Source organism: Pseudomonas sp. Kh14 (assembly GCF_900291005.1).
GTDB lineage: Bacteria > Pseudomonadota > Gammaproteobacteria > Pseudomonadales > Pseudomonadaceae > Aquipseudomonas > Aquipseudomonas alloputida.
Map to the genome: position 1 here is coordinate 401392 of NZ_OLKJ01000038.1, position 115343 is coordinate 516734.

Annotated in this window: 89 protein-coding genes and 1 pseudogene (2 of these 90 only partly in view); 45 read left to right on the forward strand and 45 right to left on the reverse strand. The window is 62.2% G+C overall.

What is annotated here, in order from left to right; translation table 11 throughout:
- The 4 genes in view from FQ668_RS24260 to FQ668_RS24275 are tightly spaced (at most 47 nt apart) and all read right to left on the reverse strand, a layout consistent with a single transcriptional unit that may run on beyond the window.
- Positions 1–1168: the 5' portion of a methyl-accepting chemotaxis protein gene (locus FQ668_RS24260; RefSeq protein ID WP_223279128.1), read on the reverse strand. The gene continues 857 nt to the left of window position 1, outside the view; only the first 1168 of its 2025 coding nucleotides appear in the window; its start codon is at positions 1166–1168; the stop codon falls past the left edge of the window.
- A 47-nt stretch (positions 1169–1215) separates the two neighbouring features.
- On the reverse strand, positions 1216–1770 hold the full coding sequence (locus FQ668_RS24265) for a chemotaxis protein CheW (RefSeq protein WP_010955559.1): 555 nt from the start codon (positions 1768–1770) through the stop codon (positions 1216–1218).
- Positions 1767–2132 (reverse strand): twitching motility response regulator PilH, encoded by a 366-nt coding sequence (pilH, locus tag FQ668_RS24270; RefSeq protein WP_014592657.1) that lies wholly within the window; start codon positions 2130–2132, stop codon positions 1767–1769. Before pilH ends, FQ668_RS24265 begins: the two co-directional genes overlap by 4 nt.
- A gap of 47 nt (positions 2133–2179) precedes the next feature.
- On the reverse strand, positions 2180–2581 hold the full coding sequence (locus tag FQ668_RS24275; RefSeq protein ID WP_010955560.1) for a PleD family two-component system response regulator: 402 nt from the start codon (positions 2579–2581) through the stop codon (positions 2180–2182).
- 238 nt (positions 2582–2819) lie between these two features.
- Between FQ668_RS24275 and gshB the strand changes: the two genes are divergently transcribed.
- The 14 genes from gshB (at position 2820) to FQ668_RS24350 (ending at position 16715) form a co-directional block, all read left to right on the forward strand.
- Positions 2820–3773, forward strand: a complete 954-nt coding sequence (gene gshB, locus FQ668_RS24280; RefSeq protein ID WP_014592659.1) for a glutathione synthase — start codon at positions 2820–2822, stop codon at positions 3771–3773.
- Positions 3774–3864: 91 nt separating this feature from the next.
- Entirely contained in the window at positions 3865–4770 is a 906-nt protein-coding gene (locus tag FQ668_RS24285) for an energy transducer TonB (RefSeq protein ID WP_014592660.1), read from the forward strand.
- Between the two features lie 171 nt (positions 4771–4941).
- Complete coding sequence (locus FQ668_RS24295) at positions 4942–5511, forward strand: YqgE/AlgH family protein (protein ID WP_003249318.1); 570 nt, start codon at positions 4942–4944, stop codon at positions 5509–5511.
- The gene (gene ruvX, locus FQ668_RS24300) at positions 5511–5936 is read left to right on the forward strand and encodes a Holliday junction resolvase RuvX (RefSeq protein ID WP_003249316.1); all 426 of its coding nucleotides are present in this window, start codon (positions 5511–5513) and stop codon (positions 5934–5936) included. Before FQ668_RS24295 ends, ruvX begins: the two co-directional genes overlap by 1 nt.
- 49 nt (positions 5937–5985) lie before the next feature.
- On the forward strand, positions 5986–6504 hold the full coding sequence (gene pyrR, locus FQ668_RS24305; RefSeq protein ID WP_014592661.1) for a bifunctional pyr operon transcriptional regulator/uracil phosphoribosyltransferase PyrR: 519 nt from the start codon (positions 5986–5988) through the stop codon (positions 6502–6504).
- 12 nt (positions 6505–6516) lie between these two features.
- On the forward strand, positions 6517–7521 hold the full coding sequence (locus FQ668_RS24310; protein WP_003249311.1) for an aspartate carbamoyltransferase catalytic subunit: 1005 nt from the start codon (positions 6517–6519) through the stop codon (positions 7519–7521).
- Positions 7518–8789: a dihydroorotase gene (locus FQ668_RS24315; protein ID WP_010955564.1), complete on the forward strand. Its 1272-nt coding sequence runs from the start codon at positions 7518–7520 to the stop codon at positions 8787–8789. The genes FQ668_RS24310 and FQ668_RS24315 overlap by 4 nt, the downstream gene beginning before the upstream one ends.
- A gap of 211 nt (positions 8790–9000) precedes the next feature.
- Positions 9001–9531: an ATP-dependent protease subunit HslV gene (gene hslV, locus FQ668_RS24320; protein ID WP_003249309.1), complete on the forward strand. Its 531-nt coding sequence runs from the start codon at positions 9001–9003 to the stop codon at positions 9529–9531.
- Between the two features lie 76 nt (positions 9532–9607).
- Positions 9608–10951 (forward strand): ATP-dependent protease ATPase subunit HslU, encoded by a 1344-nt coding sequence (gene hslU, locus FQ668_RS24325; protein ID WP_003249308.1) that lies wholly within the window; start codon positions 9608–9610, stop codon positions 10949–10951.
- Positions 10952–11116: 165 nt separating this feature from the next.
- Complete coding sequence (locus FQ668_RS24330) at positions 11117–11494, forward strand: gamma-butyrobetaine hydroxylase-like domain-containing protein (protein WP_003249306.1); 378 nt, start codon at positions 11117–11119, stop codon at positions 11492–11494.
- Between the two features lie 268 nt (positions 11495–11762).
- Positions 11763–13442 (forward strand): class II poly(R)-hydroxyalkanoic acid synthase, encoded by a 1680-nt coding sequence (gene phaC, locus FQ668_RS24335; protein WP_019437382.1) that lies wholly within the window; start codon positions 11763–11765, stop codon positions 13440–13442.
- Between the two features lie 62 nt (positions 13443–13504).
- A complete protein-coding gene (phaZ, locus tag FQ668_RS24340) occupies positions 13505–14356 on the forward strand; it encodes a poly(3-hydroxyalkanoate) depolymerase (RefSeq protein ID WP_019437383.1) in 852 nt (283 codons plus the stop codon).
- A 49-nt stretch (positions 14357–14405) separates the two neighbouring features.
- The gene (gene phaC / locus FQ668_RS24345) at positions 14406–16088 is read left to right on the forward strand and encodes a class II poly(R)-hydroxyalkanoic acid synthase (RefSeq protein ID WP_023390258.1); all 1683 of its coding nucleotides are present in this window, start codon (positions 14406–14408) and stop codon (positions 16086–16088) included.
- Positions 16089–16100: 12 nt separating this feature from the next.
- Positions 16101–16715 (forward strand): TetR/AcrR family transcriptional regulator, encoded by a 615-nt coding sequence (locus FQ668_RS24350; RefSeq protein ID WP_019437385.1) that lies wholly within the window; start codon positions 16101–16103, stop codon positions 16713–16715.
- Positions 16716–16836: 121 nt separating this feature from the next.
- Here FQ668_RS24350 and FQ668_RS24355 read toward each other — a convergent pair whose 3' ends face one another.
- Together FQ668_RS24355 and FQ668_RS24360 are read right to left on the reverse strand one after the other, a co-directional pair.
- Complete coding sequence (locus FQ668_RS24355) at positions 16837–17613, reverse strand: phasin family protein (protein ID WP_019438717.1); 777 nt, start codon at positions 17611–17613, stop codon at positions 16837–16839.
- Positions 17614–17623: 10 nt separating this feature from the next.
- Positions 17624–18043 (reverse strand): phasin family protein, encoded by a 420-nt coding sequence (locus FQ668_RS24360; RefSeq protein ID WP_014592667.1) that lies wholly within the window; start codon positions 18041–18043, stop codon positions 17624–17626.
- Positions 18044–18222: 179 nt separating this feature from the next.
- Here FQ668_RS24360 and FQ668_RS24365 point away from each other — a divergent pair, with 179 nt between their 5' ends.
- A complete protein-coding gene (locus FQ668_RS24365; protein WP_329957233.1) occupies positions 18223–22983 on the forward strand; it encodes a hypothetical protein in 4761 nt (1586 codons plus the stop codon).
- 18 nt (positions 22984–23001) lie between these two features.
- On the opposite strand, the gene FQ668_RS24370 is transcribed toward FQ668_RS24365, so the two are convergent.
- Positions 23002–23277 (reverse strand): polyhydroxyalkanoic acid system family protein, encoded by a 276-nt coding sequence (locus FQ668_RS24370; RefSeq protein WP_003249289.1) that lies wholly within the window; start codon positions 23275–23277, stop codon positions 23002–23004.
- Between the two features lie 124 nt (positions 23278–23401).
- Here FQ668_RS24370 and ubiE point away from each other — a divergent pair, with 124 nt between their 5' ends.
- From ubiE to FQ668_RS24430, 11 genes are all read left to right on the forward strand, one after another.
- Positions 23402–24172, forward strand: coding sequence for a bifunctional demethylmenaquinone methyltransferase/2-methoxy-6-polyprenyl-1,4-benzoquinol methylase UbiE (gene ubiE, locus FQ668_RS24375; protein WP_004576729.1), 771 nt, complete (start codon positions 23402–23404; stop codon positions 24170–24172).
- The gene (locus FQ668_RS24380; RefSeq protein WP_014592669.1) at positions 24172–24795 is read left to right on the forward strand and encodes an SCP2 domain-containing protein; all 624 of its coding nucleotides are present in this window, start codon (positions 24172–24174) and stop codon (positions 24793–24795) included. The genes ubiE and FQ668_RS24380 overlap by 1 nt, the downstream gene beginning before the upstream one ends.
- Entirely contained in the window at positions 24792–26414 is a 1623-nt protein-coding gene (gene ubiB, locus FQ668_RS24385; RefSeq protein WP_014592670.1) for a ubiquinone biosynthesis regulatory protein kinase UbiB, read from the forward strand. The genes FQ668_RS24380 and ubiB overlap by 4 nt, the downstream gene beginning before the upstream one ends.
- A gap of 72 nt (positions 26415–26486) precedes the next feature.
- Complete coding sequence (gene hisI, locus FQ668_RS24390) at positions 26487–26879, forward strand: phosphoribosyl-AMP cyclohydrolase (RefSeq protein ID WP_003249284.1); 393 nt, start codon at positions 26487–26489, stop codon at positions 26877–26879.
- Position 26880: 1 nt separating this feature from the next.
- Positions 26881–27216, forward strand: coding sequence for a phosphoribosyl-ATP diphosphatase (locus FQ668_RS24395; RefSeq protein ID WP_003249283.1), 336 nt, complete (start codon positions 26881–26883; stop codon positions 27214–27216).
- Between the two features lie 81 nt (positions 27217–27297).
- The gene (locus FQ668_RS24400; RefSeq protein ID WP_010955575.1) at positions 27298–27570 is read left to right on the forward strand and encodes a twin-arginine translocase TatA/TatE family subunit; all 273 of its coding nucleotides are present in this window, start codon (positions 27298–27300) and stop codon (positions 27568–27570) included.
- Positions 27571–27573: 3 nt separating this feature from the next.
- Positions 27574–27960, forward strand: coding sequence for a Sec-independent protein translocase protein TatB (gene tatB, locus FQ668_RS24405; protein WP_014592672.1), 387 nt, complete (start codon positions 27574–27576; stop codon positions 27958–27960).
- A complete protein-coding gene (gene tatC / locus FQ668_RS24410; protein ID WP_010955577.1) occupies positions 27957–28745 on the forward strand; it encodes a twin-arginine translocase subunit TatC in 789 nt (262 codons plus the stop codon). Before tatB ends, tatC begins: the two co-directional genes overlap by 4 nt.
- On the forward strand, positions 28742–29449 hold the full coding sequence (locus tag FQ668_RS24415) for a 16S rRNA (uracil(1498)-N(3))-methyltransferase (protein WP_014592673.1): 708 nt from the start codon (positions 28742–28744) through the stop codon (positions 29447–29449). The genes tatC and FQ668_RS24415 overlap by 4 nt, the downstream gene beginning before the upstream one ends.
- Before the next feature lie 101 nt (positions 29450–29550).
- Complete coding sequence (locus tag FQ668_RS24420) at positions 29551–31467, forward strand: methyl-accepting chemotaxis protein (RefSeq protein ID WP_019438719.1); 1917 nt, start codon at positions 29551–29553, stop codon at positions 31465–31467.
- An 815-nt stretch (positions 31468–32282) separates the two neighbouring features.
- Positions 32283–34226, forward strand: a complete 1944-nt coding sequence (locus FQ668_RS24430; protein ID WP_019439203.1) for a methyl-accepting chemotaxis protein — start codon at positions 32283–32285, stop codon at positions 34224–34226.
- Between the two features lie 109 nt (positions 34227–34335).
- Here the strand turns inward: FQ668_RS24430 and FQ668_RS24435 are convergent, their stop codons facing one another.
- The 14 genes from FQ668_RS24435 to hutC form a co-directional block, all read right to left on the reverse strand.
- On the reverse strand, positions 34336–35070 hold the full coding sequence (locus tag FQ668_RS24435) for an amino acid ABC transporter ATP-binding protein (RefSeq protein ID WP_014592676.1): 735 nt from the start codon (positions 35068–35070) through the stop codon (positions 34336–34338).
- On the reverse strand, positions 35063–36025 hold the full coding sequence (locus tag FQ668_RS24440) for an amino acid ABC transporter permease (protein WP_014592677.1): 963 nt from the start codon (positions 36023–36025) through the stop codon (positions 35063–35065). The genes FQ668_RS24435 and FQ668_RS24440 overlap by 8 nt, the downstream gene beginning before the upstream one ends.
- A 79-nt stretch (positions 36026–36104) precedes the next feature.
- Positions 36105–36902, reverse strand: coding sequence for a transporter substrate-binding domain-containing protein (locus FQ668_RS24445; protein ID WP_026031986.1), 798 nt, complete (start codon positions 36900–36902; stop codon positions 36105–36107).
- 296 nt (positions 36903–37198) lie between these two features.
- Positions 37199–39772 (reverse strand): glucans biosynthesis glucosyltransferase MdoH, encoded by a 2574-nt coding sequence (gene mdoH, locus FQ668_RS24450; RefSeq protein WP_019438720.1) that lies wholly within the window; start codon positions 39770–39772, stop codon positions 37199–37201.
- Positions 39765–41486, reverse strand: coding sequence for a glucan biosynthesis protein G (locus FQ668_RS24455; RefSeq protein ID WP_202802797.1), 1722 nt, complete (start codon positions 41484–41486; stop codon positions 39765–39767). The genes mdoH and FQ668_RS24455 overlap by 8 nt, the downstream gene beginning before the upstream one ends.
- Before the next feature lie 263 nt (positions 41487–41749).
- Positions 41750–42187: a D-aminoacyl-tRNA deacylase gene (gene dtd, locus FQ668_RS24460; protein ID WP_003249262.1), complete on the reverse strand. Its 438-nt coding sequence runs from the start codon at positions 42185–42187 to the stop codon at positions 41750–41752.
- The gene (pip, locus tag FQ668_RS24465) at positions 42184–43155 is read right to left on the reverse strand and encodes a prolyl aminopeptidase (protein WP_003249260.1); all 972 of its coding nucleotides are present in this window, start codon (positions 43153–43155) and stop codon (positions 42184–42186) included. Before pip ends, dtd begins: the two co-directional genes overlap by 4 nt.
- Positions 43156–43324: 169 nt before the next feature.
- On the reverse strand, positions 43325–44128 hold the full coding sequence (gene hutG / locus FQ668_RS24470) for an N-formylglutamate deformylase (protein WP_014592680.1): 804 nt from the start codon (positions 44126–44128) through the stop codon (positions 43325–43327).
- A 10-nt stretch (positions 44129–44138) separates the two neighbouring features.
- Positions 44139–45344, reverse strand: coding sequence for an imidazolonepropionase (gene hutI / locus FQ668_RS24475; protein ID WP_014592681.1), 1206 nt, complete (start codon positions 45342–45344; stop codon positions 44139–44141).
- A gap of 15 nt (positions 45345–45359) precedes the next feature.
- Entirely contained in the window at positions 45360–46763 is a 1404-nt protein-coding gene (locus tag FQ668_RS24480) for an amino acid permease (RefSeq protein WP_003249253.1), read from the reverse strand.
- A 157-nt stretch (positions 46764–46920) separates the two neighbouring features.
- A complete protein-coding gene (gene hutH / locus FQ668_RS24485) occupies positions 46921–48453 on the reverse strand; it encodes a histidine ammonia-lyase (RefSeq protein ID WP_019438722.1) in 1533 nt (510 codons plus the stop codon).
- Between the two features lie 108 nt (positions 48454–48561).
- A complete protein-coding gene (gene hutU / locus FQ668_RS24490) occupies positions 48562–50235 on the reverse strand; it encodes a urocanate hydratase (protein WP_014592682.1) in 1674 nt (557 codons plus the stop codon).
- A 246-nt stretch (positions 50236–50481) separates the two neighbouring features.
- On the reverse strand, positions 50482–51054 hold the full coding sequence (locus tag FQ668_RS24495) for a HutD family protein (protein WP_014592683.1): 573 nt from the start codon (positions 51052–51054) through the stop codon (positions 50482–50484).
- Entirely contained in the window at positions 51051–51761 is a 711-nt protein-coding gene (gene hutC / locus FQ668_RS24500; RefSeq protein WP_172830964.1) for a histidine utilization repressor, read from the reverse strand. The genes FQ668_RS24495 and hutC overlap by 4 nt, the downstream gene beginning before the upstream one ends.
- Positions 51762–51905: 144 nt before the next feature.
- Between hutC and FQ668_RS24505 the strand changes: the two genes are divergently transcribed.
- Complete coding sequence (locus FQ668_RS24505) at positions 51906–53270, forward strand: formimidoylglutamate deiminase (RefSeq protein WP_014592685.1); 1365 nt, start codon at positions 51906–51908, stop codon at positions 53268–53270.
- Positions 53271–53426: 156 nt separating this feature from the next.
- On the opposite strand, the gene FQ668_RS24510 is transcribed toward FQ668_RS24505, so the two are convergent.
- From FQ668_RS24510 to FQ668_RS24530, 5 genes are all read right to left on the reverse strand, one after another.
- Positions 53427–53999 carry a lipocalin family protein gene (locus tag FQ668_RS24510; RefSeq protein WP_004576931.1) on the reverse strand — a complete coding sequence of 191 codons (573 nt, stop codon included), beginning with the start codon at positions 53997–53999 and terminating at the stop codon, positions 53427–53429.
- Positions 53996–54250, reverse strand: a complete 255-nt coding sequence (bamE, locus tag FQ668_RS24515) for an outer membrane protein assembly factor BamE (RefSeq protein WP_003249234.1) — start codon at positions 54248–54250, stop codon at positions 53996–53998. Before bamE ends, FQ668_RS24510 begins: the two co-directional genes overlap by 4 nt.
- Before the next feature lie 227 nt (positions 54251–54477).
- A complete protein-coding gene (locus FQ668_RS24520) occupies positions 54478–55074 on the reverse strand; it encodes a DUF924 family protein (protein ID WP_014592686.1) in 597 nt (198 codons plus the stop codon).
- A 3-nt stretch (positions 55075–55077) separates the two neighbouring features.
- Entirely contained in the window at positions 55078–56088 is a 1011-nt protein-coding gene (locus tag FQ668_RS24525; RefSeq protein WP_010955595.1) for a class 1 fructose-bisphosphatase, read from the reverse strand.
- A gap of 237 nt (positions 56089–56325) precedes the next feature.
- Positions 56326–58776 (reverse strand): glycogen/starch/alpha-glucan phosphorylase, encoded by a 2451-nt coding sequence (locus FQ668_RS24530; protein ID WP_014592687.1) that lies wholly within the window; start codon positions 58774–58776, stop codon positions 56326–56328.
- Between the two features lie 184 nt (positions 58777–58960).
- Between FQ668_RS24530 and FQ668_RS24535 the strand changes: the two genes are divergently transcribed.
- Positions 58961–59365, forward strand: a complete 405-nt coding sequence (locus FQ668_RS24535) for a YkgJ family cysteine cluster protein (protein WP_003249225.1) — start codon at positions 58961–58963, stop codon at positions 59363–59365.
- Between the two features lie 98 nt (positions 59366–59463).
- Here the strand turns inward: FQ668_RS24535 and FQ668_RS24540 are convergent, their stop codons facing one another.
- The 3 genes from FQ668_RS24540 to thiI all read right to left on the reverse strand — a co-directional run bounded on the left by FQ668_RS24540 (position 59464) and on the right by thiI (position 64474).
- Positions 59464–60885: a PhoPQ-activated pathogenicity-related family protein gene (locus FQ668_RS24540; protein WP_014592689.1), complete on the reverse strand. Its 1422-nt coding sequence runs from the start codon at positions 60883–60885 to the stop codon at positions 59464–59466.
- Between the two features lie 185 nt (positions 60886–61070).
- Positions 61071–62891 (reverse strand): translational GTPase TypA, encoded by a 1821-nt coding sequence (gene typA, locus FQ668_RS24545; RefSeq protein ID WP_010955599.1) that lies wholly within the window; start codon positions 62889–62891, stop codon positions 61071–61073.
- A gap of 128 nt (positions 62892–63019) precedes the next feature.
- Positions 63020–64474: a tRNA uracil 4-sulfurtransferase ThiI gene (gene thiI / locus FQ668_RS24550; protein ID WP_014592690.1), complete on the reverse strand. Its 1455-nt coding sequence runs from the start codon at positions 64472–64474 to the stop codon at positions 63020–63022.
- Between the two features lie 470 nt (positions 64475–64944).
- Between thiI and glnA the strand changes: the two genes are divergently transcribed.
- From glnA to ntrC, 4 genes are all read left to right on the forward strand, one after another.
- Entirely contained in the window at positions 64945–66351 is a 1407-nt protein-coding gene (gene glnA / locus FQ668_RS24555) for a type I glutamate--ammonia ligase (RefSeq protein ID WP_003249219.1), read from the forward strand.
- A gap of 148 nt (positions 66352–66499) precedes the next feature.
- The gene (aroQ, locus tag FQ668_RS24560) at positions 66500–67042 is read left to right on the forward strand and encodes a gamma subclass chorismate mutase AroQ (protein ID WP_019437301.1); all 543 of its coding nucleotides are present in this window, start codon (positions 66500–66502) and stop codon (positions 67040–67042) included.
- Positions 67043–67309: 267 nt separating this feature from the next.
- The gene (gene glnL, locus FQ668_RS24565; RefSeq protein WP_010955600.1) at positions 67310–68395 is read left to right on the forward strand and encodes a nitrogen regulation protein NR(II); all 1086 of its coding nucleotides are present in this window, start codon (positions 67310–67312) and stop codon (positions 68393–68395) included.
- The gene (gene ntrC, locus FQ668_RS24570) at positions 68392–69828 is read left to right on the forward strand and encodes a nitrogen regulation protein NR(I) (RefSeq protein WP_010955601.1); all 1437 of its coding nucleotides are present in this window, start codon (positions 68392–68394) and stop codon (positions 69826–69828) included. The genes glnL and ntrC overlap by 4 nt, the downstream gene beginning before the upstream one ends.
- 458 nt (positions 69829–70286) lie before the next feature.
- Here ntrC and FQ668_RS24575 read toward each other — a convergent pair whose 3' ends face one another.
- Positions 70287–70724 carry a hypothetical protein gene (locus FQ668_RS24575; protein ID WP_010955603.1) on the reverse strand — a complete coding sequence of 146 codons (438 nt, stop codon included), beginning with the start codon at positions 70722–70724 and terminating at the stop codon, positions 70287–70289.
- On the opposite strand from FQ668_RS24575, the gene trmL reads away from it, so the two are divergent.
- Positions 70723–71184 carry a tRNA (uridine(34)/cytosine(34)/5-carboxymethylaminomethyluridine(34)-2'-O)-methyltransferase TrmL gene (gene trmL / locus FQ668_RS24580; protein ID WP_003249209.1) on the forward strand — a complete coding sequence of 154 codons (462 nt, stop codon included), beginning with the start codon at positions 70723–70725 and terminating at the stop codon, positions 71182–71184. The two genes, FQ668_RS24575 and trmL, sit on opposite strands and share 2 nt — an antisense overlap.
- 154 nt (positions 71185–71338) lie before the next feature.
- Here the strand turns inward: trmL and secB are convergent, their stop codons facing one another.
- From secB to FQ668_RS24595, 3 genes are read right to left on the reverse strand one after another with little or no spacing between them, the layout of a single operon-like run.
- Entirely contained in the window at positions 71339–71824 is a 486-nt protein-coding gene (gene secB / locus FQ668_RS24585) for a protein-export chaperone SecB (RefSeq protein ID WP_014592692.1), read from the reverse strand.
- Positions 71825–71863: 39 nt separating this feature from the next.
- Complete coding sequence (grxC, locus tag FQ668_RS24590) at positions 71864–72118, reverse strand: glutaredoxin 3 (RefSeq protein ID WP_003249204.1); 255 nt, start codon at positions 72116–72118, stop codon at positions 71864–71866.
- A gap of 1 nt (position 72119) precedes the next feature.
- Positions 72120–72533 (reverse strand): rhodanese-like domain-containing protein, encoded by a 414-nt coding sequence (locus tag FQ668_RS24595; RefSeq protein WP_010955605.1) that lies wholly within the window; start codon positions 72531–72533, stop codon positions 72120–72122.
- A gap of 207 nt (positions 72534–72740) precedes the next feature.
- On the opposite strand from FQ668_RS24595, the gene gpmI reads away from it, so the two are divergent.
- From gpmI to FQ668_RS24615, 4 genes are all read left to right on the forward strand, one after another.
- Positions 72741–74276: a 2,3-bisphosphoglycerate-independent phosphoglycerate mutase gene (gene gpmI, locus FQ668_RS24600; protein ID WP_010955606.1), complete on the forward strand. Its 1536-nt coding sequence runs from the start codon at positions 72741–72743 to the stop codon at positions 74274–74276.
- A 140-nt stretch (positions 74277–74416) separates the two neighbouring features.
- On the forward strand, positions 74417–75733 hold the full coding sequence (locus FQ668_RS24605) for a murein hydrolase activator EnvC (protein WP_019437764.1): 1317 nt from the start codon (positions 74417–74419) through the stop codon (positions 75731–75733).
- 234 nt (positions 75734–75967) lie between these two features.
- A complete protein-coding gene (locus tag FQ668_RS24610) occupies positions 75968–77284 on the forward strand; it encodes a S41 family peptidase (RefSeq protein ID WP_004576741.1) in 1317 nt (438 codons plus the stop codon).
- A gap of 8 nt (positions 77285–77292) precedes the next feature.
- Positions 77293–78060, forward strand: coding sequence for a divergent polysaccharide deacetylase family protein (locus FQ668_RS24615; protein ID WP_014592694.1), 768 nt, complete (start codon positions 77293–77295; stop codon positions 78058–78060).
- Between the two features lie 30 nt (positions 78061–78090).
- Here FQ668_RS24615 and FQ668_RS24620 read toward each other — a convergent pair whose 3' ends face one another.
- The 4 genes and pseudogenes from FQ668_RS24620 to FQ668_RS24630 form a co-directional block, all read right to left on the reverse strand.
- Positions 78091–82758, reverse strand: a complete 4668-nt coding sequence (locus tag FQ668_RS24620; RefSeq protein ID WP_053867798.1) for a DUF6543 domain-containing protein — start codon at positions 82756–82758, stop codon at positions 78091–78093.
- A 150-nt stretch (positions 82759–82908) separates the two neighbouring features.
- On the reverse strand, positions 82909–87594 hold the full coding sequence (locus FQ668_RS24625) for a DUF6543 domain-containing protein (protein ID WP_019437767.1): 4686 nt from the start codon (positions 87592–87594) through the stop codon (positions 82909–82911).
- A gap of 117 nt (positions 87595–87711) precedes the next feature.
- A complete protein-coding gene (locus FQ668_RS28630; RefSeq protein ID WP_172830944.1) occupies positions 87712–88176 on the reverse strand; it encodes a hypothetical protein in 465 nt (154 codons plus the stop codon).
- Positions 88124–89658: pseudogene (locus FQ668_RS24630) on the reverse strand (BCCT family transporter). Before FQ668_RS24630 ends, FQ668_RS28630 begins: the two are co-directional and overlap by 53 nt.
- Positions 89659–90190: 532 nt before the next feature.
- On the opposite strand from FQ668_RS24630, the gene betI reads away from it, so the two are divergent.
- The 3 genes from betI (at position 90191) to betA (ending at position 94134) form a co-directional block, all read left to right on the forward strand.
- Positions 90191–90847, forward strand: coding sequence for a transcriptional regulator BetI (gene betI, locus FQ668_RS24635; RefSeq protein ID WP_019437769.1), 657 nt, complete (start codon positions 90191–90193; stop codon positions 90845–90847).
- Positions 90848–90886: 39 nt separating this feature from the next.
- Positions 90887–92359 carry a betaine-aldehyde dehydrogenase gene (betB, locus tag FQ668_RS24640; protein WP_003249182.1) on the forward strand — a complete coding sequence of 491 codons (1473 nt, stop codon included), beginning with the start codon at positions 90887–90889 and terminating at the stop codon, positions 92357–92359.
- Positions 92360–92436: 77 nt separating this feature from the next.
- Positions 92437–94134: a choline dehydrogenase gene (gene betA, locus FQ668_RS24645; RefSeq protein WP_014592699.1), complete on the forward strand. Its 1698-nt coding sequence runs from the start codon at positions 92437–92439 to the stop codon at positions 94132–94134.
- Between the two features lie 42 nt (positions 94135–94176).
- On the opposite strand, the gene FQ668_RS24650 is transcribed toward betA, so the two are convergent.
- On the reverse strand, positions 94177–96327 hold the full coding sequence (locus FQ668_RS24650) for a DUF6543 domain-containing protein (protein ID WP_053867799.1): 2151 nt from the start codon (positions 96325–96327) through the stop codon (positions 94177–94179).
- Positions 96328–96504: 177 nt separating this feature from the next.
- Here FQ668_RS24650 and FQ668_RS24655 point away from each other — a divergent pair, with 177 nt between their 5' ends.
- From FQ668_RS24655 to trxC, 4 genes are all read left to right on the forward strand, one after another.
- Complete coding sequence (locus FQ668_RS24655; RefSeq protein WP_010955613.1) at positions 96505–98247, forward strand: potassium/proton antiporter; 1743 nt, start codon at positions 96505–96507, stop codon at positions 98245–98247.
- A 35-nt stretch (positions 98248–98282) separates the two neighbouring features.
- Positions 98283–101591, forward strand: coding sequence for a mechanosensitive channel MscK (mscK, locus tag FQ668_RS24660; RefSeq protein WP_014592701.1), 3309 nt, complete (start codon positions 98283–98285; stop codon positions 101589–101591).
- 181 nt (positions 101592–101772) lie between these two features.
- Entirely contained in the window at positions 101773–103233 is a 1461-nt protein-coding gene (selO, locus tag FQ668_RS24665) for a protein adenylyltransferase SelO (protein WP_019437771.1), read from the forward strand.
- 130 nt (positions 103234–103363) lie between these two features.
- A complete protein-coding gene (trxC, locus tag FQ668_RS24675) occupies positions 103364–103798 on the forward strand; it encodes a thioredoxin TrxC (protein ID WP_014592703.1) in 435 nt (144 codons plus the stop codon).
- On the opposite strand, the gene FQ668_RS24680 is transcribed toward trxC, so the two are convergent.
- Both FQ668_RS24680 and FQ668_RS24685 read right to left on the reverse strand, forming a co-directional pair.
- Positions 103795–104568, reverse strand: coding sequence for a ParA family protein (locus FQ668_RS24680; protein ID WP_003249168.1), 774 nt, complete (start codon positions 104566–104568; stop codon positions 103795–103797). The two genes, trxC and FQ668_RS24680, sit on opposite strands and share 4 nt — an antisense overlap.
- Positions 104569–104644: 76 nt before the next feature.
- Positions 104645–105544 carry a LysR family transcriptional regulator gene (locus tag FQ668_RS24685; RefSeq protein WP_010955618.1) on the reverse strand — a complete coding sequence of 300 codons (900 nt, stop codon included), beginning with the start codon at positions 105542–105544 and terminating at the stop codon, positions 104645–104647.
- Between the two features lie 165 nt (positions 105545–105709).
- Here FQ668_RS24685 and FQ668_RS24690 point away from each other — a divergent pair, with 165 nt between their 5' ends.
- Positions 105710–106897, forward strand: a complete 1188-nt coding sequence (locus tag FQ668_RS24690) for an MFS transporter (protein WP_230855376.1) — start codon at positions 105710–105712, stop codon at positions 106895–106897.
- Positions 106898–106964: 67 nt separating this feature from the next.
- Here FQ668_RS24690 and FQ668_RS24695 read toward each other — a convergent pair whose 3' ends face one another.
- From FQ668_RS24695 to FQ668_RS24715, 5 genes are all read right to left on the reverse strand, one after another.
- On the reverse strand, positions 106965–107312 hold the full coding sequence (locus FQ668_RS24695; protein WP_014592705.1) for a YgiW/YdeI family stress tolerance OB fold protein: 348 nt from the start codon (positions 107310–107312) through the stop codon (positions 106965–106967).
- 119 nt (positions 107313–107431) lie between these two features.
- On the reverse strand, positions 107432–108496 hold the full coding sequence (gene hemE, locus FQ668_RS24700) for a uroporphyrinogen decarboxylase (protein WP_014592706.1): 1065 nt from the start codon (positions 108494–108496) through the stop codon (positions 107432–107434).
- Positions 108497–108690: 194 nt separating this feature from the next.
- Positions 108691–110109 (reverse strand): FAD-dependent oxidoreductase, encoded by a 1419-nt coding sequence (locus tag FQ668_RS24705; RefSeq protein ID WP_003249156.1) that lies wholly within the window; start codon positions 110107–110109, stop codon positions 108691–108693.
- Between the two features lie 123 nt (positions 110110–110232).
- Positions 110233–114678 carry a glutamate synthase large subunit gene (gene gltB / locus FQ668_RS24710; RefSeq protein ID WP_014592707.1) on the reverse strand — a complete coding sequence of 1482 codons (4446 nt, stop codon included), beginning with the start codon at positions 114676–114678 and terminating at the stop codon, positions 110233–110235.
- Between the two features lie 373 nt (positions 114679–115051).
- Positions 115052–115343: the 3' end of an SPOR domain-containing protein gene (locus tag FQ668_RS24715; RefSeq protein ID WP_019439128.1), read on the reverse strand. The gene runs 1298 nt beyond the window's last position; only the last 292 of its 1590 coding nucleotides appear in the window; its start codon lies off the right edge, out of view; it ends in the stop codon at positions 115052–115054.

The window sequence follows — 115343 nt, forward strand, 5'->3', positions numbered from 1 at the left end:
CGACCAGGTCGCGCAATTGGTCCACGGAATAGTTGATCGAGTCGGCAATGGCACCGGTGAAGTCTTCAGTCACCGATACGGTCACCGTCAGGTCGCCATCTGCCAGCTCTTCGATTTCGTCGAGCAGGCGCATGATGGCCTGCTGGTTGCGTTCGTTCTTTTCTGCGGTCTCGCGCAGTTGTCGGTTGGTGGTGCGCACCATGACCAGGCCGATGAGGATGATCGAGGCCAGCGCCAGCAGCCCCAGGACATAGCCGCCAACGGTGTCGAGGGTGCGCCCGCCAGCCAGGTTCTCGAAACCGTTCGCCAGGTGCGACGCTTCGTCGAGCAGGGTTTGCGAAAGGCTGAAGATGTTGCCCGCAGCCTCCCGCACACGGAACAGTTCGGGCGAGGTTTCGAGGATTTCATCCACCGAACCGGCAACGAACTGGAACAACTCTGCGATTTCGGCCAGCCGCGCACGCGCGTCGGCGTCCTCGACGCGGGTGACCTGGATTGTCGCATTGCCATTGAGCATTCCCTCCAGCACCTGGCCAAAGCGCCCGGCGTCACGGCCGAAGGCATCGGCCGCCTGGGCGGCGCTGTCGTCACCGGCCAGCACGGTGTTAACCGAGCCAAGGATGCGTTCGGCCAGCAACAGCTGGCGCTGGGCCACCGCAACCTGATTGGCCGGGGCACCGCTCTGCAGCAGGATCTCGACCACTTTTTCGTATTCCACCTGCAACTGCGGCACGGTCTCGGCCAGGGTCGCTGCCACCTGGTGCAGCGACAGCACGGTCTGCTCGCTGGCCAGGATGATGTCGGTGTTCTTGCGCAGGTTTTCCCAGTCGCGGCGTACCGATTCCATCTCGTCACGCACCGAAGGTGGCGCGGGCGGCAGGCCAGTGGACTTGTCACCCTGGCGCAGGTAGCCCCAGCGCCGTTCGAAATCATTGCGTGCATCCGACAGCAGCTTGAAGGCCAGAGCCTTGCCGGTGGCCGCCTCGGTGGCGTTCTTGGCGATACGCTGCGACAGCACGCGCAGCTCGCCGGCATGGCCGATGTACTGCTTGTCGTAGTTGGATTGGGTATTCAGGTAAGCAAAGTTGGCGAACAGCAAGATGATCGAAAGGATCAGGATCAGGAACAGCACGGTGATCTGCGCGATGCTGCGGGTACGTGGGCTCACGGTAGTGGCAGTGACGGGGGTGGCAGGCTTGTTCACGTTCGCAGGTCCTATAACGCCACATCGAGAAATCCCGGCGCCTGGGCCAGGGCGAAGGGGCTGAAGATCGCCCAGTTACGTTCACGCGGAAAATACCCCTGCACAAAGCGTGCAGCGGCAGGGATCAGCGGCTGCGGCGGCGACAGCTGCAGGCTGTCGAGGGCAAAGTGCTGAAGGCCCAGCACCTCGTCGACCAGCAAACCGACGAACAGGTCGTCGTGATCCAGCACCAGCACTCGCCGCTGCTTGCCCGGTGCGGCGTGACCCAGGCCGAAGAAGCAGCTCAGGTCCATCACCGGCAACAGCCGGCCACGCAGGTTGGCCACCCCGCACACCCACGGCTGCACGCCGGGGACGCGGCTACTGCGCGGTTCGCGCAGCACCTCGGCCACTTCGCCCATGGGCGCGACGAACCACTGCCCGGCAATGCGAAAGCCAATGCCGCTCCACTGCTGCACGCGGTTGTCCTGCGGCGGCTGGTCGGCGACCAGCAGGCGACAGCGCCGGTCGATGTCCAGCAACAACTCAAAGGCGGTCAGCGACGCGCCTTGCGGGCGGGTGGTCAAGCCCCCAGCACTTCTTTGAGCTTGGCGATCAGCGCCTCCTCTTCCACCGGTTTGGTCAGGAAGTCACGGGCACCCTGGCGCGTGGCCCAGATACGGTCGGTTTCCTGGTCCTTGGTGGTTACCACGATCACTGGAATAGCGCTGGTCTCCGGGTCCTTGCTGAGCTGGCGGGTGGCCTGGAAGCCGTTCATGCCAGGCATGACGATGTCCATCAGCACCGCGTCGGGCTTGTCCTGCCGGGCCAGGGCCACGCCGTCGGCACCGTTGCTGGCCTTGAGCACCTGGTAGCCGTGCTTTTCCAGCCATTCGGTCAATCTGTACATCTCTGTCGGCGAGTCGTCGACAATCAGAACTCGGGCCATGCTGTTTCCCCATCAGGAAAGTAGGACCGCGCCATGGCGGGGCTCGGTCAGGGTGCGTGTTGTTGAGGTGCGGCAAACCCGGGCACATGGGCGCGGATCGCGTCGAGCAGTTCTTCCTTGCTGAACGGCTTGGTCAGGAACTGATCGGAACCGACCACCCGGCCACGGGCCTTGTCAAACAGGCCATCGCGGGACGACAGCAGGATAACCGGGGTGTCCTTGAAGGCACTGTTGTGCTTGATTACCGCGCAGGTCTGGTAGCCGTCCAGGCGTGGCATCAACACATCGACGAAAATGATACTGGGCTGATGGTCGACGATCTTGGCCAGGGCATCGAAGCCATCGCTGGCGGTGATCACCTCGCAGCCCGCTTCACCGAGCAACATCTGCGCGGTGCGGCGGATCGTGCGGGAATCGTCGATCACCATCACCTTCAGGGGTTGTTCCATAGACGCCTACCAGTAGGATTGAAGCCGCAAGTTGCAAGCGGCAAGCTGCAAGAAAGCAGCTCGGCGCATGGATGCTCTTTTCTTGAGGCTTGTAGCTCAAGGCTTGCAGCTGCATTTTTAGCATACTCCGGGTGGCCATTCCATCTGCCGCGCCCCTTGACCGTCGGCGTTCGCGGCGCCACCCTGAGCCACTTTTCTTTCGATCCACTGCGGCCACCTGCCGCCAAGAGGACCCCCCATGAGCGTTCGCCTCGGCATTGTGATGGACCCCATCGCGTCCATCTCCTACAAGAAGGACAGCTCGCTGGCCATGCTGCTGGCCGCCCAGGCACGCGGCTGGAGCCTGTTCTACATGGAACAGCAAGACCTGTATCAGGGCGAAGGCAAGGCCCGCGCCCGCATGCGCCCGCTGAAGGTGTTTGCCGACCCTGCACGCTGGTTCGAACTGGGCGAGGAGCAGGACAGCCCGCTGGCAGAGCTGGACGCAATCCTGATGCGCAAGGACCCGCCCTTCGACATGGAGTTCGTCTACAGCACTTACCTGCTGGAACAGGCCGAGAACGATGGCGTACTGGTGGTAAACCGCCCGCAAAGCCTGCGCGACTGCAACGAGAAGATGTTCGCCACGTTGTTCCCGCAATGCACCACCCCGACCTTGGTCAGCCGCCGCCCGGACATCATTCGCGAATTCACCGCCAAGCATGCCGACGTGATCCTCAAGCCACTGGATGGCATGGGCGGTACATCGATCTTCCGTCACCGGGCTGGCGACCCCAACCTGTCGGTGATCCTGGAAACCCTGACCGCACTGGGCACCCAGCAGATCATGGCGCAGGCCTACCTGCCGGCAATCAAGGACGGCGACAAGCGCATCCTGATGATCGATGGCGAGCCAGTGGACTATTGCCTGGCACGCATTCCGGCCAGCGGCGAAACCCGTGGCAACCTGGCCGCGGGCGGGCGTGGCGAAGCCCGCCCACTGACCGAGCGCGACCGCTGGATCGCCGCCCAGGTCGGCCCGACGCTGCGCGAAAAGGGCCTGCTGTTCGTTGGCCTGGACGTGATCGGCGACTACCTCACCGAAATCAACGTCACAAGCCCCACCTGTATCCGCGAAATCGATGCCGCCTACAACACCGATATCGGTGGCAAGCTGATGGATGCCATTGATCGCAAGCTAAAGGCACGCTGACAGCCAACGCGAAGTAAAGCCGTAGAGTGGGGTATGATGCCGGTCCTATTCGACTGAGCTGCTGCCCCGCCCTGCGGTTGCTGGATACCTGATGACGCACCCCGCTGACGTCCCTGCCGACCTGCTGCCTCCCCGTGTTCGCCCTGCGGACCGGCTTGGCTTCACCCTGTTCCTGGCTGCGCTGGTGCACCTGGCGCTGATCCTTGGCGTCGGCTTCACCGTCGTCAAGCCTGCCGAAATCCGCCACACCATGGACATCACCCTGGCCACCTTCAAGAGCGAGAAACCGCCCGAGAAGGCTGACTTCCAGGCCCAGGACAACCAGCAAGGCAGCGGCACCCTGGACAAGAAAGCGGTGCCCAAGACCACCGAGCTGGCGCCGTTCCAGGACAGCAAGATCAACAAGATCACCCCACCGCCTGCGGCCAGGCCCGAGGTAGTCCCACCCCCTCCCCCGAAAAAGTCGGCAGTGGTGACGACGGCGCCCAAGCCGCACAAGGTCGAGCCCAAACCCAAGGAAAGCAAAGCGCAGCCCAAGCCAGCCGCACCGGCACCGGACTTCGACAGCTCGCAGCTGTCCAGCCAGATCGCCAGCCTGGAGGCGGAGCTGTCCAACGAGCAGCAAATGTACGCCAAGCGCCCGCGCATCCATCGCCTGAACGCCGCGTCGACCATGCGCGACAAGGGCGCCTGGTACAAGGAAGAGTGGCGCAAGAAGGTCGAGCGCGTGGGTAACCTCAACTACCCCGACGAAGCACGCCGACAGCAAATCTACGGCAACTTGCGCATGATGGTGTCGATCAACCGCGATGGCTCGCTGTACGAGGTGCTGGTACTGGAATCATCCGGGCAGCCCGTGCTGGACCAGGCGGCGCAACGCATCGTGCGGCTGGCCGCGCCGTTTGCACCGTTTACCGGGGATCTGGCCGAGTTTGACCGGCTGGAGATCATTCGTACCTGGCGGTTTGCCCGTGGGGACCGTTTGTCCAGTAACTGATTTTCTGCCTGTGCCGGCCTCTTTTTGTGGGCACGCCCGCTCCCACAGGTTGCTCGCCGGCCATGAAGCCTGTGGCGTACTGTCGGGAGCGGGCATCCCCGCGAAGGGCCCGGCACCAGCGACACAAAGCCCACCTTGTCAGTCTCGCCACCTGGCGCCACACTATCCCCCATGAAAACCCTCGCACCCAGCTACCTCAAGCACCAGTTCCTGATCGCCATGCCGCACATGGCCGATCCGAACTTCGCCCAGACCCTCACGTATATCGTCGAGCACAATGAGCATGGCGCCATGGGCCTGGTGGTCAACCGACCACAGGAACTGAGCCTGGCCGACATCCTCGAGCAACTGCGCCCGGACGAAACGCCGCCGGCCAGCACCTTGCAGGTGCCGATCTACCAGGGTGGCCCGGTACAAACCGACCGCGGCTTCGTGCTGCACAGCAGCGAGTGCAGTTTCCAGGCCAGCGTGGCACTGGAAGGGCTGTCGCTGACCACGTCACAGGACATACTGCTGGCTATCGCCGCCGGGGTGGGCCCGAAGCAGAGCCTGATCACCTTGGGCTATGCCGGTTGGGAAGCGGGCCAACTGGAAGCGGAGTTGGCCGACAACGCGTGGCTGAACTGCCCGTTCGACCCGGAAATCGTCTTCGGCATGGCCAGCGACCTGCGCCTTGAGGCTGCGGCCGCCAGCCTGGGGATCAACCTGCACCTGCTGACCAGCCAGGCGGGCCACGCCTGATGGCTGAGCTACGCCTGCTGCTGGGCTTCGACTATGGCAGCAAACAGATCGGCGTGGCCGTCGGCCAGGTGATTACCGGCCAGGCCCGCGAACTGTGCACCCTGAAGGCGCAGAACGGCGTACCGGACTGGGCCCAGGTGGAAAAGCTGATTGCCGAATGGAAGCCAGATGCCATTGTCGTCGGCCTGCCGCTGAACATGGACGGCACGCCCAGCGAAATGAGCGCCCGCGCCGAAAAGTTCGCCCGCCGCCTGAACGGCCGCTTCAACCTGCCCGTGCACACGCACGACGAGCGCCTGACCACCTTCGAGGCCAAAGGCGAGCGCATGGCCCGTGGCGGCCAGCGTGGCAGCTACCGCGACAACCCGGTCGATGCCATTGCCGCTGCCTTGCTGCTGCAAGGCTGGCTGGAGGCCAATACCTGATCATCTTTGCCGCCGGGCCCACCCGGCGCACCCTTCCGAGGAGCCCGCAATGAGCCTACCCAATCCCGCCGAGCTGATCCGGCAGATGGCTGTCGACCTTCGTGCCCACCTGGCGCGCCGGGCAATCACCGAGCCCCGTTACATCGGTATCCGCACCGGCGGCGTCTGGGTTGCCCAGGCCCTGCAGGATGCCATGGCCGACACCAGCCCCATGGGTACCCTGGACGTCTCGTTCTACCGCGATGACTTCAGCCAGAACGGCCTGCACCCACAAGTGCGCCCGTCCGAGCTGCCGTTCGAGGTCGAAGGCCAGCATCTGGTGCTGGTGGATGACGTGCTGATGAGCGGTCGTACCATCCGCGCGGCGCTCAACGAACTGTTCGATTACGGCCGCCCGGCCAGCGTCACCCTGGTCTGCCTGCTGGACCTGGATGCCGGCGAACTGCCGATTCGCCCGAACGTGCTCGGCGCCACCCTGTCGCTGGGCGCCCATGAACGGGTAAAATTGACCGGACCCGCACCGCTCGCCCTCGAGCGCCAGGACCTCGCCTCCGCTTCCGCCCTTTAAGAGTCCCCCGCGATGACGCCAATCGACGCCAAGCGCCCGCTGCAGCTCAATGATCAGGGCCAGCTGCGCCACTTCCTCTCGCTTGACGGTTTGCCCCGCGAACTGCTCACCGAGATCCTCGACACCGCCGACTCCTTCCTGGAAGTCGGTGCCCGGGCTGTGAAAAAAGTCCCGTTGCTGCGCGGCAAGACTGTGTGCAACGTGTTCTTCGAGAACTCGACCCGTACCCGTACCACCTTCGAGCTGGCAGCCCAGCGCCTGTCGGCCGACGTGATCAGCCTGAACGTGTCGACTTCCTCGACCAGCAAGGGCGAGACCCTGTTCGACACCCTGCGCAACCTCGAAGCCATGGCCGCCGACATGTTCGTCGTACGCCACTCCGACTCCGGCGCCGCGCACTTCATCGCCGAGCACGTGTGCCCGGAAGTGGCCGTGATCAACGGCGGTGACGGCCGCCACGCGCACCCGACCCAGGGCATGCTCGACATGCTCACCATCCGCCGTCACAAAGGCAGCTTCGAAAACCTGTCCGTGGCCATCGTCGGCGACATCCTGCACTCGCGTGTGGCCCGTTCCGACATGCTCGCGCTCAAAGCGCTGGGTTGCCCGGACATCCGCGTGATCGGGCCGAAAACCCTGATCCCGATCGGTATCGAGCAGTACGGCGTAAAGGTCTACACCGACCTCGCCGAAGGCCTGAAAGACGTCGACGTGGTGATCATGCTGCGCCTGCAGCGTGAGCGCATGGCCGGTGGCCTGCTGCCCAGTGAAGGCGAGTTCTACCGCCTGTTCGGCCTGACGACTGCACGCCTGGCCGGGGCCAAGCCTGACGCCATCGTCATGCACCCGGGCCCGATCAACCGTGGCGTGGAAATCGAGTCGGCGGTTGCCGATGGCAAGCACTCGGTGATCCTCAACCAGGTCACCTACGGTATCGCCGTGCGCATGGCCGTGCTGTCCATGGCCATGAGCGGGCAGAACGCGCAACGTCAATTGGACCAGGAGAACGCCCAGTGACCATCAGTATTCTCGGCGCACGGGTGATCGACCCCAACAGCGGCCTGGACCAGGTCACCGACCTGCACCTGGACGGCGGCCGCATTGTCGCCATCGGCGCCGCACCGGCCGGTTTCAGCGCCAGCCGCACGATCCAGGCTGATGGCCTGGTCGCTGCGCCCGGCCTGGTCGACCTGGGCGTGTCCCTGCGCGAGCCGGGTTACAGCCGTAAAGGCAACATCGCCAGTGAAACCCGCGCTGCCGTTGCCGGCGGTGTCACCAGCCTGTGCTGCCCGCCACAGACCAAGCCTGTGCTGGACACCTCGGCGGTAGCCGAACTTATCCTTGACCGCGCCCGCGAAGCCGCCAACAGCAAGGTCTACCCGGTCGGCGCCCTGACCAAGGGCCTGGAGGGCGAGCAACTGGCCGAACTGGTGGCCCTGCGTGACACCGGTTGCGTAGCGTTTGGCAACGGCCTGAAGGAAATCCCCAACAACCGTACCCTGGCCCGCGCCCTGGAGTATGCCGCCACCTTCGATCTGACGGTGGTGTTCCACTCCCAGGACCGCGATCTGGCCCAGGGCGGCCTGGCCCACGAAGGTGCCATGGCCAGCTTCCTCGGGCTGCCGGGCATCCCGGAAAGCGCCGAAACCGTGGCCCTGGCGCGCAACCTGCTGCTGGTGGAACAGAGCGGCGTGCGTGCGCACTTCAGCCAGATCACCAGCGCCCGTGGCGCGCGGCTGATCGCCCAGGCCCAGGCCTTGGGCCTGCCGGTAACCGCCGATGTAGCGCTGTACCAGCTGATCCTCACGGACGAGTCGCTGCGCGAGTTCTCCAGCCTGTACCACGTGCAGCCGCCGCTGCGCACCGCTGCCGACCGTGACGGGTTGCGCGAGGCGGTGAAGTCAGGGGTGATCCAGGCCATCTCCAGCCACCACCAGCCGCACGAGCGCGACGCCAAGCTGGCCCCGTTCGGCGCCACCGAGCCGGGTATCAGCAGCGTCGAGTTGCTGCTGCCACTGGCCATGACCCTGGTGCAGGACGGCCTGCTCGACCTGCCGACCTTGCTGGCTCGTCTGAGCAGCGGCCCGGCTGCCGCGCTGCGCCTGCCGGCCGGTGAGCTGAAAGTGGGTGGCGCGGCCGACCTGGTGCTGTTCGACCCGCAAGCGTCCACCGTTGCTGGCGAACAATGGTTCTCCCGTGGCGAGAACTGCCCGTTCATCGGCCACTGCCTGCCGGGCGCGGTGCGTTATACCTTGGTCGATGGGCACATCTGCCACGAGGCCTGAGTAACATGCTTCGCGGGCACGCCCGCTCCCACAGGATCACCACAATTCCAAGGTATGTGGTAACCCTGTGGGAGCGGGCGTGCCCGCGAATGCCTTCACATAGCCACCCCGCCAAGCGCGACCATTCATCCCCCCCGGTTGAAATCCTTCCCCCCACCCCCATATGAGTCTGCATCAGGCACTTTCGCCCCGCTGCGTGGAGACTCTCCCCTTGACCACAATCGTTTCTGTCCGCCGTAACGGCAAAGTCGTCATGGGCGGCGACGGCCAGGTATCCCTTGGCAACACCGTGATGAAAGGCAACGCCAAGAAGGTGCGCCGCCTGTACCACGGCCAGGTCATCGCGGGCTTCGCCGGCGCTACTGCCGACGCCTTCACCCTGTTCGAGCGCTTTGAAGGTCAGCTGGAAAAACACCAGGGTCACCTGGTACGCGCCGCCGTCGAGCTGGCCAAGGAATGGCGTACCGACCGCTCCCTGAGCCGCCTGGAAGCCATGCTGGCCGTGGCCAACAAGGATGCATCCCTGATCATCACCGGCAACGGTGATGTGGTCGAACCCGAAGATGGCCTGATCGCCATGGGGTCCGGCGGCGCCTATGCCCAGGCCGCAGCCCGTGCCCTGCTGAACAAGACCGACCTCTCGGCCCGCGAAATCGCCGAGACCGCCCTGAACATCGCCGGCGACATCTGCGTCTTCACCAACCACAACCTGACCATCGAGGAGCAGGACCTGGCCGACTGATTCAGCTGTTCTGGCGCCCCTTCCCGGTGAAGGGGCTTTTCCACGCTGACTCACCTGCCCAAGGACCGTATTGATCATGTCCATGACCCCCCGCGAGATCGTCCACGAACTCAACCGCCACATCATCGGCCAGGACGACGCCAAGCGCGCCGTGGCCATTGCCCTGCGCAACCGCTGGCGGCGTATGCAGCTCCCTGCAGAGCTGCGTGCCGAAGTCACCCCCAAGAACATCCTGATGATCGGCCCTACCGGCGTCGGCAAGACCGAAATCGCCCGCCGGCTGGCCAAACTGGCCAACGCGCCGTTCCTCAAGGTCGAAGCCACCAAGTTCACCGAAGTGGGCTACGTGGGCCGCGACGTCGAGTCGATCATCCGTGACCTGGCCGATGCCGCGCTGAAGATGCTGCGCGAGCAGGAAATCATCCGCGTGCGCCACCGCGCCGAAGACGCCGCCGAAGACCGCATCCTCGACGCCCTGCTGCCCCAGGCACGCGTCACCAGCTTCAGCGAAGAAGCCGCACAGACCAGCAGCGACTCTAACACCCGCCAGCTGTTCCGCAAGCGCCTGCGCGAAGGCCAGCTGGACGACAAGGAAATCGAGATTGAAGTGGCCGATGCCGTCGGTGTCGAAATTGCTGCGCCGCCCGGCATGGAAGAAATGACCAACCAGCTGCAGAGCCTGTTTGCCAACATGGGCAAGGGCAAGCGCAAAGCGCGCAAGCTGAAGGTGAAAGAAGCGCTGAAGATGGTTCGCGATGAAGAAGCGAGCCGCCTGGTCAACGAGGAAGAGCTCAAGGCCAAGGCCCTGGAAGCAGTCGAACAGCACGGTATCGTGTTCATCGACGAAATCGACAAGGTTGCCAAGCGTGGCAACGTTGGCGGTGCCGACGTGTCCCGTGAAGGCGTACAGCGCGACCTGCTGCCGCTGATCGAAGGCTGCACCGTCAACACCAAGCTGGGCATGGTCAAGACCGACCACATTCTGTTCATTGCCTCGGGTGCGTTCCACCTGAGCAAGCCGAGCGACCTGGTGCCCGAGCTGCAAGGCCGTCTGCCGATTCGTGTCGAGCTGAAGGCACTGACCCCGGAAGACTTCGAGCGTATCCTGCAGGAGCCGCACGCGTCGCTGACCGAGCAGTACCAGGCATTGCTGAAGACCGAAGGCCTGAACATCGAATTCCTCGCCGACGGCATCAAGCGCCTGGCCGAGATTGCCTACCAGGTCAACGAGAAGACCGAAAACATCGGTGCTCGCCGCCTGCACACCCTGCTCGAGCGCTTGCTCGAAGAAGTGTCGTTCAGTGCGGGCGACCTGGCCAGCACCCATGACGAAGCGCCGATCCAGATCGACGCGGCGTATGTGAACAGCCACCTGGGTGAGCTGGCACAGAACGAAGACCTGTCGCGTTACATCCTGTAAGACCGGTTCTGACAGTTTCGCGGGCAAGCCCGCTCCTGCACATGTCACCCCATCCCTTGGGCCTGTGGTGATCCGTGCAGGGGCAGGCTTGCCCGCGAAGAGGCCTTGAATCCCTCCCCCATAAGCTGGAAGCTGTGCTTCATCAGCTCCCGAGAGATTCTGCCCATGGCCCGCCTGCCTACCGCCATCAACCTGCACAAAGCCTCCAAAACCCTCAGCCTCACCTACGCGCCCGGCGAGGTCTACCACCTGCCCGCCGAATTCCTGCGCGTGCACTCTCCCTCCGCCGAGGTCCAGGGCCACGGCAATCCCATCCTGCAGTTCGGCAAGATCAACGTCGGCCTCAGCGGCCTGGAACCTGCCGGCCAATATGCACTGAAACTGACCTTCGACGACGGCCATGACAGCGGCCTGTTCACCTGGGAATACCTTGAGCAACTGTGCCTGCGCCAGGAACAACTGTGGGCGGAATACCTCGACGAGTTGCACAAGGCCGGCAAATCCCGCGACCCAGCCGAATCTGTGGTCAAGCTCATGCTCTAGCGCAAGGCCTGCGGGGTTTAGAGCGCATTTTCTAAATTCATCTGTTTGAATGACTTAAAGACAGCCCAGTGAAGGGCTGTCTTGCGCATTACACGAAAGTCGGGTAACCAATGGGTGTGGCAAGTTCCCTGCATCACTTTGCAGGTCGTCAGAACCCCCGCAGCACCGCTGTTCCTTATCACTGGTCACCCGAGTAGCAGTACCGGGCTCAGGGCTGTGCACCCGCCACAGCAACCGGTACTCGTCTCAGGACAACGGAGCGTCGTAGATGAGTAACAAGAACAACGATGAGCTGCAGCGGCAGGCCTCGGAAAACACCCTGGGGCTGAACCCGGTCATCGGCATCCGCCGCAAGGACCTGTTGAGCTCGGCACGCACCGTGCTGCGCCAGGCCGTGCGCCAACCGCTGCATAGCGCCAAACATGTGGCCCACTTTGGCCTGGAGCTGAAGAACGTGCTGCTGGGCAAATCCAGCCTGGCTCCGGAAAGCGACGACCGTCGCTTCAATGACCCGGCCTGGAGCAACAACCCGCTGTACCGCCGCTACCTGCAAACCTACCTGGCCTGGCGCAAGGAGCTGCAGGACTGGGTGAGCAGCAGCGACCTGTCCCCCCAGGACATCAGCCGCGGCCAGTTCGTCATCAACCTGATGACCGAGGCCATGGCGCCGACCAATACCCTGTCCAACCCGGCTGCGGTCAAACGCTTCTTCGAAACCGGCGGCAAGAGCCTGCTCGATGGCCTGTCCAACCTGGCCAAGGACATGGTCAACAACGGCGGCATGCCCAGCCAGGTGAACATGGATGCCTTCGAAGTGGGCAAGAACCTGGGCACCAGCGAAGGCGCGGTGGTGTACCGCAACGATGTGCTGGAACTGATCCAGTACAGCCCCATCACCGAACAGGTGCATGCCCGTCCGCTGCTGGTGGTACCGCCGCAGATCAACAAGTTCTACGTGTTCGACCTCAGCCCGGAAAAGAGCCTGGCACGCTTCTGCCTGCGCTCGCAGCAGCAGACCTTCATCATCAGCTGGCGCAACCCGACCAAGGCCCAGCGCGAGTGGGGCCTGTCCACCTACATCGATGCGCTGAAAGAAGCCGTCGACGCGGTGCTGGCGATTACCGGCAGCAAAGACTTGAACATGCTCGGCGCCTGCTCCGGCGGCATCACCTGTACCGCTCTGGTCGGCCACTATGCCGCCATTGGCGAGAACAAGGTCAACGCCCTGACCCTGCTGGTCAGCGTACTGGACACCACCATGGACAACCAGGTTGCGTTGTTTGTCGACGAGCAGACCTTGGAGGCCGCCAAGCGCCACTCTTATCAGGCGGGCGTGCTCGAAGGCAGCGAAATGGCCAAGGTGTTCGCCTGGATGCGCCCGAACGACCTGATCTGGAACTACTGGGTAAACAACTACCTGCTCGGCAATGAGCCCCCCGTGTTCGACATCCTGTTCTGGAACAACGACACCACGCGCCTGCCTGCCGCCTTCCACGGCGACCTGATCGAAATGTTCAAGAACAACCCGCTTACCCGCCCCGACGCCCTGGAAGTGTGCGGCACCGCGATCGACCTGAAACAGGTCAAATGCGACATCTACAGCCTCGCCGGCACCAACGACCACATTACCCCATGGCCGTCATGCTACCGCTCGGCACATCTGTTCGGCGGCAAGATCGAATTCGTACTGTCCAACAGCGGGCATATCCAGAGCATCCTCAACCCACCGGGTAACCCGAAGGCACGTTTCATGACCGGTGCCGATCGCCCGGGCGACCCAGTGGCCTGGCAGGAAAACGCCATCAAGCATGCAGACTCCTGGTGGTTGCACTGGCAGAGTTGGCTGGGCGAGCGTGCCGGCGCACTGAAAAAGGCGCCGACCCGCCTGGGCAGCCGTGCCTACGCCGCCGGCGAAGCCTCCCCAGGCACCTACGTTCACGAGCGTTGAGTTACAGCGCCGTGGCGGCCTGTGGGGCGCCACGGTGTTTACTTCACCCAAGAGTCACGTGCATGCCGCAACCCTATATTTTCAGGACCGTCGAGCTGGACCACCAGTCCATCCGCACCGCTGTTCGCCCCGGCAAGCCGCACCTGACGCCGTTACTGATCTTCAACGGCATCGGCGCCAACCTCGAGCTGGTGTTCCCGTTCATCGATGCACTTGACCCGGACCTGGAAGTCATCGCCTTCGATGTGCCCGGAGTCGGCGGCTCGTCTACGCCACGCAACCCGTACCGCTTCCCTGGGCTGGCCAAGCTGACTGCGCGGATGCTCGACTACCTCGACTACGGCCAGGTCAACGTCATCGGCGTGTCCTGGGGCGGGGCCCTGGCCCAGCAGTTTGCTCACGATTACCCCGAGCGCTGCAAGAAGCTGGTGCTGGCCGCCACTGCTGCTGGCGCGGTAATGGTGCCAGGCAAGCCCAAGGTGCTGTGGATGATGGCCAGCCCCCGGCGTTACGTGCAGCCGTCGCATGTCATCCGCATTGCACCGATGATCTATGGCGGCGGCTTCCGACGTGACCCCGACCTGGCCATGCACCATGCCGCCAAGGTGCGCTCCGGCGGCAAGCTGGGCTACTACTGGCAGCTGTTCGCCGGGCTGGGCTGGACCAGCATCCACTGGCTGCACAAGATCCAGCAGCCCACCCTGGTACTGGCCGGCGACGACGACCCGCTGATCCCGTTGATCAACATGCGCCTGCTGGCCTGGCGTATTCCCAATGCCCAGCTACACATTATCGACGACGGCCATCTGTTCCTGATCACCCGTGCCGAAGCCGTCGCCCCGATCATCATGAAGTTCCTGCAGGAAGAACGTCAGCGAGCGGTCATGCACCCCCGCCCGGCCTCGGGGGGGTGAAACAGCTGCGGCCTGACAGGGGAAATGGATCAGACGAGGGAGTGTTGCCATGACAGACAAACCGGCCAAAGGATCGACAACGCTCCCCGGCACCCGCATGAACGTGCAGAACGCCATCCTCGGCCTGCGCGGCCGCGACCTGCTTTCCACGCTGCGCAACGTCGGCCGCCACGGCCTGCGCCACCCGCTGCATACCGCGCATCATCTGCTGGCGCTTGGCGGGCAGCTGGGGCGGGTGATGCTGGGGGACACGCCCTACCAGCCGAACCCGCGTGACGCACGCTTCAGTGACCCGACCTGGAGCCAGAACCCGTTCTACCGCCGCGGCCTGCAGGCCTATCTGGCCTGGCAGAAGCAGACACGCCAGTGGATCGATGAAAGCCATTTGAACGACGATGATCGAGCCCGCGCCCACTTTCTGTTCAACCTGATCAACGATGCGCTGGCCCCCAGCAACTCACTGCTCAATCCGCTGGCGGTCAAGGAGCTGTTCAACACCGGCGGCCAGAGCCTGGTGCGCGGCGTGGCCCACCTGCTCGACGACCTGCGTCACAACGATGGGCTGCCGCGTCAGGTGGACGAGCGCGCCTTCGAAGTGGGCGTTAACCTGGCCGCAACCCCTGGCGCAGTGGTATTTCGCAACGAGCTGCTGGAGCTGATCCAGTACTCGCCGATGAGCGAAAAGCAACACGCACGCCCACTGCTGGTCGTGCCGCCTCAGATCAACAAGTTCTACATCTTCGACCTCAGCGCCACCAACAGCTTCGTCCAGTACATGCTCAAAAGCGGCTTGCAGGTGTTCATGGTCAGCTGGCGCAACCCCGACCCACGCCACCGTGAATGGGGCCTTTCCAGCTACGTGCAAGCCCTGGAGGAAGCGCTCAATGCCTGCCGCAGTATCAGCGGCAACCGCGACCCCAACCTGATGGGCGCCTGTGCCGGCGGCCTGACCATGGCCGCACTGCAAGGCCACCTGCAAGCCAAGAAGCAATTGCGCCGGGTGCGCAGTGCCACGTACCTGGTCAGCTTGCTGGACAGCAAGTTCGAAAGCCCGGCCAGCCTGTTCGCCGATGAGCAGACCATCGAAGCGGCCAAGCGCCGCTCTTATCAGCGCGGCGTGCTGGATGGTGGCGAAGTGGCGCGGATCTTCGCCTGGATGCGGCCCAACGACCTGATCTGGAACTACTGGGTCAATAACTACCTGCTCGGCAAGACACCGCCGGCGTTCGACATCCTGTACTGGAATGCCGACAGCACGCGCCTGCCCGCCGCGCTGCATGGCGACCTGCTGGAGTTTTTCAAGCTCAACCCCTTGACCTACGCGTCCGGGCTGGAGGTGTGCGGTACGCCGATCGACCTGCAGCAGGTCAATATCGACAGCTTTACCGTGGCCGGCAGCAACGACCACATCACGCCATGGGACGCGGTGTACCGCTCGGCCTTGCTGCTGGGTGGCGAGCGGCGCTTCGTGCTGGCCAACAGCGGGCATATCCAGAGCATCATCAACCCGCCAGGCAACCCCAAGGCCTACTACCTGGCCAACCCCAAGCTGAGCAGCGACCCACGCGCCTGGTTCCACGACGCCAAGCGCAGCGAAGGCAGCTGGTGGCCATTGTGGCTGGAGTGGATCACCGCCCGCTCCGGCCTGCTCAAGACGCCGCGCACTGAACTGGGCAACGCCACTTATCCACCGCTAGGCCCCGCGCCAGGCACCTACGTGCTGACCCGATGAGCTGCTGACTGGATGAAAACCCGCGACCGTATCCTTGAATGCGCCCTGCAGTTGTTCAACCAGCAGGGCGAACCCAACGTATCCACCCTGGAAATTGCCAACGAACTCGGCATCAGCCCAGGCAACCTGTACTACCACTTCCATGGCAAGGAGCCCTTGGTACTGGGCTTGTTCGAGCGTTTTGAAGAAGCGTTGATGCCGTTGCTGGACCCGCCGCTGGAGGTGCGGCTGGACGCAGAGGATTACTGGCTGTTTCTGCACTTGATCGTCGAGCGCATGGCTCAGTACCGCTTCCTGTTCCAGGACCTGTCCAACCTGACCGGGCGCCTGCCCAAGCTCGCCCGAGGCATGCGCAGCCTGATCAATGCAATCAAACGCACGCTGGCGGCGCTGTTGGCCAGCCTCAAGAGCCAAGGGCTGGTGGAGAGTGATACCCAGGCGCTGGGGCAACTGGTTGAGCAGATCACACTGACGCTGATGTTCTCGCTGGATTACCAGCGTGTGCTGGGGCGCGAGGGGGATGTGGGGATCGTGGTGTACCAGGTGATGATGCTGGTGGCCCCGCATCTGCAGGCTCAGGCCCGGGCGGCGGCGGAGCAGCTGGCAGTGAAGTACCTGGAGAGCTAGGCCGAGCAGATCCGTGGTGGGGCCTTCGCGGGCATGCCCGCTCCCACAGGGTCTGCGCTGATTTTCGGATCTGCGCTGTACCTGTGGGAGCGGGCGAGCCCGCGAAGAGGGCAACGCGGTATCAGATCAGGGTACCGGTGCCGGTAGGTGCCGATGGCGTGCTGCCGGCCGGGGTGGCGGCAGGTGCCGGTGCTGTGGTCGCAGCAGGCGCAGCGCTGGCCGCTGGGGCGGCTGGCTTGGCGGCTGCCGGTTTGGCCGGAGCCTTCTTCACCGCAGGTTTCTTGGCCGCTGCCGGCTTCGCCGCAGGCTTGGCTGCTGCAGGCTTGGCTGCTGCAGGCTTGGCTGCAGGTTTTGCCGCTGCGGTTTTGGCTGCGGGTTTCGCCGCTGCCGTTTTTGCCGCAGGCTTGGCTGCCGCTGCCTTGGCCAGTGGCTTGGCCGCAGCCTTGCTTGCAGCCGGCTTGGTTGCTGCAGCGCGCGACGAAATCGGCGTAACCGAAGCACCGGTCAGCTTCTCGATCTGCTTGGTCAGGCTGTCCACCTGCTGGTGCAGTGCCTTGATCTCGTTGCGGCTCGGCACGCCAAGGCGCGAGATGGCGCTGTTAAGGCGCTTGTCGAAGGCTTCTTCAAGTTCGCTCCACTTGCCCAGCGCACGGTCCTTCACGCCTGACACCCGCGAAGTGGTCGAAGACTTGGCAGTCTCGGCAACATCTTCAGCCGTCTTTTTCGCCTGCTTCTCGGCCTTCTCGCCATCCTTCACCAGCGAGTCGAACAGCTTCGGGCCGTCCTGGTCGATCTTCGAATAGATACCCAGCCCCGCCAGCCAGATCTTGCGGGAGTATTTCTCGATCCCGCCGACCCAGGAGCTGCCTTCTTTTTCGGTGTTCTTCTTGCCAGCCATCCTGCTCTCCTTATGGTTTGTGCGCGACGCGCTCAAGCAGCTCATGCAACTGTTCAAGCTTGATCGACAACGCCTCAACGTCATGTTTAGACGGAATACCCAGGCGATTCAAGGCGCGACCGACCCGTGCGTCGAAAGCTTTTTCGATCTTGTCGAGTTGAATTTCTACCTTGCCGCGTACGCGGCTCACTTCTTCACCGACTTCGTCAAGCTGGTGGTTGGCGGCATCGAGCTCTTTGTCGATGCGTTTCTTGCCGCGCGTCTCGACACCTTCACCCGCCCTGACCAGCTCTTTGAAGTAGTCAGAGCCTTCCTGACCAACGCGGGCGTAGGCGCCGATACCGGCCAGCCAGATCTTGCGCGCATAGCCGCGCACCTCGCCAAGCGTGCCCAGGGCTTCGTCTTTTTTCTTCACAATCACTTTGGCCATGCTGTGTACCTCATGCTCATGAGTGGTGGAAAACCGCCCATTGAGGCTGGGCTTGAGCATAAGGTAGGGAAGAAAATTAGAAACCTCACCCTAAGGTCGTCGTTGTCGCATCTATATACCGCAAGCCCCGTTGACCATCGCGCTAGCGTCGCAGGCTTCACCTCACGGACATCGACGCCATGACTGCTGTAGCAAACCCACCCAGGCTGACGTTCAAGCAAAGCGTGGCAGCCTGTTTCTCCAAACGACCCAGCGTGCGGGACGTTTTATCAAAAGAAGCATTCCAGATTTTCAACGACCGGTATCCATGGTTGCACCGCAACCACCCTCACATCACATCGCTCGATCCTTTCGTCATCCTGCATGCACCGGCCAGCACAGGTGATCTCCCACGTCAGAGCGGGTTGCTGGACGAGCTTCTCAGGCATTTTCTGGCCAAGGAACGTGCGCAACCAAGCGCCGCAGACAAGCTGAGCATCAGCCCGCCCCATGTGTTTAAAATTCAGGAGCAAGGCCAGGACAACATCCGCCAACCCGAAATCATCCCGGACCTGACGAAGCTCAACGATGACTTCGATACAGTGCTTGGCGCGTTGATACCCGCCTTCCAGCAAGCCCAGATCGGCTTCTGGAACGGACTCGACGAAGACAGCCAAGTCTCGCGCATGCTCTGGCTGGAACACACCATCAAGGCCGCATTACTCGAGAACCTCCCTCGTCAAGGCCTTGCAGATGATGAAAAAGCTGCAATGTACGCCCTGCTCGACGGGGTATTCGACAGCCTGGCTGTCGAGGCGATACAAGTCACGCTCGGAACGGATGGCGAGGCACGCACCGTCACCCTACCGGATCTGTTGCTCATCACTACAAGTGGCACCCGCAACCTGGTTCTGCAATGCAAGCCCTGCGGTTCGGTTCGTCGCCATGTCGACCTGCCCAGCTTTGCCACTGCGCTGCAACGGCAGCTAGCGCAACGCTATCGCTTCGAAGCGTTGTCCTGGGCGCACACACCGGTGATCGGACGCCCTTTCGCCTTCCAGGCCAGGCAACTGCTGAACGATATCCTTGACGACATCGGACACCTGCGTCTTGGTGGCCTGGCAACCGTCGACGAGCTAGAGCGACAACTGCGCCAGGTGAGCGACCCGTCAGCTTACTTCTTCGACCTGCCTTCGCAGGAACGAACCGCACCCGCTGTCAGCCCGCCGCGATGGCTGCTCAATGCCAGCGCTGAGGACCGCTACGCCTATCACACCGCACTGCTCGACCTGGCGGCGAACCAAGGTCAGTCGAACGGCTCGACATCGCTGGCGGATGTCGAAGATATCCGTCGCTACGCCGCTCGCCGTTTGCGCGAGCAACTGCAGGCCAGCCATCCAGACAAGGCGGTACACGACCCGGACAAAGTGCACATCCGCATCTCCCAGGCCATCATCGGCCCTGGCACGCAAGGGCAATCCCTGTTCCTGCACACGGTATCCCTGACCGACCTGGCGATCTCCCGCCTGCGCCTTGAGGCTGGCGAGGTGATGACCGGGCTCAGTTTCGAGGATGGCTCGCCCGTGAAGGACTGGCTAAGCATCGAGCAGATCAGGGCGCTGATTCATCAGGTCGATATCGGCGGTCACTACGCCACTTACCTGCAAGATCAAGTAAGAGCCGAACCGCGCAGGTCCCAACGAATCAGGCAACATGCCAGGGAGTGGCGTTACGCCCTTCGCTTCAGCACCCTGAAGGCCAAGATCGAGCGTCAGCTTAGCGAAACGGCAAGCCAGGCAATGCTAAGGTTCTGCCAGGGCATGGACAATGGCGCGGACCTTCTGCGCATCGCCCCCCTGGCGTTTCTTTGCGCACCTGGCGCTTCGGCAAGCGATGTGGCGCACGGGATGTTCATTATCGAAATACCGGCAAGCGGCAGCTGGGTCTTGTACCGCCCCTTCTATGTCGACAGGGCGTTGCAGGAGTTTCCGACCCTCGAATTGCTGATGGACGCAATCCGCCGCAGGGGCGAACTGCAAGAGAGCGTATTGGCCTGGCTCGACGATGACGCGCGTCCGATTTACCAGAACGACGGGTTCAAGCACCCGCACCTGCACCCGAACATTACCACGCTGACGCACCTGCTCAATGTGCCGGTCGAGCTGCTGGACGGTCTTTTGCAACGACTAATACGCCCGGTCCAGGCCTCGTTCCAGGCCTGGACGGATGATCTGGACACTCACCTGTTCAATGCCCGCATCGAGACCATGTTATTGGCCTCAGCCAGCAACAGCGTCTCCAATGCCCAGGAAGTGCGGGCTTTGGTGAAGGAGGCTGCCTGGGCGATCTTCAATACCGTCACCCAGCTTTGGCATGGCCCGATGACCACCCTGGTGTGGCTGGTCGTGGCACTGTCGGCGGCCAAGGAAGACGTAGAAGCGCTGATCAAGCGCAGCGGTGACGATAAGATCGTCGCCGCCATAGACCTGCTCACCAACATGGCCTTGCTCCTTGCCCACCGCCCCGCAACGCCACCTGCCAGCAGCGAAGCGGCCGTTACGTTGCGCTTTTCAGGCCCTGCGCCGAAGGAAGAATCCCCGCCCCCAGCGCTCGAGCAGCCACAGGAGAAACCGTGGCAGGCCCCCGTCGAGGCGCAGCAGCCCACGCGCGCGCGCGTAGATGGCTGGCATGACGAGCAGCGCCTGAGCAACCTGTCAGTACAGGAGCGCCAGTCACTGGCACAGCTGCAAGCCTTGCAGCCACTGGAAGGGCACGCACCACTGGCAAGTGGCCGTTTGCGTGGGTTGTTCAATATCGCCGGCCGTTACTACGTCAAACTGGGCGATGGCGCCTATGAAGTCATCGAGACCTGGAACGGCATGCAGATCATCGGCCCCGAGCCGAGCAGCAGCGAATGGGTGTCCCAATGGGATGGCGCCCGGGACGGCTACCATATCGTTGGTCGTGAACGCCAAAAAGGCCCTTGGTTGACGCGCTGGAATGGCCAATGGACTTTGAATCTGAAACTCTCTGGCGGCATGCCAAGGAACAGGCAATCCATCAACGCTGAAAACCGCCAGCGGTTCGACACGTTGACTACAACCGCCGCGGCGAACCAACAAGAGCTGAATCAGATGGCGCCACTTATGGAACGCAGCCAAGTACAACTGCAGGCTTATGACGACCTCGCTCTGGAATACAGCCTGGCTGTCGATGCACTACCTGCACATGAGCGTGCTACACCGCCGCCAGCATTGCAGCTTCAGAAGCAGGCACTCAAAGCCCAGCGCCTACGCCACTTACCGAAAATCAGGGCATCCGCACTCTACCTGGAACGGCAGAGCACGCTACTGCATGGGAATATCGAAGTATTCAAGGAGATGGCCGAACCACGATTCAGCAAATTCGACACCCGTGCCCCGAGTCGACGCCGATACGGCAATTGGTACGGTGCAGCCATCGAGAACGACATGCTGCTGTGCCGCCGCTTGCTGGAGCAGGTCGACCACCAGGCACTGAGCGCACAGTCCATCGGGCTGCCCCGCGTTCCAGAGACTGCCGAACAGATACAGCAATACCTCGATTATCGCGAACGGGTACGCGATTCTAGTCAGGCCAGCCGCCGCCTGCTTGTCGTCAGCCAGCGGCTGGACCGGACCCTGGCGGAAGCACTGCAGGACCCCAAGATCGATTTTGCCAATAAAGCCACGAAACTCGCCCAGACCATTCGACGCAGGACGTATTCGACACTGGTCATTCGGGCCCAGCTACTCAGTGACCTGGCCTACCTCGCCGTGGACAAGACCCGGCTCTCTGCGGACACGGCCGAGCATTTGCTTGCGATGCGCGCGCCGCTCAGCGGCATCGAATTTAGCCGAACGGTTTGGAGCCACGACGGGCTGGCAGCCACCGAAGAGACGGCCCAGGTCAAAGCCGAACTGCTTGAGGATATCCTTCAGAAATACCGTACCGTGCTGGATCGCGCCCAATACATGAGGACACTGGACTCGCCTGCGCTGGTCGCTGACGTGCTGGACGAATACATACGCGAACTGTCCACCATTACCCAGATCACGGAGCAGCAACTGAGCGCGACCTTGACCAACCTCGACAGCGGCATCAGTCCCCCCTCGCCAGCGTCCTATCATCGCCCCGCAACGATCAGGCGCCGGGTCATCCGTGTTGACCGAGGTCGACCGCTGCTGGTGGAAATCGACCAAATGGGCAACCGGGCCATCCAGCGCAGTGCATTCAACCAGGAGCCTGCGGGCAGTTTCGCGCAACGCGACGGGGTGTGGCATGCCGTGCCTGAGCAAGCGCGGCCCACCCAACGTGACCGGGCCCAGGTGCGCCAACGAGCGAACCGCCTGCTGGCAGAGGTGGATGGGAAAATTGCCTTCGCCGCGCACTATGCCGATGAGCCCAACAGCCTGGCCGACTTTCTGGAATGGCCAGCAGGTGACATGCGCGAAGTGCAGCAGCAACTGACCGCGCTGAACAATCCACTGGATTCCAGCTTGGTCGACCTCCTTCGGGCAGCGGTAGACCGCATCCATCACGAAAGGCTTCGGCTGCTCACCGACGCGTATCTGAACACCCGCCATCCCGACGGCAAGGCCCTTCGCTTCCTGGCTGAGCAGAAGCGGATTCGGATCAGGCAGACCGTGATTCGCCGGCAGCTACGTCACGCCAATGATTACCTCGACGTCTACGAGATTCGCGATGTGCAAGCGCCACAGCGGTTACTGTGGGAGGCGCATTTTCACTATCCCAGCCTCGAAGCGAGAGGGCATGACTTCGTCAAGGGCCACCTCAAGTTCTGGGATGCAGGCGTAAGGGGCCGCAAGGCCATGCTCGAGCAGGCCGCAGACGCACACGAGCGCATCGCGATCTACCGCGGCGATCTGCGCCTGGAGCAGGTAATTGGCATCATTCCTTTCCCGACGGACGCGCCGCAGTAGCCAGAGAGCGGCGCCGGCTCAGGCCAAGGCCTTGTCCAGCGCCCGCTCGATCTCACCCTTGATGGTGCCGCTCATCATCGACAGCATCATGCCCAGCTTCAGTTCGACGCGGATGCTGTCGTCGCCAATGTGCACGCTGCCATTGGCGCCACTGCGCGCAACGTCCACGCGGTCACCGTTCCAGGTGGCCTTGAGGTCGTACTCGCGGCTGAGCTTGTCGACCAGCGCTTCGGCCTTGGCGCGGGCGGCATCACGGCCGAGGGAGTGTTTGCGTTCGACGCTGATCTGGGTCATGCGGGCGTTCCTGAAGATGTAGACATAATGAGCATTATGCCCGCCCCTGCCCACTGGCACACCCCGCCAAGACAAATCCGCCCGTTCGCCCTAGAATGGCGGTAATTTTTTTCGGTGAAGCGATATGAACGACCAGCGCAAAGGCGACCACGCCGAACCCACCACCCATTTCGGCTATCAGGACGTGCCTGAAAGCCAGAAAGCGAAGAAAGTCGCCGAAGTGTTCCACTCGGTGGCAGCCAAATACGACCTGATGAACGACGTGCTTTCCGGCGGCATGCACCGCCTGTGGAAGCGCTTTACCATCGAGCTGTCGGGCGTGCGCAGCGGCAACCGCGTGCTGGACATCGCCGGCGGTACCGGTGACCTGGCGGCCAAGTTCTCCCGTCTTGTCGGGCCGACCGGGCAAGTGGTGCTGGCCGACATCAACGATTCGATGCTCAAGGTTGGCCGAGACCGCCTGCTTGACCGTGGCGTGGCCGGCAACATCGAGTTCGTCCAGGCCGACGCTGAAAAGCTGCCGTTCCCGGACAACCACTTCGACTGCGTGACCATCGCTTTCGGCCTGCGCAACGTCACCCACAAGGACGCCGCCATCCGTTCGATGCTGCGCGTGCTCAAGCCCGGTGGCCGCCTGTTGATCCTGGAGTTCTCCAAGCCGACCAACAAGCTGATGTCCAAGGCCTACGACGCCTACTCGTTCGCCTTCATGCCGCTGGCTGGCAAGCTGATCACCAATGACGCCGAGAGCTACCGTTACCTGGCCGAGTCGATCCGCATGCACCCTGACCAGGAAACCCTGAAGAGCATGATGGTCGAGGCCGGTTTCGACCGCGTCACCTACCACAACATGACCAGCGGCATCGTTGCCGTGCACCGGGGAATCAAACCCTGATGTTGCTGGCCGGGCTGCTCGCCAGCGTCGAACATGGCCTGAACCGCATCCTGCGCCTGGACAGCACGGCCCTGCCGCGGCTGGCCGCGCTGGAAGGCAAGGTCATCGAAATCGACTGCCGCCAACCGGCCCTGCAGGTGTTCATCCTGCCCGATGAGCAGGGCCTGATGCTCGCCGCCCATTGGCAGGGCGAGGTCGACTGCAGCCTGCGCGCCCCCGCCGGTAGCCTGGCGCAACTGGCCCTGGCCAAGGACAAGACCGCCGTGCTGCACAGCCCGCAGGTCGAACTGCACGGCGACAGCGCCGTACTGCTCGACCTGTTCGGTGTGCTGCAGGACCTGGAGCTGGACTGGGAGCACGAGCTGCAACGCTGGCTTGGCCCGGTCGCCACGGCAATGCTGGCCGGTCATATCCGCCTGCGCGCTCGCTGGACTCGCCAAGGCCTGGCACGTTTCAGCCAGAACCTGTCCGAGTACCTGGCCGAAGAATCCCGTACCCTGGTCGGCAAGCGCGAGGCCGAAGCCGCCTTCAGCGAGCTCGATGCCTTGAAGCTTGATACAGAACGCCTCGAAGCGCGCCTCAGGCGCCTGTCCCGATCCCTTGATACCAGCGATAACGCATGAAGCTGCTCGCCGTCCGACGTCTTTTTCGCATCCAGCGTGTGGTGATCCGCTACCGCCTCGATGACCTGCTGTTCGACCAACCCTTGCTGCCCTGGTGGCTGGCCAGCCTGCGCCTGTTGATGCCGTGGCGCTGGCTGCCACGCAAGCCCACCGAACTCAGCCGTGGCGCGCGCCTGCGCCTGGCACTGCAGGACCTGGGGCCGATCTTCATCAAGTTCGGCCAGCTGCTGTCCACCCGCCGCGATCTCCTGCCCCCCGACATCGCCGACGAGTTGATGCTGTTGCAGGACCGTGTGCCACCGTTCGACCCAAAACAAGCCGTGGCCTTGATTGAGGAACAGCTCGGTGCGAAGGTCGGCGAGGTGTTCAGCCGCTTCGACGTCGAGCCACTGGCCTCGGCCTCGGTGGCCCAGGTGCACGCCGCACGCCTTAAAACCGGCGAAGAGGTGGTGGTCAAGGTGGTGCGCCCGGGCCTGAAGCCGGTCATCGCCCAAGACCTGGCCTGGCTGTTCCTGATCGCCAAGGCCGCCGAACGCGCCTCGGCGGATGCCCGTCGCCTGCACCCGGTGGAAATCGTCGGCGATTACGAAAAAACCATCTACGACGAGCTCGACCTGCTGCGCGAGGCTGCCAACGCCAGCCAGCTGCGGCGCAACTTCGAAGACTCCGAGCTGATGTACGTGCCCCAGGTGTACTGGGATCTGTGCCGCCCCAAGGTGCTGGTGATGGAGCGCATCTACGGCGTACCGGTGACCGACATGGCCACCTTGGCCGACCAGCGCACCGACATGAAGCTGCTGGCCGAGCGCGGCGTGGAAGTGTTCTTCACCCAGGTGTTCCGCGACAGCTTCTTCCATGCCGACATGCACCCCGGCAACATCTTCGTCAGCACGGTCAAACCGTGGAGCCCGCAGTACATTGCCATCGACTGCGGCATCGTCGGCAGCCTCACCGCCGAGGACCAGGACTACCTGGCGCGCAACCTGTTTGCCTTCTTCAAGCGTGACTACCGCCGCGTGGCGCAGTTGCACATCGACTCGGGCTGGGTGCCGGCAAACACCAAGGTCAACGAGTTCGAAGCAGCGATACGCACCGTTTGCGAGCCGATCTTCGAGAAACCGTTAAAAGATATTTCCTTCGGGCAGGTACTGATGCGCCTGTTCCAGACTGCACGGCGCTTCAACATGGAAGTGCAGCCACAGCTGGTATTGCTGCAGAAAACCCTGCTCAACATCGAAGGCCTGGGCCGTCAGCTGTACCCCGACCTGGACCTGTGGAGCACCGCCAAGCCGTACCTCGAACGCTGGATGCGCGACCGCTATAGCCCCAAGGCCGTGTTCGGCAACCTGCACAGTCAGGTAGAGCAACTGCCGCACCTGGCTGGCATGACCCGCGACCTGCTCGAACGCCTGTCGCAGCCTCACCTGCACAATCCACAATTGCCGGAACGACGCCGCCAGGGCGACCGCTGGGCGCTGCGCCTGCTGGGCGCCGGTCTGCTCGGCGGTGGCGCAGTCTTGGCCGCAGGCGCTGCAGAAACCGCCAGCCTGGCCGCCCCGGCCGCCTGGCCCGCCTGGCTGATGCTGGCTGCGGGCCTTTACCTGATCGTGCGCCAATAGCCAGCCGCGCCTGTGGCTGGCACACTAGCGCAAAGGGCCCGGCACAGGAGCGGGCCCGCTTTGGAGTCGACGATGAAAGACTGGCTGGACGAGATCAAGTGGAACAGCGATGGCCTGGTACCGGCGATCGCCCAGGACCACAAGACCGGACGCGTGCTGATGATGGCCTGGATGAACCGTGAATCGCTGGCCCTGACCGCCGCCGAGCAGCGTGCCATCTACTGGTCGCGTTCGCGTGGCAAGCTGTGGCGCAAAGGCGAGGAATCCGGGCATGTGCAAAAACTGCATGAGTTGCGCCTGGACTGTGACGCCGACGTGATCATCCTGATGGTCGAGCAACTGGGCCATATCGCCTGCCATACCGGTCGTGAAAGCTGCTTCTACCGCGTCTATGAAGACGGCCAGTGGAAAATCGTCGACCCGGTCCTGAAGGACCCGGATGCCATTTACAGCGCAGGACACTGACATGAGCGACACCCTCAACCGCCTGGCCGAAGTGCTTGAAGAACGCAAGCAAGCGGCGCCTGACAGCTCTTACGTGGCCAGCCTGTACCACAAGGGCCTGAACAAGATCCTTGAAAAGCTCGGCGAAGAGTCGGTCGAAACGATCATTGCTGCCAAGGATGCCCAGATCAGCAAGGATTACAGCGATGTCATCTACGAAACCGCCGACCTGTGGTTTCATAGCCTGGTGATGCTCAGTGCGCTGGGCCAGCATCCGCAAGCCGTGCTGGATGAACTGGAACGCCGCTTCGGTCTTTCCGGGCATGATGAAAAGGCCGCACGCCAGCCATCTGCCTGATGTTTTATCGGGGACGCCCGCTCCCATAGGCGCCGGGTTGCCGGATCGATATGCTGTACACACAATTTTCAGGAGTACGAAATGGGTATCTTTGACTGGAAACACTGGATCGTCCTGCTGGTCGTCGTGGTCCTGGTGTTCGGCACCAAGAAGCTGAAGAACTTCGGCAGCGACCTGGGCGAGTCGATCAAGGGCTTCCGCAAGGCCATGAACGAAGAAGAGACCAAGCCGGCCGAGCAGACTCCGCCGCCTGCGCAGCCTGTGCCACCGGTGCAAAACACCGCGCAGCCGCAGCAAGGCCACACCATCGAAGGCCAGGCCCACCCGGTCCAAGAGCCGCAGCGGAAAGACTGACCCATGTTCGGCATGAGTTTCAGCGAGCTGCTGCTCGTCGGCCTGGTCGCCCTGCTGGTGCTCGGCCCCGAGCGCCTGCCGGGTGCCGCGCGCACGGCAGGGCTGTGGATCGGCCGGCTCAAACGCAGCTTCAACAGCATCAAGATGGAAGTGGAGCGCGAAATAGGCGCCGACGACATCCGCCGCCAACTGCATAACGAGCACATCCTGCAGATGGAAGAGGAAGCCAAGCGTATCCTCAACCCAATGACGCCACCCGCGCAGCCGCCGGTCACCACGGCCAGCGTGCAGCCACCTGCCGGGCTCGAAGCCAAGCCGGTCGAAGCACCCGCTGCCCCGGCCGCACCGTCTGAACCGCCTCAACCGCCTCAACCGCCGCGAGCCCCATGAGCGAGAACCCGGAACACGACCAGCCAATGCCGCTGGTTTCGCACCTGACCGAACTGCGCACCCGCCTGCTGCGCTGCGTTGCCGTCATTTTCCTGATCTTTGCCGGGCTGTTCTCCTTCGCCCAGCAGATCTACACACTGGTTTCCGCGCCACTGCGCGAGCACTTGCCGGCCAATGCAACGATGATCGCCACCGATGTGGCCTCGCCGTTCCTCACGCCGTTCAAGCTGACCATGATCGTCTCGCTGTTCCTGGCCATCCCGTTCATCCTTCAGCAGATCTGGGGTTTTATCGCGCCAGGGCTGTACCGCCATGAAAAGCGCATCGCCATTCCACTGTTGGTGTCGAGCATCTTCTTGTTCTATGCCGGCATGGCCTTCGCCTATTTCCTGGTATTCCCGCTGATCTTCGGTTTCTTCGCCAGCGCCACGCCAGAAGGCGTTTCGATGATGACCGACATCGCAAGCTACCTCGACTTCGTGATGACGCTGTTCTTCGCCTTCGGCGTGGCTTTCGAAATCCCGGTAGCGGTCGTACTGCTGGTGTGGATCGGCGTGGTCGACGTGAAGTACCTGAAGAAAGTCCGCCCGTATGTGATCATCGGCTGCTTCGTGGTCGGCATGGTCCTCACCCCACCGGACATCTTCTCCCAGACCCTGCTGGCCGTGCCCATGTGGCTGCTGTTCGAGATCGGCGTGCTGTGCGGCAGCCTGATCCGCAAGCGCAGCGCCCACGACGAAACCGCCGATGACCATAACGACCAGCCACCAGCGACCCAACCGTGAACCTGCTGCTTCTTGAAGAGGCCGACTTCGTCTCGGCCAACCGTGTCGTTCTCGCTGATCGGCGCTTCACCCATATGCAGGAAATCCACCGCGTGGCAGTGGGCGACAACCTGCGCGTGGGCCGTATCAATGGCCTGATGGGCAAGGCCACGGTGCTGCGCCTGGAAAAGCACGAAGCCGAACTTGAAGTGGCCTTCGACCAGCAGCCACCGGCCAAGCTGCCCCTGACCCTGGTGCTGGCGGTGCCTCGCCCCAAAATGCTGCGACGGCTGTTCCAGACCGTGGCCACGCTGGGCGTGCCGCGGCTGATCCTGCTGAACAGCTACAAGGTCGAGAAAAGCTTCTGGCAAACGCCCTTTCTGCAGCCCGACACCATTCGCGAGAACCTGATCCTGGGCCTGGAACAGGCGCGCGACACCGTGCTGCCCGAGGTGATCATTGAAAAGCGCTTCAAGCCTTTTGTCGAAGACCGCCTGCCCACCATCGCCGCCGGCACCCTGGGCCTGGTCGGCCACCCCGGCCCTTACCCAACCTGTCCGCGCGCCGTAGAACAAGCCGTTACCCTGGCAATTGGCCCCGAGGGTGGCTGGATCCCCTACGAGATCGACCTGCTGGGCAAGGCAGGCCTGGCGCCGGTACAGCTGGGTGATCGCATCTTGCGGGTGGAGACCGCCGTCACCGCGCTGCTTTCGCGTATTTTCTGACACAAACACCCCTTCTTCGCCCATCAAGTTTCCCTCTCACGGGCCGATGGCCTTGGCAACAATACAATTATTTGTGCTGCCAAGCCGCCGGGGAGTCGAACATGTATCAATGGTTAGCCCAATCGCTGGGCAATGTGAGCGTCAATCGCAAACTGGGGCTGGGTTTCGGCCTGGTGCTGCTGTTGACCTTGGCGATTACCCTGACCGGCTGGCACGGCATGGACAGCATCATCGACCGTGGCGACAAACTGGGAAACATCTCTGTCATCCAGCAATACACCCAGGAATTGCGCATCGCCCGCCAGCAGTATGATCGCCGCCGCGACGACGCTTCGCTGGCAGAACTGGAAAAAGCCCTGAGCAGCCTTGACCGCCAGGTGCAGCTGATGCTTGGCCAGATCGAACAGCCCGCCGACCGCCAACGCCTCGAACAGCAACGCGAGGCAGTGCGCACCTACCAGCAGGCATTCAACGAGCTTAAGCAAGCCGACCAACGCCGCGAAGCCAGCCGTGATGTACTGGGGAGCAGCGCCGATAAAGCCGTGGAGTTGATAGGCCGCGTACAGCGTAGCCTGCTGCAAGGCGCAAACATCAACCAGTACCAGTACGCGGTGGACGTCAGCGCCCTGCTGCAACAAGCGCGTTTCCAGGTGCGTGGCTACACCTACAGCGGCAATGCCAATTACCAGCAAACGGCACTAAAAGCCATCGACCAGGCCTTGGCCGAGCTGCGTACACTGCCGGCCAAAGTGCCAGCCGAACATGCTGCCAGCCTGGATGATGCCGCCACGGCCATGGGCGGCTACCGCGATGCGGTGACCCAGTTCGGCAATGCCCAGTTGGCCAGCGAGCAAGCGCTGCAACGCATGGTTGAACAAGGCACGGTACTGCTGCAGGCCAGCCAGATGATGACCACCTCGCAAACCGAGGTGCGCGATGCCGCTGCCGCGCAGGCCAAAACACTGCTCACAGCTGCCACCGTGCTGGCACTGGCCCTTGGCCTGCTGGCCGCCTGGGCCATTACCCGGCAAATCATCATCCCGCTGCGCCAAACACTGCGCGCCGCAGAGCGAGTGGCCAGTGGAGACCTGACCCAGAGCCTGCAGGTACAACGCCGCGACGAACTGGGCCAATTGCAGGCCAGCATGCATCGCATGACCCAAGGTTTGCGTGAACTGATCGGCGGCATTGGCGACGGCGTCACGCAGATCGCCAGCGCTGCCGAAGAGCTGTCGGCGGTGACAGAACAGACCAGCGCCGGGGTCAACAACCAGAAGGTCGAAACCGACCAGGTGGCGACTGCGATGAACCAGATGACTGCCACCGTGCACGAAGTGGCACGCAATGCCGAACAGGCTTCGGAAGCCGCCTTGATGGCCGACCAGCAGGCCCGCGAGGGTGATCGCGTGGTGGGCGAGGCAGTGGCACAGATCGAGCGCCTGGCCAGCGAAGTGGTCAACTCCAGCGAAGCGATGAACCTGCTCAAGGCCGAAAGCGACAAGATCGGCAGCGTACTCGACGTAATCAAATCGGTGGCCCAGCAAACCAACCTTCTGGCCCTCAACGCGGCAATCGAAGCCGCCCGCGCCGGTGAGGCCGGGCGTGGCTTTGCCGTGGTTGCCGACGAAGTGCGCAGCTTGGCCCAACGCACACAGCAGTCGACCGAAGAGATCGAAGAGTTGATTGCCGGCCTGCAAAGCGGCACCCAACGGGTGGCCAGCGTGATGGACAACAGCCGCCAACTGACCGACAGCAGCGTCGAGCTGACCCGCCGCGCCGGCAGCTCGCTGGAAACCATCACCCGCACGGTGTCGTCGATCCAGGCGATGAACCAGCAGATTGCCACGGCGGCCGAGGAGCAGACGGCGGTGGCCGAGGAGATCAACCGCAGCGTGATGAATGTGCGTGATATTTCCGACCAGACCTCGGCGGCCAGTGAGGAGACCGCCAGCTCCAGCATAGAACTGGCGCGGTTGGGTACCCATTTGCAAGGGTTGGTTGGGCGGTTCAGGCTGTGATCTGAACTAGCGGTCGCCCGGTCGGGCCTCTTCGCGGGTAAACCCGCTAATGGGCCAAGCCGGCTGGCCAATCTCCACCCGCCGTTCACCGTTGCCGGCACCACCGTATTCGCGGGTAAACCCGCTCCTACACACAAATGCACAGGCCTTCGTAGGAGCGGGTTCACCCGCGAATGGGCCGGCCTTGCTGGCCAATCTCCACCCGCCGTTCACCGTTGCCGCCGCCACCGTATTCGCGGGTAAACCCGCTCCTACACACATGCACAGGCCGTCGTAGGAGCGGGTTTACCCGCGAAGAGGACGGGCCTGCTGGCCAATCTCCACCCGCCGTTCACCGTTGCCGCCACCACCGTATTCGCGGGTAAACCCGCTCCTACACACATGCACAGGCCGTCGTAGGAGCGGGTTTACCCGCGAAGAGGACGGGCCTGCTGGCCAATCTCCACCCGCCGTTCACCGTTGCCGCCACCACCGTATTCGCGGGTAAACCCGCTCCTACACACATGCACAGGCCGTCGTAGGAGCGGGTTTACCCGCGAAGAGGACGGGCCTGCTGGCCAATCTCCACCCGCCGTTCACCGTTGCCGCCACCACCGTATTCGCGGGTAAACCCGCTCCTACACACATGCACAGGCCGTCGTAGGAGCGGGTTTACCCGCGAAGAGGCCGGCACAGAACGAAATTTATCCTACTGTTCGCGACGAACTTTCCTACCTGATTATCAGGTCAAGTCCTACAGCTCCGCTGCCGATGGGCAGAGATGTGATGCCAGCCATGCGCCTGCATCCTTTCTCTCACTCGCTCGGAGATTCCCCATGCTTGGCTCCCTCAACCGCAAGTTCGGCAACATCAGTGTCGCCGCCAAGCTGGCCCTCGGCTTCGCCGTGGTCCTGCTCCTCACCCTGGCCACCACCATCAGCGGCTGGCGTGCCTTGGATGGTGCCATCGTGCGCTCACAGCAACTCAGCGAAATAGGCCTGATCAACGACCTGACAAAAGACCTGCGCGCGGAACGCATCACCTACCGTGTGCTCAACGACGATGCCAGCAGAGCACGCATCAGCAACATCCTCGACCAGCTCAACAGCATGCTGACCACCCTGCAGCAACGCAGCAACGTCGATGAGTCACGGCAGTTGCTGACAGAAAAAATGGCATTGTTGCAGAGCCTGCGCGACACCTTCAGCGAACTGCAGCGCAGCGTCGCCAGCCGTGTAGCCCTGCGCGAAGCCCTTCAGGCGCAGGAGCATGCACTCAGCGAGGCGATTGACCAACTGCAGACCCAGGCCTTGCTGAAAATGCCTGACGACAGTCAGCAAAGTGGTGTGCTGGGCCTGATGGATACCCTCAGCCGGCATGTCGAGGGTGCCAACCAGCAAAGCCTGGTTCCAGCCTACACCTTCGTCCCGGTCGAGGATTTTGCCAAAGTCGGTGAGAACGCCCTGGATGCCGCCGACAATAGCCTTGCGCAACTGCTTGAAGGCCTTGCGCCGCTGGGCTTGCCACGCGCCATCAGTGAGCAACCCGGTGTCGAGCTGAGCAAGTACCGCACCAGCCTGGATCAGTACCGCCGCGCCGCCGTACGTGTCGAGCAGTTGCAGAACAACATGGAAAACATGGGCAACGAGCTGCGAACGGTGAGCCTCGAACTGGGCAAACGCAAGGTCGAACAACGCGACAGAGAGGCCTTGGCCGCCCGGTCGCTGCTGACCAGTGTGGCGCTGTTGGCAATGGTGGTAGGGGCGCTGGCCGCCTGGCTGATCACCTTGCAGATCACCCAGCCATTGCGCCAGACGCTGGCTGTGGCCGCGCGCATCGCCAAGGGGGATCTGAGCCAGGTCGACACCGTGCAACGTCGCGACGAGATGGGCCAGCTGCAAACCAGCATGCGCGAGATGACCTTGAGCCTGCGCGAGCTGATCGGTGGCATTGATCAGGGTGTCGGCCAGCTGTCACAGGCCGCCACGCAGTTGGCGGCCAGTAGCGAAGACACCAAGCTGCGCATCAATCAGCAGCGCGAGGAAACTGACCAGGTGGCCACTGCCATGAACCAGATGAGCGCCACTGTGCAGGAAGTGGCACAGAACGCCGAGCAAGCCTCGCTGGCCGCCACCAATGCAGACCAGCAGGCTCAGGTGGGTGACCAGGTAGTAGCCGAAGCCATCGGCCGTATCGAGCAGCTGGCCGGGCAGATGGACCATTGCCTGGCGGCCATGCAGCACCTGGCAGGCGAGAGTCAGCGGATTGGCAGCATCCTCGATGTGATCAAGTCGGTGTCCGAACAGACCAACCTGCTGGCGCTGAATGCAGCGATCGAAGCGGCACGGGCCGGTGAAGCCGGGCGTGGCTTTGCCGTGGTGGCCGATGAGGTGCGCGGCCTGGCCCAGCGTACCTCGACGGCGACCGAGGAGATTGGCCAACTGATCGACAGTCTGCACAACGGTACCGACGAAGTGACCCGCTTGCTGGACAGCAGCAAGAGCCTGACCGAACAGAGCGTTGAGCTGAGTCGCAGGGCCGGGCACGCACTGAGCCAGATCACCGACACGGTATCGAGCATTCAGGGCATGAACCAGCAGATTGCCACCGCCAGTGAAGAGCAGAGCGTGGTGGCCGAGCAGATCAACCGAAGTGTGATCAATGTGCGGGATGTTTCAGATCAGACCAGTGCGGCCAGTGAGCAGACGGCAGCCTCGAGCGGGGAGCTGGAGCAGTTGGGGCAGCAATTGCGGGGGATGGTTGGGCGGTTCAGCATCTGACTTCGCATCGCCCTCTTCGCGGGAAAGCCCGCTCACACAGGTACATCACCCCCATCAAGGCAGTGGTGGACATGCAGGAGCGGGCTTGTCCGCGAAGAAGCCCGCGCGGTTACAGCACCTGGCGCAGGAATGCCTGCGCACGCGGGTCTTTCGGCGCAGCGAAGAATGCGGCCGGGGCCGAATCTTCCAGCAGCTTGCCATGGTCGAAGAACAGCACGCGGTCGGCCACTTCGCGGGCAAAGCCCATTTCGTGGGTGACGCAAACCATGGTCATGCCTTCCTGGGCCAGGGTCTTCATCACGTCCAGCACCTCACCGACCATTTCCGGGTCAAGCGCCGAGGTCGGCTCGTCGAACAGCATCACTTTCGGGTCCATCGCCAGGGCCCGGGCAATCGCCACCCGCTGTTGCTGGCCGCCAGACAAGCGCGACGGGTACTCGTTGGCCTTCTGCGAAATACCCACCTTCTCCAGCAACGCCCGGGCCTTGGCTTCACGCTCGGCCTTGTTGCGCTTGCGCACCACCTTCTGCGCCAGGCACAGGTTTTCCAGCACGGTCATGTGCGGGAACAGGTTGAAGTGCTGGAACACCATGCCGACTTCGCGGCGGTAGGCATTGATGTCGGTCTTGGGGTCGGCCAGTTGCAGGCCATCGATGGCCACATGGCCTTGGTCGAAATGCTCCAGGCCGTTGAGGCAGCGCAGGAACGTCGATTTGCCCGACCCCGACGGGCCGAGCACGACCACCACTTCGCCCTTGGCGACCTGAGTGGTGACGTTATCCACAGCCCTTACCACCTGGCCACGGGTGTCGAAGACTTTCAGCAGGTCACGGACTTCAATCACTTTGCGCAAGCCTCCGCTCGAGCCGGCTGGCAATGTGCGACAGCGGCAGGTTGATCAGCAGGTACAGGCCTGCCACGCAGAACCAGATCTCGAAGGTAGAGAACGAGGTGGTGATAGCCTCACGGCCACTCTTGGTCAGCTCGGTGATGGCGATCACCGACACCAGCGAGGTGTCCTTGACCAGGCTGATGAACTGGCCAGCCAGGGGCGGAAGCACGCGCTTGAACGCCTGCGGCAAGATCACATGGCGCATCGACTGGCCTGCGTTCAGGCCCAGCGACCGGGCAGCCTCGTTCTGGCCCTTGGCAATCGACTGCACGCCAGCACGGACGATTTCGGCCACGTAAGCACCGGTGAACAATGCCAGGGCCGCTACCCCGGCAAACTCGCGGGACAGGTTGAGCACGGTGCCGATGAAGAAGTAGAAGATGAAGATCTGCACCAGCAGCGGCGTGCCGCGCACCAGCTCGACATACACGGTCGACAGGTCGCGCAGGGTCGGGTTGTTCGACAACCGGCACAATCCGGCGAACAGGCCGATCACCAGGCCCAGCGCCCCGGACACCACCGAGATCCACAAGGTGGTCCACAGGCCCCATGCCAGCGGGCCAGCGGCCCAATGGCGGGTTACCCCAATCTGGTCGCCTTCGGCAACATCGTCGCCGCGGCTCAGTTGCAGGCTGTCCTTGGCCACATCGAGCACTTGCTCGGCACCATTTTCGTCCTTCAGCGTGACGCGGGCGTTGTCACCGGAGATGACGATTTCCTGCACAGTGCCGTAGCCGGCAGCGCGTTGTGTTTCCTCGGCCTTGTAGGCGAAGTACTGCGGTACGCGGTTCCAGCGCCACTCGTAGGAAATCATCGAGGTGGCCATGTAAAGGCTGAGCGCCAGGCCTACCAGGACCAGGGCGGTCAACCCATGCCAAGGCCACTGGGCTTTCTTGTGTTTGATCACGTGGGGTACTTCCGTAAATGCGAACGCGCAGGGTTTGCCTGCGCGTCGGGGTCATAAAGCCGGGCTTGTGGCCTGAGCCTTATTCCATTTCCTTCAGCCAGTCCTTGTTCTTGAACCACTTGTCGTGAATACGATCGTAGGTCCCGTCGTGCTTGATCTGGTGCAGGAAGTTGTTGATGAAGTTGATGCTGTCGTAGTCGCCTTTCTTCAGGCCGAAGGCCAGCGGCTCGTAGGTGAAGGGCTCGTCGAGGAACAGCAGCTTGCCGGCGCCGGCCTTATCCACCGCCACCACGTTGTACGGCGCGTCATAGACAAAGGCGTCGGCCTTGCCGTTGACCACGTCCATGACGGCTTCCTGCTCGTTGTCGTAACCGTGGTACTTGGCTTTGCTGATCAGCTTTTTGGACACCATTTCGCCGGTGGTGCCAAGCTTGGAGGTCAGGCGGTACTTCTCGTTGTTCAGGTCCTTGTACGACTTGATCTCGCCAGCCAGCTCCTTGCGGATCAGCAGGGTCTGGCCAACCACGATGAAGGGTTCGCTGAAGTTCAGACGCAGGTTGCGCTCCTGGGTCAGGGTCATGCCGCTGCCGATCATGTCGAACTTGTCGGTCAGCAGGGCCGGGATGATGCCGTCATAGGCGGTGGACACGGCCTCGAACTTCACGCCCATGGACTTGGCCATGGCCTTGAGGATATCGACTTCGAAGCCGATGATCTCGCCACGCTTGTTGGTCATCTGGAACGGCATGTAAGTCGGGTCCATGCCCACCCGCAGGGTGCCGCGCTTGACCGCGTCATCGATGGCGCCCGCCTGTGCCGCGGTCACGGCGACCAGGGCGGTCACACCGACCAGCAGTCGCGAAAGGTATTTCTTGATCATCACCAAGTCCCCTAGCAAGAAAAGTAGCGAATCTTATTGTGTTGGCACGGCCGTACTGGCCGAAGCGTCGTATCGGAGAGGGATGCTAACGCATGGCGGCCCGTGGACCTAGAGCTGCGGGGGGACTTTGTTGGCCAAAATGAGGGGGCCAGGCCAAAAAGCTTCGCGGGTGAACCCGCTCCTACAAGGGAATGTGTATCCCTGGCAGGAGCGGGTTCACCCGCGAAGAGGCCCGATCAGGCCCCCGTAGGAGCGGGTTCATCGGGGCGCCGAACCGCCGCGAACAGGCCCGATCAGGCGCCGACGAGTGCCGGTTGGCCTGCGTTTTCCGGGTGCAACGGCAACAGCGGCGAATGCGGGTCATTGTTGATCGACGCACGCCACACATCGATCCAGGCCGCATTGTGCTCGGCCCACACCTGCTCGTGCAGGCGGCTCAGTGCCACCGGGTCGCTGAGCAGGGCCAGGCGAGTATTGAGGTCCAGGCCTTTTGGCCCGACTTCAATCGCCTTGGCAACGCGCTCGGCACGCAACGCTTCGATCGGTGCCGCCTGGCCATGACGGGCAGTGGCCATGGCACAGGCCAGGGCATTCTGCCGCGGGTCGACCACGGCCCGCACGAAGCCATCATGCAGGGCATGCCAGCGGTTTTCGTGGGTGTACTGGTCGGTAGCCAGCAGCTCTTGTGGGGTGGCGTATTCCTCTGGGATGAGGAACAGCTTCTCGTCCTTGGCCGCCAAGCCCAGGCGGGTGCGGCTGGAAATCACCGATACCGGGATCGACAGCACCAGCGAACCGACGATAGGCGCCAGCCACCACAGGAAGCTCGGGTTCAACCACGCCACCAGTGCGGCCCAGGCAATGCCCAGCAGCGTCTGCGGGCCATGCCGGCGCACCGCTTCGCCCCACGGCGTGGAGTCGTCGTCACGCTGCGGCGAGTTCCAGGTCGCAGCCCAGCCGAGGAATGCGGCCAGCACGAAGCGGGTGTGGAAGATCATGCGTACCGGTGCCAGCAACATGGAGAACAGCATCTCCATCAGCATCGACAAGGTAACCTTGACTCGCCCACCGAACTCGACGGCGCCCTTGGCCCAGATCAGGATGACGCTGAGCAGCTTGGGCAGGAACAGCAGCACAATGGTGGTGGAGAACAGCGCCACAGCCTTCTCCGGGTGCCACTGCGGCCACAGCGGGTAAAGCTGGTACGGCTCGATGAAATACTGCGGCTCCATCAGCGTGTTGGTCGCCAGCAGCGCGGTCGACAGCACCAGGAACAGGAACCACAGCGGCGCCGACAGGTAAGACATCACCCCGGTGAGGAACACCGCACGGTGAACCGGGTGCATGCCCTTGACCAGGAACAGGCGGAAGTTCATCAGGTTGCCGTGGCACCAGCGGCGGTCGCGCTTGAGCTCGTCGAGCAGGTTTGGCGGCAGTTCCTCATAGCTGCCCGGCAAGTCGTAGGCAATCCATACACCCCAGCCGGCACGGCGCATCAGCGCGGCCTCGACGAAGTCGTGGGAAAGGATGGCACCGGCGAACGCGCCTTTGCCTGGCAACGGTGCCAGGGCGCAGTGCTCGATGAACGGCTTCATGCGGATGATCGCGTTGTGGCCCCAGTAGTGCGACTCACCCAACTGCCAGAAGTGCAGACCGGCAGTGAACAGTGGGCCGTACACGCGGGTAGCGAACTGCTGCATGCGTGCATACAAGGTGTCCATGCCCGAGGCTTTCGGCCCGGTCTGGATGATGCCGGCGTCCGGGTTGGCCTCCATCAGCCGTACCAGGCTGCTCAGGCACTCGCCGCTCATGACGCTGTCGGCGTCGAGCACAACCATGTACTTGTACTCGCCACCCCAGCGACGGCAGAAGTCGTCGAGGTTGCCGCTCTTGCGCTTCACACGGCGCCGACGGCGGCGGTAGAAGATGCGGCCAAAGCCTTTGGTTTCGCGGCACACATCCAGCCAGGCCTGTTGCTCGGCCACGGCAATGTCGGTGTCGTTGGTGTCGCTGAGCACAAAGAAGTCGAACCGGTCGAGGTTGCCGCTGGCGGCCACCGACTCGAACGTTGCGCGCAGGCCGGCGAACACCCGCGGCACGTCTTCGTTGCAGATCGGCATCACCAGCGCGGTACGCGCCTCGGGCGCGATCGGCTCGTTGCCTGCGCTGCTACCGGAAATCTTGTATTTGTCGCGCCCGGTGAGCAGCTCGAGGAAGCCCATCAGCGCGGTCCAGAAGCCCGCCGACACCCAGCAGAACAGGATGCCGAAAAGGATCAGGATGGAAGTTTGCAGGGCGTACGGCCACACCTGCACCACCGTGTCCCACAGCGGCTGGTTGACGATTTCGTCGAAGTCCACGAACGACCAGCCCTGGTACGGCAGGATGCCTTTCATGTACCAGCCAGCGACGATGGTCTGGCCGATCATCAGCGCCAGCAGAATGTAACGGCGGATAGAGCCAACCGTGCGCCAGCGAGCCGGCGGCAGCTCGCGCTTGGGCGGCTGCGGGGCGTTGGGGCGGCCGGTCATGCGTCGCCACATGCGGATCAGCACATTGGTGCGCCATGGCTCGGGCACGACCTTGGTGCGCTTGATCGGCGGAGCGATCTTCAGGCACAGGCGACCGCTGCCGTCGACGCCGAGCATTTCGGCATCTTCCAGCTCGGCGGCGCTGCCCACGGTCAGGCGCGGGCCCACCGAGGCCTGCACGGCCTCGGCAGAGCTGGCGGCCGGGTTGGCCGCCAAGCGTTGGTGTAGCTCACTGAACGAGGTGCAGCTGGCAAGTTCAGCCCGCTGCTCGTCGCTCAGGGGTAGGTGGGCCAGGTACTCGCCAAGCGATTCCGGCCTTGCGCTTGAGTTACTCATCGGCAGGCAACTGATAGCTCCAGGTCTCGGTCAGCACCTTCTCGGTGGTGGCCGGGGCCCCGTTGGTGGGCGCCGCATCGGCGGCAGGTTGTTCGGCCTTGGCGGCTTTCTCGGCCTTGGCTTGCTTGGCTGCTGCCTTGTCCTGCCTGGCATCCTTGGCAGGCTTGGCGGCTTCGACCGGCACATCACGCACCAGCGCGGCACGCATTTCGGTCGGTTTGTTGGCTTCCTTGACCTTCAAACGCAGGGTCAGGCGCCAGCCCTTGGTCTCAGGGTTATAGCGCAGGTTGTTCTCGACCACCTCGGCGTTGTCGCCCACGCTGACCTGGCTACGCACGGCGGTATCCTCCGGCAGGGCGGCAAGCGCCGGGCCGGCGAAGTCGACCAGGAAGGCCACGCTGCCGTCTGGTTGGCGGATCAGGTTGGACTGCTTGACGTCGCCAGTGGAACGCAGGGTCTGCTTGACCCAGCCCAGCTCGGGGGCCTGGAACTTCGGCTCGTCGATGGTCCAGTGCAGGCGGTAGGCGTACTCGAACGGCTTGCCTGGCTCAGGCAGCTTTTCAGGGCTCCAGAAGGCCACGATGTTGTCGTTGGTCTCGTCGGCAGTCGGGATTTCGACCAGGTCGACGGTGCCTTTGCCCCAATCACCCTTCGGCTCGATCCAGGCGCTTGGGCGCTTCTGGTAGTTGTCGTCGAGGTCTTCGTAGTCGCTGAAGGCGCGCTGACGCTGCATCAGACCGAAACCACGCGGGTTCTCGACGCTGAAGTTACTCACAGCCAGGTGTTTCGGGTTGTTCAGCGGGCGCCACAGCCACTCGCCATTGCCCGCGTGAATCGACAGGCCTTCGGAGTCATGCAGGGCCGGACGGTAGTTGAGCACCTTGGACGGCTGGTTGGGGCCGAACAGGTACATGCTGGTCAGCGGCGCAATGCCCAGGCGGCTGACGTGGTCACGCAGGAACACGCGGGACTGCACGTCGACCACGGTGTCGTTGCCCGGACGCAGGGTCAGCTTGTAGGCGCCGGTGGAGCGCGGCGAATCCAGCAGGGCGTAGATCACCAGGTGCTTGTCGGCCGGCTTGGGCTTTTCAACCCAGAACTCGGTGAAGCGCGGGAACTCTTCGCCCGATGGCAGTGCGGTGTCGATGGCCAGGCCACGGGCCGACAGGCCGTACACATGGCCCTTGCCGACTACACGGAAATAGCTGGCGCCAAGCAGGGTCATGATCTCGTCCTGCTTGTCGGCCTTGTTGATCGGGTACAGCACGCGGAAACCGGCGTAACCGAGGTTCTTGGTGGTTTCCGGATCGTGTGGCACGTCACCGAACTCGAAACGGCTCGGGTCGTACTTTATTTCCTCGACCTTGGTGGCGGTGACCTCGTTGATTTTCACCGGGGTGTCGAAGTGCATGCCTTGGTGATAGAACGACAGTTTGAACGGGGTCTTGTCCTTGGCCCACTCGGCCTTTTCCTGCAGGAAATGGATTTTCTGGTAGTCCGCAAACTTCATGTCGCGGAACACGGCCGGCAGGTTGCTTTTTGGCGCGTCGTACTTCTGGCCGGCCAGATCCTTTGCCTTGGCTGCAACATCGTCAAGATTGAATGCCCACAGCTGGCCCGCGCTCATCAGGCCGACCAGAGCCACGCTGGCCATCAGCGCCTTGCGTAGCCGGACGCCGGGGATTCTTGATGCTTTTTGGGGACTAACAATCACGAGCAACCCTCGCCGAAAACAGATCATGAAACCAACGGCCAGCGACAAATGCCGGGTTGGCGAGCACTGTTCGGACCCCGAGAGGGCGTAATGATTCCCCAAACGGATCCAGACAATGCTCGAGTCAGAGTGAAACGGACCTGCGAACGCAGGTCCATGCAGCGCGCGATTATCCAGCAGGTTGCGTGACAACGCATCAGGCTGGAGCAACTATTTATCGTACAAAACCCCTTGTTTTCCTGTGAACAAAGGGTTTTTTGACCTCATATTTGTAACATAAATGTTACGGGGCCATCATTGACCAGGTGCACCTGCATATCCGCACCAAAACGGCCGCTGGCCACGTCGGCGTACTGAGCTTTTGCCTGTTGCAAAAGATAGTCGAACAACTCGGCGCCGAGGGCCGGTGGCGCTGCGGTCGAGAAGCTTGGACGCATGCCATTGCGGGTGTCGGCCGCCAAGGTGAACTGTGACACCAGTAGCAGGCCACCCCCGACATCCTTGAGCGACAGGTTCATCTTGCCCTGCTCGTCACTGAACACCCGGTAATTCAGCAGCTTGTGCAACAGCTTATCGGCCTGTTCACGGGAATCTTCAGGCTCGACCGCGACCAGCACCAGCAACCCTTGGTCGATGGCGCCGACCACCTCCCCCGCCACTTCAACCCGCGCACCGCGCACGCGCTGCAGCAGGCCCCTCATGCTTCTTCCAGAGGCAGGTCGAGCAGGCGCCGGGCCATCTGGTCGGCGGCACGCACCAAGGCATCGGTGATGCCAGGCTCGGAAGCCGCGTGACCGGCGTCACGGATCACTTTCAACTCACTGTTCGGCCAGGCCTGGTGCAACGCCCAGGCGTTGTCCAAGGGGCAGATCACATCGTAGCGACCATGCACGATCACCGCCGGCAGGTGGGCGATTTTGGGCAGATCGCGGATCAGCTGGTCCGGTTCGAGGAAGGCGTTGTTCATGAAGTAGTGGCATTCGATGCGGGCGATCGACAGCGCCCGCTGCGGTTCGGAAAAGCGGTCGACCACCAGCGGGTTGGGGCGCAGGGTGGCGGTACGGCCTTCCCAGGTGGACCACGCCTTGGCGGCGTGCATCTGGGCGATCTGGTCGTTACCGGTCAGGCGTTTGTGGAAGGCCCTGACCAGGTCGCCGCGTTCCTCCGGTGGAATCGGTGCGATGTAGTCCTGCCAGTAGTCGGGGAACAGGCGGCTGGCGCCTTCCTGGTAGAACCACTCGATTTCCTGCGGCCGGCACAGGAAGATGCCGCGCAGGATCAGGCCGTGCACGCGTTCTGGGTGAGCCTGAGCGTAGGCCAGGGCCAGGGTCGAGCCCCAAGAGCCACCAAACAGCACCCACTTGTCTATGCCAAGGTGTTCGCGAATGCGCTCCAGGTCTTCGACCAGGTGCCAGGTGGTGTTGTTCTCCAGGCTCGCATGGGGCGTGGAGCGGCCACAGCCGCGCTGGTCGAAGGTGATGATGCGGTACAGGTTGGGATCAAAGTAGCAGCGGCTCTGGGCGTCGCAGCCAGCACCGGGGCCTCCGTGGATGAACACCACGGGCAGACCTTCCGGCGAGCCGCTTTCGTCGACATAAAGCACATGCGGCGCTTCCACGGCCAGATCGTGCCTGGCGTAGGGTTTGATCTGCGGGTAGAGGGTCTGCATTGCGCACTCCGTGTGAGGATTATTCGGCCGTGGGCCATCATAAACCTGAATTGCGCTTTCAGCACCGTCCTTGCTGACGCGTTCGAACGGCGCGAATTGACCCTTGCGCAGATTTCCGGCAACTGCCTCCCACGGTGCCTGGCGACGCCGATAGCGTCGCCGCCTCCACTCAACGCTTGTAACGCTCGTCGCCCCAGGCCAGCAGCGCTTGCAGTAGCTGCCTCAATACCGCTTGCGTCGGTTGCGCCAAGTCTTCCCGGTAGGCAAATGGCTCGACTTCCTCCATATAGGTGCTTTGCGCCAGCTCCAGTTGCACAGCATGGATATGGTTGGCCGGGTCGCCATAATGCCGGGTGATGTGACCGCCTTTGAACCGACCATTCAGCACGTGGCTGTAACCCTGCACCTTGGCGCACACACCCTGCAGCCGCTCAGCCAGTGCCGGATCGCAACTGGCGCCGTTGAAAGTACCCAGGTTGAAGTCCGGTAACTTGCCGTCGAACAGGTGCGGTATCAGCGAACGGATCGAATGGGCATCCCACAGCAGCGCATAGCCAAACTGCTCACGCAAGCGGTCCAGTTCACGACGAATGGTCGCGTGATAAGGGCGCCAGATCTGCTCCAGATAGCGTCTGCGCTCTTCGCCAGACGGCGCCAGCCCGTCTTTGAAGAGGGGTTCGCCGCCGAACAAGGTCGCTGGGTACAAGCCCGTGGTGGCGCCGACGTACAGCGGCTTGTCGTCGTCCGGGCGGTTCAGGTCGATGACGAAGCGTGAGTACTCTGCAGCCACCACGCTGGCACCCAAGTCACGGGCAAAGTCGTACAACTGCGGGATGTGCCAGTCGGTGTCCGGCAAGCTTTGCGCCTGGTCGACCAGGCCGTCGCGCACGGCGTCGGTCAGACGCAAGCCAGCGTGCGGCATGCTGATCAGCAGCGGCAGGCGACCTTGGTGAAAACTCAATACCTTGTCCATCGTGCCTCGCTCAATTGGAGATTTCGTGGCCCATGCGCACTACGCGCTTGGGCAGGTCGCCACCCAGCCAGTAGGCCAGGTCGGCGGGGCGTTCGATTTGCCAGGCAACGAAGTCGGCCACCTTGCCCACTTGCAGCGAGCCGTGGCTGTCACCCAGGCCCAGCGCCGTGGCGGCGTGCACCGTAACGCCTGCCAGGGCCTCTTCCGGCGTCATGCGGAAGCAGGTGCAGCCCATGTTCAGCATCAACCGCAGCGACAACCCTGGCGAAGTGCCGGGGTTGAGGTCGCTGGCCAGGGCAATCCTTACCCCGTGGCGGCGCAATGCATCCATTGGCGGCAGCTGGGTTTCACGCAGGAAGTAGAACGCACCCGGTAGCAGCACGGCGACCGTGCCGGCGTTTGCCATGGCCACGGCGTCTTCCTCTGTCATGAACTCCAGGTGGTCAGCCGACAGTGCCTGGTAACGCGCGGCCAGGCTTGAGCCGTGCAATGATGACAGCTGTTCGGCATGCAGCTTGACCGGCAGGCCCAGTTCGCGTGCCTTGATGAACAGTCGCTCGACCTGGGCCGGCGAGAACGCGAGGTGTTCGCAGAAGGCATCCACCGCATCTACCAGGCCTTCGGCGGCCAGGGCCGGCAACATTTCATCGCAGATGTGCGCGATGTAGTCATCGGCCCGACCTGCGTACTCCGGGGGCAAAGCGTGCGCCGCCAGGCACGTGGCACGCACCGTCAACGGCAACTCGTCAGCCAGGCGCCGGGCCACTCGCAGCATCTTGCGCTCGTTGGCCAGGTCCAGGCCGTAGCCGGACTTGATCTCGAGGGTGGTCACTCCATCGCGCATCAGTGCCTGAACGCGCTGGCGAGCACTGGCGAACAGTTCGTCTTCGCTGGCTGCCCGGGTAGCCCGCACGGTACTCGCGATACCACCGCCCTGCGCGGCGATTTCGGCATAGCTCACGCCCTGCAGGCGCTGCTCGAACTCGCCGCTGCGGTTGCCACCGAACACCGCATGGGTGTGGCAGTCGATCAGCCCGGGGGTGACCCAGCCCCCCCCCAGGTCAACCGTGCGGTCAGCTTCGACCGGCGCCAGCTCGGCGCGTGGGCCTATCCACTCGATCAACCCGGCGCTGGTGACGATCGCCGCGTCCTCGATGGCCGAGTAACGGCCATCGGCCATGGTTGCAACATGGCAATGCTGCCAGAGGGTTCTCATGCACAATCTCCTTTGCTAGCGGTGCAGCTCGGCCGGCTCCGCTACCGGTTGGCCCTGCCCTGCGCGCGGCTTGCACCACAGCAGGTAGGACGCCACCAGGAACACCACCCAGATCACGCCGACGATCAATGCCGCCTGGGTGTCCGGGAAGTAGCCGAGCACGCCAAAGATGAACACCATGAACGCAATGGCCATGGCCGGGCCGTATGGCCAGAACGGTACCGGAAACTTGAGCTGGGCCACTTCCTCGCGGCTCATGCTGCGGCGCATGGCTACCTGGGTGAGCAGGATCATCAGCCACACCCACACCGTGGCGAAGGTGGCGATCGAGGCAATCAGCAGGAACACATTTTCCGGGATCAGGTAGTTGAGCAATACGCCGATCAGCAGCGCAGCCCCCATCACCACGACGGTCATCCACGGTACGCCATGTTTTGACAACTTGCTGAAACCGCGCGGGGCGTGGCCTTGCTGGGCCAGGCCATACATCATGCGGCCAGCGCCAAAAATGTCGCTGTTGATGGCGGAGATGGCAGCGGAAATCACCACGACGTTCAGCACGGCAGCGGCAGAGCCAATGCCCAGGTTGCTGAAGATCTGCACGAACGGGCTGCCCTGGCTACCGATCTGCGGCCATGGGTACAGGCACATCAGCACGAACAGGGTGAGCACGTAGAACAGCAGGATACGCAGTGGCACCGCGTTGATCGCTTTGGGAATGACGCGCTGCGGGTCTTTTGCCTCGCCGGCGGTGACGCCGATGATCTCGATACCGCCGAAGGCGAACATCACCACGGCAAACGACGCAATCAAGCCCCCCACGCCGTTAGGCATGAAGCCGCCGTGGTCGAACAGGTTGCTCATGCCTACGGCATGCCCGGTACCCACCTGGCTGAAACCGAAGGCCATGATGCCGAGGCCGGCCAGGATCATCGCCACGATGGCGCCGACCTTGAGCAGCGACAGCCAGAATTCCATTTCGCCGAATACCTTGACGTTGCACAGGTTGAGGCCGCCGATCAGGAAAACGATGCCCAGCACCCAGATCCAGCGGGCTACCTCCGGGAACCAGAAACCCATGTAGATACCGAACGCGGTGACGTCGGCGATGGCGACGATGACCATCTCGAAAGCGTAGGTCCAGCCGAGGATGAAGCCGGCCATTGGGCCGAGGTAGGTGGTGGCGTAGTGGCCGAAGGAGCCGGCCACCGGATTGTGCACGGCCATTTCGCCAAGGGCGCGCATGACCATGAACACTGCAGCGCCACCGATCAGGTAGGCCAGCAGCACGGCCGGGCCTGCCATCTGGATGGCCGAGGCAGAGCCGTAGAACAGGCCGGTGCCGATGGCGGAGCCGAGGGCCATGAAACGGATGTGGCGGGCACTTAGCCCGCGCTTGAGACCTTGAGCTTGTTGCATGTCACGTCCTTGAATTGTTTTTGTGGTCGTGAGATTGAGCGGCTGCTGCGCAGCCCCTTCGCGGGCAAGCCCGCCCTACATGGATAGCGTTTGCCTATCGCAGGCTGTGTAGGAACGGGCTTGACCGCGAAGGGCCGCCAAGCGGCCCCAAGGAGCATTACAGGCTTGGCAGCACACCCGCCGGCAGCAAACCGGTCAGACTACCCTTGGCCAACAGGTCCACGGCTTTTTCGATATCCGGCGCGAAGAAACGGTCACGGTCGTAGTGCGGCACCTCGCTGCGCAGCGCCTGGCGCGCCTGCTCCAGCTTGGCCGAAGTCTTCAGGCCTTTGCGCAGGTCCAGGCCCTGGCACGCGCCCAGCCATTCGATGGCCAGCACGCCACGGGTGTTTTCGGCCATTTCCCACAGGCGCTTGCCGGCGGCCGGGGCCATCGACACGTGGTCTTCCTGGTTGGCCGAAGTTGGCAGGCTGTCGACGCTGTGCGGGTGCGACAGGGCTTTGTTTTCGCTGGCCAGGGCGGCAGCGGTGACCTGGGCGATCATGAAGCCGGAGTTGACCCCACCGTTTTCCACCAGGAACGGCGGCAGCTGGGACATGTGCTTGTCCATCATCAGCGAGATGCGGCGCTCGCTGAGCGAGCCGATTTCAGCGATGGCCAGGGCCAGGTTGTCGGCGGCCATGGCCACCGGTTCGGCGTGGAAGTTGCCGCCGGAGATCACATCACCTTCTGCAGCGAACACCAGCGGGTTGTCCGACACGGCGTTGGCTTCGATGCCCAGCACCTCGGCGGCCTGGCGCAGCTGGGTCAGGCAGGCACCCATGACCTGCGGCTGGCAGCGCAGCGAGTACGGGTCCTGGACCTTGTCGCAGTTCTTGTGCGACAGCGACACTTCGCTGGAGTCGCCCAGCAGGTCGCGGAAGCAAGCGGCGGTGTCGATCTGGCCGCGCTGGCCACGCACTTCGTGGATACGCGCATCGAACGGCGAACGCGAGCCCAGCGCAGCTTCGACGCTCAGGCCACCGCAGGCGATGGCAGCGGCATACAGGTCTTCGCCCTGGAACAGGCCACGCAAGGCATAGGCGGTGGAGGCCTGGGTACCATTGAGCAGGGCCAGGCCCTCTTTGGCGGCCAGGGTCAGCGGTTCGAGTCCGGCAATCGCCAAGGCTTCGGTGGCCGGCAGCCACTGGTCCTTGTAGCGGGCCTTGCCTTCGCCCAGCAGCACCAGCGACATATGCGCTAGCGGGGCAAGGTCACCGGATGCGCCGACCGAGCCTTTCAGCGGGATGTGCGGGTAGACTTCGGCGTTGACCAGGGCAATCAGCGCGTCGATGACTTTGCGGCGGATGCCGGAGAAGCCACGGCTGAGGCTGTTGATCTTCAGCACCATGATCAACCGCACCAGGTCGTCATCCAGCGGCGCGCCGATACCGGCGGCGTGGGACAGCACCAGCGAGCGCTGCAGGTTCTCCAGATCATGGCTGGCGATGCGGGTCGAGGCCAGCAGGCCGAAACCGGTGTTGATGCCGTAGGCAGTACGGTCTTCGGCAATGATCTGCTCGACACAGGCGACGCTGGCGTCGATGGCCGGTGCGGCGCTGGCATCCAGTTGCAGGCGCACGGGCGCGGCATGGATCGCGCGCAGCTGGGCCAGGGTCAGGGTGCCAGGCTTGAGGGTGAGTTCGGTCACGTTACTACTCCAAATCGCGTGGAGCCGCAGGCCCGCTTGTGGGTACCTGCGCGCTCCTTCTTGTTGTTCAGTATCACCCCTTGCAGGGTGCGATCCAAAGCGTGGTGATCAGCCGGTGATCATCGGCAGGTCCAGGCCCTGCTCCTTGGCGCAGTCGATGGCGATTTCATAACCGGCATCGGCGTGACGCATGACGCCAGTCCCTGGGTCGTTGGTCAGTACCCGGGCGATGCGCTCGGCGGCCTCATCGGTACCGTCGCAGACGATGACCATGCCCGAGTGCTGCGAGAAGCCCATGCCCACGCCACCGCCATGGTGCAGCGAGACCCAGGTGGCGCCGCCTGCGGTGTTCAGCAGGGCGTTGAGCAGCGGCCAGTCGGAAACAGCGTCCGAACCATCACGCATGGCCTCGGTTTCGCGGTTCGGGCTGGATACCGAGCCGGAGTCGAGGTGGTCACGGCCGATCACCACCGGTGCCGACAGCTCGCCGCTGCGGACCATTTCGTTGAAAGCCAGGCCCAGCTTGGCGCGAAGGCCCAGCCCCACCCAGCAGATACGTGCCGGCAGGCCCTGGAAGCTGATGCGCTCGCGGGCCATGTCCAGCCAGCGGTGCAGGTGGGCGTCGTCGGGGATCAGTTCCTTGACCTTGGCGTCGGTCTTGTAGATGTCCTCGGCTTCACCGGACAGCGCCGCCCAGCGGAACGGGCCGACCCCGCGGCAGAACAGTGGGCGGATGTAGGCCGGGACGAAGCCTGGGAAGTCGAAGGCATTGGCCACGCCCTCCTCCTTGGCCATCTGGCGGATGTTGTTGCCGTAGTCGAAGGTCGGGATGCCCTGCTTCTGGAAGTCCAGCATGGCCTGCACGTGCACGGCCATAGACTGCTTGGCAGCCTTGACCACTGCAGCCGGTTCGGTCTGCGCACGGTCGCGGTACTGTTCCCAGGTCCAGCCGGCAGGCAGGTAGCCGTTCAGTGGGTCGTGGGCGCTGGTCTGGTCGGTGACCATGTCCGGGCGCACGCCACGTTTGACCAGCTCTGGGAGGATTTCGGCGGCGTTGCCGTGCAGGGCGATGGAGATGGCCTTGCCTTCGGCGGTGTACTTGGCGATGCGTGCCAGGGCGTCGTCGAGGTCAGTGGCCTGCTCGTCGACGTAGCGGGTTTCCAGGCGGAAGTCGATACGGCTCTGCTGGCATTCGATGTTCAGCGAGCAAGCCCCGGCCAGGGTCGCGGCCAGTGGCTGGGCGCCGCCCATGCCGCCCAGGCCAGCGGTGAGTACCCACTTGCCCTTCAGGCTGCCGCCGTAGTGCTGGCGACCGGCTTCGACGAAGGTTTCATAGGTGCCCTGGACGATGCCCTGGCTGCCGATGTAGATCCAGCTGCCGGCGGTCATCTGGCCGTACATGGCCAGGCCCTTGGCGTCCAGTTCGTTGAAGTGTTCCCAATTGGCCCAGTGTGGCACCAGGTTGGAGTTGGCGATCAGCACGCGCGGTGCGTTGCTGTGGGTCTTGAACACACCGACCGGCTTGCCCGACTGCACCAGCAGGGTTTCGTCGTCTTCCAGGCGGGTCAGGGTTTCGACGATCTTGTCGTAGCACGCCCAGTTGCGCGCGGCGCGGCCGATACCGCCGTATACCACCAGCTCTTTCGGGTTTTCCGCGACCTGTGGATCGAGGTTGTTCATCAGCATGCGCAGTGGCGCTTCGGTCAGCCAGCTTTTGGCGGTCAGCTTGTTGCCACGTGGGGCACGGATTTCAACGTCACGGTATTTGTTGTTGTCGGTCACGGGAAAGGTCCTCTGCGGTCGTCCGCGGGCGGGTATGTCGTGGTCAATATACAAACACACCTTTACTTGTATGTACAAGCATGGACAACCAAAATAATCGGTCCTTGCCGTTCCTACCTTGACTTTTTTTTTGGGGGGGGGGTAAAGCGAGCGCCGGTCCGGCTTAAGTTCTGCGGCGGTGCGTAGATCGAGCGCCGCCCGCGCGGCGCTCGATCTCACAGGCGCCAAAAATCTACAGCCGAACCTTCAGCGCCCATCAAGTTCGATCAGGCAGCATCGCCCCTGCACAACCAGCCCCAGCAATTCATCATTGCCTTCCAGCCGCAAGCAGTCGAACAACCCCAACCGCTGCGTCTCGCGCCCGGAAATAGTGACTTCGACCAGGCTGCTGGCAGCAAACAACAACACCGTCGACGCCGAGCTGTACACCCGGCTGGTGCCATCCAGCCACTGCAAGCGCGCCCGATATCGCTGCGGTGCATAGATCAGGTTGAAATCGCGGATCGCCCCGCCCAGCAACTTGCAGCTGACCTGGCTCTCGCCGCTGAAGGCAAACGCATCGAACGCCAGCAATGGCCGGCTGGCCAGGCCGTCGACCAGCAGGCGCATGCCGTCGCCCTGCAGCACGGTGATGATCCGCTGGTAGCCGGCGAAGGCGGAAAAGCCGCCCGACTCTTCGATGTCGGCAATCGACAGACGCCAACCAAAACCGTCCAGACCCTCGCCACTGTCGCGGGTAATCTCTTCGGTGAAACCGCCACCGTTCTTCCAAGGCATGCGCGGGTAATCGTGCGCACGCAACAACTGCAGCTGACTCATTTGCTGAAACGTCCTTCCAGGCGATGACGGGAACCGGGGTGGATCAGCCGTGCAGCGGTCACCGGCTGGCGGCCGGACCAGGTGCGACGACGAATCAGCAGGCAAGGCTCGCCCCGGTCGATCTGCAACAGGGTGCATTCTTCCGGCTCAGCCAGGATTGCCTCGACCACGTGCTCGCCCTCCGTCAGCGGCGCCACCTGGGACAGGTAGGCGTAAGGCGTCTGCCGGGTGAAGTCTTGCTTGAGGTAATCGGGCGCAATGGCCGCGTTGACGTAACGGTCTTCGATCTGCACCGGCACGCCGTTCTCGAAATGCACGATCAGCGAATGGAACACTCGCTGACCTTCACGCATGTCCAGGGCCAGCGCCCGTTCGGAGCCGGCCGCTTCTTCGGCAAGCGTGATCACCTGGCAGCTATGCTGGTGGCCACGCGCGGCAATTTCGTCGGCAATGTTGTTGACCTCGAACAGCGCCGAACGGCCCTTGGGCTCGGCCACGAAGGTGCCGACCCCTTGCATGCGCACCAACAGGCCTTCGGCGGTGAGTTCACGCAGGGCGCGGTTGATGGTCATGCGGCTGAAACCCAGCTCGTTGACCAGCTCGCTCTCGGAGGGTACCCGATGATGCGGTGGCCAGCTGCCGTTGTCGATCTGCTGGATGATCATCTGTTTGACCCGGGCGTAGAGCGGCGCCGGGCCCTCGCCCATCTGGGCAACCAGCACGGAGACAGGAGGTGTCGGCACGGCGATGGATCCTTGTGCAAATGAAATGAGCGGTAGCTTGCCGCAGTTTACCCGGCAGGCAAACGCCTGTATATGTATATACAAGTTAACAATAACAGGATTCCACCGATGTCAGCCTACTTCGCCGAACGCGCCCTGCTACCTACGGGCTGGGCCAGCCATGTGCGTATCGAGGTCGCCAGCGATGGCCGTGTGGCCAGCATCGAGCCTGGCGCTTCGGCCGAAGACGCCGAGCGCCTGGCCGGCCCGCTGCTGCCCGGCATGCCCAACCTGCACTCGCATGCTTTCCAGCGCGCCATGGCAGGCCTGGCGGAAGTTGCCGGCAACCCCAACGACAGTTTCTGGACCTGGCGAGACCTGATGTACCGCCTGGTCGGGCAGATCAACCCAGAGCAGCTTCAGGTCATCGCCCGCCAGCTGTACATCGAGATGCTCAAGGCCGGTTATACCTCGGTGGCAGAGTTCCACTACGTGCACCACGACCAGGCCGGCAAACCCTACGCCGACCCGGCCGAGCTGTCGCGACGCATCAGCGCGGCCGCAGCCGATAGCGGCATTGGCCTGACCTTGCTGCCGGTGCTGTACAGCCATGCAGGCTTTGGCGGCCAGGCGCCGAACGACGGGCAGCGGCGCTTCATCAACTCCACCGGGCAGTACCTGCAGCTGCAAGCCCAGCTCGCCCCGTTGCTGGCCGCGCAACCGGCGCAGCAACTGGGCCTGTGCTTCCACTCGCTGCGGGCGGTGACGCCTGGGCAGATCGCCGAAGTGCTGGCGGCCAGCGACAGGCAGTGCCCAGTGCATATCCACATCGCCGAACAGCAGAAGGAAGTCGACGATTGCCTGGCCTGGAGCGGCCTGCGCCCGCTGCAGTGGCTGTACGAGCATGTGGACGTGGACCGCCGCTGGTGCCTGGTACACGCTACCCATGCCGAACCGGACGAAGTGACTGCCATGGCCCGCAGCGGCGCGGTGGCCGGGTTATGCCTGACCACCGAAGCCAACCTGGGCGATGGGATCTTCCCGGCAGTGGATTTCCTGGCACAGGGCGGGCGCATGGGCATTGGTTCGGACAGCCATGTGTCGCTAAGCGTGGTGGAGGAGCTGCGCTGGCTGGAATACGGCCAGCGCCTGCGGGACCAGCGACGCAACCGCCTGTATCGCGGCGACCAGCCGATGGTCGGGCGCACGCTGTATGACGCGGCGCTGGCCGGCGGCGCGCAGGCGCTGGGTCAGGCGGTCGGCGAGTTGGCAGTGGGCAAGCGTGCCGACTGGCTGGTGCTCGATGGGCAGGACCCCTACATCGCCATGGCGGAGGGTGATGCCATTCTCAACCGCTGGCTGTTTGCCGGCGGCGATCGCCAGGTGCGCGATGTGATGGTGAATGGGCAGTGGGTAGTGCGCCAGGGGCGGCATGCCCAAGAAGAAGAAAGCGGGCGGGCGTTTGCCAAGGTGTTGCGCCAGCTTTTGGGCTGAGCGTACCGGGGCTGCGTTGCAGCCCTTCGCGGGCAAGCCCGCTCCCACAGGGTGGTGGACTGCCCCACAAAACGTCTTGGGGGCAGCCCAGGGTTCAGCGCAGAACCTGTGGGAGCGGGCTTGCCCGCGAAGGGTTGCCACGCAACCCCAAAAAACTCAGTGCATTTTTACAATTTGCTGATCGGACGCCCGCCAGATCAAGCGGCTGGTGTCATACCCCTGCTGCCGCGCCCTGGACAGCAGGTTCTCGCGCTCCCAAGCCGGCAGTGTCGGCGTGCGCGACAGAATCCAAAGGTACTTGCGGTCCGGGCTGCCGACGATTGCCGTGCGGTAGTGGTCGTCCACATAAAGAATCCAGTACTCACCCCGCGCCACGCCAGGCACCAGCCTGGTGAACCAGTTATCGAACTCGACCCACAGCTTGTCGGTGTGCCCCGGCTCCTGGATATTCGCATGCCCTTCCGCGCGAAGCCATTCATCACCCATGGTGCGGCAGCGGTTGAGCACGCCATAACTGCCATCAGGCCTGAGGTTGTAATGGGCCTCGGACTGCTCGCAGCCTTCCTGGAAGCGCATGGGCAGGCGCGCCAGCTCGTACCATTTGCCCTGGTAGCGCTTGAGGTCGACATGGCCGGCGGTTTTCGGCGCCAGCGGGTCGTGCACGGAACCTGCACAACCGCCCAGCAGCAACGCCAGGCATACCCCCATCAGCAGGTACGCACGCCTCATTTGAGGCCCTGCCCGGAATACATCAGCACTTTGTCAGCTGCGTACTGCACGCTGATGAAGCTCTTCTCGTCCCCCCAGGTGCAGCTGCTCATGCCCAACGCGCCAGAACACTCGGTCGGCGTGCCGAGCAACTGCTCGACCTCGGCCTTGTTCATACCGGCCTTGATCTTGGAATAGTTTTCCTGATTGATCTTGCTGCAGGCAGTCAGCACGACGCACAGCGACAACAGGGCGAGGGAACGCAACGACATGAAGGGACACTCCTGAAAGATGATACAGGCGAGTGGCCTGCAGTGACCTTCGACGTGAAAATCCCTCCCAGGTTCCCTGCCCCACCCCCTATCCCCCTACACCATTGGTCGGATGGCCACTATTGTGCGATTAATCACAAAGCATTAATCATGCGCCCAATAAAAAAGGCCGCCCCTAATTGGAGCGGCCTTGCGTCGCGATGCCTGCGCAGCAGGCCCCTTGGGCCTTAGAACCGGGACCCAGGCTCCAGCAAAAAGTCCATCTCTTCGCTGGTGCTCGGCCGCTCCAGCACCAGGTTGCGGTGCGGGAAGCGCCCGAAGCGGGCAATTACGCGCTGGTGCTGTTCGGCATAGTCGAGGAAGCCTTCGAACAGCCGGCGGTTGGCCTCGGGCTGTTCGTCCAGCAGCATTCGATAACGCTCAACGCACAGGTTCTGCCAGTCCAGCACTTCGGCATGCTCCAGTACCAGCAGCACGAACACGCGCTGGATCGGCAGCAGCTGGTAATCCCAGCCCTTCTGCAGGCCCTGCATGGCCACCACCTGAGCACGCCGGTCGCCCTCGAAGGCACGCGGCGTGTCGCGGTAGATCATGCGTGGCAGCTGGTCGAGCAAAATCAGCAGGCCCAGCCAGCCCTGCGGGCTTTGCTGCCACTCTTCGAGCCCACCCGCCAGGGCGTGCTCGACCAAGTCGCCAAAAAGCGCATGGGCGTCGGCATCGTAATGCTTGCCGAACCACAGCGTGCTCTTCTCGTCAGCCACGGCCTGGGCACTGGTGCCCCAACCGAACCACCATTCCAGCAACGGCTGCCAAGGTGCGAGCATGATTTACTCCTTGTGGTAAGCGGTAACGCGCTCGACCTCTTCCTTCGAGCCGAGAATCACCGACACGCGCTGGTGCAGGCTTTCTGGCTTGATGTCGAGGATGCGATCGTAACCGTTGGTGGAAGCGCCACCGGCCTGTTCGATGATGAACGACATCGGGTTGGCTTCGTACATCAGGCGCAACTTGCCCGGCTTGCTTGGTTCGCGGGCGTCACGTGGGTACATGAACAGGCCGCCACGGGTCAGGATGCGGTGCACGTCGGCCACCATCGAGGCGATCCAGCGCATGTTGTAGTTCTTCTTCAGCGGGCCGGTCTCGCCTGCCAGCAGTTCGCCCACATAGCGCTGTACCGGGGCTTCCCAGTGGCGCTGGTTGGACATGTTGATGGCGAACTCGGCGGTGGTCTCCGGTACGCGGATGTTTTCGTGGGTCAGCACGAAGCTGCCCAGTTCGCGATCCAGGGTGAAGCCCTTGACGCCGTTGCCCAGGGTCAGGATCAGCATGGTCTGCGGGCCGTAGATGGCATAACCGGCAGCAACCTGCTCGGTACCTGGCTGCAGGAACGCTTCTTCGTTGAGGCTTTCGTTCTGGCTCAGGTACTGGTTAGGGCAACGCAGAACCGAGAAGATGGTACCGACCGACACGTTGACGTCGATGTTCGACGAACCGTCCAGCGGGTCGAAGACCAGCAGGTAGGCGCCTTTCGGGTACCTGCCCGGGATCTGGTACGCGTTGTCCATTTCTTCGGAAGCCATGCCAGCCAGGTGACCGCCCCACTCGTTGGCTTCCAGCAGGATATCGTTGGAAATCACGTCCAGTTTCTTCTGGACCTCGCCCTGCACGTTTTCAGTGCCCATGCTGCCCAGCACACCACCGAGGGCGCCTTTGGACACGTGATGGCTGATTTCCTTGCACGCACGCGCTACCACTTCGATCAGGAAGCGCAGATCGGCAGGGGTATTGTTGCTGCGGGTCTGCTCAATCAGATAGCGACTCAGGGTAACGCGGGACATGTATGGCTCCGAACGGATTGGGGGGATGAAAAACCCACGCAGTTTACAGGGAGAGTGACGGGCTAGCGAGTGATGAGACTCGCCACGGCTCTCAGACGGCACAATAGGTCGGTAGTTCAGCCTTCGCCAGGCCGGTGGTCTGGTTGTGGGGCGATTCGCGGGCGCGCCCGCGCCTACAGGCTTATGAAGGCCCTGCAGGAGCGGGTTTACCCGCGATCAAGCCAGCACAGGCCTGCCTCAATCCAGCGCCTTCCAGATCTCGGTCGCATACTCGCGAATGGTCCGATCCGACGAGAACCAGCCCATCCGCGCGGTATTGAGCACCGCCTTGCGCCACCACTCCTGCGGTGTGTGCCACAGATCCTCGACCCGGCGCTGAGCATCCCAGTAGGCATCGAAATCGGCACACACCAGGAAGCGATCGTAGGCCACCAGGCCGTCGATCAACCCGGTGTACCGGGAAGGGTCGTCTGGCGAGAACACACCACTGCGAATGGCCTGCAACACATCGGTCAGGCGGTTGGAAGCGGCTATGGCAGCACTGGCGCCAAAATCACCAGCACGCTTGCGCGCTTCAACCTGCTGCGCGGTCAGGCCAAAGATGAACATGTTGTCGGCCCCCACCTGTTCGCACATCTCCACGTTGGCGCCATCCAGGGTGCCAATGGTCAGCGCACCATTGAGGCCGAACTTCATGTTGCTGGTACCGGAAGCTTCGTAACCCGCGGTGGATATCTGCTCGGAAAGGTCTGCCGCCGGGATGATGCTCTCGGCCAGGCTGACGTTGTAGTTGGGCAGGAACACCACCTTCAGCAGGCCGCGCACTGTCGGGTCGTTGTTCACCACCCGGGCGATGTCGTTGGCCAGCTTGATGATCAGTTTGGCCTGGTGGTAACTGGCCGCAGCCTTGCCAGCGAAGATCTTCACCCGCGGCACCCAGTTGGTGCCGGGGTCGTTGCGTATGGCCTGGTACAGTGCAACGGTGTGCAGCAGGTTGAGCAACTGGCGCTTGTATTCGTGAATGCGTTTGACCTGAACGTCGAATAACGCCTCGGGGTTGACCGTGACGCCGATGCGATCCTGAATGATGCTGGCCAGGGCACGCTTGCTGTGCAGCCGCTGGGCAGCGAACTGCTTGCGGAAACCGGGTTTGTCGGCGAACGGCACCAGGCCCGCCAGAAGCGTCTGCGGGTCGTCCTTGAGTTCCGGCCCAAGCGCCTCGACCAGCATCTCGGTCAGCTGAGGGTTGGACTGGTACAACCAGCGGCGGAAGGTAATGCCGTTGGTCTTGTTGTTGATCCGTTGCGGGTAAAGCTTGTGCAGCTCGGAGAACACCGTGCTCTTCATCAACTTGCTGTGCAGCGCCGACACACCGTTGACGCTGTGCGAGCCGAGAAACGCCAGATTGCCCATGCGCACCCGTCGGCCGTTGTCTTCCTCGATCAGCGAAACCGCGCGCAGCACGTCGAAATCGTGCAGGCCTTTGGCCCGCAACGCATCGATATGGTAGGCATTGATCAGGTAGATGATCTGCATGTGCCGCGGCAGCATGCGCTCCATCAGCGCTACCGGCCAGGTTTCCAGGGCTTCTGGCAACAGGGTATGGTTGGTGTAGGCGAGCGTGCCGACGGTCAGCTCCCAGGCCTTTTCCCAAGGCACTTCGTGCTGATCCACCAGCAACCGCATCAGCTCCGCCACCGCAATCGAAGGGTGGGTGTCGTTTAGCTGGATGGCCGCTGCCTCAGGCAGGTTGAGCAGGTCCTTGTGCATGTTCAGGTGGCGCCGCAGCAAGTCCTGCAGCGAAGCCGAGACGAAGAAGTACTCCTGGCGAAGGCGCAGTTCCTGACCGGCCTCGGTACTGTCGGCGGGGTAAAGCACACGCGAAATGCTCTCGGCACGCGCCACTTCAGCCACAGCCCCCAAGTGGTCACCGGCGTTGAAGCGCTCCAGGTGCAGCTCTTCCAGCGCCCGCGCACGCCACAGGCGCAGGGTGTTGACGCTGGATCCACGCCAGCCGACTACCGGCGTGTCGTAGGCCACCGCTCGCACCGTCTCGCCCGGCCACCATACCTGGCGCTGGCTACCGCTTGCATCGTGCACCGTTTCGACACTGCCGCCAAAGCTGATCGGGTAGATCACCTCGGCGCGCTCGAACTCCCAGGGGTTGCCGAAATCCAGCCAGTTTTCGGTCTGTTCCTGCTGCCAGCCATCGACCACGGCCTGACGGAACAGCCCGTGCTCGTAGCGGATGCCGTAACCATGGGCAGCGATACCCAGAGTAGACATGCTCTCCATGAAGCACGCAGCCAGACGGCCAAGGCCACCATTGCCCAGCGCGGCGTCCGGCTCGAGCAGGCGAATGCGTTCGAGGTCCACATTCAGCCCTTCCAGCGCATCGCGGGCGACGTCCAGCAGGCCTAGGTTGCTCAGGCTGTCGTACAGCAAGCGGCCGATGAGAAACTCCAGGGAAAGGTAGTAGACACGCTTCTGGCTGCGCCGATAGGCCTGCCGGGTGTGATCCATCCAGTGGTCGACCATGTGATCGCGCGCGGCCAGAGCAATGGCTTCGAACCAGTCATGGTCGAAGGCGTGCTCGGGGTCCTTGCCGACCGCGTAGGTCAGCTTGTTCAGTACAGCAGCGCGAAAATCCGCGACTTCGGCGTCACGTGCTTTGGGTTCCTGGGACATGCGGCATCCTCGGGCAAGTTGACGAAAGCGGAGGGAGAGTGTTCAGACTAGACCCTTCGACAGAGAGCGACAGTTACGGTTCGCAGTTTTCATGCCCACTCTGCGATTCCGGCAAAAGGTTGTTCATAAATTGAACAATTCCGGTATCATCGCGCGCCCCAAGACCGTGATCCACCCTATAAAGATGAAAACGACCCTGATCGCCGCGGCCGAAGTCGACCGCCTGGAGACCTGGCAGCGCTATACCAGCAACATGTGCCATGGCTGCCATTCGACCTGCTGCACCCTGCCGGTGGAGGTGAAGATCAAGGATCTGATCCGTATCGGCGTGGTCGACGAGTTCGAAAAAGACGAACCCCCCAAGAACGTGGCCAAGCGCCTGCAAAAAGAAGGCATCATCGAGCGCTTCAACCAGAAGTCCGGGATCTTCACCCTGACCCGGATGAGCAACGACGACTGCATGTACCTGGATCGTAAAAGCCGGCTATGCACCATTTATGACAAGCGCCCGGATACCTGCCGCAACCACCCCAAGGTCGGGCCACGGCCGGGGTATTGCGCCTACAAGCCCAAGGTGGTTGGGCGTTGAGTCTTGCGCCGGGGCATAAATCGAGCGCCGCGCGGGCGGCGCTCGATTCTGTGGCGATGCCGAGTTGGGCATGAAGCACTGAACCCACCGCTCCCATTTCAACCAGCGGGGAAGCTCCGGCAAGCACCACCCTGATCCGCTGGTGGATGCTCAGGATAAGTCTGCGGCAAAACGCTGACCGGGCTGGTGACAACGAAACCATCAGCAAACCGCGCCTCTACGAACCGCGCCTGCCAGCCTTGCGCCGGCGGCGCCCAGTCAAGGCTGAACGCCTCACTGGGGATGATCGTCTGCGATGTGTAGCGTACCCCACAGGCATGGCGGAAGTCCCGATCCAAGGGGTTAGCCGCAGTCCATACCTTAACTGCTACAGGCATTTCCGAAAGCCGTACCAGCACATGCGCAGCTCCTTCGCCCGGAGCCACTTGCACGCGAGGCATCGGCAGGCTGGCCTGGATACGCTGAACCATCGGCACGAGGGTAGTGACAACATGCGCACGCACGCCCCCATGGTCCGAGTTCGGCAGCACCCTGAGGCTGGTCTGGCCAGGCAGGCGCTGCAGGTAGTCCGTGGCGTGATCAGGGGCGAAGAAATCATCCCCGCTGGCGGACACCAGGTATTTCGGTATCTTCAGGCGAGCACCCGGCTCATCCAGGTACTGCATCGGGTCCATCAGTGCCATCAACCGAGCGAAGGCCGGGCTGCCCAACTGCTGCAATACCTCCGCAGCCTGATAGGGCCAAAGCGCCAATGGCCATGAACCACCGTACCGCTTGCGCAAGCCCTCCAGCATGCTGGAAGTGTCGGCAACATCGATGACGCTGGGCACGATGGCAACTACCCGATCATCGGCCATGGCCGTCAGCCATGCACTCCAACCGCGTTTCGAGGCACCGGTGATGATGAACTGTTCGAGGCGTAGCTCGGGCAACGCGTCAGCCATGAGGTCCATGCCCCTGCTGGCGACAGCGGCCATTGGCACATGCAGCGGCAGCTCCGGGGCAGCCGCTTCGTTACGCAGCCAATGCGCCCAGGTGTGGGCCACGGCATCATCCTCGCGCATCGGCGCTTGTGCATCACGGAAGGTCACATACTGGTTGGGCACATCGCTGATCGACGCCACAACAGTCTGTGTCTGCACGGCAATGGCACTCAACGCCTCGGACGAGTAGTCAGGGATTTGTTGTTCCTCACCAAACCTCACACCGTTATTGACTACTACCAACGCTTTCTCCGCCAATGCCACGTCTGGCACGAACAGTTCGACGCGGTGCTCCCACAGGCGGGGCTCAACAACGGGCTCAGGCGACCAGGTCTGTGAGGTCATCCGGTATTTATACAGCGTATAGCCCTGTGCGGGTGTCTTCTGCTCCAACTGGTACTGCAAGGGTGCCTGTCTCACCTTCTCGACATGACAGCGGGCTATTTCCTGCGGTCGCAACGCGCTACACGCCTGCTGGGCACTGGCCTGAAAACTGACGGCGAGACACGGAATAAACAACAGGTAACGACAATTCATGTTCCAAGCTCCAAAGAAAGAGCCAGCCAACCTAAGCACGGCTTCTGATTGTCACAAGGCTCCTCGGTTTGCCGTCGAACAAGCACCTGCAAAACACAGTCGCTTCCTACTGGAGCTTTCCACAAGGCAAACAAAAACGCCCCCGGCCTTTCGACCGGGGGCGTTTTCATTCAGCCTGAGCTAACTCAGTTCTTGGCTTTCTTGGCTGCGCGGGTACGCTCGCCTTCGTCCAGGATCTTCTTGCGCAGACGGATCGACTTAGGCGTCACTTCGCACAGCTCGTCGTCCTGGATGAATTCCAGGGCCTGCTCGAGGGTGTGGCGAACTGGCGGTACCAGGGCGATGACTTCGTCTTTGCCCGAAGCACGCATGTTGTCGAGCTTCTTGCCTTTGGTCGGGTTCACGCCCAGGTCGTTGTCACGGCTGTTCAGGCCGATGATCTGACCGTTGTAGATCTCCTGGCCGTGTTCAACGAACAGCTTGCCGCGAGCCTGCAGGGTTTCCAGCGAGTAGGTCAGTGCCTTGCCGGTCTCGACCGAAACCAGTACGCCGTTGAGGCGGCCGGACATCTGGCCCGACTTCATGGTGTCGTAGCGATCGAAGATCGAGGTCAGGATGCCTGCACCGTTGGTCAGGGTCAGGAACTGGTTACGGAAACCGATCAGACCACGGGCTGGAATGTTGTACTCCAGACGAACGCGGCCCTTGCCATCCGGAACCATGTTGGTCAGGTCGCCTTTACGCAGACCCATCTCTTCCATGACCTTGCCCTGGGATTCTTCAGGGATGTCGATGGTGACGTTCTCGAACGGCTCCTGCTTCACGCCGTCGACTTCGCGGATGATCACTTCAGGACGGCCCACGGCCATTTCGAAGCCTTCACGACGCATGGTTTCGATCAGCACCGACAGGTGCAGCTCACCACGGCCCGAAACCTTGAACTTGTCAGGGGAGTCGGTCTCCTGAACGCGCAGGGCAACGTTGTACAGCAGCTCCTTGTCCAGACGGTCCTTGATGTTACGGCTGGTGACGAACTTGCCTTCTTTACCGCAGAACGGCGAGTCGTTGACCTGGAAGGTCATCGAAACGGTCGGCTCGTCAACGGTCAGCGGCTTCATCGCTTCTACCGCATCCGGGGCGCACAGGGTGTCGGAGATGAACAGCTCATCGAAACCGCTGATGCAGACGATATCGCCAGCCTGGGCTTCTTCGACGTCAACGCGGTGCAGACCGTGGTGACCCATCAGCTTCAGGATACGGCCGTTGCGCTTCTTGCCGTTGGTGTCGATGGCGACAACCGGGGTGTTCGGCTTGACGCGGCCACGGGCGATACGGCCAACACCGATAACGCCGAGGAAGCTGTTGTAGTCCAGTGCGGAGATCTGCATCTGGAACGGGCCGTCGCGGTCAACAGACGGAGCTGGTACGTTGTCGACGATCGACTGGTACAGCGGGGTCATGTCTTCGGCCATGGCAGTGTGGTCCAGGCCGGCAATGCCGTTCAGGGCCGAGGCGTAGACCACTTTGAAGTCCAGCTGTTCGTCGGTAGCACCGAGGTTGTCGAACAGGTCGAAGATCTGGTCCAGAACCCAGTCAGGACGTGCGCCCGGACGGTCAACCTTGTTGATCACGACGATTGGCTTCAGGCCGGCTTCGAAAGCCTTCTTGGTCACGAAGCGGGTTTGCGGCATCGGGCCGTCCTGGGCGTCGACCAGCAGCAGCACGGAGTCGACCATCGACATTACACGCTCAACCTCGCCACCGAAGTCGGCGTGGCCGGGGGTGTCGACGATGTTGATGTGGTAGCCGTTCCAGTTGATGGCGGTGTTTTTCGCCAGAATGGTAATACCGCGCTCTTTTTCCTGGTCGTTGGAGTCCATGACGCGCTCGTCGTTGAGCTCGTTACGCTCCAGAGTGCCGGACTGACGCAGGAGTTTGTCGACCAGAGTGGTTTTACCATGGTCAACGTGGGCGATGATGGCGATGTTACGCAGATTTTCGATCACAAGTGTATCTCGATCAGAGGATTCGGTTGCCGCCCAGTGTAGGCGGCCAATATGTACCGTTTAAGGCTCAGCGGGCCCGGCGGTCGGGAGGGCGATGGCGAATACTGCCGCCATACAGCCCCGGCGTCTTATGTCGGACGATAAACACGCACATTGGCATGTCCCTCACTGAGCAGATGGTGTGCGTGCAAACGGCTCATCACACCCTTGTCGCAATACAGCAAGTACTGGCGCGTGGGGTCCAGGTGCTTGAACTTGCTGTTGATGGCGTAGAACGGCATGGTCTGGACTTCGATACCTTCCAGCACCAGAGGTTCGTCTTCCTGGGCATCGGGGTGGCGAATGTCGATGACGATCTGGCCTGGCAGCGCCTCGGCCACTTCCTCGATTTCGATGTCCTTGCCCAGCTCATCGATCACATGGTCGATGGAAATGAACTTGGCGCGCTCAAGAGCGCGCTCCAGCACGGCCATGTCGAACTGCTTTTCTTCGTGCTCCATGCGGTGACGCTTGGCATGGGTGGTCGGGTTTACCGAGATCACGCCGCAGTACTCCGGCATGTGTTTGGCAAAGTCCGCGGTGCCGATTTCGGTGGCCTGGTCGATGATGTCCTGCTTGTGGCTGGCCAGCAGCGGGCGCAGCACCAGCTTGTCGGTGGCCGAGTCGATGATCGACAGGTTCGGCAGGGTCTGGCTGGACACCTGGGAAATCGCTTCGCCGGTCACCAGCGCGTCGATCTGCAGGCGGTCGGCCATATGGGCGGCGCCGCGCAGCATCATGCGCTTGAGGGTCACGCCCATGTAGCTGTTGTCGACCTTGTTGAGGATCTCGCCAACCACTTCTTCGAACGGCACGCTGATGAACAGGACGCGCTGGCTGCTGCCGTACTTTTTCCACAGGTAGTGGGCCACTTCCATCACGCCCAGCTCGTGGGCACGGCCGCCGAGGTTGAAGAAGCAGAAGTGGGTCATCAGGCCGCGGCGCATCATCTGGTACGCCGCAACGGTGGAGTCGAAACCACCCGACATCAGCACCAGGGTCTGCTCCAGGGCACCCAGCGGATAACCGCCGATGCCATTGTGCTGGTTGTGGATCACGTACAGGCGCTGGTCGCGGATTTCGATGCGCACCAGCACTTCAGGCTTTTTCAGCTCGATCCCGGCGGCGCCACACTGCTGGCGCAGCTGGCTGCCGACGTAACGGTCGACGTCCATCGAGGTGAAGTCATGGTGGCCACCGCGCTTGCAGCGCACGGCGAAGTGCTTGCCGGCCAGCAGGTGGCCGAAGTGGTGCTTGCACTTGGCGACGATGTCGTCGAAGTCACCCAGCGGGTATTCCTCTACCTGCAGGAAGTGGGTGATACCCGGGGTGCAGGTGAGGCGTTCGATCATCTCGCGCTGGACTTTTTCGTCTTCGACGCGGGTGACCACCTCGAGATTGTCCCAGACACCATCGACCGCGAGCTCAGGGTCGAGATCCTTGAGCACGTTGCGGATGTTCTTGCCAAGCTGGCGGATGAAGCGCTTGCGCACCGGCCGGCTTTTGATGGTGATTTCTGGGAAGACTTTGACGATAAGTTTCATTGGTTAACAGCGCGCGCAGGGCCTGCCGAAAATGAGGGGCGCGAATTATATCGGAAATTGCTCAGGATTTGACCAACTTTTGATCAGAAGCTTTGAGATAAATGCAGAGGCCAGGTTTTGCAGTGCCTGTTCCGGCCCTTTCGTGGGTAAACCCGCGCCTACGGGCGGTGCAAAGCCCGTAGGAGCGGGTTTACCCGCGAAGAGGCCCAAGAAGCTGGCACACCACTTATGCAACGCACCCTATTGGTGCGATACGATCAAAAAACGCATCGTAAGGGTGCACTTTTACCCGCTAACCCAACGCCAAATGCCCGCAAACGCCCCCTTTTATCCCACCCTCGCCATTTTCGGGCACTGGCATGCAATTTGCTCCCTTGTGAGGCAGGTAAGCTTGGCCGACTATCCGCGCCCGGCAACACCCTTTTTCCAGGGCAGCGGCCCACCGCGCTCTAGACCATCCGGAGGACAACATGTCGAAGTCGGTTCAACTCATCAAAGATCATGACGTCAAGTGGATTGATCTGCGTTTCACGGACACCAAAGGCATTCAGCACCACGTGACCATGCCGTCGCGTGATGCGCTGGACGAAGACTTCTTCGAAGTCGGCAAGATGTTCGACGGTTCCTCCATCGCTGGCTGGAAAGGCATCGAAGCGTCCGACATGATCCTGATGCCGGTCGACGAAACCGCCGTTCTGGACCCGTTCACCGAAGAACCAACCCTGATCATCACCTGCGACATCGTCGACCCGTCGAGCATGCAGGGCTACGACCGCGACCCACGCGCCATCGCCAAGCGCGCTGAAGAGTACCTGAAGAGCACCGGCATCGGTGACACCGTATTCGCCGGCCCAGAGCCTGAGTTCTTCATCTTCGACGAAGTGAAGTTCCACTCGGACATCTCCGGTTCGATGTTCAAGATCTTCTCCGAGCAGGGCTCGTGGATGACCGGCGCTGACGTGGAAGGCGGCAACAAAGGCCACCGTCCAGGCGTGAAAGGCGGCTACTTCCCGGTTCCGCCGTTCGACCACGACCATGAAATCCGTACTGCCATGTGCAACGCCCTGGAAGAAATGGGCCAGACCGTTGAAGTTCACCACCACGAAGTGGCGACTGCCGGCCAGAACGAAATCGGCGTCAAGTTCAACACCCTGGTGAAGAAGGCTGACGAAGTACAGGCGCTGAAATACGTCGTGCACAACGTTGCCGATGCTTACGGCCGTACCGCCACCTTCATGCCGAAGCCACTGTACGGCGACAACGGCTCGGGCATGCACGTGCACATGTCGATCTGGAAAGACGGCAAGAACACCTTCTCGGGTGAAGGCTATGCCGGCCTGTCCGACACCGCCCTGTACTTCATCGGCGGTATCATCAAGCACGGTAAGGCCCTGAACGGCTTCACCAACCCGTCGACCAACTCGTACAAGCGTCTGGTTCCAGGCTTCGAAGCCCCGGTAATGCTGGCCTACTCGGCTCGCAACCGTTCCGCCTCGATCCGTATTCCTTACGTTGGCAGCCCGAAAGCCCGCCGTATCGAAGCACGCTTCCCGGACCCATCGGCCAACCCGTACCTGGCGTTCGCGGCCCTGCTGATGGCTGGCCTGGACGGCATCCAGAACAAGATCCACCCAGGCGACGCGGCCGACAAGAACCTGTACGACCTGCCGCCAGAAGAAGCCAAGAACATCCCGCAAGTGTGCGGCAGCCTGAAAGAAGCTCTGGAAGAGCTGGATAAAGGCCGTGCGTTCCTGACCAAGGGCGGCGTGTTCTCCGACGACTTCATCGATGCCTTCATCGAGCTGAAGAGCGAAGAAGAAATCAAGGTCCGTACCTTCGTACACCCGCTGGAATACGAGCTGTACTACAGCTGCTGATCTGATTGGCGCCTCGCGCCGATGACATGATCACAACGGCCTCCCTCGGGAGGCCGTTTTTGTTTTCATACATGCGAATCAGAACGCCCCTACAAGCAGCAGTTGGTCAACTGCGCACAATCCATTCTCCCTCTGTATGGAGAACACCATGCGCCTGGCCATCACGTCACTTTGCTTGCCGTTTGCCTTGATCGGCTGTATCGCTCCTGAAGCCTCCCAGCCTGAATTCAACCCACTCCTGTCCAACATCGAGTACCGACTGGACCTGGCCAGCTCGGTTGCACTGCACAAGTGGGAACACAACCTTGCCGTAGCAGCGCCCGAGCGCGAGCGCGAAGTCCTTGCCCTGGTGCGCCAGCAGGCTGCCGACCATGACCTCAGCCCTGAACGCGCCGCAGCTTTCTTCAGCGACCAGATCGAGGCCAACAAGCTGATGCAATACACCTTGCTCGATCGCTGGGTCACGCTAGAGCAGAGGCCATCAGCAGCCGTCCTTGATTTGGTCGACCAACTGCGGCCTCGCCTGGACAAGCTTCAGACAACGCTTCTATTCGAGTTGGGGCGCTTCGACCGGCACCCTCCAGAGGACTGCGCGCGTAAACTCGCCAACGCCCTGCACGCCCGCACCAATGACCCGATACGCCACCTCACCCTGGTCCGCGCAACCGCACAGCTGTGCCCGAAACACTAGGCGCGCCAATGCTCTATATTGGTGCATAACAACGCCAAACGCTCCGCCATGCACCCCAAAACAGGTCGCGCGGAGCGCCCGCTCAGCAAATTTTGATCCGATTGAGCGCAAATCCAGGCCTTTCTCAGCTATTTCCGCTTCTTTTCGGAGCCTTGGTTTGTTTCTTGCATTTTTTGCAGGAAGAGAGTCTCGCATCAGCGGATCCACAGCACGCTCGGATCTGGCCCCAAGTGCCAGGCAAGCGCCAAACGAGGTCAACGACGCCTTATGACCATCAGCGATGCACAGCACCGTCTGCTTCTGGACAACCTGACCACCGCCACGTTGCTGCTCAACGCCGAGCTGCGCCTGGAGTACATGAACCCGGCGGCAGAAATGCTGCTGGCCGTCAGTGGCCAGCGCAGCCATGGGCAGTTCATCAGCGAGCTGTTCACCGAATCGACCGAGGCGCTCAGTTCGCTGCGCCAGGCGGTCGAGCAGGCGCACCCATTCACCAAGCGTGAAGCGCAGCTTACATCGCTGACCGGGCAGACCATCACCGTCGACTACGCGGTAACGCCGATACTGCATCAAGGCCAGACCCTGCTGTTGCTCGAAGTGCACCCGCGGGACCGGCTGCTGCGCATCACCAAGGAAGAGGCCCAACTGAGCAAGCAAGAAACCACCAAGATGCTGGTGCGCGGCCTGGCCCACGAAATCAAGAACCCCCTTGGCGGCATCCGCGGAGCGGCCCAGCTACTGGCCCGCGAACTGCCCGAGGAAGGGCTGCGCGACTACACCAACGTGATCATCGAAGAGGCGGACCGTTTGCGTAACCTGGTCGACCGCATGCTCGGCTCGAACAAGCTGCCGTCGCTGGCCATGACCAATATTCACGAAGTGCTGGAGCGGGTGTGCAGCCTGGTCGATGCCGAAAGCCAGGGGTGCATCACTTTGGTGCGCGATTACGACCCAAGCCTGCCGGACGTGCTGATCGACCGAGAACAGATGATTCAGGCCGTACTCAACATCGTGCGCAACGCCATGCAGGCGATCAGCTCGCAGAATGAGCTGCGCCTGGGTCGCATCACCTTGCGCAGCCGCGCCCTGCGCCAGTTCACCATCGGCCACGTGCGTCACCGCTTGGTAGCGCGGGTAGAGATCATCGACAACGGCCCGGGCATCCCGCCGGAACTGCAGGAAACCCTCTTCTATCCCATGGTCAGTGGCCGCCCGGACGGTACCGGGCTGGGCCTGGCCATTACCCAGAACATCATCAGCCAGCACCAGGGCCTGATCGAGTGTGAAAGCCACGCTGGCCATACCGCCTTCTCGATTTACCTGCCTCTGGAACAAGGAGCCACCGCCTCATGAGCCGAAGTGAAACCGTATGGATCGTCGACGATGATCGCTCCATCCGCTGGGTCCTGGAAAAAGCCCTGCAACAGGAAGGCATGACCACCCAGAGCTTCGACAGCGCAGACGGTGTCATGGGACGCCTGGCACGCCAGCAACCCGACGTGATCATTTCCGACATTCGCATGCCTGGCACCAGCGGCCTCGACCTGCTGGCGCAGATCCGCGAGCAGCATCCGCGCCTGCCGGTCATCATCATGACCGCCCACTCCGACCTGGACAGCGCCGTGGCCTCGTACCAAGGCGGTGCCTTCGAGTACCTGCCCAAGCCATTCGACGTCGACGAAGCGGTATCACTGGTCAAGCGCGCCAACCAGCACGCCCAGGAGCAGCAAGGCCTGGATGTGCCACAGAACCTGGCGCGCACCCCGGAGATCATTGGTGAAGCCCCGGCGATGCAGGAGGTGTTCCGCGCCATCGGCCGCCTCAGCCACTCCAACATCACCGTGCTGATCAATGGCGAGTCCGGCACCGGCAAAGAACTGGTGGCCCACGCCCTGCACCGGCACAGCCCACGAGCAGCATCGCCGTTCATTGCCCTGAACATGGCCGCCATCCCCAAGGACTTGATGGAGTCGGAGCTGTTCGGCCATGAGAAAGGCGCCTTCACAGGTGCTGCCAACTTGCGTCGCGGCCGTTTCGAGCAAGCCGATGGTGGCACGCTGTTCCTCGACGAGATCGGGGACATGCCTGCCGACACCCAGACCCGCCTGTTGCGTGTGCTGGCCGATGGCGAGTTCTACCGCGTAGGCGGCCATGTGCCGGTCAAAGTCGACGTGCGCATCATCGCCGCCACCCACCAGAACCTGGAGTCACTGGTTCAGGCCGGCAAGTTCCGTGAGGACTTGTTCCACCGCCTGAACGTGATCCGTATCCACATTCCGCGCCTGGCTGACCGCCGCGAAGATATCCCCGCCCTCGCCCGCCACTTCCTTGCACGGGCGGCCCAGGAGCTGGCAGTCGAGCCGAAGATCCTCAAGCCGGAAACCGAAGAGTTCATCCGCAACCTGCCATGGCCTGGCAATGTGCGGCAGATGGAGAACACCTGCCGCTGGATCACCGTGATGGCCTCCAGCCGCGAAGTGCTGATCGGCGACCTGCCACCAGAACTGCTGAACCTGCCACACGATGCCGCGCCGGTGACCAACTGGGAGCAGGCCCTGCGCCAGTGGGCCGACCAGGCCTTGGCGCGCGGGCAGACCAGCCTGCTGGACAGCGCAGTGCCGAGCTTTGAGCGGATCATGATCGAAACAGCACTCAAGCACACCGCCGGCCGCCGTCGCGATGCGGCGCTGTTGCTGGGTTGGGGGCGCAATACCCTGACACGCAAGATCAAGGAACTGGGGATGAATGTGGCTGGGGGGGATGATGAGGAAGGTGATGACCACTGAGCTCTGAATTAGCTTCTAGATTGCTGGGGCTGCTTTGCAGCCCATCGCGACACAAGGCCGCTCCCACAGGATCACTTCTGCCCCCAGGCTGATGCGATCCTGAGGGAGCGGCCTTGTGCCGCGATGGGGCGCAAAGCGGCCCCAGCCATTTCAGCCTTCTGAATGCACCGTTCCTGTGCCGGCTGCACCTCTCGAAGGCACAAATCCCCTCAAAATCCGGCCAAATAACCCGCAAAGCCCAGTATTCACGGCTTTTGCAAAACTGGCACGCCCCCTGCAATAAGCAATACATCTCCAGTTTCGGGGGCCCTGGTACAGGCAGGCCGGGTGAACCCCTCTTTTATTTGCAGCACCGCCGCTTTTGGGGACCTCGGTACAGGCAGGCCGGGAAATCCCCCCTTTATACGCAGTACCCCTTTTGGGGACCCTGGTACAGGCAGGCCGGGATATCCCCTCTTTTATTCGTGCAGTTTCACTTGCACCCGCCAGCGCCCAGCGTCCTCTGCACCGGCCCATTCGCCGTGCAGAGGGCGCGCGGCCACCACCGTCAGCAACAAACCTTCCTTGCTGTGCTGTACCCGCCAGCTAACCGGCTTGCCCTGCAGGCTGAGCTGCCCTTGCTGAGCCTTGCCCTGGGCCTGAAACAGCAACGCCACCGTCCCTTCCACGTTCTCGCCATGCAGCTTGGGCTCTTCGTTGAACCACAGCTCCAGGCCATCCTGCATCACTTGCACCTGCTGCAGCTCACGCTCGTCCGGTGTAGTCAGGCGACCGATCATCAGCCCTACCATCAAGCCAACGATCGCCAATGACAGCATCACCCGTGGGAAGGCCTTCGAACGCACGTCCGGTTCAGGGGTAGAATGCCCGTCATCTTCACGTTTGGAGCCGTGCATGTTTCACGTCATCCTTTTCCAACCAGAAATTCCGCCGAATACCGGCAACATCATTCGCCTATGCGCCAACAGCGGCTGCGCCCTGCACCTGATCGAACCCATCAGCTTCGAACTGGATGACAAGCGCCTGCGCCGCGCAGGGCTGGACTACCACGAGTATGCCACGCTCAAGCGCCACGAGAGCTTGGCCGGATGCCTGGAAAGCCTTGGCAACCCACGGTTGTTCGCCTTTACCACCAAGGGCTCGCACCCGTTCCACGAAGTGGCCTTCCAGCCAGGCGACGCCTTCCTGTTCGGGCCAGAGAGCCGCGGGCTGCCGGCCGAGGTGTTGGACAGCCTGCCGGCCGAGCACCGACTGCGCCTGCCGATGCGGCCAGGGTGCCGTAGCCTGAACCTGTCCAATACCGTGGCGGTGACGGTGTATGAGGCGTGGCGGCAGAACGGGTTTGCCGGGAGCTGATGTGTTGCCTGTGTGGGCCTCTTCGCGGGTAAACCCGCTCCTACACAGGTCGAGGGAACGGCGCGATCCCCTGTAGGAGCGGGTTTACCCGCGAAGAGGCCCACACAGGCAACAAAAAAGCGCCCGAAAGGCGCTTTCTTGATACCGGCAGTTATTACTGCACAGTAGGCGCTTCACCCGCTTCCTGCATACGCTGCATTTCTTGCGCGTACAGGGCGTCGAAGTTGACCGGCGACAGCATCAGCGCCGGGAACGAACCGCGGGTCACCAGGCTGTCCAGGGCCTCACGAGCATAAGGGAACAGGATGTTCGGGCAGAACGCACCCAGGGTGTGGCTCATCGAAGCCGCATCGAGGTTGGCGATCAGGAAGATACCGGCCTGCTGCACTTCAGCAATGAAGGCCACTTCGTCACCGTTCTTGACGGTAACCGACAGGGTCAGTACGACCTCGTGGAAGTCGCCTTCCAGGGATTTCTGCTTGGTGTTCAGGTCCAGGGCAACGCTCGGTTCCCAGGTCTGACGGAAGATCTGCGGGCTTTTCGGGGCCTCGAACGACAGGTCGCGCACATAAATACGTTGCAGGGAGAACTGAGGGCTGTTGTCTTCTGCAGCAGCGCCGTTGGTCTGTTGGTCAGTCATGTCAGATCCTTATCCTAATGTTTTTGAATGCAGTGCAAATCAGGCCGCCAGCAACGCGTCGAGCTTGCCCGCGCGCTCCAGGGCATAGAGGTCATCGCATCCACCGACATGGGTGCTGCCGATCCAGATCTGCGGCACCGACGTACGGCCGGCTTTCTGACTCATCTCGGCGCGAACCTGCGGCTTGCCGTCGACCTTGATTTCCTCGAAGGCCACGCCCTTACTCTCGAGCAGGTACTTGGCGCGCATGCAGTAGGGGCAGTAGTCGCTGGAGTAGACGATGACAGGCTTCATATCACTTCACCAGGGGCAGGTTATCGGCTTTCCAGCTGGAAACGCCACCGCTCAGTTTGGCGGCGTTGTAACCAGCTTTGAGCAGCTCGCGGCAAATGGTGCCGGACTGCTGGCCCATCGCGTCGACGACGATCAAGGTCTTTTCTTTATGCTTGCCCAGCTCGGTCATGCGGTTGGCCAGCTTGTCCTGCGGGATGTTCACAGCGCCGACGATATGACCGGCGGAGTATTCCTTGGCCGGGCGAATGTCGATCACCAGGGCCTTCTCGGCATTGACCAGGGCTGTCAGTTGGCCATTAGTCAGGCTCTGGCCACCACGACGGATTTCATTGATGAGCAGCAAGACCAGCAGAATGAGGAAGATCGCAACCAGGATGTAGTGATCTGTCGCGAATTGAATCAGGTGAGCAACCATCAGCGGTGTTCCAGGCGATTGAAAATGCCGGCCAGTATACACAGCCCCTTGGTGCCACCAAAGCCCGACGGGCCGGCCACAAAACCACCTTCATGTTGCTACTACAGGTGCGCCGGTCGGTGGAATGGGACGAATATTAGCCGCAGGTGGCGTATTTGCCCTAAAATGCGTGTCTTTATCATCTTTGAACAACCGTGAGTTTGATTGATGACGAGCACGCCCAAACCCCTGGTCCTGATTATCCTGGATGGCTTCGGCCATAGCGATATCCCCGAACACAACGCCATCTTTGCCGCCAATAAACCGGTCTATGACCGCCTGTGCGCCACCCAGCCGCACGGCCTTATTTCCGGCTCGGGCATGGATGTCGGCCTGCCGGACGGGCAAATGGGCAACTCCGAAGTCGGTCATATGAACCTCGGCGCAGGTCGCGTCGTCTATCAGGACTTCACTCGGGTGACCAAGGCCATCCGCGACGGCGAGTTCTTCGAAAACCCGGTACTGACCGGTGCTGTGGACAAGGCAGTCGGTGCTGGCAAAGCCGTGCACATCCTCGGCCTGCTGTCCGATGGTGGCGTACACAGCCACCAGGACCACTTGGTGGCCATGGCCGAACTGGCCGCCCAGCGTGGCGCTGAAAAGATCTACCTGCACGCCTTCCTCGATGGCCGGGACACCCCGCCACGCAGCGCGCAGTCGTCCATCGAACTGCTCGACGCCACCTTCGCCAAACTGGGCAAGGGCCGTATCGCCAGCCTGATTGGCCGCTACTACGCCATGGACCGAGACAATCGCTGGGACCGCGTCAGCGCCGCCTACAACCTCATCGTCGATAGCGCTGCCGAATACACCGCTGACACGGCCCTGGCTGGCCTTGAAGCCGCTTACGCCCGCGACGAAAGCGACGAGTTCGTCAAGGCCACGCGCATTGGCGAAGCCGTCAAGGTCGAAGATGGCGATGCCGTGATTTTCATGAACTTCCGCGCCGACCGCGCTCGCGAACTGTCGCGTGCATTCGTAGAGCCAGACTTCACGGAATTCGCCCGTGCGCGCCTGCCGAAGATGGCGGCGTACATCGGCCTGACCCAGTATTCGGCGAAGATCCCGGCACCAGCAGCCTTTGCCCCGTCCAGCCTGAACAACGTACTGGGCGAATACCTGGCGAAAAACGGCAAGACCCAACTGCGCATCGCCGAAACCGAGAAATACGCCCACGTCACCTTCTTCTTCTCTGGTGGCCGTGAAGAGCCGTTTGAAGGCGAAGAACGCATCCTGATCCCGTCGCCGAAGGTCGCCACCTATGACCTGCAACCGGAAATGAGCGCACCAGAGGTGACCGATCGCATCGTCGAAGCCATCGAACAGCAGCGCTTCGACGTCATCGTGGTCAACTACGCCAACGGCGACATGGTCGGCCACACCGGCGTGTTCGAGGCAGCGGTCAAGGCCGTCGAAGCACTGGATACCTGTGTAGGGCGCATTGTCGACGCGCTGGACAAAGTGGGCGGCGAAGCGCTGATCACCGCTGACCACGGCAACGTCGAGCAGATGGAAGACGAGTGCACCGGCCAGGCGCACACCGCACACACTACCGAGCCGGTACCGTTCATCTATGTGGGCAAGCGCAACGTGAAAGTGCGTGAGGGCGGCGTGCTGGCCGACGTGGCGCCAACCATGCTGAAGCTGCTGGGGCTGGAAAAGCCGGTGGAAATGACCGGTACCTCGATTCTGGTCGACGCCTGAATGTCGAAAGGGGCTGCGTTGCAGCCCCAATTGCACATGAATTCCAGACAAACGCCCCCCTGCATCCGCAGCGAGGCGTTTTTTTTGCCTGCCCAGGCGGGCATACTAGGCCAGTCTCCATCCTTGGTACGCCAAACCCCATGCTTCGCGCCCTGATCCTCCTAGCCCTGTCTTGCCTGCTCAGCCCGGCCTTCGCCGATGAGCGTGCGCAGACCCAGCAGCAACTGGATGCCACCCGCCAGGACATTGCCGAGCTCAAGAAAACGCTGAGCAAGCTCCAGGAAGAAAAGGCCGGTGTGCAAAAAGACCTCAAAGCCACCGAAACCGACATCGGTAACCTCGAAAAGCAGGTGGAGGCCCTGCAGCAAGAACTAAAAAAGACTGAAGGCGAGCTGGAGCGCCTTGATACCGAGAAAAAAAAACTCCAGAGCGCCCGCGTTGAACAACAACGACTGATCGCCATTCAGGCCCGTTCGGCCTACCAGAACAACGGTCGCGAGGAATACCTCAAGCTGCTGCTCAACCAGCAGAACCCCGAGAAATTCGCCCGCACCCTCACCTATTACGACTACCTGAGCAAGGCGCGCCTGGAGCAATTGCGCACCTTCAACGAGACGTTGCGCCAACTGGCCAACGTCGAACAGGAAATTTCCAGCCAGCAACAACAACTGCTGGCCCAGCGCACCGACCTCGACAGCCGCCGCCAGGCCTTGGAAAACGAGCGCGCCAAGCGCCAGCAGGTACTGGCAAAGCTCAACAGCGATGTGAAGGACCGCGATCAGAAGCTGCAAGCGCGCGAACAGGACCAGGCCGACCTGGCCAAAGTCCTGAAGACCATCGAGGAAACCCTCGCCCGCCAGGCGCGTGAAGCTGAAGAGGCACGCAAGAAGGCCCTGCTGGCACAGCAGGAAGCAGAAAAACGCCGCCAGCAGGAAGCGCTGGCCGCCGCCGCTGCCCGCGACCGGGCCCGTGAGCCCGCAGAGCCAGTGGAACCGCCGAAAAAGGCCCGCACCACCCTCGGGCCGATGGTTTCCAGCGATGGCGCGAATTACGGCGGCGCATTTTCTGCTGCGCGGGGCAAACTTCCATGGCCAGTCAATGGTCGATTGCTGGCACGCTTCGGTGATGCCCGCGGTAGCGACGCCCGTGCCAAGTGGGACGGGGTTATGATCAGCGCCAACCCAGGCACCCAGGTACGTGCCGTGCACGGCGGGCGTGTGGTATTCGCGGACTGGTTGCGCGGTGCCGGGCTTCTGGTCATTCTCGACCATGGCAACGGTTACCTGAGCCTGTACGGCCACAACCAGAGCCTGCTCAAGAATGCCGGTGATATCGTCAAGGCCGGTGAGGCCATTTCCACCGTTGGCGACAGCGGTGGCCAGGACGCGGCAGGCTTGTATTTCGCTATCCGCCAGCAGGGCCGGCCTACCGACCCTTCGCAGTGGTGCCGGGGCTAGGCTCTGTACGAAAAGTCTTGAGACGCAGGTCAGGCAAGGCGAAAAAAGCCGAGGAACGGCCGGGGTCGCGCCCGACTGTACTGGAGTACATGAGCATTCCGAGGCTGTTTTCAACGCAGCATGAACAAGTATCAAGGCTTTTCGTACAAAGCCTAGTCACATTTCTACGGCGCAGCCTGAGTGCTGCGCCGATGCTCCCCAGGGAGCGCTTACAGGATCAGGAGTTCGTTCGACATGCTGCACTCGCCTCGTCTCACCCAGCTGGCCCTGTCCATCGCCCTGGCGGTCGGCGCGCCCCTGGCCACCGCCGCAGAGCCGGCCAAGGCCGCTGCAGTGCCAGCCACCGAGGTGACCGCCAAGGCGCCACTGCCGCTGGAAGAACTGCGCACCTTCGCCGAGGTCCTGGACCGCATCAAAGCTGCCTACGTCGAACCGGTAGACGACAAGACCCTGCTGGAAAACGCCATCAAGGGCATGCTTAGCAACCTTGACCCGCATTCCGCCTACCTCGGCCCTGAGGACTTCCAGGAGCTTCAGGAAAGCACCAGCGGCGAGTTCGGCGGGCTGGGCATTGAAGTAGGCCAGGAAGACGGCTTCATCAAGGTGGTCTCGCCAATCGACGACACCCCAGCCTCGCGGGCCGGCGTGCAGGCTGGTGACCTGATCGTCAAGATCAACGGTGCCCCGACCCGCGGCCAGACCATGACCGAAGCCGTCGACAAGATGCGCGGCAAGGTCGGCGAGAAGATCACCCTGACCTTGGTGCGCGACGGCGGCAACCCGTTCGACGTGAACCTGACCCGTGCAGTCATTCAGGTCAAAAGCGTGAAGAGCCAGCTACTGGAGAACGACTACGGCTACATCCGTATCACCCAGTTCCAGGTCAAGACCGGTGACGAAGTGGGCAAGGCCCTGGCCAAGCTGCGCAAGGACAACGGCAAGAAGCTGCGCGGGGTGGTGCTGGACCTGCGCAACAACCCAGGCGGCGTGCTGCAATCGGCAGTGGAAGTGGCCGACCACTTCCTGACCAAAGGTCTGATCGTCTACACCAAGGGCCGCATCGCCAACTCCGAGCTGCGTTTCTCGGCCGACCCGGCCGATGCCAGCGCAGGCGTGCCGCTGGTGGTACTGATCAACGGTGGCAGTGCATCGGCATCGGAAATTGTCGCCGGCGCCCTGCAGGACCAGAAGCGCGCCGTGCTGATGGGTACCGACAGTTTCGGCAAAGGCTCGGTGCAGACCGTGCTTCCACTGGCCAACGACCGCGCCCTGAAGCTCACCACTGCGCTGTACTACACCCCCAACGGCCGCTCGATCCAGGCCCAGGGCATCGTCCCGGACATCGAGGTGCGCCCGGCCAAGCTCACCGCCGAAGCCGACACCGAAAACTTCAAGGAAGCCGACCTGCAGGGCCACCTGGGCAACGGCAACGGCGGCGCCGACCGCCCGACCGGCAGCAGCAAGCGCAAGGAGCGCCCGCAGGATGACGACTTCCAGCTGAGCCAGGCACTGAGCCTGCTCAAGGGCCTGAACATCACCAAGGGCGACTGAGCCACCCTATGCGTTATCTGCTGTGTCTGTTGTTTTGCCTGATGGCCGGAATCGCGCAAGCGGCGCCGGCCAACAAGGCCTACATGAGCATCATCATCGACGACCTGGGCCAGAGCGCCGAGCGTGACAACCGTACCCTGGCCCTGCCCGGGCCAGTGACCATGGCGATCATGCCCGACACCCCGCATGCCACTGACTTTGCTCGCCAGGCGCACAAGGCCGGCAAGACGGTGATCCTGCACATGCCTATGGACCCGGCCACCGGGCCCTATGCCTGGCACCCGGAGGTTCCGCTGACGGAGCTGGCCAGGCGGCTCGACACTGCGCTAGCCAAGGTGCCCTACGCCGCCGGCATCAACAACCACATGGGCAGCCGCATGACCGCCCAACGCCAGCCCATGGCTTGGCTGATGGGCGAGCTGCAGCAGCGCCATCTGTTCTTTGTCGACAGCCGTACCAGCGCGGCCACGGTGGCAGCTGCCGAAGCGCAGGCACAAGGCTTGGCACATGTCTCGCGCGATGTGTTTCTCGACGATGTGCGTACCACCGAGGCAATTACCAGGCAACTTCATCAAGGTATTGCGCTGGCCAGCAAGCAAGGCTCGGTGGTGTTGATCGGGCACCCTTACCCACAAACGCTCGAGGTACTGGAGCGCGAACTGCCAGGCCTGAAGAGGCAAGGCATTACCCTGATCGGCTTGAATCAGATGATCGCCGAGCGGAGCAACCAGGCCATGCCTGCACATGGCAAGCACGGCCGCTACAGCAACCGCTGAGCTCGAGGTTCGCGCCTCGTATCGCCCAGGTCAGCTGAAAGGAATAATCCCCCTGGCTTGCTCCAACGTCAGCTTCCCACGGTGAATCCGTTGCCCCGCCATTGCTGCGAGGCGGCTACTCATACGACGCTGGCTCCAGGTTTTCAGGTGGCCGGCTACAAAATTTTCACCATGATCACTCTGAGATTGGAAATGAAAATGTGCAGCCCAGAGGTTACGCCTGCTCGGCAGGCGCAGCACACGATACTCGTCAAAGGCACCGCCATCCTGCATGAGCCGGCGCTCGCCGTATTCGACGGTGATCAAGCCTTCAGCGTGCAAGTAACGCAGGGCTTCGGCGGATGGGTAGCTGGTGTCAGTGTAGAGGGTGATGAGCTGGAGCTTTTTCTCACCGCGCAACGCATCCGCATCCCGCTCCAGGGCCCTCAACAGTGAGTCGCTGCCACCCGCCTCGCGTACGGTACTCACCGCCTGTTCCAGTTTGGCCAGATGCAGGTCGAACAACTGAGCGAGCAAGGTCCCTTTGATATCGTGCTCGACATACGATTTGGCCTTCATCCGCACCTTACTGGTTTCATCCAGCAATGATTGCACCCACATGGCCAAATCGCCTGGGGGCGCTTCGTCAGTCAATGAAGGCCGTTTTACATCACGCTGACGCCACTCTCCTTCAACGTGCTCAAAGGTCGCAAGCACCGCTTCGCTGATTCCCTCACGCACTTCAAGCAGGCGTTGCCCCTGCACTTGCACTTCGGTTCCGATCTGTAACTGCCCCTGAGCATTACGCACCAGCCGCTGCGGCATGCTGGACACAGGATACGGCAGACGACTGGTGGGCGCGCGGGACTCATCCTGCTCGCGAGCCGCCTCGACCAGACGGCGGCCAGCATCCAGCTTGAGCTTGCCGACATGCTCCCGGTACCGGTCGAGCATCGCCGGCTCGATCAACCTGCCTCCCTCCTTGCGAATACGGTCGCTGTTGAGCATTGCAGCACTGTACTCATCCCAGGCTTCCTGCAAGATGACAATCCTGTCCTGCGGCGAAAGGTTGGCAAAATCCAGTGCGCCGTGAGCTTCAGCCGCATTGCGCAGGCTCAGGCCCGCCAGATCATCCCTGTAACCGGCAAGAATTGAACGACCGGCTTCATTGTCCAGGTGCAAGGCAAGGTCCGCCAGGTTCAATACCTGATGGAAACGCAGCTGAACCGTATTGATGGTGCGCTTGGCTATCAGCTGCGCAACCGTCCGCGCAGGTTCATCCGGGGCTCCGGTAATTTCGAAGGCGTCGGGTGTATCAGCGAGGATCTGATCGAGACTCTCGTAGCCCGCAAGCAAGCGATCCTGCAGGTCAACTGCGGCCTGCAGCTTGAGCCGGAACGCCTGATACAAGTCGGACACTTGGCCGATTGGCCTGCCATCCAGCGCCTGCTGCATCTCGGCTAGCCGGGGCAAATCAACAAGGTCCCAGAGTTCATAGACGATGAAATCGCTATTGCGGATGATCTCCGCGCGAACGGTCGTCTCATGCTGCCGAAGCGTGTCGTCCCAGCCTCCTTTCTGCCGCTCGCTGGCGTACTTGGGTTCATTCATGCTTGCCAATATCGGCAGTAATGCCGTATCGGCGCTGACAGCGGCTTCCAGCTGTTTTATCGACTGGTCTCTGTGTTGGGAGGCTTCCTGCTCCAACTCGGTTATACGCTCATCGTATCGCTGGACCAGTTTACCCAACTGCTCACTTTCATCCCCCTCCGGCAGGTCAGCCAGCTTTGCGGCTGCCCTGCTCCTAAGGTCCTTCAGGTTCTGCAGCGGTTTCTTCGACTCCAGGGACTGCTTGGCCATCAGCCCGAATTGCTGCCTCGCGCGTTCGACCTCCTGGTCCAGCTGGTTGACCTTCTGATGTAACTCTTCGAATCGCTTTGCCAGCCTAGCCTGGGCGGAGTTCCGGGGCATGCCGCCGTCCAGACGAAGTGAGGAGTCCAGCCGCCAGTCGCCATCGGCAGAGCTCAGCCAAGGCCCCACTGCCCCGTGGCCGTCGATCACTCGCACCCCCCCAGGTAATTGCTGCACGCGGTAGGTATCCCCGGCCAAGCTGACGTATAACGCGTCGTCGATACGGTACAAGCCTGCTGTGCCTGGGCTACTCAACGGTACCCTGCCATCGAGCGACACCCCTGAACGCATTGCCCGAAGTGCTTGCCGCTGTGCAGGCGGTAACCAGTTGAACCCACTTTGGCCACGCCAGGAAAAATCGATCCACCCCCCACGAAGGCCCTCGCTGGCTGCCGCTTCCTCGACCGGGACGATGGTTAGCTCGGCATAGGCTCCACGCTGCGGCTCGGGGCCTTCAACGGCTGCTGCGCCGGGCAGCTCATGAATGGGAATTTCCCGTGGCGGTTGCCTGCCATGCAGCAACGCCATACCCAGGTTGAGCACAAGGTCGGCAACTGCGGATGTTCGGTCAAACTCATTCCCGCGCTCAAGGGCATCCAGGTCGTGCTGCAGGGAGGCGAGCAACTGCACCAACCACGCTACGGAGGCCACCGGCCCACGGATCGCTAAAGTTACCACATTGAATAACAGCCATGCGCCCTCACACAGGGTTTGCCAGCGGTTCTCGGCATTGGATACGGTCTGCTCGTCGGCAAGCCTGAGCAGAAGGTCACGGTTCGCATTGTAGAGCTGCTCGTCAATATCGCCGGTCCAGTAGGTGACTGCCAATTGGGCGGGCGCTGGACGCTCGGGAATGATATAGGGATCGATTCCTATGGAGGTGGTATGAGGCTCACTGAACCCCCCATGCTCATATATCGGCCTGACGTTCGGCGCCATCCAGTCGAGAATACTGTCCTGCAGCAGCTTCGACTCGCGCACATGACCCAGCAAATCCGCCAGATGGGTGTATTGACGTAGCGTGTCAGTGGCGAACAGCGGACGATAGAGCAATACCAGCGAAGGCTCTGCGCAGTACAGTAGGTACATGCCCAGCACCTTGTCCATGTTCGCCGACGTTGCGCTGCGCTTGAACGCCAACGGGATCAATACCATTCGAGGCGTTACCGGGTCGATGCGACCGGCGCAGAAATCGACCACACATTGCAACCCGACCTCTCTGATCTTTCCCCCAAGCTTGGCAGAGATAGCACTGGCGAGCAGCGCAGCACGCCATTCGCCACCCAATCGTCTGACCCGCTCCGCGCGCATGGCCGGGTCGTCCAACTGGGCGGCGACGTAGGCAGGGTAATGACGACCAATATCCACCTTGGTAACGAGGCCCATGGCGACGTCCGCATTCAGCCATTTCGGCGCATCCACCCATTTCGGCTCATCCCCCTCGGCGCGCTGGTAGATTCGCCCGATGCTTGCTCCTTTGAGGGAAGCGAGGTTACCGATGGCGAACTGGGTAAGCGACATGCTCCCCGCGGGCTCCAACGGCTCCCCACCGCCCGTGCCCGTTGCCGAACCTCCCGGCACCCCACGAGCACGATAAAGGTCGAACATCAGATCGTCCGGCGAGCTGTGAACCTTATAGTCATCCCAGATTTGCTTCTCCAGCTCCTGACGAGCGTAGTCGGTCAACGATTGGATACCCTCCAACGCCCCCACGCCGCCCGAGCCGAGCTGATGCAACGCGATCTGCAGCAAGGCGGCGCTGCAGGCAAAGCTGTCCTGGGGAGCACTGGCACGCAACCCTGGAGGCGGCACTACTGCCGGCGTGTCATCCTGGTAAACCTCGAACCAGGACGAAGGATCACTGAGCTGGGCAAAACGCCGCTCCAGGGCCGGAACATCCTCGATGGCCAGACAGCGGGCGCGATCAACCCGACAAAGCAGTGCATCGAGCAAGAGCGAAACCTGCTGGGCAAATACGTTGCCTTCGGCCGGATAGCGTTGCCAGCGCATCTGCTCGAATGCATAGTCCTGCGCCAGTTCGTCACGCAGCGCCAGGCCGAACGCTGACATCGAATCGAAGCTGCGCACCGCCCCGGAAGGCGCGCACCAAAGCACTACCTCGCGCTCATCCCACTCGCCGCAAACCAGCATCAGGCACTGCAACTGATCATGCTGCAGCGAGGCGCTGATGAGCTGAGTCTGGACAAAATACACCGCTGGTTGGTCGTCACCGCCGTACAACACGCCACGGATGCACGCCTGCTCCTTTGCGTCCAGACCTTGCAGCGGAAGGCCACGCAGTAACGCGATCCTTAACAGCAACTGCAACCAGCTGTCGCGCGGGACACCACCTTTGTCATCGGCTCTCCAGTATTTGAGCTGAGCCTCGCAGAAATGCTCAGGAAGTTGCTGCACCAATTTGTTCAGCGCGGGCGACAAGCCTGACAACTGGCGGGTATCGAACTCACTATCCGAGCCAGGAAAACGATAGTCTTTGGTCAGGCCGAGGTTGTAATGGCGACCATCATCAAATGGCTCGAGGCTAAGCGGCTTCGAATCGAGCAAGGCGGCCAGCACCCGGTCCACCAAGGAGCCGGTGGTCCAGTAAGGACTGGAGGGGTCCGGGCTGTCCAGCATCAGTGGGTCCGCCGTTGCCAGGTCGGGAGTGACATTGGCCAGCCAGGGCAGTTCTGAGAGCAACAAGCGCAGCAATTGTTTACTGGCGACCTGCCGCAGCGTCGGGCGATCGCCGAACTGCCTGGCAACCACCTGTCTGAAATCGAATGTTGGAACCTGAGGATTGGTCATGCTGGGTGCCTCCACCGTGAAAAACGGTAGGCTGCGGCAAGAATGCCCGACACCCGCATTACATATTGCTTTATCAAGCGCTGGCGCAGTCCAGGGTCACCGTAGGCCGGCGCTTCGCTCGGCGCAGCCACCAGGCTGTCCGGCCGTTTGTTAGAGGTTGAACGGAATCACATCTTTGGCCTGTGCGTAGGTCAGGTTACCCCGGTAGATACTCAATACCTGCCCTTCGCTCGCCGCCTTCATTTGCTCGCGATACCCCATCTTGCGCTGGCTCCACAGCTTGAGATGGCCTTTGCCAAACGCCGTCGGCGCCGCCTGCGAGTCGGCAAAGTGGAAATGCGCGGCCCACAAGGGTTTAACCCGAGGCTCGTCGGGAGCATGCAACAGGCTGATCCGGTACTCGTCCAGATAGCCATCGGAGACCACCTGCCGAGGCCCGACATACTCCACGTCGAGCAGGCCCTGCTCGTGGAGAAAATTCAGCCCTCTGGAACCTGGATAGCGCGTCTTGGTGTACAGCTCTACCAAGCAGTCGCGGCGGGCCTGACGCAGTTGAATCAATGCATCGTCCATACGCGCCAGCAGCCCTTGCTCTGCGTCGGCATCGCTGAGCTGTTCACGCAGCGCATTCACTTCTTTGATCTGGCCGTCCAGTATCGACATGAGGCCCTTGTCGTCAGCATCCTTGGCAACCAGGTCTCTGGCCTGGGCGATGACGTTTTCGTTCTGTGCCAGTATTGCCTCGCCCAGTTCCCGGTTGTTGCTTTCGGAGTCTGGCGTCGAAGACCGAGGCTCCGATTCAGATTCGTCCAGGGCTACCACTTCAACCCAGTCGTCTCCCTGCTTATGGAAACGATGCAGCACCGTCTCGTTCAGAGCCCCTACAACTTCCAACACAGGCTGCCCGTCGACCACCGCTTCGCTGCCAATCACTATCTGACCGGCGCGGGTGTAGGCCACCTGTAGGCTCTTTTGTGGATAAACTGCACGGCGAGCGCCACGGGCCTGGCCGGCCGCCTGCTCGCGCATGGCCTCTACCAGCGCATCACCGGCTATGGTTTTCAGCTGCACCATCTGTTGCTTGTAGGCCTCAAGGCGCTGGACATCGATGAGCTTGCTGCCGATTCTCTTGATCCGTTCGGCGTTGAGAATCGCCGCAAGGTACTCGTCCCACGCGCTTTGCAGCACCTCGATACGTTCAGCAACAGGCAAGTCACAGAACATCAGCAGATTATGCGTCTGCGCGGCCACCCGCAAACGATGACCGGCGAGTGCATCGCGAAAGATCATGTAGTGTTGGGTGGACGCACCTTTGCGCCACTGCAGGGCCAGCTCGACCAGCCCCATGGCCTGAAAAAACCGGATGTTGACCGTAGTCGTCGTGCGATTACTGATAATGCCCGAGACGCTCAAGGTGGCATTGACATAAGGCACTTGCATGTCGATATCGGTTACAGCCAACAGACGATCCAGCTGGCTGGAGACATCGATGATCCTGGGCTGCTCTTCAAGCAACTTCTCCAACATCGTCCGGAACCTGGCATACAACTCGGCCTGTTTCTCTGGCGGTGCGACATTGAGCGCGTTGGTGAGTTGGTCATATTTCGTGAACCCACCCAAGGCCAGGAGCTCATCAATGAAGAACATGCCAAAGCTGATCAGGTTCTTGCGAACTTGGCCCAAGCGTATCCGTTGATCTCTCACGCTGCCGACGTGCGTCGAGGCGCTCAACTTGTCAAGCACATAGGTAATGTTGCGTTCGGCCTCGAGATAGTTAAGGAACAATCTCTCGTTCAAGGGCAGGCGCTGGTTGCGCAGCTTACTCGTCTGCTCTTGCAACTGCTGGAACTTAAGCTTGAACAACTCGGTAGCCTGCTCGAATTGCGCACGTTCGCCCGGCTCGGTGGGTGGCGCCTTCTGCAACCGTTCCTCGACTTTTTTTACCGGATCATGCAAACCGACAATCTGCTCACTCAACGCGTTGAATTCCTTCGTGGCTGCCTCCGCGGCCGAGATATGCCGCTCTATCTCGGCCTGAGCCTTGGCGATCGGTCCGTCCAGCTTCTTGCGCAATCGCTCGCGGGCCAGCTCGCCTGAGCGACCACTGCCACCACGCAAACGCGAATTATTGAGGTGCCAGATATCGCCGTCGCGCGTCAGGTATGGCCCAACCGCCCCGTTCGGACCAATGATACGAACCTCTGCGTCATCAAGGCTGACTCGATAGACGTCACCGCCCAGAGGCACGTAGAACTCATTCTCAACCCGTACCAGCCCAGCGGCCACGCCCTGCGTCTGCGGTTCGCGCCCCTCCAGCGAAACACTGGCCGCCAACGCTCGCATCTGGCCGCGCTGGGCACTTGACAGGCCGTTGAGCCCCCCAGCCCCACGCCAGGAAAAATCGAGGTGGGTATTGGCCAAGGCCTGCAAACTGTCGACCGAGGCGCTGGGCTCCCGCATTGCAGTGGAAATGTTCGCCAGCTCGACCCCATTACCTGAAGGTGGCCCCTCGAGCAGCGATGGCGGCAGGTCGCCAGAAACGGCCGGCACTGCCAGTTTCGGCGTCTGCAGGTGTATCAAAGCCAGCAAGGTGTTGTTCAACACATCGACCATCGCCTGGACTCTCTCGTCGAGATGCGGGCTGGCCAGTCCCTCCACATCGTTGATCAAGCTGCGCATGCCGATGTACAGCCAGGCAACCGAGGTGAGCGGCCCTGGTAACACCGGAAACACAACATTCAGCAGCTCCCAGGAAAATGCCGTGACCAGCCGCCAGCGCACCTCGCTGTTGCTCATGGCGCTGCGATCCGCCAGCTCCAGCAGCATCCGGCCCTTGGCTTCGAACATCTGCCGATCTACGTCCTGCGCCCAGAATTGCAGCGCCAACTGGACAGGCTGCGGTTTCTCCGGGAGTGTGTAAGGGTCGAGCAGCCATTGGGGCAGGTGCGGCTCCCGGAAGCCACCATTGCCGTAGACCGTGCGCTGAGCTTGCTCGATCCAGAGCAGCACGTTGTCCTGCAAAGCCCCCGGGCTGCTGATCGCATCCAGCAGTGCCTGAGCGCTGTCGTACTGAATCAGCGCCTTTTCGGTGTACAGCGGGCAGTACAACAGATGAACACCCAACTCGATGATTTCGATCACGTAGAAACCATGCGCCACGTCGACCCTCTCCGATGTCGGCGAGCGTTTGAACGCAAGCGGTGCAATCCGCACAGCGGCTGCCCCTTCCGCGCCGCTACGACAGAATTCCGCCAGGGCGCCATAGGCGAACTTGTCGAGCCGCTTGACCGCACGCGCCCGCGCGGCATCGAACATCAGGGTGATACGCCAGCGTATGGCGAATGCCGAAATGTGTTCGGCGCGGCTCGCCGAGCGATCGAGCATCGACTGAACATGCCGTGGATAACTGCCGCCGATATCGACTCGCTGCACCAGCTCACGGACGTAATCAATGGTCATCCACTTCATGATCAGCTGGTTTTCCCGGTGCGCGATGTGTGTCACCACCCCTCCTGCGGTGGCATCCAGGCGGCCGATCGCCAACTGCGTCAGGGTCAACGTCTTTTCACCGGTCTTCTGGCCGAAGCCCAGCCCGTGACCGTCACTGACAAAGGTCTCGACCGTGAGGATAAGGTCATCAGGAAAATAATTGGCGTCTACCGGGTGGTCATGCAGCATCGCTTCGCGCAGGCGCGTCGCCGCATAGGTGTGCAAGTCCGGCAGACCGTCCTGAATGCCCTGGGCTGGGCTGCGCTGTTGCAGTAGCGACAAGTCGAGCATGGCTTGGAGGTAGGCGGTCTGGCTATCCGTATCGGCTCGCGACAGGCCCTTGGGAAGCGCCAGGCCCAGCCCGCCGGTGCCATGGTCACTGAACTCGGCGAAGAATGATGCGGGGTCGCAGGCCAAATGGCAGTAGTGCTCCAGTTGGTCGACGCTGTCGATCGCACTCCAGCGCAGGCGGGCCACGCGCTCGAGCAAGATTTCCAGCAACGAGGCGCTGTACAGGGCGAAAGCGTCGCCCTCCACAGTCAGGCCCTGCCAGCTCAACTCATCAAACCGGTAACGTCCAGCCATCTGTATCTGCAACGCCGCGCCGAATGCAGCCTGGGCGTCGAAACTGCGGACCAGGCCTTCGGGAGAACACCAGAGTGTCAGTTCGCGAACTTCACTGGAGGCGGTAATCAGCAAGCCGGGCAACAGCTCATGGAACGTGTCTTCGCCCTCACGTAAGGCTACCCGCACCAGCTGCACATCAAGCCCGGTGCGGTTGCCCATCATCAGGTCACGCAGCAGCTTGCGTTGTTCGTCGTCCAGCGCTTCGTCTTTCAGGCCATCGAGCAGGTTGGCGCGCAACAACTGTTGCAACCACAGGTCCCGGTCGATAGTGCCGTCGCCGTTCCAATAGTCGATCTGCGCTTGCTGGAAGTGCCAAAGCAGCATTGGCAGCAACGCGTTGAGGCCATCGGTCAGGCGCGCGGGCTCGATCAAATCGCCCTCAGCAGTTTCGAGGCTCGATTCGATGGCGAAAAAGCGCCGGGGCGGGTTCAGGCCAAGGCGGTAGTCACCCGCTGGGGCGAGGTCCAGTGGTTTAGCGTCGAGCAGGGTCTGCAGCACCACATCCACCAGCGGCTGAGGGCGCCAGACGCCATCCGGCTGCAGGGACATCAGGTACAGCGGTGCAGCCGAGGTCATTTCAGGGCGATGCACGCCAACCAGAGGATAGTGCTCCAGGATCACCTTCATGATCTGTTCACCTGCGACCTGCCGGAATGTAGGACGGCTGGCGAACTGGGCGGCGACTGCGTGTTTGAGGTTGTGCGCGTGAGTGGCGGGCATGACCAGGACTCGTTGTGGAATGAACCACAAAGCGTCCTGGAAATGGTATCGAAACAGGTGCTACATATTGCTGCCGGCAGGCCGCGGCACCTGGCGGTACGGCGACCTGCCGGGCTGTCAGCTATAGACGCGGCCAAGCACCTGGCGATGGCTCTCGAACTGATCGAGCACATCACGCACGATCTGGTCTGGGGCAAAGCCCATCAGGTCGTACTCCTGACTGCCGTCATGCAGGTAGACCTCGGCGCGGTAGAAGCGCTGGCGCAGTTCAGGCTCACCCTCGACCGGCGCCTCGCTCGGCGCGGCCATATAGCCGTCAAGGCTCACTTCGTAGACGAACGGGTTGCCTTCTTCCATCATCACCCGCAAGCCCATCAGGTTGCGCGACTGGCCAACGCGGGTTTCCACCTCGAAGCCCTGCGTCTGCAGCTGTGCAGCGGCTTCTTTCAACGCCGGGCTGACCTGCTTGTCCATGAAGCGCTGCACCACGGCCTGGGTCGGCTGCAGTTCCAGCTGAGTCAGGCGCTCGCTAAAGCCGCGACGGCCACGGGCGGCCAGTTCGGCGCGTTCCTGCTCGATCACCACGTCCTGCTTCATGGCCTTGTAAAGGCCGAACATGAACAGCACCAGCACCACCGAGAACGGCAGGCCCGCCAGCACGACCATGGTCTGCATGGCTTCGAAGTTACCGGCAAACAGCAGGCCGATGGTCACCAGGGTGATCACCACAGACCAGAACACCACCATCCAGTGCGGGGCATCTTCGTCGACCTTGCCGCCTGTGCACGACAGGTTGGCCATCATCACTGCGCCGGAGTCGGCCGGCGTGAGGAACAGCACAAAACCGACGAACACTGCCACACCAATGACGATCTTGGCTGCCGGGAAGTATTCCAGCAGCTGGTAGATCGACATCGATGGCTGTTCCAGCGCAGTCTTGCCCAGCTCCACGGCGCCCTGGTTGATCACCAGGTCCAGTGCGGTGTTGCCGAAGATCGACAGCCAGGCCAGGGTGAAGCCCAGCGGGATCAGCAGCACGCCCATCACCAGTTGGCGCACGGTGCGGCCCTTGGAAATACGGGCAATGAACATGCCGACGAACGGGCCCCAGGAGATCCACCAGGCCCAGTAGAACACGGTCCACAGGCCCAGCCAGCGCTCCGACTTGCCGGCTTCGCCTTCATACACATAAAGGTCGAAGGTTTTCAGCACGATGCCGTTCAGGTAGTCGCCGACGTTCTGCACGAAGCCGTTGAGCAGGTGCAGGGTTTCGCCGCCCAGCAGTACGAAGATCAACAGGCCGCTGAACAGCATGATGTTCAGGTTGGACAGGCGGCGGATGCCGTTTTCCACACCCGATACCGCTGCCACGGTAGCCACGCCAGCCATCACCAGGATCACCACCAGCAGGTTGGTCTTGCTGTGGTCCATGCCGAACAGGTATTCCAGGCCGGACGACACCTGCATCGCGCCGATGCCCAGGTTGGTCACCAGGCCCAGCAGGGTGACGAACATGCCGAAGATGTCGACGGCGTTGCCGGCAGCGCCCTTGACCCAACGCTCGCCCACCAGCGGGTACAGCGCCGAACGCAGTGCCAGCGGCTGGTTGTGGCGGTAAGCGAAGTAACCCACGGCCAGGCCGACCAGGGCATAGATCGCCCAGCCGTGCAGCCCCCAGTGCAGGAAGGTCAGCTGCAGGCCCTGGCGCGCGGCCTCGAGGCTGGCAGGAGTGCCCTCCGGTGGGTTGAAGTAGTGGTCCAGGGGCTCGGAGGCGCCGAAGTACAGCAGCGAAATACCGATGCCGGACGAGAACAGCATACCGGCCCAGGCGCCGTAGCTGAAGTCAGGCTGGTCGTCCTTGCCACCCAGCTTGAGGCTGCCGTAGTCGGAGAAAGCCAGATAGACGACGAACAGCAGGTATCCGCAGATGACCAGCATGTAGTACCAGCCAAAGGTGCGCGTCAGCCACTTTTGGGCCACGCCCAGCACCTGGCCGGCGGTTTCGGGTACAGCGATCAGCAAGGCAGTCAGAACAAGGATCATCAGCGCGGAGGTGAAGAACACCACGCGGTTGACCCGTACCCTCTCGGCGGGGGGCTTGGTAAGTGAGGCAGAACTCATTGCACGAATGCTCCGGGCAGTGCGGCTGTGGAGGCTAATCAGTCTTTCCCGAGCAATTGGTGGAATATCCCCACTGCATCAGGTGTTATAAAAGAACCCTGGAAACCGTGATCCCGAATCGATACGTTGCCAAAAACAGACAGGTGGCCTGCTGAAAATGCCACGCCTCAACGGAGGTGCGCGCATTCGTCACAGGTCACCCCGCCCGCTCCAAGGGCCTGTCGCAGGGCCAATGGCCGTACGGCAGAATCTGCATTTCGCATCGCTCATGCCCGTCAACACCTTGTATTCCGGGGGTTACGCGATTTCCTGGGGTGTCAATCCGTGCCTTCTCGACCGCCTGAAAAACTGTCAATGGCACAAATTGTCGCAGAGCTTATTCTTTATTGATTGAACGTTCAATCAAAACAAAATAGACTGGCCTTCGCCGAGTCAGCCGCCTGTCGTCTGCTCGCAGGCCTGAGGAGATAGCAAGATGCCCAAGGTCGGTATGCAACCCATCCGGCGCCAGCAGTTGATCGAAGCCACATTGCAGGCGGTCGATCAGGTCGGACTGGGGGACGCCAGCATTGCGCTGATTGCCCGTTTGGCCGGTGTGTCGAACGGCATCATCAGTCACTACTTTCGGGACAAGAACGGCCTGATCGCAGCGACGATGGGTTACATCATGAGCATGCTCAACGAAGGCGTCAGAGCACGTCGCCAGGCCCTGAAAGACGACAGCCCGCGCGCTCACCTGAAAGTGATCATCGAGGGCAACTTCGATGCCAGCCAGGTAAACGGCCCGGCAATGAAAACCTGGTTGGCCTTCTGGGCTTCCAGCATGCACCAGCCCGATTTGCACAGGTTGCAGCGGATCAACGACCACCGCTTGTATTCCAACCTGTGCTGCCAGTTCCGCCGCGCCCTGCCGCTGTACCATGCGCGCAAGGCAGCCCGCGGCCTGGCAGCCCTGATCGACGGTTTGTGGCTGCGTGGCGCCCTGTCGGGTGATGCATTCGACACCGACCAGGCGATACGGATTGCTTACGAATACATGGATCTACAACTGGCCAAGCAGCACACCCTGGGCACAAACGACCAGGCTGCTGACCATGCGCGCACGGCACTTGCCAACCCGGCAGGAGCGTGACGCGCAGGCCAAACCACACACTGCACTTGCGAGGACACTATGGCCCGTTTCGGAACGCAAAAACTCTACATTGATGGCGCTTACGTCGACGCTGGCAGCGATGCCACTTTCGAGGCCATCAACCCGGCCACCGGCGAAGTCCTCGCCCACGTGCAACGTGCTACCGAGGCAGACGTCGAGAAAGCCGTCGAAAGCGCCGAGCGTGGCCAGAAAGTCTGGGCTGCGATGACTGCCATGCAGCGTTCGCGCATCCTGCGCCGCGCCGTCGACATCCTGCGCGAGCGCAACGACGAGCTGGCCATGCTGGAAACCCTTGACACCGGCAAGTCGTACTCCGAAACCCGCTACGTCGACATCGTCACCGGTGCCGACGTGCTGGAATACTATGCAGGCCTGGTACCGGCCATCGAAGGCGAGCAGATCCCGCTGCGCGAATCGTCCTTCGTCTACACCCGCCGCGAGCCGCTGGGCGTGACCGTGGGTATCGGTGCCTGGAACTACCCGATCCAGATCGCCCTGTGGAAATCTGCCCCGGCCCTGGCCGCTGGCAACGCGATGATCTTCAAACCGTCGGAAGTCACTTCGCTGACCACCCTGAAACTGGCCGAGATCTACACCGAAGCCGGCCTGCCAAACGGCGTGTTCAACGTTCTGACCGGCAGCGGCCGCGAAGTCGGCACCTGGCTGACCGAGCACCCGCGCATCGAAAAAGTGTCCTTCACCGGCGGCACCACCACCGGCAAGAAAGTCATGGCCAGCGCCTCCAGCTCTTCGCTGAAGGAAGTGACCATGGAGCTGGGCGGCAAGTCGCCACTGATCATCTGTGCCGACGCCGACCTGGACAAGGCTGCTGACATCGCCATGATGGCCAACTTCTACAGCTCGGGCCAGGTGTGCACCAACGGCACCCGCGTGTTCATCCCGGCTGAAATGAAGGCGGCCTTCGAAGCCAAGATCGCCGAGCGCGTTGCCCGCATCCGCGTTGGCAACCCGGAAGACGAAAACACCAACTTCGGCCCGCTGGTCAGCTTCCAGCACATGGAAAGCGTGCTGGGCTACATCGCCAAAGGCAAGGAAGAAGGTGCCCGCGTGCTGTGCGGCGGCGAGCGTCTGACTGCCGGTGACTTCGCCAAAGGTGCCTTCGTTGCCCCGACCGTGTTCACCGACTGCACCGACGACATGACCATCGTCAAGGAAGAGATCTTCGGCCCGGTGATGAGCATCCTCACCTACGAAACCGAAGAAGAAGTGATCCGCCGTGCCAACGACACCGACTACGGCCTGGCCGCCGGCGTCTGCACCAACGACATCACCCGCGCCCACCGCATCATCCACAAGCTCGAAGCCGGTATCTGCTGGATCAACGCCTGGGGTGAATCGCCGGCCGAAATGCCGGTAGGTGGCTACAAACAGTCGGGCGTCGGCCGTGAAAACGGCGTCAGCTCGCTGGCTCAATACACTCGCATCAAGTCGGTCCAGGTCGAGCTGGGCGGCTACAACTCGGTTTTCTGAACCCTGTCTAGCCCCGCCCGTGCCACCGCGCACGGGCGTTCCCGCTCCCCGATCACCGCCAACACGAGGGTACTTTCATGTCCCAAGAATTCGATTACATCATCGTCGGTGCCGGCTCGGCCGGTAACACCCTGGCTACCCGCCTGACCGAAGACGCCGGCGTCACCGTATTGCTGCTGGAAGCCGGTGGCCCCGACTACCGCTTCGACTTCCGCACCCAGATGCCAGCCGCCCTGGCCTTCCCGCTGCAAGGCCGCCGCTACAACTGGGCCTACGAGACCGACCCGGAACCTTACATGGACGGCCGCCGCATGGAATGTGGCCGTGGCAAGGGCCTGGGTGGCTCGTCGCTGATCAACGGCATGTGCTACATCCGCGGCAACGCCATGGACTTCGACGGCTGGGCAGAACTGCCAGGCCTGGAAGACTGGACCTACCTCGACTGCCTGCCGTACTTCCGCAAAGCCGAAACCCGTGATATCGGCCCTAACGACTACCACGGTGGTGACGGCCCGGTCAGTGTCGCCACGCCAAAGGCTGGCAACAACCCGCTGTTCCACGCCATGGTTGAAGCGGGTGTGCAGGCCGGTTACCCGCGTACCGAAGACCTCAACGGCTACCAACAGGAAGGCTTCGGCCCGATGGACCGTTCGGTGACCAAGAACGGCCGCCGCTCCAGCACCGCCCGTGGCTACCTGGATCAGGCCAAGAAACGCCCGAACCTGACCATCGTCACCCACGCCCTGACCGACCGCGTGCTGTTCGACGGCAAGCGCGCCGTAGGCGTAACCTACCTGGTCGGCGACAGCGAAGAACGCGTGGAAGCCCGCGCCCGCAAGGAAGTGATCGTCAGCTCTGGCGCCATCGCTTCGCCGCAGCTGCTGCAGCGCTCCGGCGTCGGCCCGCGCGCCTTGCTGGAAAGCCTCGACATCCCGGTTGTGCACGACCTTCCAGGCGTTGGTGAAAACCTTCAGGACCACCTGGAACTTTACCTGCAGTACGCCTGCACCCAGCCGGTATCGCTGTACCCATCGCTACTGTGGTGGAACCAGCCGGCCATCGGTGCCGAGTGGTTGTTCAATGGCACCGGCATCGGCGCCAGCAACCAGTTCGAGGCCGGTGGTTTCATTCGTACCCGCCCTGAGTTCAAGTGGCCGAACATCCAGTACCACTTCCTGCCGGTTGCGATTAACTACAACGGCTCAAATGGCGTGAAGGAACATGGCTTCCAGGCGCACATGGGCTCCATGCGCTCGCCTGCCCGTGGCCGCATCCAGGCCAAGTCGAAAGACCCGCGCCAGCACCCGAGCATCCTGTTCAACTACATGTCCACCGAGCAGGACTGGCAGGAATTCCGTGACGGCATTCGCCTGACCCGTGAAATCATGGCCCAGCCGGCGCTGGACCCGTACCGTGGCCGCGAAATCAGCCCGGGCGCCCACGTGCAAACCGACGAAGAACTGGACAAGTTCATCCGCGAGCACGCCGAAACCGCCTTCCACCCGTCTTGCTCGTGCAAGATGGGCACCGACGACATGGCAGTGGTCGATGGCGAAGGCCGCGTGCATGGCATGCAGGGCCTGCGCGTGGTCGACGCGTCGATCATGCCGCTGATCATCACCGGTAACCTCAATGCCACCACGATCATGATTGCCGAAAAGATTTCGGACAAGATCCGTGGTCGCAAGCCACTGCCACGCAGCACCGCCAAGTACTACGTGGCAGGGGATGCGCCAGTGAAAGGCAAGCCGATGCGTGAAGTGAAGCAAGGCTGAGGCCTTGATCAGGGGCCGCGCAGCGGCCCCTTTCACGTTTGCTCAGGCGGGCAGCGCAAAGAATGTGCGCATCAACGAGTCATCCTCGACGCCCAGTCGCCCCGCCAGTGCCTGGCGATCGAACAACTGTCCTGTGCGCATTTCACGCACGGCCTTCCCGCCTGGCGCCTGCGCCAGTGCCTTCAGGCACACCTCGGTAAAGCGATAATTGTGCCCTTGAACGGCCGTCACCTTTTCCACTTGCAGGTAGCGCCCGGGCATCATCAAAGACTCCGCTTCATCAGGTCGCCTTGAAAAGGGCCCGATGGGCGTCGCCTGCATGTCTTCGCCCGGTTCCAATACATACACCAACGCATTTTCATCAAAAGCCCCCCTGCCGCTGACCTGGGTCTGCGGGTCGTTGAAAACCTCCCAGAGGGCATAGGGGTTTTCCGTGAATGACGTGAAGTCGGTTGTCACCAGCACGTCACCCACTTCAATGGCACCCTCGCCAACTGCCTGAAAACCCGTGCCCCGGAGGCTGGAGGCAGCCCGATACAGCCTCACCTGATTACTGACGCCAATCTGCCCAAGTGCGCGGGCAAGGTTATGGCTGCGCTGGATATTCCCGGCGCGAGTGCCCTCCAGCGGCATACCCCGCCACAGGTTGTTGTAGCGCTCCGGCGAGCTGGTGTACTCGGCAATGGCGGGCGAACCAAACCCGAGCTCATCGCGGTAGACAGGGTAGGGCTCACCGAATGCATCCAGATACTCGCCATTGGGCCCCACGGCATCGAGATCAGCCCACGGAACCGCGCCCAACAGGGCTTCCTGGCGGGCCAGCGCCTGATCCGACACAGCCAGCAGGTCGTCTGCCGCCGGCGCCATGTAAAGCTCCCAATCGACCTTGGCAGCGGAGGCTTGCGCCTGACCAGTCACACGCGGGGGGACGTGGCCATCAGTGAACAGCTCGCTGGCACGCATCATGGCTATATCGAGCAGGATGAACAGGATATCCGTCAGTACTGACCACCATGCCGCCGTGCGCCAGGCCTGCTTGCCATTGATTGCCCGGTCCAGGTGCAGCGCCAGGCTTACGGTGCCCAGACCGAGCGATGCCAATATCACTGGCCAGCCAAGCGGCGCCATCGGCGCAATTATAAAACTCGCTGCTTGCAAGCCCGACAGCCAATCGGCCTTGCGCAACTGTGCGTTGGTGGTCAGCCGTTCGTGGGCGTCGCTGGTCAGATCATCCATGACCGAATCGCGCAGACGAACGAACAGGTCCCCTTCAATGGCCTGTCCTGAAAACGTGGTGTCGCCTCGCGACTGTGCGAGCAACTTGAAGTAATTGCGTAGACGCGGGCGTAGCGACTGCGCCAGTACCCCGTCCCCGACGAACAGCCTGACCAGCCGCTCTCGCCCCGCAGTCGTGATGGCCTGGTCAGCCATCCACATCTGGAACGCATGGCGATCGTCGAATACCTTCACCACAGCCTGCGCATCGGCAAGATAGAGGCACAACCTGCCAGCCTTCAGCTTGTGCAAGAACATCAGCTTGGCGCTGATACCGCCGATGACAAGAGCGTTCCATTGAGGTTGGGCATTCGCCTGCCTGGCCTGTCGCAGGCCTTGCACGGTGCTTGGCAGAGCGGCATCAGCGACCGTCACCGCCATCAGTTCCTGGCGCTCAGGCTGGCTCAGCGCAGATTGGCCCACAGCAGCAATGAAGCGGGCACGGGCCAGGACACAATAGTCTTCGCCATGCCGTGACCGAAACTTGCTCAGTGCCTCGGTATAGCGCCCCGCAAAATCCAACCGCCAGAACGCCTCCAGTACTTGCTGTGGGTCGAGCCGCACTTCGTTGCGCTCGTCATAGACTGTGTGGCTGGCATCCACCCGGTAGAAGCCACCATAAATACTCAACTCGTCAGCACTGGCCTGCTGCTGCGGGCTGAATCGCTGGATGACCAGTTCGGTAAGGCTCAAAGAGCGTCGTGGCGGTCCACTGTGGCGCCAGCCGGTGAAGCTCAACGAACTGCTGACCGCCGACTGGAACTCGTGCCAATAGAGCCCGTCCGGATCCAGCCAATACCCCAGTTGGCGGCGAAGCACATGGCCCGCCGCCTGGCGCGCCAGATTGTGCAAATCAGGAAATTGCCCGAGCAGGCGCTGGGCCACCTGGGCGAGAGAAATGGTTTCTTTGACATTCATGTCACTTGGCTGCCTGACAGTGGGCGAACCATTACAGCCGCACGCCGCAGCGACGATGCGGTATCGCTTTACAGCCTGCGTCAGCCTCAGGTTAGAATCGATTGGCACGCGACCTGCTAGCTTTTGCTGGAAAATGCGCTACCACGCCCCTTCCCCGCTGTCTCGGAGTACCTGCCTTTGGATGCAAGCACCATCAACAGCCTGTTCCTGATCGGCGCATTGCTGGTGGGTGCAAGTATCCTGGTCAGCTCGCTGTCATCGCGCCTGGGTATCCCTATTCTGGTCATCATCCTCGCCGTCGGCATGCTCGCCGGTGTCGATGGTGGCGGCATCATCTTCAACAATTACCCAACCGCCTACCTGGTGGGCAACCTGGCACTGGCCGTCATCCTGCTTGACGGTGGCCTGCGTACGCGGGTGGCAAGCTTCCGCGTGGCGCTGTGGCCGGCGCTGTCGCTGGCCACGGTCGGGGTGATGATCACCACCGCCCTCACCGGCCTGATCGCCGCTTGGCTGTTCAACCTGAGCCTGATCCAGGGCCTGCTGATCGGCGCCATCGTCGGCTCCACCGACGCCGCTGCAGTGTTCTCGCTGCTCGGCGGCAAAGGCCTGAACGAGCGGGTTTCCGCTACCCTCGAGATCGAGTCGGGCAGCAACGACCCGATGGCGGTGTTCCTCACTGTCACCTTGATCGACATGATCGCCAGCGGCGAGACCGGCCTGCACTGGAGCCTGCTGGGTCACTTGCTGCGTGAGTTCGGTATCGGCACGCTGCTGGGCCTGGGCGGCGGCTGGCTGATGCTGCAACTGGTAAACCGTATCAATCTGGCCGGCGGCCTGTACCCCATTCTGGTAGTGGCCGGCGGCCTGGTGATGTTCTCGCTGACCAACGCCCTGCATGGTAGCGGCTTCCTCGCTGTTTACCTGTGCGGCCTGGTGCTGGGCAACAAGCCGATCCGTAGCCGCCACGGCATCCTGCACATGCTCGACGGCATGGCCTGGCTGGCCCAGATCGGCATGTTCCTGGTGCTGGGGTTGCTGGTCACGCCGCACGACCTGCTGCCCATCGCCCTGCCGGCACTGGGCCTGGCGCTGTGGATGATCCTGGTGGCGCGGCCACTGTCGGTGGTCGCGGCCCTGTTGCCGTTCAAGGCTTTCCATGGCCGCGAAAAGGGCTTCATTTCGTGGGTCGGCCTGCGCGGCGCGGTACCGATCATTCTGGCGGTGTTCCCGCTGATGGCGGGCCTGCCAGACGCCCAGCTTTTCTTCAACCTGGCCTTCTTCATCGTGCTGGTATCGCTGCTGGTGCAAGGCACCAGCCTGCCGTGGGTGGCCAAGCTGCTGAAAGTGACGGTTCCGCCAGACCCGGCGCCGATCTCCCGCTCCGCCCTTGAGGTGCACATCACCAGCGAGTGGGAGATGTTCGTCTACCGCCTGGGCGCAGAAAAATGGTGCATCGGTGCCGCCCTGCGCGAACTGAAAATGCCCGAAGGCACGCGGATTGCCGCGCTGTTCCGTGGTGAGCAACTGCTGCACCCGTCGGGCAGCACCGTGCTGGAGGTTGGCGACATGCTTTGCGTGATCGGCCACGAACACAACCTGCCGGCCCTCGGCAAGTTGTTCAGCCAGGCGCCACAGCGTGGCCTGGACCTGCGTTTCTTCGGCGACTTCGTGCTCGAAGGCGATGCCGAACTGGGTGCGGTGGCAGCGTTGTATGGCCTGAAGCTCGATGGCCTCGACGCGAAAATGCCGCTGGCGCAGTTCATCCGACAGAAGGTCGGAGGCGCTCCAGTAGTAGGGGACCAGGTCGAATGGCATGGCACGATCTGGACCGTGGCAACCATGGACGGGAACAAGATCCAGAAAGTAGGCGTCAGATTCCCCGAAGGAACGCGACCCGGACCAGGATTGTTCCTCTAAACTTCGTTTCAGCCGGATCCACAAGTAGTCTGCCTATGTCCCTGCGCGTGTACCTTCGCACAGCCCTGCTCGGGTTGTGCCTGTCCCTTTCTTTTGCGGCTAGCGCGGCAGAAGCCCCGACCACCGCCAGTATCCAGAACAGCCTCGACAAGATCGCCGAGCGCAAGCTGCCCGAGGCAGACCAAAAGGCGCTGCAGCAGGTGCTCGAACAAACGTTGAGCCTGCTTGCTGCCAAGGAAGACAACGAAAAGAAACTGGCTGCACTCAAGCAGCAGCTGAGCAGTGCCCCCAAGGAGACCAGCGACAGCCAGAAGGAGTTGGCCAAGCTCAAGGAAACCAAGGCACAACCGGTGGCACAGCGCTACGCCAACCTCACCGTGCCGCAGCTTGAACAGATGCTCAGCGAACGCAACACGCTGCAGGGCGAGCTGCAAAAGGCGCTGTCTGAAGCCAACAGCCTGATCATCAACTCGCAAACCCGCCCCGAGCGCGCCCAGGCCGAAATCAGCAGCAGCCAGACCCGCACCCAGCAGATCAACAACATCCTCAAAACCGGCAAGGACGGTGGCAAAGCCATCAATGCCGACCAGCGCAACCAGCTCAACGCCGAGCTGGCCTCGCTCAACGCGCTGACCCTGCTGCGCCGCCAGGAACTGGCCGGCAACAGCCTGCTGCAAGACCTTGGCAATGCGCGTCACGACCTGCTGGTCGAGCGCGCTGCGCGCCTGGAGCAGGAAATCCAGGACCTGCAGACGCTGATCAACGCCAAACGCCTGGCCCAGTCCCAGGAAGCCGTCACCCAGCAGTCGATCGAGGCTCAGAAGGCCGGCGGCAGCAGCCTGCTGGCCACTGAAAGCGCGATCAACCTCAAGCTTTCCGACTACCTGCTCAAGAGCACCGACCGCCTTAACGAACTGACCCAGCAGAACCTGCGCACCAAGCAGCAGCTCGACAGCCTGACCCAGGCCGACCAGGCGCTTGACGAGCAGATCAACGTGCTCAAGGGAAGCCTGCTGCTGTCGAAGATTCTCTATAAACAGAAACAGACCCTGCCGCACCTGAAGGTCGACCGCGACCTGGCCGACCAGATCGCCGACACCCGCCTGTACCAGTTCGAAGTCAACCAGCAACGCGAGCAGATGAGCAGCCCGGTCACCTACGTCGACAAGCTGCTGGCGGCGCAACCGCAGGAAGATGTGACACCGCAGCTGCGCAAGGCCCTGCTGGAAGTGGCCATCACCCGCAGCGACCTGTTGGAGCGGCTGAACCGCGAACTGTCGGCGCTGCTCAACGAATCGATCACCCTGCAGCTCAACCAGAAGCAGCTGCTGGGCACCGCGCAGAGCCTGCGCACCACCCTCGACGAGCAAATGTTCTGGATCCCCAGCAACAAGCCACTGGACTGGGACTGGCTGCAATACGTGCCGGAGCGCCTGGCCGACCAGGTCGCCAACCTGCCGTGGGGCTCCAGCCTGAAAGAGCTGGCCGATGGCCTGAGCCAGCGCCCGTTGCTGTTCCTGCCGCTGCTGTTGGTGATCGGCGCGCTGTTGTGGCGGCGCAAATACCTTTACCAACGATTAGGCAAAGTTCACCAGGATATCGGCCACTTCCGCCGTGACAGCCAATGGCACACGCCCCAGGCAATCCTTATCAACATTCTGCTGGCGATGCCGGTCAGCCTTGGTCTGGCGCTGTGCAGCTACGCCCTGCAGATCGACGCCCGCGGGCAGAATGCCAACCTGGGCGCCGCACTCTGGCAGCTGGCCCAGGCCTGGCTGGTGTTCTACACCGCCTACCGTATCCTCGCTCCGGGTGGCGTGGCGGAAGTCCACTTCCGCTGGCACAAACCGCAGGTCGAGTTCCTGCGCGGCTGGGTTCGCCGCCTGGGCACCGTGGTGCTGGCACTGGTCGGTGTGGTGGCGGTGGCCGAGCACCAACCTTCGGCACTGGCAGACGACGTGTTGGGCATCGGCGTGGTGCTGACCTGCTATGCGCTGATGGCCTGGCTGCTCAGCCGCCTGCTGCTCAGCAGCCCGGCACACCGTGACACCTCGCTATTCCGCAGGGCAGTGGGGGTGGCATTCACCGCCCTGCCCATCGCCCTGTTCGTCGCCGTGTGCTTCGGCTACTACTACACCGCACTGAAGCTTACCGACCGACTCATCTACACCCTGTACCTGCTGCTGTTCTGGCTGGTGATCGAGGCTGCCTTCGTGCGCGGCCTGTCGGTAGCTGCACGACGCCTGGCCTACCAGCGTGCGTTGACCAAGCGTGCGGCAGCCAAGGAAGGGCTGGATGGCGAAGTCATCACCGAAGAGCCAACGCTGGATATCGAACAGGTGAACCAGCAGTCGCTGCGCCTGATCCGCCTGGCCCTGCTCGGCGGCTTCATCGCCGGCCTGTACTGGGTATGGGCAGACCTGATCTCGGTGTTCGCCTACCTCAACAATTTCGTCCTCTACGAATACACCAGCGGCACCGGCGCCGCCGCCAGCATGGTACCGATCAGCCTCGGCGACCTGCTCGGCGCGCTGGTGATCGTCGGCATTACCTTCGCCCTGGCCGGCAACTTGCCAGGCTTGCTGGAAGTACTGGTGCTGTCTCGCCTGAACCTGGCCCAGGGCAGTGCCTACGCCACCACCACGCTGTTGTCGTACACCATCGTCGGCATCGGCATCGTCAGCACCCTGTCGACCCTGGGGGTGAGCTGGGACAAGCTGCAATGGCTGGTGGCTGCGCTGTCAGTAGGGCTGGGCTTCGGCATGCAGGAAATCTTCGCCAACTTCATCTCCGGCATCATGATCCTGTTCGAGCGCCCGGTACGGATTGGCGACACCATCACCATCGGCAACCTGTCGGGCACGGTAAGCAAGATCCGCATCCGTGCCACCACCATCACCGACTTCGACCGCAAGGACATCATCGTCCCCAACAAGACCTTCATCACTGGCCAACTGATCAACTGGTCGCTGACCGACACGGTCACCCGGGTGACGCTGAAGCTGGGCATCGACTATGGCTCAGACCTCGACCTGGTGCGCGACCTGCTGCTCAAGGGCGCGCATGAGAACCCACGCGTGCTCAAGGATCCGGAACCGATCGTGTACTTCCTCAACTTCGGCGAGAGCTCGCTGGACCACGAACTGCGCATGCACGTGCGTGACCTGGGCGACCGCAACCCGACGCTGGACGAGATCAACCGCTACATCAACCGCGAGTTCAAGGCCCACAACATCAAGATCTCGGTACGCCAGGTAGAGGTGTTCCTGATGGATGCGAAGGGCAGCAAACAGCAATTGATTCCGATGGAGCAGCCGAAATCGGATGGCACTGCTTCGGCCTGAATAGGCTCGAATGCTTTATTGTGTGCAAGATGGCAGCGAGGGCTTCGCCCTCGTTCGCGGGTGAACCCGCTCCTACACAGGGACCGCACGGCTTTCAGGCGCTGCATGTTCTTTGTAGGGGCGGGTTACCCGCGAAGGGCCGCCAGCGGCCCCATTGGCACCGTTTCCAAGGAGCAGTCCCGTGAAAGCCCTCGACCAACTCACCTTCGACAACCGCTTCGCCCGCCTGGGCGATGCGTTCTCCACCCAGGTGCTGCCCGAGCCCATTGCAGACCCGCGCCTGGTGGTAGCGAGCGAGTCGGCCATGGCCTTGCTCGACCTCGACCCCGCCCAGGCCGAGCTGCCGGTGTTCGCCGAACTGTTCAGCGGCCACAAACTGTGGGAAGAGGCCGACCCTCGGGCGATGGTTTATTCCGGCCACCAGTTCGGCTCGTACAACCCGCGTCTGGGCGACGGCCGTGGCCTGCTGCTGGCCGAAGTGCTCAACGACGCAGGCGAACACTGGGACCTGCACCTCAAGGGCGCTGGCCAGACACCCTACTCCCGCATGGGTGACGGCCGCGCCGTGCTGCGCTCGTCGATCCGCGAGTTTCTCGCCTCCGAAGCCCTGCACGCCCTGGGTATCGCTACCAGCCGGGCACTGTGCGTAATCGGTTCCAGCACCCCGGTGTGGCGCGAAACCCGTGAAAGTGCGGCCATGCTGACGCGTCTGGCGCAGAGCCATGTGCGTTTCGGTCATTTCGAGTACTTCTACTACACCAAGCAGCCCGAGCAGCAGCGCGTGTTGATCGACCATGTGCTGGAACAGCACTATCCCGAATGCCGTGACGCCGAGCAGCCTTACCTGGCCATGTTCCGCACCATCGTCGAGCGCAATGCCGAACTGATCGCCCGCTGGCAGGCGTATGGCTTCTGCCACGGCGTGATGAACACCGACAATATGTCGATCCTCGGCATCACCTTCGATTTTGGCCCCTATGCGTTCCTGGATGACTTCGACGCCAACTTCATCTGCAACCACTCCGACGATCGTGGCCGCTACAGCTACGCCAACCAGGTGCCCATCGCCCACTGGAACCTCAGCGCGCTGGCCCAGGCACTGACCACCGTGATCGAAGTTGAGCCACTGAAGGAAGCGTTGGGCCTGTTCCTGCCGCTGTACCAGGCCCATTACCTGGACCTGATGCGCCGACGCCTGGGGCTGACCACTGCCGAAGATGATGACATGGCGCTGGTCGAGCGCCTGCTGCAGTGCATGCAACGCGGTGGCGTGGACTACAGCCTGTTCTTCCGCACACTGGGTGAGCAGCCGGTGGCCGAGGCGCTGAAGGTGGCGCGCGATGACTTTATCGACTTGGCCGGTTTCGATGCCTGGGGCGCAGACTACCTGGCCCGCTGTGGGCGTGAACCCGACAATGCTGAAGGCCGCCGTGAGCGGATGCATGCGGTAAACCCGCTGTACGTGTTGCGCAACTACCTGGCGCAGAAAGCCATCGAAGCGGCCGAGGCGGGGGACTACAGTGAAGTTCGACGGCTGCACCAAGTCCTGACCAGGCCTTTCGAGGAACAGCCCGGGATGCAGGCCTACGCCGAGCGACCGCCGGAGTGGGGCAAGCACCTGGAAATCAGCTGCTCTTCCTGATTAGCGCCGAATCCTGTGGGAGCGGGCTTGCCCGCGAAGCAGGCAACGTGATGGATTGCACCGGCTTCGCCGGTGTTCGCGGGCACGCCCGCTCCCACAAGGAAACCGTGAACCCAACACCGGAGATGAAATGACCGACCCACTGGTAATCCCCTGCCCCCACTGCAACGGCCTCAACCGCCTGCCCGCCGAGCGCCTGGGCGATGCGCCGAAATGCGGTCGCTGCAAACAGGACGTGCTGTTGAGCACCCCTTTCGAGCTCACCGAGGCCAGCTATGCCAGCCAGATCAAAGGCGACCTGCCGCTGCTGGTCGACATCTGGGCCGACTGGTGCGGCCCGTGCAAGTCATTCGCGCCCACCTTTGAAGAGGCCGCCCGGAAGCTTGCTGGCCGCTGCCGCCTGGCCAAGCTCGACAGCGAAGCCAACCGTAACCTCGCAGGGCAACTGGGCATACGCTCGATCCCCAGCCTGCTGCTGTTCAAGAACGGCCGTGAAGTCAGCCGCCAGGCCGGGGCGTTTCCACTCCAGTCCCTGCTGGAGTGGCTGCGTAACCACGGGATTTAAGCATTCTCCTCAAGCAGCGAATGCAACTCGACAAACTGCAGAGTCAGCTTGTGCCGCGGCTCCAGGTGAATCAGCGGCAGGCTGGCGTGGTGCGATTCGCGCATTTTCACCGAGCTGCCCAAGTACACCGGCAGCACCGGTAAACCTTCGGCCAGCAGCTCGTCGAGCATCTGCTGCGGCAGGCTGGCACGTGACTGGAACTGGTTCACAACGATGCCTTCGACCACCAGGTCTTCGTTGTGGTCTTCCTTGAGGTCTTCGATCTCGGCCAGCAGGCCATACAGGGCCTGGCGCGAAAAGCTGTCGCAGTCGAAGGGGATAAGCACACGATCGGCAGCGATCAGCGCAGAAACCGCATAGAAATTAAGCGCCGGCGGGGTATCGATGTAGATACGCTCGTAATCCTCATCCAGCTCGTCGAGCAACTTGCGCAGCTTGTTGATCTTGTGTTTTGCCTCCAGCTTTGGCTGCAGGTCGGCCAGCTCGGCAGTGGCGGTGACAACATGCAGGTTGTCGAACGGGGTTTCGTAGATATCGACCTTGTTCTTCTTGCTGAACGGCCCGCTGGAAAGGCTTTGCTTGAAGAAGTCGGCGATGCCCATGGGGATGTCCTCGCCGGTCAGGCCGGTGAGGTATTGGGTCGAGTTCGCCTGGGCATCCAGGTCTATCAACAAGGTCCGGTAGCCTTCATTGGCACTGACCGCCGCCAGGTTGCAGGCAATGCTCGACTTGCCCACGCCACCTTTCTGATTGAACACCACGCGCCGCATGATTGACCTCCGTGTATCAACGAATGCCCGAGTATGTGGCGGCAGTGGGGCAATGACCAGTGCCATTTGACCGGCATCACGCCTGACCGACCACCTGCCCTGTCAACAACTCGGCAAATGCCTTGGCCATCACCGAATGACCACGCTCGCGCTGCACCAGCCACACCGCCGTCATCGCCTCTTCATCGAGCAAGGTGCGGTACACCACCCCTTCTATGCGCATGCGCTGGAACGATGCCGGCAACACCGACACCCCCAGCCCCGCCGAGACCAGGCCGATGATGGTCATCGCTTCCCCTGCCTCTTGCGCAAAATGGGGGCTGAAACCCGCATGCCGCGCCAGGCTCAGCAATTGTGCATGCAAGCCGCTGCCATAACTGCGCGGGAAGAACACGAAGGGCTCAGGGGCCAACGCCGCCATGTAGACGCCTTGCTCAGTGCCCTCGGCCAGCGGATGCGAGGCATTGATCACCGCCACCAACGGTTCTCGGAACAACTCGGTGGCCACCAACCCCTCCGGCAGCGGCATCGGCCGCATCAACCCCACCTCGATGGACTCGTCGAATACCCCTTCGGCAACGTCACGGCTGCTCATTTCCTTGAGGTTCAGGTGCACCGCCGGAAAGCGCTGACGGAAGGCATGAATGGCCTTGGGGATTTTCGAGGTGAACGGGGCCGAGGAAGTGAAACCGATTTTCATCTCCCCCAGCTCGCCCAACTGCGCACGCCGGGCAACATCCGCAGCCTTCTCCACCTGCGCCAATACCTGGCGCGCTTCCTCGAGGAACAATCGACCGGCCTCGCTCAGTTCGACACGACGGTTGGTCCGATCGAACAACCGGGCCCCCAACTCCTGCTCCAGGGCCTGGATCTGCTGACTCAAGGGCGGCTGGGAAATACCCAGCTGCTGGGCGGCGCGGCCAAAGTGCAGCTCTTCGGCCACTGCAATGAAGTAACGCAGATGACGCAGTTCCATGATCCGCTCCAAACAAGTCGCCAAACATCTCAAATAGGTCGAACAATATATTGGATCTAATCGTTAGCCAGCTATATGCTTTTTTCATTGCGCCAGAGGTACCCGCCCGTGAAAACTGCAGTAGCCCCCCTCCTCCTTGAGCCAAAACCTGCCATCCTGACCGAAATGTGGATCGAAAAAGGCACACCCGCCTTCATGAAAACCGTGCTGGCCTTGTTCAGCGGCGGTTTCGCCACCTTCGCCCTGCTGTACTGCGTACAGCCGATGATGCCTCTGCTATCCAGGGAGTTTGCCATCAACGCGGCGCAGAGCAGCCTGGTGCTGTCGGTGTCCACCGCCATGCTGGCGTTCGGCCTGCTGATCACCGGCCCCATTTCTGACCGCATCGGACGCAAGCCCGTGATGGTGTTCGCGCTGGTCTGCGCCGCCCTGTCCACCTTGGCCAGCGCAGTGATGCCCAGCTGGGAGCTGGTACTGGCCACCCGCGCATTGGTCGGCCTGTCGCTGAGCGGCCTGGCGGCAGTGGCGATGACCTACCTGAGCGAAGAGATCCACCCGCAACACATTGGCCTGGCCATGGGCCTGTACATCGGCGGCAACGCGATTGGCGGCATGAGCGGGCGGCTCATCACGGGCGTACTGATCGACTTCGTCAGCTGGCACACGGCGATGCTGACCATCGGCGGCCTGGCCCTGGTGGCCGCGCTGGTGTTCTGGAAGGTGCTGCCGGAATCACGCAATTTCCGCGCACAGACGATGAACCCACGCAGCCTGCTGGACGGTTTTGTCATGCACTTCAAAGATGCAGGCCTGCCCTGGCTGTTCCTTGAAGCCTTCCTGCTGATGGGCGCCTTCGTCACGCTGTTCAACTACATCGGCTACCGCCTGCTGGCCGAGCCCTACCACATGAATCAGGCACTGGTCGGCTTGCTGTCGGTGGTTTACCTGTCGGGCATCTACAGTTCGGCACAGGTCGGCGCCCTGGCGGACAAGCTGGGACGGCGCAAGGTGTTCTGGGCCAGTATCGTGGTAATGGCGGTTGGCTTGCTGATGACGCTGGCCAGTCCACTGGTGATGGTGATCGTGGGCATGCTGGTGTTCACCTTCGGCTTCTTTGGTGCGCACTCGGTGGCCAGCAGCTGGATCGGCCGCCGGGCGCTGAAGGCCAAGGGGCAGGCGTCGTCGCTGTACCTGTTCTGCTACTACGCCGGCTCCAGCGTGGCCGGTACGGCGGGCGGGGTGTTCTGGCACCAGTGGGGCTGGAACGGGATCGGGCTGTTCATTGGCAGCTTGCTGGCGGTGGCATTGCTGGTGGCGTTACACCTGAGCAAGTTACCACCCAAAAAGGTGTGATGCATTCGTGGGCACGCCCGCACCCACAATCTGTGGGGGCGGGCGTGCCCACGAAGAGGCCATCAGATCAGTTGATGATCTCGACAATATCCACATCCACTTCCCGGCTCATCAGGTGCTTTTCCACCTCACCGGTCAGCTTCACCTTGGTCTTGTCGTTGAACGGCGTCGGCGGCAAGTCCTCATCGTCGATCTCAACAGTGATGGTGCCGGTGTTGTCCTTGAACTCGTACTTGTCGTCGTTGTTGATCTTCTTGGTCACGAAGCCCTGCAGCACAACCGGGGTGTCATCGGCGGCGTCGTTCGCGGCGGCAACCGTGGTTACCGACTGTGCGCCAGGGCCGGTGTAGCCAGCGGCAAATGCGCCAGTGCTGAACAATGGGGCGAGGATGAGGGCGAGATGACGGATTTTCATGAGGATCGGGTCCTGTTTCGGTTTCGATGGGGCCAGATTAACGACGATCGCTGAATTAAAACTTAATGCAAAATAAAAAGCCCGGCACATGGCCGGGCTTTTGGTTTCCGCATGTCACCTCACTGGTGATACTGCGCCGACAGCTCGTGCACGGCGCTGATGAACACGCCGGCATGCTCCGGGTCGACTTCCGGGGTAATGCCATGGCCAAGGTTGAACACATGGCCAGTGCCGTGGCCATAGCTGGCCAGGATGCGCGCCACTTCCTTGCGAATGGCCTCGGGCTTGGCGTAAAGCACGGTCGGATCCATGTTGCCTTGCAAGGCTACTTTGTCACCCACGCGGCGGCGGGCGTCGCCGATCTCGCAGGTCCAGTCCAGGCCCAGTGCGTCGGCACCTGCGTCGGCGATGCTTTCCAGCCACAAACCACCATTCTTGGTGAACAGGATCACCGGCACCTTGCGCCCCTCGTGCTCGCGGATCAGGCCGCTGACGATCTTGCGCATGTAGGCCAGTGAGAACTCCTGGTAGGCCGCCGCCGACAGGTTGCCGCCCCAGGTGTCGAAGATCTGCACGGCCTGGGCCCCGGCAAGGATCTGGCCGTTAAGGTAGCTGGTGACCGACTGGGCCAGCTTGTCCAGCAGCAGGTGCAGGGCTTGCGGGTTGTCGTAGGCCATGGCCTTGGTCTTGCGGAAGTCCTTCGACGAGCCGCCTTCGACCATGTAGGTGGCCAGGGTCCACGGGCTGCCGGAGAAGCCGATCAACGGCACACGGCCATTGAGCTCACGGCGAATGGTGCTGACCGCGTCCATCACGTAACCGAGGTCTTTCTGTGGGTCCGGGACTGGCAGCGCTTCGATGTCGGCGGGGGTGCTGATGACCTTCTTGAAACGCGGACCTTCACCGGTTTCGAAGTACAGGCCCAGGCCCATGGCATCAGGAATGGTAAGGATGTCCGAGAACAGGATCGCTGCGTCCAGCGGGTAGCGGTCCAGCGGCTGCAGGGTGACCTCGCAGGCGAACTGCGGGTTCATGCACAGGCTCATGAAGTCACCGGCCTTGGCGCGGCTGGCGCGGTACTCCGGCAGGTAGCGGCCGGCCTGGCGCATCATCCACACCGGGGTAACGTCTACGGGTTGCTTGAGCAGTGCACGCAGGAAACGATCGTTCTTCAGGGCAGTCATGTCGGCATCCGGAAAAATAGTGCGGGCATTTTCTCAGACACCAGCGCAAAAGGCACGGCCATGGCCATGTGTTTTGTCTATTGGATGCCACAGATCAAGCATTTTTGTATACAAAAGCTTCGCGGGCATACCTGCCCCCACGGGTTCTGCGCTTAACCCTGCGGGAGCGGGCACGCCCGCGAACAGGTCGAACGTCAGACTTCGAGGTAGTCCAGGATACCCTCGGCAGCCGTACGCCCTTCGAAGATCGCAGTCACCACCAGGTCCGAACCGCGCACCATGTCGCCACCAGCAAACACTTTCGGGTTGCTGGTCTGGTGCTTGAACTTGCCCTTCTCCGGGGCAACCACACGGCCCTGGCTGTCCAGCTGAATGCCATGCTGTTCAAACCACGGCGCAGGGCTCGGGCGGAAGCCGAAGGCGATTACCACGGCGTCTGCCGGCAGGATCTCTTCGGAGCCCGGGATTGGCTCAGGGCTGCGGCGGCCACGGGCATCAGGCTCGCCCAGGCGGGTCTCGACCACTTTGACGCCTTCGACCTTGTCCTCACCCACAATGGCAATGGGCTGGCGGTTGTAGAGGAACTTCACGCCCTCTTCCTTGGCGTTCTTCACCTCTTTGCGCGAACCCGGCATGTTGGCTTCGTCACGACGATAAGCACAGGTCACCGCCTTGGCACCCTGACGGATCGAGGTACGGTTGCAGTCCATCGCGGTGTCACCACCGCCCAGCACCACCACTTTCTTGCCCTGCATGTCGACGAAGTCTTCCGGCGACTTCTCGAAACCCAGGTTGCGGTTGACGTTGGCGATCAGGAAGTCCAGTGCGTCATGCACGCCCGGCAGGTCTTCACCCGGGAAGCCGCCTTTCATGTAGGTGTAGGTACCCATGCCCATGAACACCGCGTCGTACTCGGCGAGCAGCTGTTCCATGGTCACGTCCTTGCCCACCTCGGTGTTCAGGCGGAACTCGATGCCCATGCCGGTGAACACTTCACGGCGGTTGCTGAGCACGGTCTTTTCCAGCTTGAACTCGGGGATACCGAAGGTCAGCAGGCCACCGATCTCAGGGTTTTTGTCGAACACCACCGGGGTTACCCCGGCGCGCACCAGCACGTCGGCGCAGCCCAGGCCCGCCGGGCCGGCGCCGATGATGGCAACGCGCTTGCCGGTTGGCTTGACCTTGGACATGTCCGGACGCCAGCCCATGGCGAAGGCGGTGTCGGTGATGTACTTCTCCACCGAGCCGATGGTCACCGCGCCAAAACCGTCGTTCAGGGTGCAGGCACCCTCGCACAGGCGGTCTTGCGGGCAAACACGGCCGCATACTTCCGGCAGGGTGTTGGTCTGGTGCGACAGTTCCGCCGCAGCCAGGATGTTGCCTTCGGAGACCAGCTTCAACCAGTTGGGGATGAAGTTGTGTACAGGGCACTTCCACTCGCAATAGGGGTTACCGCAGCCCAGGCAGCGGTGCGCCTGCTCCACGGACTGCTGCGGCTTGAACGGTTCGTAGATTTCCACGAACTCTTTCTTGCGCTGGCGCAGCAGCTTTTTTTTCGGGTCCTTTCGGCCCACTTCGATGAACTGGAAGTCGTTATTCAGACGTTCAGCCATTTTTCAAAACCTCTTTACAGCAGCTGCAAGCTACACGCTGCAAGCCGCAAGACGATCACTTAAGCCGGGCAAACCTCGTACTGCCATTACCTGCAGCTCGAGGCTTGCCACTTGCAGCTGTTTTTACTGCGGGTTGGCACGGGTGCTGGACAACAGCTGCTTCAGGTTGGCTGCCTTCGGCTTGACCAGCCAGAAGCGCCGCACGTAGTCGTCCAGGTTCTCCGAGAGCTCACGCCCCCACTCGCTGCCGGTCTCATCCACATACTCGGCAAGGACACGCGCCAGGTGGCTACGGTAGGCCTCCATCGCTTCGCCACTGATACGCTGGATTTCCACCAGCTCGTGGTTGAGCTTGTCGACGAAGCTGTTGTCCATGTCGAGCACGTAGGCAAAGCCGCCAGTCATGCCAGAACCGAAGTTGTAACCGGTCTTGCCCAGAACGCAGACAAAGCCGCCGGTCATGTATTCACAGCAGTGATCGCCAGTGCCCTCAACAACAGCATGGGCGCCGGAGTTACGTACAGCGAAGCGCTCGCCCGCAGTGCCTGCGGCAAACAGCTTGCCGCCAGTGGCACCGTACAGGCAGGTGTTGCCGACGATGGCGCTGTGCTGGGTTTCGAACGGGCTGCCGGCTGGCGGCACGATGGTGATCTTGCCACCGGTCATGCCTTTGCCGACGTAATCGTTGGCGTCGCCTTCCAGGTGCAGGTTCAGGCCACCGGCGTTCCACACACCAAAGCTCTGGCCCGCAGTCCCCTTGAAGCGGAAGGTGATCGGCGCCGCGGCCATGCCCTGGTTGCCGTGCAGGCGGGCGATTTCGCCCGACACACGCGCACCAATGGAGCGGTCGCAGTTGCAGATGTCGAGGCTGAACTCGCCACCCGCCTGGTCGCGGATGGCCGGCATGGCCATATCAACCATCTTCTCGGCCAACTCGCCCAGGTCAAACGGCGGGTTCTTGTCGACTTCGCAGAACTGCGGTTTGTCCGCAGGAATGTGCGAGCTGCCCAGCAGCGGCGACAGGTCCAGGTATTGCTGGCGTTCGGTGTCACCTGGCAGTACTTCGAGCAGGTCGGTACGGCCGATCAACTCGCCAAGGCTGCGCACACCCAGCTTGGCCAACCACTCGCGGGTTTCTTCGGCGACAAAGGTGAAGAAGTTGATCACCATGTCGACGGTGCCGATGTAGTGGTCCTTGCGCAGCTTGTCGTTCTGGGTGGCCACGCCGGTGGCGCAGTTGTTCAGGTGGCAGATGCGCAGGTACTTGCAGCCCAGGGCAATCATTGGCGCGGTACCAAAGCCGAAGCTTTCGGCGCCGAGGATGGCCGCCTTGATCACGTCCAGGCCGGTTTTCAGGCCGCCGTCGGTCTGCACCCGTACCTTGCCACGCAGGTCGTTGCCGCGCAGGGTCTGGTGGGTTTCCGCAAGGCCCAGCTCCCAAGGGGCGCCGGCGTATTTGATCGAGGTCAGCGGCGAAGCACCGGTACCACCGTCGTAACCGGAGATGGTGATCAGGTCGGCATAGGCCTTGGCCACACCCGCGGCGATGGTGCCCACGCCTGCTTCGGCTACCAACTTGACCGATACCAGCGCCTGTGGGTTGACCTGCTTGAGGTCGTAGATCAGCTGGGCCAGATCTTCGATCGAGTAGATGTCATGGTGGGGCGGTGGCGAGATCAGGGTCACGCCCGGTACCGCATAACGCAGCTTGGCGATCAGGCCGTTGACCTTTCCGCCCGGCAACTGGCCGCCCTCACCCGGCTTGGCGCCCTGGGCAACCTTGATCTGCAGCACTTCGGCGTTGACCAGATACTCCGGGGTCACACCAAAACGGCCGGTGGCCACCTGCTTGATCTTCGAGCTCTTGATGGTGCCATAGCGCGACGGGTCTTCGCCGCCTTCACCAGAGTTGGAGCGTGCGCCCAGGCGGTTCATGGCCTCGGCCAGCGCTTCGTGGGCTTCCGGCGACAGTGCACCCAGCGAGATACCCGCCGAGTCGAAACGCTTGAGAATCGCCTCCAGCGGCTCGATCTGCTCCAGCGCCAGCGGCTGGTCGGCCACTTTCACCTTGAGCAAGTCACGAATCATCGACACCGGGCGCTGGTCCACCAGCGTGGTGTATTCCTTGAACTTGGCGTAGTCGCCCTGCTGCACGGCGGCTTGCAGGGTGTTGACCACGTCCGGGTTGTAGGCGTGGTATTCGCCGCCGTGGACGAACTTCAGCAGGCCACCTTGCTGGATCGGCTTGCGAGCGCTCCAGGCTTCGGCCGCCAGCAGCTTCTGGTCGTTCTCCAGGTCTTCGAAGCGCGCACCCTTGATGCGGCTGGACACGCCCTTGAAGCTCAGGCCGACCACTTCCTCGGCCAGGCCGATGGCTTCGAACAGCTGTGCACCGCGGTACGAGGCGATGGTGGAGATACCCATCTTGGACAGGATCTTCAGCAGGCCCTTGGAGATACCTTTGCGGTAGTACTTGAACACTTCGTCCAAGTCACCCAGCACTTCGCCGGTACGGATCAGGTCAGCCAGTACTTCATACGCCAGGTACGGGTAAACGGCCGAGGCACCGAAGCCCAGCAGCACGGCGAAGTGATGCGGATCACGGGCGGTAGCGGTTTCCACCAGGATGTTGCTGTCGCAACGCAGGCCTTGTTCGGTCAGGCGGTGGTGCACTGCACCAACGGCCAGCGAAGCGTGCACCGGCAGCTTGCCCGGGGCGATATAACGGTCGCTCAGCACCAGCTGGGTCTTGCCCCCACGCACAGCTTCTTCGGCCTGGTCGGCAATGTTGCGGATGGCCGCTTCCAGGCCAACGCCCTGCTCATAGTTGAGGTCGATCAGCTGGCGGTCGAAGCCTTCGCGCTCCAGGTTCATCAGCGAACGCCACTTGGCGGGCGAGATGACAGGCGAGCTGAGGATTACCCGCGAAGCGTGCTCCGGGGACTCCTGAAAGATGTTGCGCTCGGCACCCAGGCAGATTTCCAGCGACATCACGATCGCTTCGCGCAGCGGGTCGATCGGCGGGTTGGTCACCTGAGCGAACTGCTGGCGGAAGAAGTCGTACGGCGAACGCACGCGTTGCGACAGCACAGCCATCGGCGTGTCGTCACCCATCGAGCCAACGGCTTCCTGGCCCTGCTCACCCAACGGGCGCAGTACCTGATCACGCTCTTCGAAGGTGACCTGGAACATCTTCATGTATTGCTTGAGCTGGTCAGCGTCGTAGCTGGCCACACCCTGGTCGTCGGTCAGCGTCGCCTGGATACGCGTAGCGTGCTGGCGCAACCAGCGCTTGTACGGGTGCCGCGACTTCAGGCGGTTGTCGATGGCGTCGGTGTCGAGAATCTGGCCGGTTTCGGTGTCCACGGCAAGGATCTGGCCCGGGCCGACACGGCCCTTGGCCAGCACTTCCTCAGGCTGATAGCCCCATACGCCGATTTCCGAGGCGATGGTGATGTAACCATTGGTGGTGGTCACCCAGCGCGCCGGGCGCAGACCGTTACGGTCGAGCAGGCACACCGCGTGGCGGCCTTCGGTCATGACGATACCGGCCGGGCCATCCCACGGCTCCATGTGCATGGAGTTGTATTCGTAGAAGGCGCGCAGGTCGGCGTCCATGGTCTCGACGTTCTGCCACGCTGGCGGTACCAGCATGCGCACGCCGCGGAACAGGTCGATGCCACCGGTGACCATCAGTTCCAGCATGTTGTCCATGCTGGACGAGTCGGAACCGACGCGGTTGACCAGCGGGCCGAGCTCTTCGAGGTCCGGGATCTGGTCATTGGCGAACTTGGTGCGACGAGCCACGGCCCAGTTGCGGTTACCGGTGATCGTGTTGATCTCGCCGTTGTGGGCGAGGAAGCGGAACGGCTGCGCCAGCGGCCATTTCGGCAGGGTGTTGGTGGAGAAGCGCTGGTGGAACACGCAGATCGCGGTTTGCAGGCGCTCATCACCCAGGTCTGGATAAAACGCCGCGAGATCGCGCGGCATCATCAGGCCTTTGTAGATGATGGTCTTGTGCGAGAAGCTGCAGATGTAGTGGTCGGCGTCGTGGGCGTTGGCCACCGACGAACGACGACGGGCACTGAACAGCTTGATGGCGAATTCCTGGTCGCTCAGGCCTTCACCGCCAATGAACACCTGCTCGATCTGCGGCAGGCGCTCCAGGGCCAGGCGGCCGAGGACGCTGGTGTCGATCGGCACCTTGCGCCAGCCGACCAGTTTCAGGCCGGCGGCGAGGATCTCGCGGTCCATGTTGGCGCGGGCAGCTTCGGCTTTGACCGGGTCCTGGTTGAAGAACACCATGCCGACGGCGTACTGCTTGGGCAGCTCGACAGCGAAGTGCTCCTGGGCCATGGCACGCAGGAATTGATCGGGCTTCTGCATGAGCAGACCGCAACCGTCACCGGTCTTGCCGTCGGCATTGATGCCGCCGCGGTGGGTCATGCACGTCAGCGCCTGCATGGCAGTTTGCAGAAGGTGGTGGCTCGGCTCACCCGTCATATGGGCGATCAGGCCAAAACCACAGTTGTCCTTGAATTCTTCGGGATGGTACAGACCTGTTTTCATAGACACATTCTCACCAGGTTCACCTCTCAACGGAGGTAAATCTCTTTTTTAACAACCACTTACCATCCACGCCGATCAAACGCCAGCTTTTTTGCGGTGGTCATGGAAAACCATTGTTGCACAGCGACAGCGACGCCCACAAATTTTCATGTCTCATACCTGAAAATTTATGTCGCAATTTTGAATGTTTTTGCGCCATGCGCCGTGATAGCGGCTTGGCTCGAGTCTGAAGCGTTTCAGCCATGACTGCAACTAGGGGCTTGTGGCCGGCAGTCCGGGACAGAAAAGCCTGCCGCGCTCGGGCGCAGCAGGCTAGTCGAAAGCTAGAATTCGCTTAGCTACTGGGCGGCGGGGTGATGCCGCCCGGAAGGTATCAGCGGGCCGTGGCCAGCTCTTGTTGGACGCTGCCGACGGTACGTGGCCAAGGTTTACCAGCCTGGACCTTCGCTGGCAAGTTCTTGATTGCCGCAACCGCTGCGTCGCGGTTGGCGAAACTGCCGTAAGTCACGACGTACAAGGGCTTGCCCTGCAGGTTTTTCTTGAAGTAGCGATAGTCGCCACCCTGGGCCTTGACGTAAGCCTGGGCCGACGCCTCGGAGCTGGTACCAAGGATCTGCACCACATAATTGCCCGGCTTCTGTCCGGCATACCAGCCACTGTTGCCA

Coding starts and splice junctions, on each gene's coding strand:
- hutI (WP_014592681.1), bottom strand. CDS start 45,344: ATGAGAACCCTCTGGCAGCATTGCCATGTTGCAACCATGGCCGATGGC.
- FQ668_RS24695 (WP_014592705.1), bottom strand. CDS start 107,312: ATGAAAATCCGTCATCTCGCCCTCATCCTCGCCCCATTGTTCAGCACT.
- thiI (WP_014592690.1), bottom strand. CDS start 64,474: ATGAAACTTATCGTCAAAGTCTTCCCAGAAATCACCATCAAAAGCCGG.
- FQ668_RS24380 (WP_014592669.1), top strand. CDS start 24,172: ATGTTGCTGGCCGGGCTGCTCGCCAGCGTCGAACATGGCCTGAACCGC.
- trmL (WP_003249209.1), top strand. CDS start 70,723: ATGTTTCACGTCATCCTTTTCCAACCAGAAATTCCGCCGAATACCGGC.
- mscK (WP_014592701.1), top strand. CDS start 98,283: ATGTCCCTGCGCGTGTACCTTCGCACAGCCCTGCTCGGGTTGTGCCTG.
- bamE (WP_003249234.1), bottom strand. CDS start 54,250: ATGTCGTTGCGTTCCCTCGCCCTGTTGTCGCTGTGCGTCGTGCTGACT.
- phaZ (WP_019437383.1), top strand. CDS start 13,505: ATGCCGCAACCCTATATTTTCAGGACCGTCGAGCTGGACCACCAGTCC.
- FQ668_RS24505 (WP_014592685.1), top strand. CDS start 51,906: ATGTCAGCCTACTTCGCCGAACGCGCCCTGCTACCTACGGGCTGGGCC.
- glnL (WP_010955600.1), top strand. CDS start 67,310: ATGACCATCAGCGATGCACAGCACCGTCTGCTTCTGGACAACCTGACC.
- FQ668_RS24395 (WP_003249283.1), top strand. CDS start 26,881: ATGAGCGACACCCTCAACCGCCTGGCCGAAGTGCTTGAAGAACGCAAG.
- phaC (WP_023390258.1), top strand. CDS start 14,406: ATGACAGACAAACCGGCCAAAGGATCGACAACGCTCCCCGGCACCCGC.
- gltB (WP_014592707.1), bottom strand. CDS start 114,678: ATGAAAACAGGTCTGTACCATCCCGAAGAATTCAAGGACAACTGTGGT.
- FQ668_RS24525 (WP_010955595.1), bottom strand. CDS start 56,088: ATGTCCCGCGTTACCCTGAGTCGCTATCTGATTGAGCAGACCCGCAGC.
- FQ668_RS24625 (WP_019437767.1), bottom strand. CDS start 87,594: ATGCCCGCCACTCACGCGCACAACCTCAAACACGCAGTCGCCGCCCAG.
- FQ668_RS24275 (WP_010955560.1), bottom strand. CDS start 2,581: ATGGAACAACCCCTGAAGGTGATGGTGATCGACGATTCCCGCACGATC.
- FQ668_RS24575 (WP_010955603.1), bottom strand. CDS start 70,724: ATGCACGGCTCCAAACGTGAAGATGACGGGCATTCTACCCCTGAACCG.
- FQ668_RS24420 (WP_019438719.1), top strand. CDS start 29,551: ATGTATCAATGGTTAGCCCAATCGCTGGGCAATGTGAGCGTCAATCGC.
- FQ668_RS24295 (WP_003249318.1), top strand. CDS start 4,942: ATGAAAACCCTCGCACCCAGCTACCTCAAGCACCAGTTCCTGATCGCC.
- FQ668_RS24595 (WP_010955605.1), bottom strand. CDS start 72,533: ATGGTTGCTCACCTGATTCAATTCGCGACAGATCACTACATCCTGGTT.
- mdoH (WP_019438720.1), bottom strand. CDS start 39,772: ATGAGTAACTCAAGCGCAAGGCCGGAATCGCTTGGCGAGTACCTGGCC.
- FQ668_RS24690 (WP_230855376.1), top strand. CDS start 105,710: ATGTGGATCGAAAAAGGCACACCCGCCTTCATGAAAACCGTGCTGGCC.
- FQ668_RS24350 (WP_019437385.1), top strand. CDS start 16,101: ATGAAAACCCGCGACCGTATCCTTGAATGCGCCCTGCAGTTGTTCAAC.
- FQ668_RS24535 (WP_003249225.1), top strand. CDS start 58,961: ATGAAAACGACCCTGATCGCCGCGGCCGAAGTCGACCGCCTGGAGACC.
- hslU (WP_003249308.1), top strand. CDS start 9,608: ATGTCCATGACCCCCCGCGAGATCGTCCACGAACTCAACCGCCACATC.
- ruvX (WP_003249316.1), top strand. CDS start 5,511: ATGGCTGAGCTACGCCTGCTGCTGGGCTTCGACTATGGCAGCAAACAG.
- FQ668_RS24615 (WP_014592694.1), top strand. CDS start 77,293: ATGCGTTATCTGCTGTGTCTGTTGTTTTGCCTGATGGCCGGAATCGCG.
- FQ668_RS24310 (WP_003249311.1), top strand. CDS start 6,517: ATGACGCCAATCGACGCCAAGCGCCCGCTGCAGCTCAATGATCAGGGC.
- FQ668_RS24530 (WP_014592687.1), bottom strand. CDS start 58,776: ATGTCCCAGGAACCCAAAGCACGTGACGCCGAAGTCGCGGATTTTCGC.
- hisI (WP_003249284.1), top strand. CDS start 26,487: ATGAAAGACTGGCTGGACGAGATCAAGTGGAACAGCGATGGCCTGGTA.
- grxC (WP_003249204.1), bottom strand. CDS start 72,118: ATGAAGCCTGTCATCGTCTACTCCAGCGACTACTGCCCCTACTGCATG.
- secB (WP_014592692.1), bottom strand. CDS start 71,824: ATGACTGACCAACAGACCAACGGCGCTGCTGCAGAAGACAACAGCCCT.
- ubiB (WP_014592670.1), top strand. CDS start 24,792: ATGAAGCTGCTCGCCGTCCGACGTCTTTTTCGCATCCAGCGTGTGGTG.
- FQ668_RS24620 (WP_053867798.1), bottom strand. CDS start 82,758: ATGACCAATCCTCAGGTTCCAACATTCGATTTCAGACAGGTGGTTGCC.
- FQ668_RS24520 (WP_014592686.1), bottom strand. CDS start 55,074: ATGCTCGCACCTTGGCAGCCGTTGCTGGAATGGTGGTTCGGTTGGGGC.
- FQ668_RS24365 (WP_329957233.1), top strand. CDS start 18,223: ATGACTGCTGTAGCAAACCCACCCAGGCTGACGTTCAAGCAAAGCGTG.
- FQ668_RS24430 (WP_019439203.1), top strand. CDS start 32,283: ATGCTTGGCTCCCTCAACCGCAAGTTCGGCAACATCAGTGTCGCCGCC.
- tatC (WP_010955577.1), top strand. CDS start 27,957: ATGAGCGAGAACCCGGAACACGACCAGCCAATGCCGCTGGTTTCGCAC.
- aroQ (WP_019437301.1), top strand. CDS start 66,500: ATGCGCCTGGCCATCACGTCACTTTGCTTGCCGTTTGCCTTGATCGGC.
- FQ668_RS24495 (WP_014592683.1), bottom strand. CDS start 51,054: ATGAGTCAGCTGCAGTTGTTGCGTGCGCACGATTACCCGCGCATGCCT.
- FQ668_RS24400 (WP_010955575.1), top strand. CDS start 27,298: ATGGGTATCTTTGACTGGAAACACTGGATCGTCCTGCTGGTCGTCGTG.
- pyrR (WP_014592661.1), top strand. CDS start 5,986: ATGAGCCTACCCAATCCCGCCGAGCTGATCCGGCAGATGGCTGTCGAC.
- FQ668_RS24285 (WP_014592660.1), top strand. CDS start 3,865: ATGACGCACCCCGCTGACGTCCCTGCCGACCTGCTGCCTCCCCGTGTT.
- FQ668_RS24360 (WP_014592667.1), bottom strand. CDS start 18,043: ATGGCCAAAGTGATTGTGAAGAAAAAAGACGAAGCCCTGGGCACGCTT.
- FQ668_RS24650 (WP_053867799.1), bottom strand. CDS start 96,327: ATGAATGTCAAAGAAACCATTTCTCTCGCCCAGGTGGCCCAGCGCCTG.
- gpmI (WP_010955606.1), top strand. CDS start 72,741: ATGACGAGCACGCCCAAACCCCTGGTCCTGATTATCCTGGATGGCTTC.
- FQ668_RS24610 (WP_004576741.1), top strand. CDS start 75,968: ATGCTGCACTCGCCTCGTCTCACCCAGCTGGCCCTGTCCATCGCCCTG.
- FQ668_RS24540 (WP_014592689.1), bottom strand. CDS start 60,885: ATGAATTGTCGTTACCTGTTGTTTATTCCGTGTCTCGCCGTCAGTTTT.
- FQ668_RS24370 (WP_003249289.1), bottom strand. CDS start 23,277: ATGACCCAGATCAGCGTCGAACGCAAACACTCCCTCGGCCGTGATGCC.
- betI (WP_019437769.1), top strand. CDS start 90,191: ATGCCCAAGGTCGGTATGCAACCCATCCGGCGCCAGCAGTTGATCGAA.
- pilH (WP_014592657.1), bottom strand. CDS start 2,132: ATGGCCCGAGTTCTGATTGTCGACGACTCGCCGACAGAGATGTACAGA.
- FQ668_RS24330 (WP_003249306.1), top strand. CDS start 11,117: ATGGCCCGCCTGCCTACCGCCATCAACCTGCACAAAGCCTCCAAAACC.
- phaC (WP_019437382.1), top strand. CDS start 11,763: ATGAGTAACAAGAACAACGATGAGCTGCAGCGGCAGGCCTCGGAAAAC.
- gshB (WP_014592659.1), top strand. CDS start 2,820: ATGAGCGTTCGCCTCGGCATTGTGATGGACCCCATCGCGTCCATCTCC.
- FQ668_RS24705 (WP_003249156.1), bottom strand. CDS start 110,109: ATGGCTGAACGTCTGAATAACGACTTCCAGTTCATCGAAGTGGGCCGA.
- ntrC (WP_010955601.1), top strand. CDS start 68,392: ATGAGCCGAAGTGAAACCGTATGGATCGTCGACGATGATCGCTCCATC.
- hutG (WP_014592680.1), bottom strand. CDS start 44,128: ATGGACAAGGTATTGAGTTTTCACCAAGGTCGCCTGCCGCTGCTGATC.
- betA (WP_014592699.1), top strand. CDS start 92,437: ATGTCCCAAGAATTCGATTACATCATCGTCGGTGCCGGCTCGGCCGGT.
- FQ668_RS24510 (WP_004576931.1), bottom strand. CDS start 53,999: ATGAGGCGTGCGTACCTGCTGATGGGGGTATGCCTGGCGTTGCTGCTG.
- FQ668_RS24685 (WP_010955618.1), bottom strand. CDS start 105,544: ATGGAACTGCGTCATCTGCGTTACTTCATTGCAGTGGCCGAAGAGCTG.
- dtd (WP_003249262.1), bottom strand. CDS start 42,187: ATGAGGGGCCTGCTGCAGCGCGTGCGCGGTGCGCGGGTTGAAGTGGCG.
- betB (WP_003249182.1), top strand. CDS start 90,887: ATGGCCCGTTTCGGAACGCAAAAACTCTACATTGATGGCGCTTACGTC.
- glnA (WP_003249219.1), top strand. CDS start 64,945: ATGTCGAAGTCGGTTCAACTCATCAAAGATCATGACGTCAAGTGGATT.
- hutC (WP_172830964.1), bottom strand. CDS start 51,761: ATGGGCGAGGGCCCGGCGCCGCTCTACGCCCGGGTCAAACAGATGATC.
- pip (WP_003249260.1), bottom strand. CDS start 43,155: ATGCAGACCCTCTACCCGCAGATCAAACCCTACGCCAGGCACGATCTG.
- FQ668_RS24355 (WP_019438717.1), bottom strand. CDS start 17,613: ATGGCTGGCAAGAAGAACACCGAAAAAGAAGGCAGCTCCTGGGTCGGC.
- hemE (WP_014592706.1), bottom strand. CDS start 108,496: ATGACTGCCCTGAAGAACGATCGTTTCCTGCGTGCACTGCTCAAGCAA.
- tatB (WP_014592672.1), top strand. CDS start 27,574: ATGTTCGGCATGAGTTTCAGCGAGCTGCTGCTCGTCGGCCTGGTCGCC.
- ubiE (WP_004576729.1), top strand. CDS start 23,402: ATGAACGACCAGCGCAAAGGCGACCACGCCGAACCCACCACCCATTTC.
- FQ668_RS24480 (WP_003249253.1), bottom strand. CDS start 46,763: ATGCAACAAGCTCAAGGTCTCAAGCGCGGGCTAAGTGCCCGCCACATC.
- trxC (WP_014592703.1), top strand. CDS start 103,364: ATGACCGACCCACTGGTAATCCCCTGCCCCCACTGCAACGGCCTCAAC.
- FQ668_RS24605 (WP_019437764.1), top strand. CDS start 74,417: ATGCTTCGCGCCCTGATCCTCCTAGCCCTGTCTTGCCTGCTCAGCCCG.
- FQ668_RS24680 (WP_003249168.1), bottom strand. CDS start 104,568: ATGCGGCGCGTGGTGTTCAATCAGAAAGGTGGCGTGGGCAAGTCGAGC.